Below are 100,152 nucleotides of genomic sequence, written 5' to 3'. Positions count from 1 at the left end.
CGAGGTCTCGAATACGTCGACCTCCCAGCCCGCCGCGCGCAACGTATTCGCTGTGAGCAAGCCGCCGAGCGATCCGCCGATCACGACAGCGCGCGGTTTCTCGAGCGATTTCATGGTGCGCTCCGATGCTTCTCTCTAGCTAATGGATGCCACTTATAAGTTGCGTTGAGATTGCTGAATGGCTTCAAATGCAATCTCGCGTTGTGTCTTTTCAACCGGCTCTATGCGCGACGGCCGGATTCAAACAAAAACCAAACCCGTTGCTCCGCTTCGTCGATCCAGACTTCCAGTAGGCTTGTTGTCGCGACGTCGCCGTATTCGCCGCATAGCGAGTGCGTTTTGCGCATGTAGCCCGCGAGCGCCAGATTGTCTTCACGCAACTCGGCCAGCATGTCGTCCGGCGTCACGAAGTCCGCGTCGTTATCGAGAATGCGCTGCAGCTGCGTGATCTGACCGGTTGAATGCAGTGTCCTCCCGCCGATCTTCCGTGCGCGTTCCGCGATCCGATCGGTCGTCGCGAAGATCTGATCCGACTGGTCGTCGAGCAACAGGTGATAGTCGCGGAAGTAAGGCCCCGACATGTGCCAGTGGAAATTCTTAGTCTTCAGATACAGTGCGAACACGTCTGCCAATAGGGTGGTCAGGGCGGCGGCGATGTCCTGGGTCGCTTCTTCGGTCAGACGGGTTGGTGTCTTCAGCGGCGCCGCGCGATGCGCTTGCGCATTCGATACGTCTTTCATGGTGGATCCCTTCGAGAGGGTGGAAAGCTGATGTACGAGTAACCAGGCACATTCTAGGAATGCATCGCGGATAAAGTCCTGCAGAAAATATGAAAAGTTCTGAGTGGAAGTGAAACCTGCGTCCGCCTTCTGATGACGCGCCCCAGATGTTCATTCTTTTTAAGAGGTATGCAGGCGTTTTCCGGTGGCTTGGCGAAAACCAGTCGATAGAATGGATTGCAGTTTCTGACGCTATGCCGGCACGGGAAGCATGTCTGTTCGGGGAGAGTATTCAAATCACCACGGAGCCCGAAATGTCAAAGGAGCTCTTGAAAGCCGACTTATGTGCCGTTGCGATTATCGACTATCGACCGCAAATGTTTTTCGGCACGATGTCGCACGAGCGAACGAACATCCTGCATAACGTGGAGGCCGTAGCGAAAGCCGCAAAGTTGGCCAAAGCGATCAGCGGCTTGCTGAGATGGCTTCGTGACGGCGTCTGGCGTTTTCACGAACTCGTGCTATGAGTGAATTCGAATAAATGACGGGGTGATTTAGGGTTTTTTAAGAGTCCGCCAAATCTTTGCAGATTTATTTCGCTATTCTGCTCTGGATCGTCACTTCTGCTGCACTCGGTTCGGCATGTGCGCGAAGGCGCATCAGGCACAGGGCAGACGCGGAGGAAATGACATGAATAAGACCATTGCCGGCGTTAACATCCTGGATGGTGTGATGACCCGGGAGGCAACGGACCTGATCCGCGGGACGCAGTCCGAGTTGATGTTTCATCATGCGTTGCGGGCTTTTCTGTTCGCTGCGCTGACTGGATACCGCGAGAATCTGGAATTCGACGCCGAGTTGCTCTATGTCGGCGCGATGTTTCATAACGTCGGGCTGGACGCGCGATACGAGCGGTCGCCATACCGTTTCGAGGTGGATGGCGCCAACGCTGCGCGCGATTTTATGCGCCGGCACGGCATTGGTGAGTGCAAAATCGAAGAGGTCTGGGTGGGGATCGCCTTGCACACGACCCCTGGCATTCCGGAACACCTGCCGGCGCTGGTCGCGCTCATCAGCGCCGGCGTGCAGATGGACGTGCGGGGCGCGCGCTACGACGAGTTCACCGCGCAGCAGCGCGACGAAGTTATACAGACCTATCCACGCGAATCGGTTTTAAGAAGAAGTTGATCGAAGCATACGTGCGCGGCATGGAGCATCGTCCCGAGACGACATTCGGGACCGTGAATGCCGACGTGCTGGACCGATGGGATCCGAACTATCGCCGCCTCAATTTCTGCGGACTGGTGCTGGGATCGGACTGGCCGAATTGATTGGTGTTTGAGAAGATCGGCGCGTGGGCGGCGGGTTCGCTCGCGGGCTATGCGCTGCCGTCGGTGCCGTGGATGCCGCGCCTCGGCATTCAGGTGGATGAGCAAGCAGCATTATCGGTCAACCGCCATCGCGATGACGGGCTAAGGCATGATATGAGCACCCCGGACTTATCCGTTAACACAAGCACGCCCTCAGAACTCGAGGTTCCGTATTCGTCGCCGGAGTATCGCCGGCACCAGATGTTCGCGCGCCTCTCGGCATCGGAGATTCAGAGCCTGCGACGTTTCGCGCGGCCGATGTCGTTCAAGGCCGGCGAACTGATCTTCGAAACCGGGCATTTGGCGCTCGGCCTCTTCGTGCTGCTGCATGACCGCCTTCGGATTGTGTCGCGCGATAGTTTCGGACGTTCGACCGTCGTCACCGAGCACGACGACGGCCACTTCATTGCCGGGATGGCGCAACTCTTCGGCAAACCGGCCTTGATCGACGGCATCGCGCTGACTGACGTCGAGACGCTCGTGATCGAGCCGGACCGCTTGCGCACGTTGATCGTCGCCGATGCGCAACTCGGCGAGCACATCATGCGAGCGCTGATTCTGCGGCAGCTTGGATTGATGGAGCAGGGGCTGGGGCCGGTGATCGTCGGCAATGGCGACGACGCGCGGCTGATGCGGCTGCAAGGTTTCCTGCGTCGCAATGCCTATCCGGCGACGGTGATCGACGCGCGCAGCGATCCCGAGGCGCTCACGCTCTTGGGCGGTATGACGACCGGCCCCGCCGATTTCCCGCTGGTGTTCCGTCCGAACGGCTCTGTGCTGCGCGCGCCCGATGAGGCCGAGCTCGCTTCGCGTCGCGGACTCGTGCCGACCTTCGAATCGTCGCATATCTATGACGTGGAGGTCGTCGGCGCGGGCCCGCGTGCCTGGCGGCGTCCGTGTATGCCGCCACCGAAGGGTTGTCGGTTGCAGTGTTCGATCAGCGTGCGCGGGACTGGCAGGCTGGCGCCAGTTCGCGGATCGAAAACTATCTGGGGTTTCCCACTGGCATTTCGGGCCAGACGCTCGCTGCGCGCGCGTTCCAGCAGGCCCTGAAGTTCGGCGCGCATCTGGCTATTCCCGGCAAGGTCATGGACGTGAGCCGGCACGAGGGCATCGTCCTGCTGACGCTGCTCGACGGACAACGCATCAGCGCGCGGACAGTGGTCGCGAGTGGCGCCGCTTATCGCAAGCCGACGGTGCCGGGCTTCGAGCGCTTCGAAGGGCGTGGCACTTACTACTGGGCGTCGACGATCGAAGCCAAACTGGTGAAGGGGCAGGGCATCGTCCTGATGGGCGGCGGTAACTCCGCCGGTCAGGCGGATCTTCTCGACGCCGAGTGCCGTAAATGCGCGGCAGAGCGCGGGCATCTGATCGAACGAAAGCCACTCGGACGCCGACAGAAACGGATAGTCGGGGGTGAAGACGTCTTTCGGCATGCAATAGGTACAACGGAAGTTGCACTGGTCGATCACCGAGAGGCGCAGGTCCTTGAGCGGCCGCACCAATGTCTACGACGGCCGGATCGCCCGGCCGGGCGTCCATCCATGATAAGTCGCCATGCCTTGTCTGTGCCCGTTCGATCGCGTTCACAGTAACTCCGTTCGGTGCTATGAAGGAAGCCCCGGTCGTCATGCCGGCGGGGCGGGTTCCGAAGGCGGCACCGGCGGGTGGAACGCCGATGCCCCACGACCTCACAGTAAAAGAAACGACGCCAGCGAGCCATCCTGCATAGGACTCGGCCGGGCGGCCCGCTGAATGACGGCGTTATACCTAGGTGTGATAGTGCGAAGGCCATCGCGCCCCCTAACATCACGTTGGCGCAATTGGAGTATCCGCGGCGATGAGCTTCGTTTGCACCGTTGACGACGACGCGTCGGTACGCGGCGGCCTGGACAATTTCCTTAAGTCATTGGTTATGCGGCGGCGACGTTCGCGTCGGGCGAGGACTTCCTGCTTTGCCGATCGCCGATCACGCCATGTGTGTGTTGCTCGACTATAGGATGCATGGAATGCAAGGTGCCGACGTGCAGCGTCAGCTGGTCGAAGATCAGACACACATCCCCGTCGTGATCATGTCGGCGCACGGCGACGAAAACACGGTTGGGCTAGTAATGCAGCATGGCGCAGTCGGTTTTCCGGGCAAGCCTTTCGCGCAAGACGCGCTGTTCGATCTGATTCTTGCCGCCGTCGAAAAAAGGGAGAAGTGAAGTGAGCACAGAGGCATTTATCGAGGGTCTTGACGGATCATCCCCGGACGCCGCCGTCACTGTGCATTTCGATCAGGTCTGGTTCGATCAGCTTTCGCTCAAGGCGCTGCTGGTGGATGGCAATATCGTGCGCTATCGCGCGAGCTCGCCAGGCGGCACGCAGTCGTGGTTGATCGCGGTGCCGACCGATGTGCCCACGGAAGCCGTATTTCGGCGCCTGCAGCAGGAGTTCGCACCGGCCAACAGACTCGATTCCGCATGGGCGGTGCGGCCGCTCGCGCTCGTACGCCTCTCGCGCGGCCCGGTTCTCGTATACGAAGACAATGGCGGCGCGCTGATGCTGCCAGCCTCGGAGGGCGCGCTCGCGGTTGGCCGTTTTCTGCGCGTCGCGGTGGGCGCCGCGCGCGCGCTGCGTCTCGCACATGCGCGCGGCGTCCTGCATCGCGACATCAAACCCTCCAATTTGCTGAAAGAGATCGACGGCACGATCCGGTTGTTGGGCTTCCGCGCTGCGTTCAACCGGGCAGGGGACCTGCCGGCCGAGTCGCCAGACACGTTGTACGGCACGCTGGCTTATATGTCGCCGGAACAGGCCCGGCGCGCGGAAGGTGCGGCTGACGTGCGCAGCGATCTCTATTCGCTGGGTGTGACGTTGTACGAGCTGCTCACCGGGTGTCTGCCTTTCGAGGCGGCGGATGCGGTGGAATGGGTTTATAACCACGTCGCTCGCCAGCCCGCCGACCCGCGCCAATACCATCCGGGCTTGCCCACCGTACTGGGCTCGATCGTTCTGAAGCTGCTCGCCAAGAGCCCTGCGGAGCGTTATCAAAGCGCCTCGAGTCTCGAAGCCGATCTACGGCGTTGTCTGGCCGACTGGAACGAGTTGCAGCATATCGTTCCGTTCGAACCGGCCGCGGAAGATAACGTCAAGAACCTCGCCGTCACACATCGTCTGTTTGGCCGCGCCCATGAATACAAGGCGCTGCTCGGCGCGTTCGAACGCAATGCACAGCAGGGCGTGGCGGAACTGATCTTCGTGTCCGGCTACTCGGGCGTAGGGAAATCCGAACTTGTGCGCAGCGTGCACCGTGCAACCGCGCAAACGCCGACGCTGTTTGCCTCCGGCAAGCTCGAGCAGTACGGCCAAAACGCGCCGTACGCGCCTTTGATGCAGGCAATACGCTCGCTGTTCCAGCGTATTCTGGGCGAAAGCGATAGCGAACTGGACGGCTGGCGCAGTGTGCTACGTGATGCACTCGGCCTGCAAGGCAAGCTGCTGGTGAGTTTCATCCCGGAACTCGAGCTGGTGCTCGGCCCTCAGCCCGACGTAGCGGATCTGCCGCCGGTGGAAGCGCAGATACGCTTCCGGGCGCTGATCACCCGGCTGCTCTCCGTTTTCGCGACGCAAGCGCACCCGCTGATCCTCTTCTTCGATGACGTGCACTGGTTCGACGACGCCACGCTGAATTTCATCGCGAACTTCGTGGCCAACGTCGAAATCAGGCATGTGCTGCTGATCTGCGCTTACCGCGACAACGAAGTCGACCGTTCGCCCAAGTTCAAGGCGTTCCTGAAGTCGCTGCCGAGCACGGGTGCGCGCGTCACCACGCTGGCCGTCTCGCCGCTCGACACCGCGAACGTCTCCGCCTTGCTGGCCGACGCGCTGCATGGCGATGCCGCCCACGTTTATCCGCTGGCCGCCGTCGTTCATGAGAAGACGGGCGGCAACCCGTTCTTCGTAAAGCAACTGCTGCTGGCGCTGGCCGACCATCAGTTGATCTCCTATGACGGCATGGCCGGCCGCTGGATATGGGACATCGCACGGATCAGCGAGTATGAATCGTCCGATAACGTGGTCGATCTGATGGTGGCGCGTCTGGAGAGATTGCCGCGTGAGGCGCGGGCCGTGCTTAAGCTGCTTGCCTTCATGGGGCGGCGGATCGACAGCTCGACGCTGGTGCGGATCGATCATGCCGGTGGCATGGAGTTGGAGCAGCGTCTACGTCCGGCAATGGAAGCGGGTCTGATCGTGTCGGACCGGACGGGTTTTGCCTTCGGCCACGACCGGGTTCAGGAGGCCGCATACGAGTTGACGCCGGCTGCCGATCGCGGAGTCGAACATTCTCGCATTGCCCGTCTCCTGATCGCGGATTTCGATGTGCGGGCCGTTCAGAGGTCGGCGTTCGACATTGCTCACCATATCGAACGGGCGCAGGCAGCCGACGCATTGCGCGATCTGGACGTCGACGAGACGACCGTCTTCGCCCGGATTTGCCTGCAGGCCGCACGTCACGCGAAAGAAGCGATTGCCATCGAGTCCGCACTGAATTATCTTGACGTCGCGCAAAAGCTTCTGGACGCGAGTGGCGAGGACTATGGCGAATCTCTTGGCTATGAGATCGGAGTCCTGCGGGTGCAGTGCCACCTACTGAGCGCAGATTTCGATGCAGCCGGCACGCAGATCGCGAAGCTGCTGCGCCAGGACCTGTCGATCGTTGCACGGGCCTCGGTCTACAAGCTCAAAGTCGACATGCAGCAGCATCTGTCCGACTACGAAGCCGCGGTCGAGACCGCGCTGGAAGGAGTCAAGCTGTTTGGCACGTATTTGCCACGTCATCCGGAAGCCTCGGACGTCGAGGCCGCGTATAACCGACTCAACGAATCGTTGCGAACACGAACGATTGCTTCGCTGGCCGATCTGCCGACCTTGCGCGATGCGGCGATCGAGTCGGAAATGAATCTGCTGGCGAGTGTCTACGCGCCCGCTTCGTTCGTGAACGAACGGCTTGGCTTCCTGCATCTGTGCCATATGGTGCAGCTCACCATCGACCACGGTATCACCGCGGCTTCGGCGCATTGTCTGTCGTGGTTCGGCGTGTATGTGGCGGAGTTTTTCGGCCGCTATGAAGAGGGTTTTGAGTTTTCGAGTCTGGCGCGCACGCTGGTTGAACAGCGGGGCTTCAGCACGGTGGCCACGAGTACGCTGGTCGCACTCGACACGGTCGCCGTCTGGACTCAGCCGCTTCCTTACGCTCTGCAGTGCGCGCGCGATGCTTTCGAGTCGGCCCGTCCGAGCGGCGATCTGACCATGAGCTGCTACTCGTGCAATCACATCGTCTCGGATTTGCTGACGATCGGCACGCCGCTTGAGCAGGTCGATCGCGAAATCGACCTTGGGTTGTCATTCGCGAGGCGGGTGCGTTTTAAGGACGTCGAAGATATCCTCGAGTTGCAGAAGCGCTTCGTTCATAGCTTGACGGGTGGCCCAGGCTTGCCGGGCAACTTCGGCATGGTGGTCGACGGGCGTATCACATTCGAAGCCGAACTGCTCGACACCCAGATGACGACGCTGCGCTTCTGGATCTGGTTGCTCAAAGGCGTGTCCTGCTATTTTCACGGCGCCTATCAGGACGCGTTGTATTGTCTCGCCGAAGCCGGCGAGCTGAAATGGGCGACCCCAGCGCATATTCATCTGCTGGACTATCACTTCTATGCGGCGCTTACGCTCGCGAAGGTTTATACCGGTGAGGAGGATGCCGCCGGCGCAGTAGCGCGCATCGAGCCGCATCTGACGAGACTAAGGACCTGGGCGAACCTCAATCCGGTTACGTTCAGAGACAAGCAACTGTTGGTCGAAGCCGAAGTGGCGCGGCTCAACGGAACGCCCCTCGTGGCTATGGCGCTGTACGAACAGGCCGCGGCCGCCGCGTCGGGAAGCGGCTTCAATCAGGGTAACGCGTTGGCGCACGAATTGGCGTCAGTGTGCTGCGAGACCAACAGCCTCTTCAGTGCGGCACGCCACCATCGCCGGCGAGCGGTTGAGAGCTATACGCGTTGGGGCGCGCTCGCCAAAGTCGAGCATCTGGAGCGCACCGGACGTCCTGCGCCGATATCGACCGAACACGCGGCGGCAACGCGCCCTTCGATCGAAATCGCCGATGCCCAGCGGCAGTTCGACCTCGTGTCGGCCCTGAAGTCGTCGCAGGCGTTGTCAGAGGAGATCCTGCTCGACAAGCTGATCCGGACACTTGTCACGCTGGCCATTGTTCATGCCGGCGCGCAGCGCGGCATGTTGATCCTGTTGAAGGGGAATATGCCTGTCGTCGAGGCGAGTGGACACGAGACGCCCGATGGCGTTCAGGTGACGATCGGCGGCGACGAGGTGAGCCGCGAAGCTGTGCCGGCGTCGGTTTTCTACACGGCATTGCGCACGCGCAAACCGGTCGTGCTCGAAGATGCGCAACGCGATCCGCGCTTCTCATTCGATGCGTCGTTTTCGCACCGCGCGGTGCGCTCAGTGTTCTGCTTGCCGCTTGTCAAGCAGGGTATTGCCGTTGGCGCACTCTATCTGGAGAACAATCTGAGCGCGGGAGTGTTTACAGAAAGTCGCACGTCGGTGCTTGAACTACTGGCTTCGCAAGCCGCCATTTCGCTCGAAACCGCGCGTCTCTATGCGGAATTGCTGGAAGAGAACAAGAGGCGACAGGAAACCGAGATGGCCTTGCGCATGAGTGAAGAGGCGCTCGCACTGGGGCAACGGATTAGCCGCTCGGGAAGCTATATCTGGAACAGTCTGACGGGTGAGCGCTATTGGTCGAAAGAGCTGTATAGCGTGTTCAGCTTGCCAATGGAAGAAGGAAGCCCGGGCGGCCAGGCGATTCTCGAGCGGATTCATCCGGATGACGTCGCCGGCTACCAGAAGACCGTCGAGCAGGCCGCGCACAATCGCACATCGTTCCGGCGTAAGTTCCGGATCGTGACGCAGGACGGTACGATCAAGCATCTCGAAGTGCTGGGCGAACCATCGGGCGTCAGCAACTTTGTGGGTGTTGTGACGGACATCACGGATCGGCATGCGACGGAGCTTGCATTGCAGAATGCCAAGCTCGACCTCGCGAAGGCGTCACGCGCGACCACGATGGGCGAACTCGCCGCATCGATTGCGCATGAGATCAATCAGCCACTGGCGTCGGTTGTCTCGAACGCGAGTGCGGGCGTGCGCTGGCTCAACCGCCCCGTGCCAGACATTCCTGAAGCGTTGAACGGCTTGCGCGATATCGTGAAAGACGGCAAACGGGCGGGCGACATCATCCGCGCGTTGCAGTCTCTCGCGAAGGAGACCAAGCCGAGATTCACGCCCATCTCTATCGATAGTGTCGTGCGTGAAGTGTTCGAACTGGCCTCCGCTGAGGTCGAACAGCGAAGTCTTATTGTCCGGCTTGATCTGGCCGCTAACCGCGCGGTAATGGCCGACCGGGTGCAATTGCAGCAGGTGCTGTTCAACCTTGTCATGAACGCCGGAGATGCCATGAGTCATCTCGAGGCAAGGCAGCGTTTGTTGACCGTCACCTCGAGCGTCAACGATCAGGGTGCAGTGGTCGTCTCTGTTCAGGATAACGGCAGCGGGATCAGTGAGGAGAACGCGTCGCGTATTTTCGATGCATTCTTTACGACCAAAAAAACCGGCATGGGCATGGGGCTCGCCATCTGCCGATCCATCATGGAAGCGCATGGTGGGACGCTCACGGCCGGGCCGGGCTACCCTCACGGGACGATTTTCGTCTTCACTCTGCCGGCTGCTGCTTAGTTTGGTCACTTAGCGTCGCTGCACTTGTGTCATAGCGTGCTCGGCGCAGCCCCTCTTCGTACCTTCGTACAGCCGCTCGACGAACTGCGCCCACGCCTGCCGGGGAGCAGCTCGTTCATGTCTCCATACGCAATGGATCCCACTGGCTCACACCAAGATATGAGTTTCCCAAACCATGCGCTGCGTCCGCGAAACCGATGTAGGGATGGTTGCACGGATGCCGTTCGGATAACGTTCAGGCGAGGTTCGTCAGGACACGCCCGATCGGTTGCATCGAGTAAACGCGGCGACGAGGTGAGATGCGGATTTTCAATTGACCGGCGCACGCCGGTACTACGGAGAATGACAGATGAGAAAGCTAGTTTCATTCATGGCTATCGGTTCGGCACTGCTTGCCGGTTCGCTTTCGAGCGCTGCATCGGCGGAGACGGTCCCGCAACTCGAGCCCACCACCCAGGCGTTTATCGACAAGCTAACCGCCGCCGGCGGCCCGCCGCTGTACGAGATGACCCCGCAGGCCGCGCGCAAGGTACTCGACGATATTCAGGCTGACCCGAACGGCAACCTCGCGGCGGCGGAAGAGAAAGAAATCACACTGCCGGTTGGTCCGACTGGCAAGACACAGGTCCGCGTGATCCGTCCAGCCGATGTCAAAGGCACGACGCCGGTCATCATGTATTTCCACGGCGGGGGCTGGATTCTCGGCAACGCCGCAACGCACGACCGGTTGGTACGTGACCTCGCGAACCGCGCTCACGCCACTATCGTGTTTGTGGAATACGAACCGTCCCCGGAAGCACAGTTTCCTGTGGCTATCGAACAGGACTACGCCGCGACGAAATATGTCGCTGAGCACCCGAAGGAGTTCGATGTCGATGCGAGCCGCCTGGCGATTGCCGGCGACAGCGTAGGCGGCAATATGGTGGCCGTGGTCGCGCAGATCGCGAAGGAGCGTCACGGCCCGGCGATCCGCTTCCAGGCGATGTTCTATCCGGTGACCGATTACACGGTCGACGATTCGACTTACGAAGATTTCCCGAATGGTCCGTGGCTGACGAAGAAGGCGATGCAATGGTTCTGGAACTCCTATCTCCCGAACGCCACCGAGACCCAAACCAACGACCCGCACGTCTCGCCGCTGCGTGCTTCGCTTGACGCGCTCAAGGGCTTGCCGCCGGCGCTCGTCATCACCGACGAGAACGACGTGCTACGGCATGAAGGCGAGGCCTATGCGCACAAGCTCGCGCAGGCCGGCGTCAACGTGACGGCGGTGCGTTTCCTGGGCACGCAGCATGACTTCATGATGCTGAACCCGCTGCGCAACACGCCGGCTGCTTTGGGCGCAACCGCGTTGGCAGGCAGCATGCTGAACCAGGCACTCGCAAAGTAAGATACAAGCGTCATGCCGCCCCGATCCGAACCGCTCGCAGTCTGCCATGCCGTACGTTTGGCCGCCGTCGTTGCGCTGACGGGGCTCTGCGGCGGGCTATCGGGCCTCGGACTCGCGGCGTTGCTGCACGCGATTCAGCATCTCGCGTACGGCTACAGTCCGGCGGCGCTGTTCAACGGCGAAAGCTTTCTGGATGGCGTGAGTTCGGCGAGCGCAGCACGTAGAGTGGGCGTGCTTGCCGGTTGCGGTGTGATGGCTGGGGTGGGCTGGTGGGCGGTGTATCGGTGGTGCAAGCCGCTCATCAGCATTTCCCGCGCGGTGAAGAGCGCCGATCCACGCATGCCTGTTGTAGCCACCACCTGTCATGCACTGCTGCAGATCATCACAGTGGCGCTGGGATCGCCGCTCGGGCGCGAAGTCGCACCGCGTGAAATCGGCGCGATGATTGCGGCGCGGTTGTCGTCGTACGCGCGGCTCACACTCGATGAAGCCACAGTGATGGTGGCATGTGGCGCTGGTGCCGGATTGGCCGCGGTGTATAACGTGCCGCTAGCGGGTACGTTGTACGTGCTGGAAGGATTGCTGCTGAGTTACAGTTGGCGGGCCCTCGTGCCAGCCATTATCACGTCGGTGATTGCCGCACTCATTGCGCGCGTGGGTCTCGGCAATCTGCCCCAATACGCCGTTCCGCAGTATGCGTCCACGCCCTCGCTGATGATCTGGTCGGCGATCGCGGGGCCGCTGTTCGGACTCGCCGCGGTTCAGTTCACGCGGCTCACGAGTTCGGCGCGCGCGCAGGCGCCTCACGGCGCAGCGTTGCCGGCTTTGTGCCTGCTAAACTTCGTCTTTATCGGCCTGCTTGCGACGCAACTCCCGATCTTGCTGGGCAATGGCAAGGGCCCCGCGCAGGTCGGCTTCGATGGCTCGATCAACCTGGAGCTCGCAGCGATTCTGCTGGTGCTGCGTGTCCTGATCACGTGGACCAGCCTTCGGGCGGGGGCTGCAGGCGGCCTGCTGACGCCCGGCTTGTGCAATGGCGCGTTGCTCGCAATCCTGCTGGGCGGCGTCTGGTCGACGCTGTGGCCGGGCACGCCATTGGGCGCGTTCGCGGTGATCGGCGCGGCTGCTTTTCTGGCTTCATCGATGCGTGTGCCGTTGACGGCGCTTGCGCTGATCTTCGAGTTCACGCATCCGTCACAGGAGTTCCTGATTCCGATGCTGATTGCCGTGGCTGGTTCCGTTCTCACGGCAGAGTATGTGCGCAGCGCTATGGCTGCATCCGCAAGCCGCCGCGTGTTGCAAGCCGGAGTTGAGCAAACCGGCGCTTGAGTTCACGCGCGCCATATTCTCTTTGGCCTGGTTAGTGAAATTCGGACACGTCGAGATCGCGCCGTTCGCCGTCCTGCAGTACCGTGACACGTACCGAAGCGGGTCGTGCGCCGCAGATGTCACACAAAGTCTGAGGCATGTCGATAGTCCTTTTGATCGGGCGGTTCAGCAGAATCCTCCGGGTGAGGATCCGCAAATGAAAACGGCCGGCGCTACCTCGTGGGCGACGCCTGCCGTGAGTGACCTTCGTAAAGCGGTGCGCTTAGGAGGCAGCTTCGCTTCCCGCTGCGGTGAAGAGCCCAAGCTGGCTAAGGATGGTGCGGGCTTGCTCGACTTCTTCCGGCGTGCCATGAACGATCAGCAGAAAGCCGTTGGCTTTGACTGCTGTTTCGTACTTCACGGCGTCGCTCTTCGGCACGCCCAGTTCCGCCAGCGCCGCACCGATCGCCCTTGCCGACGATGGACAGTTTGGTCAAGTCGAAGCCGTTCTGGCTCAGCTCCTTGACGGCTTCGTCAGCGGCGGTGTGGCTCGAAAATACTGAAACGACGGCGTTGTCCTGACTCATTACTCGACTCCTGGTAGATCATCACGATGATGTCGTCGCGTGGGATGCGGCGCGGCCATGAAAGACGTCGTCATCGCTGGCCGCGTCGCGGGATTCAAGTCGCGTTCGCGTGAATCGAGTGTTGCAAAGGCGCGTCGGCTGCTCTTTCCGATTCGCACGGTTAAGTCATACGAGCATTACTCCGTGCGCTGCGACGACAACGCTAGCGCCGTGCGGTCCCATCCGCCGCCGAGTGCTTTGAGCAACTGCACGCTCGCCTCCACGCGTCTTGCCTGAATCTGCGCCTCGGTGCGCTGGTTGGTCAGCGCAATGGTTTGTTCCGTGACGACGTCGAGGTAACTGACGGCGCCAGCCTGATAGCGGTTCTGGGTGAGCTTGAGCGAGAGTTCCGCGGCGGCGGTGGCGCGCCGTTGGCTTTGCGCTTCGCTCGCGAGCGAGTCGAGCGCCGAGAGGTTGTCCTCGACCTGCTGGAACGCGACCAGCACTGTTTGCCGGTAGTCGGCCACCGAGCCGTCATATTGAGCCGTGGCGCCCTTCAACGCCGCTTCGCGTTTGCCGCCGTCGAACAGCGTGCCCACCAGTTGCGGACCGATCGACCAGAACAAGCTAGGTGCCGTCAACCACGGAGAGAAAAAAGGTGCTTTCGAGCCCGACGGTCGCGCTCAACGTCAGGTCCGGATAGAACGCCGCCTTCGCCAGGCCGATCTGCGCATTGTCTGCAGCCACGCGCCGCTCCGCCGCCGCGATGTCCGGGCGGCGCTCGAGCAGTTGTGACGGCACGCCCGCTGGAATCTGCGGGACCGGAATCGCTTCGATCTTCGGCGGCAGCGAAAAGGACGAAGCGGGCACGCCGATCAGTGTTGCGATGGCATGGGTCACCTGGGCACGCTGCACATCAATGTCGGTGGCTTGCGAACGCGTGCTTTCCAGTTGGGTTTCGGCTTGCGCGGTCGCTGAGGCGTCGAGAGCGCCGTCGACCAGTTGCTGGTTGAGAATCTTCAGCGCCGCGGCGTACGCGCTCACGCTGTCGTCGAGCAGCTTCCTCTGTATGTCGAGCGCACGCAGCGCGAAGTAGTCGCTCGCCAGATCGGTGCTCATCGAAAGGCGGACTGCCTCAAGATCGGCTTCGCTCGCCTGGGCTGCGTCGCGCGCATTCACCACGGCGTCGCGTACGCGTCCGAACAGGTCCGGCTCCCACGAGGCGGCCACGCCCACCGAATAATCGGGCACCGTTTTGCCGGCGAGGGAATGGCCCTCCACGTTTTGCGAGAGACGCGTACGCGATTGCGCAGCGCCGGCCGTTACGGTCGGCAGAAAGTCCGAGTGCTGGTAGTCGACCAGTGCGCGCGCCTGCTGTAATTGCGCGACTGCCTTCTTCACGCTCTGATTCGACACGTGCAACCGATCTTCGAGCTGATTCAGTTCGGGATCGTTGAAGACCGTCCACCAGTCGCCGCGCGGCTGCGTCTCGGCCGGCATCGCGACGGCCCAGCCGGGCGCGGCCTGTGCGGGGCTCGTGGGTGCAGCGTAGCGATCCGGAACGGCCGTCTCGGGCACCGTGTAGTGGGGCAAGGTCGAGCACGCCGTCAGCGCGTATGCAATGCCTGTCGTCAGCGTCTTGCGTAGGGATGTCTGGAGCAGGGCACGCATGGTCGGCTTCCTCGGGTTGAACGGTATCAGCCGCGTGCGGCCGGCGCGGCGGAGGCAGGTTGTGCGGCCGCAGCGGCAGGCGCCATCACCTGCACGGCCTCGCCTGCCGTGATCGCATCGCCAGGGTTGTCGATCACGCGATCGGTCGCGGTGAGACCCGTGGCGATCTCGACATAGGTACCGAAATCGCGGCCGATCGTCACCGTCTTCAGCGCAACTTTGTTGTTGTCGCCGACCACCGCAACGGTCACCCCGTTCGGGCGGAACAACAGTGCGCTCACCGGCAATTCGAGCGCGGGATGCGCGGTGTCGAGTGCGAGATGTACCTGTACGTAAGCGCCGGGGCGCAGCGCGCCGTCCTTGTTGTCCACGTCGACTTCCACGCGCATGGTGCGGCTCGACGGATCGATCACGTCCGAGCTACGCGCGACCCGCGCCGGGAACTGACGGCCGGGATACTGCTGGGTCGTCAGATAAACCTGCGTGCCCACACTGACGAAACTTGCGTCGTTTTGCGGGATGTCGGTGAAGGTGCGCAACACATCCGTCTGCGCAATGTGGAACAACTCATTGGCGGGCGCGGCGAGCCCGGGCGTTCCACCCGCCGTGACCAGCGCTCCGACGTCCACGTTGCGCACGGTGATCACGCCGTCGAACGGCGCGGTGACTTTCTCGTACGACACCATCTCCGTGAGCCGCGTGACATTCGCCTGCGCCGACGCCAGCGTCGCGCGTTTGGCCTGCATGTCGGCGGTTTTGCTATCCGCGTCCTGTTGCGAGACGGACTGCGTTTGCAGCATCTGCTGCCAGCGTTGCGAGGTGGTGGTGGCGTAGTTGTAGTTGGCTTTCGCGGTGGCGGCGTCGGCACGTGCCTGCTGCAATTGCGCGTCGAGCTCCGGCGTTTCGATCGTGGCGAGCAGCTGGCCGGCCTTCACTTTTGCGCCGATATCGCTGGTCCAGCGCTGGATGTAGCCACTGGTTCGCGCATACACAGACGCATCCGCATAGGGCATGACGGCGCCGGGCAGCAACAGTTCTTGCGAAACCGGCGCGTGGCTCGGCGAAACGACCCTGACCGTCGGCGCACTTTGGACAGCGACCTGCTCGTTCAGCGCCGAACTGGTCCGCAAACGCGGCACGATGCCGATGATCAGCAGCACAGCGGCGACGCCCGCGAGGGTCAGCGGCAGACGATAGCGGCGCAGCGCGCCAGCGCGGACGGCCTCGCGTTGCGGCGTCGCGCGCAGGTTAGGCATGCCTGCGCTCGTGACGGCGCCGTCGTGTTCCGGAGTGGCATCAGGCGTGTTCATGATGGAGTCCTATCGTGGGCGTTGTTTATTGAGCCAGGGGAGTGGCGGCTGCGGTGGCCTGTCGGGCGCGGCGCCTCGCGAGCAGGGAGTGAACCAGCGCGAAGACCACCGGCACGAACAGCAGCGTGGAAACGGTGCCGATGCCGAGACCGCCGATCACGGCGCGGCCGAGCGGTGCGTTCTGTTCGCCGCCGTCGCCGAGACCGAGCGCCATCGGCATCATGCCGATCAGCATGGCAAGCGCGGTCATCAGGACGGGACGGAAGCGGCTGAAGCCGGCCTCGAGTGCGGCGACGAGCGGATCGACGCCTTGCTGCAGCAACTCTCGGGCGGTATTGATCACGAGAATGCTGTTTGCTGTGGCGATGCCGATGCAGAGAATCGTGCCGGTCAAGGCCGGCACGCTGAGCGTGGTGTGCGTCGTGAACAACATCCACGAGATACCGGCGAGCGAGCCGGGCAGGCCGCTCACGATGATGAGCGGATCGAGCCACGACTGGAAGTTCACCACCATCAGCAGATAGACGAGTGCGATCGCGAAGACGAGGCCGGTTTCGAGGCCGCCGAACGATTCATTCATCGATTGAACCTGGCCGCGGATCACGATCGACGAACCAGGCGGCAACTCCGCGCGCGCCGCATCGACGAGATGCGACACGTCCGTTGCGACGCCGCCCAGATCGCGCCCTTGCGTGGACGCGAAAATGTCGAGCACCGGCTGGACGTTGTAGTGCGAGACGACGGCTTGCTGCGTGCTGCGCGACATCGTGCCGAGCGTGCCGAGCAGATTCTGCGCGCCCGTGGTGAGGCCGAAGGTCGTGATTGGAATATTCGCGAGCGTTTGCAGCGAGTGAATGTCGTACTGCGGCACTTCGGCCATCAACGGATAGCTCACGCCATTCTTCGGATCCAGCCAGAAGTTCGGTGTGGTTTGCGAACTGCCGGACAGCGCGATCAGCAGGTTCTGCGCGACGTCGCGTTGCGTGAGGCCGGCCTGAATGGCCTTCGTGCGATCCACGTCCACGTCGATGGCGGGCTCGTCGCCCGGTTGCTGGATGCGGGCATCGACGAGACCGCGCACGCCGCGCAGTTTTGCCAGCAGGCGATCCGCCACGACGCGATTTTCTTCGAGCTTGCCGCCGACGATCTGGATATCGATCGGCGCGGGCAGGCCGAAGTTGAGAATCTGGCTGACGATATCGGCCGGCAGGAACGAAAATGTCACGCCGGGAAACGACGCGTTCAGCACGTTGCGCAGCTTCGCCACATAGCCCGCGGTCGAGCCGGCACCGGGCTTGAGCGTCAGCATGATGTCGGCATCTTGCGGGCCGATTGGATCGGAAGAGTCGTAGGTCAGGTTGATACCGCTGACGGGCACGCCGATATTGTCGAGCACAGCCGCCTGATCCTGTTTGGGAATTACGCTGCTGATTTTCGCTTCGACTTCGTCGGTGATGCGGGCGGTCTGTTCGATTCGGGTTCCGGTGGGCGCGCGCAGATGCAGACGGATTTCGCCGGTATCGACAGCAGGGAAGAAGTCGCGCCCCGCGAACGGAATCAGGGCGAGCGAACTGAAACACAGCACGAGGAAGATCGGAATGAAGCGGCCACGATGAGCAATCGCGCCTTGCAGAACGTTGCGATAGCCGCCGCGAAATGCCTCGAAGCGGTGTTCGAAACGCGCCTGGAACCGGACCAGCGCGCCGAACCGTCCTTGCGCGGTTTTGCCGACTTTCGAAGGCGCGCGCATCAAATACATCGCGAGTGTCGGAATCAACGTGCGCGAGAAGAAATACGACGCGCACATGGCAAACACCACGGCTTCCGCGAGCGGCACGAACAGATAACGCGCCACGCCCGAGAGCAGAAACATCGGCACGAACACGATGCAGATCGACAGCGTGGACACGAAGGTCGGCACGGCGATCTCACCCGAGCCGTTCAGGATCGAGTCGTGTAACGGCTCGCCGTTTTCCAGATGATGCGTGATGTTCTCGATCGCGACGGTGGCGTCGTCAACCAGAATTCCGACCGCCAGGGCGAGGCCGCCCAGCGTCATGATGTTGATGGTCTCGCCAAGAGCGGACAGCGCGATCAGCGATGTCAGCACAGCGAGCGGTATTGATACGGCGATGATCAGCGTGGCGCGCCAACTGCCGAGAAACAGCAGGATCATCACGGCAGTCAGGCAGGCCGCGATCAGCGCTTCACGCACCACGCCGGTGATCGCCGACTTCACGAATAGCGACTGATCCGAAAGCGGCGCGATGACCAGTGCCTTCGGCAAACCTGCGGCGATCTTCGGCAGCATGTCCTTGACCTGCTGAATGATCGCGAGCGTCGAGGCGCTGCCGGTTTTTTCCACTTGCAGCAACGCCGCGCGCTTGCCGTCGCTGCGCACGATATTGGTTTGCGGGGCATAGCCGTCGATCACGTGCGCCACGTCACGCACGTACACCACCGCGCCGTTGACCGTCTTGATCGGCAGATTGTTCAGCGCGGCGACCGTGTCGGTGCTGCCGTTCATTTGCACGTTGTATTCGCGGGTGCCGATCTTCGCGGTGCCACCCGGCAAGATGAGGTTCTGCGCATTCACGGCGTTGACCACGTCGGCTGGCGCGAGCCCTTTCGCCTGCAATGCCTGCGGATTGAGTTCAACCATGATCTGGCGGATCTTGCCGCCGAATGGCAGTGGCACAGCCGCGCCTTGCACGGTGGCGAGCTGGGTGCGGATAAAGCTGTTACCGAGGTCGTACAGCGTCTGTTCGGGAAGCGTATTGCTCGACAGGCCGAGTTGAAGTACAGGCACCGTCGAGGCGTTGTAGGTGATGATGTTCGGCGGCAGCGTGCCCGGTGGAAGCACGCGCAGAATCGACGCGGAGTTCGAGGCGGCTTCGGCGATGGCGCGGTTGATGTCGGCGCCGGGGTGAAAAAAGATCTTCACCACCGACACGCCGTTGAGTGATTGCGATTCGATATGTTCGATATCGTCCACGTCGGTGGTCAGCGCGCGTTCGTAGTTCGATGTGATCCGATGCGCCATATCTTCGGCGGAAAAGCCGTTGTACGACCAGACAATGCTGACCACCGGAATGTCGATGTTCGGAAAGATGTCCGTCGGCGTGCGGATGATTGCCAGCGGGCCGAGGATGAATAGCAGCACGGCCAGCACGATGAATGTATACGGTCGTTGCAAGGCAAGTCTGACGATCCACATGACGTATTCCTGATTACGGACGCCTGATGGTTTCAGGCAGGTTTTGCACGGGGGCGGATGTCGTTGTCGAGTGAGCGGGAGCGGTCACTGGTGATGGCCGGAGCTTAGGGGCTTTCGAACAGCGCGGATTCAGTGCGAGGCACTGTCATTGCGAATTCGCACGATGGCCGCATGCGAAAGATGCGGTGACGCAAAAAATAGGCGCGCCAACCGCGGGACTGATGGCGAACGGACGGCACAGTCGTGCGAATACGACAATTACGGGCGGTCAGAAAGATGCGCTCGCCGGCCGACGCCAATACTGCTCTGACGTTTGGCACACCGGCAGACCCGGTCAATCACCTCAAATGGAGCAACAGAGATGGCATATTTCACTACCAAAGACGGCACGGAAATCTATTACAAGGATTGGGGTACCGGTCAAACGATCACGTTTTCCCACGGCTGGCCGCTCGACGCGGACGCATGGGACGCGCAGATGATGTTCCTCGCCGAACGCGGTTATCGCGTGATTGCGCATGACCGTCGCGGTCACGGCCGTTCGTCGCAGCCGTGGAACGGTAACGAAATGGACACCTATGCGGACGATCTCGCCGAACTGATCGAAGCGCTCGATCTGACGAACATCGTGATGGTCGGTCACTCGACCGGCGGTGGTGAAGTAGTGCGCTATATCGGGCGCCACGGTACGAAGCGTGTCGCGAAGGCCGTGCTGATCGCGGCCGTGCCGCCGATCATGCTGAAGACGGAAGCGAATCCGGGCGGACTTCCGATGTCGGTTTTCGACGGCATCCGCGAGGGCGTGCAGAATAACCGCTCGCAGTTCTTCAAGGATCTGGCCGTTCCGTTCTACGGCTTCAACCATCCTGATGCGAAGGTCTCTCAAGGCACGATCGACTCGTTCTGGAACATCGGCATGATGGGTTCGATCAAGGGTCTGTACGACTGCGTCAAGGCTTTCTCGGAAACCGACTTCACCGAAGACCTGAAGAAGGTGACGGTGCCGGCACTCGTGCTGCAAGGCGACGCCGATCAGATCGTGCCGCTCGACGATTCCGGCAAGCTGTCGTCAGAGATCATGCCAAACGCGAAGCTGAAGATCTATGGAGGTGCGCCGCACGGTATGTGCACGACCCACGCAGACCGCGTGAATGCAGACCTGCTGGAGTTCCTCAAGTCGTAATGGAACACGCCGGCGAGGCCGCTTAGGCGCTCGTCGGTGCCTGCGATTCACGCTTCGTCGTCACCCGCTTGCGCGCGGCTCCGGCGCGCCTTGAAACCGGCTCGCGAACAGACTTTAATGCCGCAGCCCATGCGGCGCGCAGGCGTGTTCCGCTAAGTGCAGCCACTGATTCGGCGGCCCGTTTCTCTAATGCTTCAAGGGCCCGCGCGGCACGCATGCAACACTCGCCGAGCACGCCGGCATCAAATGCCGCGTCCACCATGTACTGCGCCAGTTCTATCCCCAGTCGCAGGCCGCCGTGGTCGGAAAGCGCCCGGTCGAAAGCGGCACGCGCGTCGTCGACTAACTGTTGAAGATCCGGCAGATTTACGGCATCGCTAGGTACGCCTTGCCTTTCGCCGGACGAACGGGTCTGGAAGCAATGCGCGAGATGACCTCCCGTGGTTCGCCATCGGCCCGCAGCTTTTCCATCGCATAGGCGCGGGTCGATTCGGACAAACGGTATTTCGCCACCGTATTTTTCGCAACGCCGATAGATGCACCTGAATGGTGTTTTCTTCGACGATCGTGTTGGGCCAGACCGCGTCCATCAACTCGTCTTTCGTGACCAACCGCCCGCTGGCCGAAGCGTCCACGGCAAGGATGTCGAAGGCGGGAGAGCCCAGACGCACGACTTTGCCGTTCCGCTGCAAAGTGCACATCTCAAGATCGAGCCTGAAGCTGCCTATTTCGATCTAGATCCTTACAAGCGATAAATTAGTCCCGCGGTTCTGGAGAGGCGGTTGTACACGGAGAGCGTTTATCAAGTTTCAAGTAACGCGTGTGTGTGTCCGGTCAGATCGGCGACTGTCAGATTCGTAATCCGCAAATCAAGTTCCTGTTTGAGCGACACAGTCAGAAATTCGACGAAGGTCTTTATCTTGGCGTCGACGAATTGACGCGACGGATACACGACAAAGACGTTGGTGGTTTGAAGGGGATAATCCGGAAAAAGCTGAACCAGTTTGCCTTCCTTGAGTTCGTCCACGACCGAATAAGTCGGCACGGCGCCCACGCCGGCACCCGCCAGTAGAGCAACGCGCAGCGCCTGCATGTTGTTGACAACGAACTGTCCGGCCGCCTCCGACTCGGTCGCGGCCTGCCCGGCAAGCTCGGATGACCACTCGGAAGACGGATCGAATGACGACCTGGTGTGCATGAGCGTGTGACTCGGCAGGTCGTTCACGCTGCGGATCTGGTGCCGGGCGAGGTAGTCGGGCGAGGCGACCAGGATGCGTTCGCAACGACCGATGAGGCGACTTACATTGCGGGAGTCGGGTAACGACGACGCGGACACGATTGAAACGTCGAATTCGTCTTCGATGAGATTCGCCATGCGGGGCAGCAGTTTGAGGTCGACCGAGACGGCCGGAAAAGCGCGCCGGTATTCGACGATGGTCGATGTCAACTGTTTCAGCCCGATGTCAGGGACGGCGTGCACGCGCAACCGGCCGCGTGGGAGAGTGTGCGCGTCGCTGGCTTCGGCATCGGCGTCGTCGATGTCGGCGAGGATTTTCTTGCAGCGCTGGTAGTAGCGCTCGCCGCACTCGGTGAGCGACACGCTACGGGTCGTTCGCTGCAGTAGCCGCGTGTGCAGATGTTCTTCGAGCGACACGACTGCGCGCGAGATATTGCCCGCGCTGCATTCCATGTGTTTGGCAACCGCACTGAAGTTGCCGGTTTCCGCGACCCGCGAAAACACGCGCATGCTGAAAATTCTGTCCATAGCCGCTGTGACCTCCCTATCCGGTTGAATCCGACAACACGTCTTGCCTGATGTGGGAACAATACGATCTGTGGTGAGGTCGCGCCATCCTACATTCGGTTGGCGCGCTCATCAAAGCATTCACGCATCTAATCCGCTCGTATAGGGGCAAGCGGCAGTTGGGAGAGGATCGGCCGAAAAGCGATGCGGGTGCTAGAGCGAACCAGGTTCGAACGACGGGGCAACCTGTGGGCCTTTGAGCATCAGCGGCTCGACCGCCGCGCGCCGCGTGGTGGCACAGCCGACGAGTGCGTGCACGACGTCGACGTCAACGCGCAGGCAAGCCCGGCTATCGAACCTTCGGCGATGGCAATCTTCATGTTGATCGCGGCACTGCGTTCATTGACTTTCTCCGATAGAAACTTCCAATTTTTGCGATCTCGAGCTTTCAAGTTTCGCCAGCGATTTATGCTCGACCGCGCTCCGTAGTAACGCATCGCCTCAGGAAAATTAATAAAAACTAGCAACGGACCCAAGGCCCCGGTTTCTACCCGATCATTGCCGGCGATTTTGAAGTGACCGCGTTGCTCGACGGCACGCATCCGTCTCCGATCGACACCGTGGCGATGGATATCATCCGGCTGCTCGACGAACCGGCCATCGGGAAGATTAAGAATTTGCGCGCCGAGCCGTTTGCGCAGTGTGGACATTTGCCGCAGGAAGAAAAGCCGGACCGGCTCAACGACCTGCGAGTGGATTTTATGCACGGCTGGACGGACGCATGAGTGAAGGTGAAGGGGCGCTGCGTGGTGAGAGGCGCGGAGATTCGCCGCGACGATCTGTTCTACAAGGCGAGGGTACGGATGTCGACACCGGCCAACGCCTCCGCGATGAGTCTGGCCTGCGTGCTCGAACGCATGCCCGCCATAGCGATGGCGGGCGAAGCGCCTTAGATCTTCAGCAGCTTGGCCGCATTGCCGCCAAGCACCAGATTCTTTTGCTCCGGCGGAAGTTCGAGGCGGTCGAGGAACGTGACCGGCTGCTCATAGCCCATATCGAAGCAATAATCGCTACCGAGCACCAGCCGGTCGATACCGATGTTCTGGATCAGGAAGTCCAGCACGGGCCCGGAATGTGAGACCGTGTCGTAGTTGAAACGGCGCAGGTAGCTACTCGGCTTCTGCGCCAGCCGTCGCGTTTCAGGGCGCACGGTCCAGCCTGCATCGATGCGGCCCATCAGGATCGGCAGCGCGCCACCGGCGTGCGGCAACGTGATGTTCAACCTGGGATGCCGGTCCATCACGCCGCCGAGGATCAGATGCGACCCGGCAATAGCGGTGTCGAACGGATTGCCCAGCAGGTTACTCAGGTAGTAGTCGCCCAGACGTGCTCCCCCAACTGTCTGCTGCGGGTGCAAAAACACCGGCAGATCCAGTTGTTCGATGCGAGCAAAGACCGGTTCGAATAACGGGTCGTCGAGATCCCGGTTATTGATGTTGGTCCCCATATAGACGCCGCGCACGCCCGGCAATTCGGACGCACGTTCGAGTTCGTCGATGGCGTCGTGCGCGTTCAGCATCGGCAATGTGGCGAGCACGACGAAGCGGTCCGGATGCTGCAGATGTACCGCCGATGCCGCGGCGTTCCACGTTGTCGCGAGTTTCGCATTGAAGGTGCGGTCGGCCCAATAGGCCATCGGTACGCTCAGCGACAGCGCTTGCATGTCGACCCTGGACGCATCCATGTCGGCGAGCCGTTCGTCGATATTGATGAACTTGAGCGGTAGCGGCCCGAGGCCGCCCGCCGGCGTCTGGAAGCTGAAGCTGGTGGCGTCGCAGGTGAATCTGCCGCCGAATTTCGCGCCCTCCTGGCCCACCAGTTCGCAGTAGCTTTCAGGGTAGTAGTGCGCGTGAATGTCGATCGAGCGGCCTTTGCCTTGGGTGGACGCGATGCTGCCGGCGCGCGCGGCTTGCGGTGTGGCGGCGCCTGCCGACGCACCCGACGCACCTGACGCCAGGCCGCTGGCCAGTGCCGCCATTGTGCCGATTAAGCGGCGGCGTTTCGGTGAAATACAGCAACTGCAATCCATGAGTCAGTCTCCGTTGTAGATTTTGAATGTGAGTGTTAGCCGTGCTTCGCCATGCCGAGTTCGCAGTCGACGAGCTGGTTGCCATACAGCGCGCGCTCACGCACCCCGCGCGCGGAAGTGTCGGTGACCGAGAAGAACGCCACGCCGGCAAACGCGACGATCATCGAGAACAGCGCGGGATATTCGTACGGATAGATCGCATGCGCGTGGCCGAGTACCTGCACCCAGACGGTCGGGCTGAGAACCGTCAGCGCGACCGCCGAGATCAGCCCGAGCGAGCCGCCGATTACCGCGCCGCGTGTGGTCAATCCGCGCCAGTAGATCGACAGCAGCAGCACCGGGAAATTCGAGCTGGCCGCAATCGAGAAAGTCAGGCTCACGATGAACGCGATGTTCTGCTTCTCGAAGGCGATGCCCAGCAGAATCGCGAGTACGCCGAGTACCAGCGTGGTGATGCGCGACACGTTCATTTCTTCGCGATCCGTAGCGGCGCCGCGGCGAATCACGTTCGCGTACAGATCATGCGAGACCGCGGAAGAGCCCGCGAGCGTCAGACCCGCGACCACCGCGAGAATCGTGGAGAACGCCACCGCGCAGATGAAACCGAGAAACACGTTGCCGCCCACGGCATGCGCGAGATGGATCGCCACCATGTTCACGCCACCGATCACGGCGCCCGAGGTGGTGTGATATTGCGGATCGGTCGCCACCAGTGCAATCGTTCCGAAGCCGATGATGATGATCAACGCGTAGCCAATACCCACGATCCCGGTCGCGTACAGAATGCTTTTGCGGGCCGCTTTCGCGTCCCCCACGGTAAAGAAACGCATCAGAATATGCGGCAGGCCGGCGGTGCCGAAGATCAACGCCAGACCTAGCGAGACCGCGGAAATCGGATCCGAGACGAGACCGCCCGGACTCATGATGGCGGCGTGCTTGGGATGGGCGAGAATCGCCTGTGAGAACAGCGTGTTCATGCTAAAGCCGAAGCGGCTCAACACCATGAACGCCATGAAAGCTGCACCGGCGAGCAGCAACGCCGCCTTGATGATCTGGATCCACGTGGTGGCGAGCATGCCGCCAAAAAACACGTACACCACCATCAACACGCCGACCATAACGACCGCGATCGTGTAGTTGAAGCCGAATAGCAACTCGACGAGCTTGCCGGCACCGACCATCTGCGAGACGAGATAGAGCAGCACGATCACAATCGAGCTCGACGCGGCGAACGCGCGAATAGGCCGCTGTTGCAGCCGGTACGAGACGACGTCGGCGAGCGTGTAGCGTCCGAGATTGCGCAGTGGTTCGGCGATCAGAAAGAGAATGATCGGCCAGCTCGCGAGAAAGCCGATCGAATAGATCAGGCCGTCATAGCCGCTCGTGAAGACGAGCGCAGAGATGCCGAGCAGTGACGCGGCCGACATATAGTCGCCGGCGATCGCCCAGCCGTTCTGGAAAGCGGTGATCTTGCCGCCTGCCGCGTAGTGGTCCGACACGCTGTTGTTCTTTCTCGCGGCCCAGCGCGTGATGAACAGCGTCGACGCGACGAACAGCAGGAACATGCCGATCGCGATCGGATTGTGAGATCGCGTGGGCGCCGCGGGTTCGGCGGCAGCGGCGGGCAGGGCGCTTAAAGCACCGACAACACCGGAAGCGCCCAACAACATCGCGTTGAGCAGCGGGCCGCGCGAGAGAAAGATGCGTTTCATTGCCGTGCTCCTTGCCGGATTTCATTCACGGCGTGGTCATGGATGGTGTTGGCGCGCGCAACGTAGACCGCGACCAGCACGAACGTAAAGACGAACATGCCGAAGCCGACTGGAATGCCCCACGTCGCGGGGTACCCTTCGACGATTGGCCGGCCGAGGAGCGCCGGCGCGAAGGCGAGCGTCAGGATGAAGGCGAAATACACGGCCAGCATCAGGATCGTGAGGACCCACGAGAAGGTGCGCCGCTCGCGCACGAGCGCGCGAAAGCGCGGGTCGTCGAGCAGCGGATTCGCCGCGGGCGGCGGCGGGTCGGTGGCGGCGTACTGCGCGCTCATCGAGTAGATTGGGGCGCCATGTTCCACTTTGTCTCCTTTCGAAACGGCTTCTTGTCGGTGCTGCAACGGCTGACTGGATGCGCCGCCATCGCAACGGACATTAAAAACGTGCTGGTACGGCAGTCTCGCGCATTACGGCATCGGGCGTGCGATAACGCTCGGCCATTTCACGGTCGGTTTCGTTTTTCAACTGGGCCTGCATGTAGGCGCCCAGATGGCGTGCGTGCTGAACGATCGCCGCGCCGACCTGGGTGCGCTCGTGGCTGTAGTCGGCGAGTGCGTCCTGAACGCCCGTGTGGGCGGCTAACGCTTTGACGAGCGCCATGGCGTCGCTTGCCGCTTTCGTCACGCCCATGCCGCAATGCGGCCGCGCGACGAAGGCCGCGTCGCCCAGCAAGGCGATCCGGCCGAACGCCATCTGCCGCACTTCGAGATCGAAGATGGGCTGAAACAACGGCTGCGTCGCCTTGGCTACCACTTCACCGAATTGCGGGGCGAGCAGCGTGAGCGCGGCGTCTTCCATGTCGGCGAGCACTTCGCGGCGGATCAGGGTCGGCGGAATACCGCCTTCCCATCGCTTGCCCGATTCGTCGGTCAGCAGGTTCGGCAATTGGACGTCTTCACTGGTCGCGCGATACCAGACGAAGTTGTAGCGGCGCTCACCCGGCGTCGTGCTGTTGCCCTGGCCGGCAACGGGATAGCCGAGAATCTGCTCGCGCGGCGGCAGGCAGAAGGCGAACTTGTCGAATAGTGCCGCGCGTGTTTCACGCGAGAGCGCGGCTTCGTCGACGAGGCCGCGCCATGCGACATAGCCGGCGTATTGAAGCTTCACGTCAGGCAGGAATTGCGCACGAATCGACGATCTGAAACCGTCCGCCGCGATCACGAGATCGGCGTGCAGCACGGTGCCGTCGGCGAGCGTCACCGTTGCCTGATCGGGGCCGTCCTGCACCGAGGTGACCGTGCCGCCCGCGTGATAGTGAACGTCGGGCAGCGCGGCGCGCAGCACGTGGTACATCTTGCCCCATGCGGTCAATGTCTGCGGCAGGTTGCGCTCGGACAGCACATCGCCGTTCTGCGCGAACGTGACGCGCGACTGCACCTTGACGCCGATAGAGTCGTCGTATTCGATACCGGCCGCCGCGAGGGCGTCGAATAGTTCGGGGTGCGTGACGATACCGGCACCACGCCCGGCAAGCTCGTCCGGAACGCGTTCGAATACGTCGACGTCCCAGCCGTTGCGGACCAGCAGATTGGCTGCGAACAGGCCGCCGAGCGAGCCGCCGACGATGATCGCCCTGCGGCGTGCAAGTATTTGGGTCATGGTCATTCTCCTGCGCTGATAGCGTTCTGTGCGACGGCCGGCGGTGCCTTGGCCAGACCGCTGACTTCTTCAGCGGGGAAATTCAGCTCGATGGTGACGCCCGACGGGTCTTCGATGAACACCTGATGCAGGCCGAGACTCGGCACCGTGCGATCGCGCCAGGCGATGCCTTCCGCCTTCAGTGTGTGCCACATTGCCTCGACCCCCGTGGCGAGAAACGCGATGTGGTCGACCGTGCCGGTTCCGCTGGTGGGCAAGGCCTTGTCGCCGAGATACGCGGTGAGCCCAGCGAGGTTGTCCGGATCGATGCCGATGATATGGACCGTACCAAAGTCGGCTTCATCGCCGCCTTTGTAAAGCCACGCGCCCGGAAAATCGAAGGGCGGACGGTAGCCTTGTTTGAAACCGAGGATCCGCTCATAAAAGCGGCAGGATTGCTCGAGATCGGTGGTGCGAATCGAGTAGTGGGCAAGTTTTGAAATGGGCATCTTCGACTCCTGCTAAGCTATTTATCGATCGATTAGTGATCGATGGATAAATTGTAGGTGAATGAGCAGGCAGGAGAAAGCGGTCTATTGCAGGTGTTTACCCTGAACTACGCGGGACGTGGGGAGTGATGCGACGGGCGATGAATAGAAGGCCGGCCGGGTTGCCGGCTTGGCTGCGAGCCTTGCTGCAGGGCTGGATCAGGCTTTGGAAGCTGCTTTAGAGGCGGCCTTGGACGCACCTTTGGCAGCGTCTTTCGCGCGGGCGGTTTCCTTGGACGCATTCTCAAGCGCCGCAGGCACGCCGTTGAGGAACGCGTCGACCTGGCGCGCGATGTGATCGTCGATATCGTCTGTCACCGGCAGGCCGTAGATCCATTTCCGCACGCCCAGATAGAAGATGCTGGCGTGCAGACTCCAGATCAGTTCAAGGTCGATCTCACGCCGCCTCGCATCTGCTGGTGCAGGCAGGTCGTAAGCCGAACGGATTTCCGCCATGACCGGCAGAAACACGCGTTCACGCAGCCGCGCCAGATATTTGGAGTTGATGCCTTCGCGCGTCAAACCGGCGAAGATGAAAATCCGGATCCACTCACGCCGCAGGATCACCACGGAGTACGACGAGTAGAACCTGACCATGCGCTCCTGGATCGGCACGGAGCGATCCTTGATGAGATTTTCCCAACTGCTGTCCCATTGATAGACCTCTTCGTACACGCGATCGATCAATGCTTCCTTGCTGGGAAAGTAGCGGTACAGAAGCGGCTGGGTGACGCCGAGCTGACGGGCGAGTTCGCGGGTGCTGCCGGAGAATCCATGCGTGGCGAAATGGTCCACGGCTTTCAGCACGATCTGGCGCTCGCGGACTTCAGGGGCAAGACGGCGCGTGACGGTCCTCTCGCTGTCATGCGCCTTGATCTTCGAGGCTGTGTCGACCTTCGGTACTTTTCTCGGCATGGCTCGTTCGGTACTCAGCATGTTGGGACGAATCATACAAACATTACCCCTGTCTGGCTAGGCAAGGCCAAGCCGGCTGCAGCGCTGTCGAGTTGTTCCTGTGGCGCGCCCGTGCGATCGACGCGCGCTTTTTGTTCGATGAAAGAAACATCCAGCTGACCGGCATGGTGTGCCGACGCCTCGACGGCATTCGGCGCGCGATCGAACTCGCGGCGGCATGCGCGGCGATCCACGGTATCGAAACGCTGGCGGGCCATCTGGGCGACCGCTTCGACATGCTGACGGGGCACAAGCGCACGGCGTTGCCGCGGCATCAAACCTTGAAGGCCACGCTCGACCGGACCCAGCTCCTGCACTCAGCCTGCACGAGAGTCGCAGAAGGCCTCGACTGGGACGACCACCAGGCCGCCGCCAGCTTGTTGCAGATCACGGGTTAAGCCTGCGGGCAAAACGTCATGGTAGCCGCGATCATTCGATCCGCAGCCGAGCCCGCGTCGGATCATGGCGCGCCCGCGCTGTCAGGAAAAGTCAGCGAACGCGGCTAGGCGAGGTTACCCGTGCACATTCGCTGTTGCGCGAATTCGTCGATCAGATCGGGTCGGTCCAACTGGTCGGCCCACCAGCGCAACGCTTTACCGGTTTCATCGCCGCGCCATGCGAGATAGAAAATGCGTGACGTCGCGCATACTGAGTACTTCCTTTTGCACTGGTTCGCCTTGGCTCAACGGGGCCCGGCGGCCAGACATTCGGGAATCGTCTGCGCCCCGAGTCCGAGGATCTGGCGGCGAGCTTCGCTTCGGCAAGGGGACTGTCATGACTTCCCGATCGGCGGCGCGTCTACAACGCGTTCCATGACCCGCCCAGCACCTCGTTAAGGTGTTTTCAGGTGTATTTCAGGACATTTTGCCGGCACCGGTCTAGCTTTAGATGATTGGCAGAGCAGCGCCACGCCGCTCGCCGGCGACAGTTTCTTCCGGTCTTCGCGGGCGCGGCCCCGATGTTTCTGCGCCCGGTCGATCTTCATCTACAGTGAAAAGGAGTCAAGCATGGCCAGCAATACCATTGCCGATTACCTCGCAGGCACGCTCGCTGCAGCGGGCGTCGAACGGATCTGGGGCGTGACGGGCGACAGTCTGAACGGGCTCGCATACAGCCTGAACCAGATCGGCTCGATCCGCTGGATGCACACCCGTCACGAAGAAGTGGCGGCCTTCGCGGCCGGCGCGGACGCGGCGACGAGCGGGCGACTCGCGGTATGCGCTGGTAGTTGCGGTCCGGGCAACCTGCATCTGATCAATGGTCTCTTCGATTGCCATCGCAATCATCAGCCAGTGCTGGCCATCGCCGCGCACATTCCGTCGACGGAAATCGGCCTTGGGTATTTTCAGGAAACGCATCCGCAGGAACTCTTCAAGGAGTGCAGCCACTATGTCGAGGTGGTGTCTTCCGCTGAGCAGTTTCCTCGTGTGCTGGCGCGCGCGATGCGCACGGCAATCGAGGAGCGCGGCGTCGCCGTAATCGTGTTGCCGGGCGACGTGGCCTTGAGCGAAGGGCCGAAGGAAGCGCCGTCCTGGACGGAAAGCGCGCCACCGAGAATCCTGCCCGCCGAAGCGGATCTCGATCGTCTGGCGGCGATGCTGAACGCGTCCGACGCGGTCACGATCATGTGCGGCAGTGGCACGCAAGGCGCGCACGATGAAGTGGTCGCGCTCGCCGATACGCTCGGCGCGCCGGTGGTCCACGCGTTGCGGGGCAAGCAGTTCGTCGAGTACGACAATCCGTACGACGTGGGTATGACCGGACTGATCGGTTTTAGCTCGGGCTATCACGCGATGATGTCGTGCGACACGCTGATGCTGCTCGGCTGCGATTTTCCCTATCGGCCGTTCTACCCGGCCGACGCGAAGATCATCCAGATCGACTGGAAAGGCTCGCAACTCGGCCACCGTGCGCCACTCTCGCTCGGGCTCGTCGGCACGGTGAAGGAAACCATCGCGGCAACGCTGCCCAAGCTGCAACGCAAAGCGGACCGAGGGTTCATCGACAATGCTCGTAAGCACTATGTGTCGGCTCGCAAAGGTCTGGACGATCTCGCCACGCCGTCCGGTCCGGGCCGCCCGATCCACCCGCAGTATCTGGCGAAGATGATCGACGAAGCCGCGAGCGACGACGCGATCTTTACCGCCGATGTCGGCACGCCAACCGTCTGGGCTGCACGTTATCTGACCATGAACGGCAAGCGCCAACTGCACGGCTCGTTCAATCACGGCTCAATGGCCAACGCGATGCCGCAGGCACTTGGCGCACAAGGCGCGCATCCGGGGCGGCAGGTCGTATCGATGTCGGGCGACGGCGGCCTGTCGATGCTGCTCGGCGATCTGCTCACCGCGCGGCAACTCGATTTGCCGATCAAGGTCGTGGTTTTCAACAACAGCCTGCTTGGCTTCGTCTCGATGGAGTTGAAAGCGGGCGGTTACCTCGATACCAACGTCGATCTCGCTAAAACCGACTTCGCGGCAATCGCGAAGGGGGCGGGCATTTTCGGCATTCGTGTCGAAGAGTCGGAGGATGTGGCGGCCGCGCTGAAACAGGCGTTCGACCATCCGGGCCCGGCGCTCGTGGACGTCGTCACGTCGAAGCACGAGCTCGCCATGCCGCCGACAATCGAGCTCGCCCAGGCGAAGGGCTTTAGCCTCTACATGATGCGTGCGATCCTCAACGGACGCGGCGACGAGATCGTCGAACTGGCACGCACGAATTTGCGCTAGCCGCACGAGGAGGGCTGTCATGTGTCACGGCGCCCGGGATCCCGGGCGCCTCTTCGACCGGCGTTTGTTCGCTTCTTACGCATCTCCGACCTTTTCCGCATTTCGCAACGCGCCGTATGAACCGTATGCTTTTCATCCAGCGCATGTGGAAAAAACGTGCGATTTCGCAAATACGCCAAGCGCGCCTGTCGCAGACTGCGCCCTAGCAATACAGCGGCGTCCGCGTGGCTCGATGCCCTGCGGACCCGGGCAACGATTAACTTTGAGCGATTGACGAGAGCCTTATGGACCTGCAAGCGGATGCCAGCAGCACGGGCCTGCCTCGATGGCGGGACGAGCTGAAGACTTACTGGAAGGACGACGGTCCGCGCTTCCGCCATATCGCCAAGGTTGCTATTGCGATGACGCTTGCAATGGGCATCTGCATGCGCCTCGAACTGCGGACGCCGGGCACGGCGATGGTGTCGTGCGTCATCGTGATGATGCATCAGCAAAGCGGCATGGTGATCGCGCGTGGTTTCTATCGCGGCTTGGGCATGGTGTGCGGCAGCTTCGCGGGTCTCCTGCTCATTGCGTTCTTTCCGCAGCAGCCGCTGCTGTTCCTCACCGTGCTGGCCGCATGGATCGGTGTGTGCGTATTCGGCGCTTCGTACTACCGCAATTTCCAATCGTACGGCTTTGTGCTGACCGGATACGGCACCGCGATCACGGCGATTCCGGCCTGGTCCAATCCCTATGGAGTGTTCGACAACGTCGTGTTCACCGTCAGCGAGGTGGTGATCGGCGTAGCCTGCGCCTGCGTGATCAGCGCGGTGGTGTTTCCGCGCTCGGTTGTGCCTGAACTGTACGCGTCGAGTCGCAGGAATTTCACGGACCTCCTGAGCGCGATGCACACCCTGCTCGACCGCGCGTCGACGGTTGCTGGATTCGACACCTTTCTCGCGCTGATCCGCGAGCGCGCCGGGGTGGAAAGTCTGCGCAGCGGCGCGGTATTCGAGGATCCCTCGGTTCGTCTGCATAACCATGTTTATCTCGACCTCGACCGCAGCTTTCTCGACACCGTCGCGTGGATTCATGCGCTGCATCAGTTGCGGGTGCGGGTCGGCGCCGAGGCCGATCCGCGCGCGCTCGCGGCCGTCGAGGAACTGATCGGCGGCCTGCTTGCCATCGTGCCGAATGAGGCGCAGTCGGCGCTGATCACGCTGGGACAGGTCGAGACCTTGTTGGGCCGACTCGACGGCTTCGAGCAGGCCTTGCCCGCGCATCTGGGCCGGCTGCTGCAGTCGCTCGCGGACTTGTCGCCGTATCAGCGTCAGTTCGTGGCGACTACGGGCTCGGCGTTGTTCTTTTCGATCGACGATTTGCGCGTGATGTGCAGAAGTTATGTCGACGTGCGCACGGTCGGACGGCTACCGTGGTCGCAGTCAGTGATTCAGGCGATCGGCCGCATCGCCAGAACCCGCGCCACGGCGAACCGCACTGCTGCGACGATTGCCGGCGCCCGCGCGGCCGTGGCTGTACTCGTGGTCGGCGCGGTCTGGATTGCGTCAGGGTGGGTCGGCGGCGCGACCGCGATCGTCGCGGTGGCGATCACGAGCGCGCTGTTCGCGCTCGCGCCCAATCCCACGGTCGCGAGCTGGCAGATATTCGGCGGTTGCCTGGCCGGCTGGCTTACAGGTTTTGCATTCAACTTCTTTGTGCTGCCGCGGGTCGATACCTTCGAGTTGCTGGCCGCGTCGCTGGCGATTGTCGTGATGGTCGGCAGCTATCTGAATACGTTTGCGAAGACCGCCATACTCGGCCTCGGCTTCAGCCTCTACTTCTGTTTCATCGTCGCCGTAACCAACCCGACCGTCTACAACCCGAGCGCTTACCTCGACACCGGCTTTGCGCTGCTGTGCGGTATCGCGGTGGCCGCAGTGGCGTTTTCAGTTCTTGTGCCGCGCGCAGGCGACTGGATCTCCGCGCAGTACATGAAGCAGATTCGCGGTTTGATTGCACACGACGCTCGCGAGGGCGATCTCGACGATCTGCTTTACACGTTCGAACTGAGCCTGCGCGATTTCATCCTGATGATCGCGTCGGCGCCGGTCGATGCGCGCGTGGACCGCGATCATCTAATCGGCTGGGCGTTCGCGGCCTTGGAGATCGGCCGCTCGATGATCCAGATGCGTCTCGACACCGAACGGCTCGGCAACGCCTTGCCGGCTGGCTGGCCCGCGGAACAGGATGCCTGGTTGGCCGCGCTTGCCGAAGTCTTCGAAGCTGTCACGCCGCAGGCTGCCGAAGCCGCGTTAGCGGCGACACGACGGGCGCTGGACAGGCTGCCGCTCGGACCGAACATCGCTGTCGATGCAGAGACGCTGACACGTTACCGGATGCGGGCCCTGCTGCATTTCACCGAGTTGACGCTGCGCGACGACACCTTGGCTTTGTGGCAAACCAGACGGGTGCAGGCATGAAACCGCGCCGCCTGGCTTTGCGTTTGCGCTTAAGCGCAGCCTGCCGGTCAATAGCGGTCGCGCTCGCTGGCGCGCTGCTGTTGAGCGCCTGTATCACTGGCGGCGGCATCCACACGCAGGAGTCGATGGTCGACCCCGCGACGCTCGATCCCGGGGCCGCGCTGCGCGCGACGCAAGCCGACGCAAAGTGGCCGGCGGACGACTGGTGGCGGCAGTGGAACGACCCGCAACTCGACAAGCTGGTGCAGGACGCCACTGACGGCAACCCCGGCTTGCGCGCGGTCGAGGCGCGGATCGACGCGGCGCGTTTTCAGGCGCAGATCGCCGGCGCGGACGAGTTGCCGCAACTCAATGCGAGCGGCAGTTTTGAGCGCAGACGGTATGCGCGCTACAACACCCCGGCGCCGCCGGGCGGCACGACGGTATGGAGCAACAGTATCCAGGCGGACCTTTCCTATGATCTGGATCTGTGGGGCAAATCGCGCGCGATTCGCGAAGGCGCGCTGGACAATGTGCATGCGACGGCCGCGGACGCGCGCTTTGCGGAAGTCGAATTGCAGACCGCCATAGTGCGCAGCTACGTCCAGTTGTCGCTCCAGTATTCTCTGCTCGACGTTTATAACGCGGTGCAGCACGAACAGCAGCGCACCCTCGACATCGCGACACGCCGCTGGCATGCGGGCGTCGGCAGCGGTCTCGAGGTTAGCCAGGCGCAGACCCAGTTCGCGATAAGCACGACGCGGGTCCAGCAGGCGCAGCAACAGCTCGCGCTTTCGCGCATCGCCATCGCCGGGCTGGCGGGCAAAGGCCCCGGTTACGGCGATTCGCTGCGCCGCCCGAGCCTTGCGCTGAGCGTGCCGTTGGCCTTGCCAGCGTCGCTGCCGGCTGAACTGATCGGCCATCGTGCGGATGTCGTGGCGAACCGCTGGCGCGTGCTCGAAGCCGATAAGGGCATCGCCGCTGCACACGCGGACTTCTATCCGGACATCAACCTGCTGGCCACTGCGTCGCTGGGGTCGGCTGCCACCTTCGGCGGCTTCTTTAACTTCGTCAATAGCGATGGCGTGGGCCACGGCGTCGGCGCAGCGATTTCACTTCCGATCCTGGACGGCGGCCGGCGGCGCGGCAATTACGGTGTAGCTGTGACATCCCGCGATGCCGCGGTGGATCAGTACAACCAGAGCGTCGTGAATGCGATGCGGGCCGTCGCAGAACAGGTCGTGTCGCTGCGCTCGCTCGATCAGCAGCAGGCGTCGGTTGAAAACACGCTCAGTTCGGCGCGCAAATCATTCCGGCTCGCCGATACCGGTTATCGCAGCGGCATTACCGAATTTCTCAACGTGCTGGCGGCACAGAACGAACAGTTGCAGCAGGAGGAAAGCCTTGCGTCGATCCAGGCGAAACGGCTCGATGCATGGGCGCTCCTGATGAAGGAGCTGGGCGGCGGTTTCGCGCCGACGGAGGCTGACCGTGTTCCGGAAGGAGTGACCAATGCCGGGCCAAATTGACGTGTTTTCGCTGCTCGTACCCGGCCTGCTGCCGATCCTCGCAGGCTGTGCGCTGCTGTTCGTCGTCCTTGATCTGCTATTGGCGAGGCTTGGCCTCTATCGCTATACGTGGCATCCGAGCCTGTTCCGGGTCGCCTTGTTCACTGCACTGTTTAGCGGCGCGTCGCTGCTGCTGTGGCAGTGAACGCCGAACGATACCCGCTCCCATGAACCCTCTGACAGCTCACGCCCGGTCACCAAGATGAAACCCCAATCCATCCTGCGCGCAGTTTTTACGCTCACGCTTCTCGTGGTGGCGATCGTGCTGGTCCGCATGCTGTGGCTCGACTACATGTTCTCGCCCTGGACGCGTGACGGCCGGGTCCGCGCGGAGGTCGTGCAGGTCTCCACCGACGTGTCCGGGCTGGTCAGCGAAGTGCGTGTGAAGGACAACCAGCAGGTGCGCAAAGGCGATATTCTGTTCGTCCTCGATCCAGCTCGCTTCCACTATGCTGTCGCGCAAGCCGACGCCGATCTTCTGCGAGCCCAGGCACAGATGGCGCAGGCGAAAGCGCGGATGGCGGCCAGCGAATCCGGTTTCGCGATGAAGCGCGCCCAGGCGGCGCGGCGAGCTAACCTGGCCGGCGATGTGATCTCGGATGAGACCCGGCTCGATTCGGCTTCGCTCGCCAAACAGTCCTTGGCGGACTATTCCGCCGATGTCGCCGCCTATAGCGCGGCGGAAGCCGCAGTCAAGGCAGCCGTCGTGGAGCAGCAGACGGCGGTGTTGAACCTGGCGCGCAGCGAGGTGCACGCGCCATCGGACGGTTTCATCACCAACCTGAATCTGTATCCCGGCGATTTCGTTACCGCCGGCACGGCGCGCATGGCGCTGATCGACTCGCACTCGTTCTGGGTCTACGGCTATTTTGAGGAGACGAAGCTGCCGCAGGTGCAAGTCGGCGATCACGCGGTGGTACGGCTAATGTCGGGCGGCAAGGACATTCTGGGACACGTCGACAGCGTGGCGAGCGGCATTGCCGATCGCGACAATCCGACCAGCAGTGGCGATCTGCTGGCGGACGTTAATCCAATCTTTACGTGGGTGCGGCTCGCCCAACGCGTGCCAGTGCGGATCCACCTCGATCAGATTCCCGCCGGCGTCAAGCTCGCGATGGGCATGACCTGCACGGTCACGCTACGGCCGCGGGCCCCCCATTGAGCCATCGAGCGTGCCGCGGAGCCCGGCCGCATTCATGGCGCGGCATTTTTCGCCCCACGGATACATCTCATCGTGCGAATTTGAAAACGCGGAGCGCGTAACGGATTCAAAGTGGCGCTGAGCGCGACGTAGGCAAGCAGCACATCAGATGCCGTAAGCGTGTTGCGATTAATTGCTTTTAACCAACGCATCTCGTGGAGAAATCATCATGAAGGCAAAGTGGGCACTCGCATTTCTGGCCGCATCGACGTTCGGCGCGGTATGCCAGCAGGCCAATGCACAGGTAGCGGGCGCGCAGCCCCTCGGCATCAGCGTGGAGCAGGCGCAACTCGTCGTGGAAGGCTGGAGTGTCAAGAGGAGCCTGCTGGGTAAGACCATTTACAACGACAGCGGCGAGAAGGTCGGCGTGCTGCACGACATCATCATTGCGCCGGACAACGCCGTTTCGTTCGCGATCGTGGCGGCTCACCAGTTTCTTGGCGTGTCCCAGCACGACGTTGCGATTCCGATGTCACAACTCGACTATGTGAACGGCAAGCTTGTCTGGGCCGGTGCTACGCGCGACGTGGTCAAGGCGATTCCGGCGTTCCAATATGCGAAGGTACGCACGGTTCCTATCGCCCGCAAGGACTACGGTCACCACTGATCCACAAGCCTGCGCGACGGCCCCGGAGCGGCTGTCGCGCAGGTGGCCCGAAAGTTTGGGCTTCCTTTGCCGGGTTCGGGGCAACCCAGTATTCGCCGCCAACCCTACTGGGATGGGGCGCCCGGCGCAAAACACAGGCTCGGCGCCACAACGATTTTGGAAGGATTAAGGAAAAATAAGTACCGCCATTGACGCGGCTTCGCGCATGATTCCATTCAGATTGAAAGCTATCGCTTGCCGGTAGGTCTGAGAGTCATGTGCCTTGACAGCCGCGCTGGCTGCCATTCTGACGGACAGGCTGCCGGTATTCGTCAACGAATGCCCACTTCGAACGCCATGTCCACGCTCAACCATTCTGCCGTGCCCAGTTGCGATGCAGCGGCCCGTTGATCCGGCCGCCATGAAGACTGGCCGCCACAGCCTTCTCACGCTGCCGCTCGACGCCCATGTCGTGTCGGCGCTGGCCGCCGTCATCGCGCTCGTCGTATTCGCGATCGACGCGCTGACGCCCCTCGATATCGCCATCGCCGTGTTCTACGTGGTGGTGGTGCTGCTGGTCGCTTCGACCGGCAACCGCTCGTCCACGATCAAAGCTGCGTGGGGCTGCGTCGTGCTGACGCTGCTCGGCTTCGTGCTGTCTCACGACGATGCCTACTCGAGCGGCGCGATTGCACGCTGCGCGGTGAGCCTGCTGGCAGTCGCTACTACCTCGATACTCGCGTTGAGAAATCAGGCCGCCACAACGACCTTGCAGGAGCAGGTCGAACTACTTAACCTCGCGCACGATGCGATTGTCGTGCATGACATCGACGACCGCATCACCTTCTGGAATCACGGCGCCCAGACGTTGTACGGCTGGACTGCCGAGCAGGCGATCGGGCAGCCGCTTCAGGAAATGACGCGGACTTCCTTCCCCGTTCCGTACGAGCAGGTTCTCGCCGAGCTGCTGCGCTCTGACCGCTGGCATGGCGAACTGCAGCGCGTGCGGTCTGACGGCACCGCAGTGCTGATTTCGAGCCGAGCGGCCTTGTGGCGCGACGCGGAGGGCAATCCACGGGCCGTGCTTGCCACCAACAACGACATCACCGGGCGCCGGCACGCGGAGCAGGCGCTTGAGCGCAGTGAGGCTTTCCTGCGCGACGCCCAACGGCTGAGCCGCACCGGGAGTATCGCCGTCAGCTTGCCGGACGAGGAGATGTGGTGGTCCGACGAGGCTTACCGCATTTTCGACTACCCGCGCGAGACCGCACCCTCGGTCGAGGCGATTCTTACGCGCACGCACGCCGACGATCTGGCGCTCGTGCGTGGCGCCTTCGAACAGGCTGCGGGCGGCGCGCCGCTAGTCGATATTGAACACCGGCTCGTCATGCCCGACGGCGGCGTCAAGTACGTGCATTACGTCGCGCATCTCACGACCACACAGTCGGGCCGCACGGAGGTTGTCGGCGCGTTGATGGATATCACCGAAACCAAGCGTGCCGAGGAAGCGCTTGCGCGCTCCAACGACGAACTCGCTCACGTGACGCGGATCACGATGCTCGGCGAACTCGCCGCTTCGATCGCGCACGAAGTCACCCAGCCGATCGCGGCGATCCTGACGTGCGGCGCCGCCGCGTTGCGCTGGCTGAACCGGCCGACGCCCGAGTTGAATGAAGCGCAGCAGTCGATCGCCCAGATGATCCGCGACGCGAAACGCGCAGACGAGGTGGTTCAGCGAATCCGCGCGATGGCCAAAAAGCGCGACCGTCTTCCGGCGACGGTGGATCTGAACGCGGTGGTCGGCGAGTCGATCGAACTGGTGCGGCGCGAACTCGAGCGTCACCGTATCGAATTGCACGTCGACCTTGCAGACCCAGCGCTCACCGCGTGCTGCGATCGGGTGCAGCTCCAGCAGATACTGATCAACCTGATGGTGAACAGCGTGCAAGCCATGGCCGATGTTGCCGGACCGCGCAAGCTCACGATCGCCACGCGACGGGTCGATGACAAGCAGGTGCGGGTAATCGTGCAGGATTCCGGCACGGGAATCAGCGCAAACAACGCAGGGCACCTGTTCAACACGTTTTTTACGACAAAGGCTGATGGCATAGGGATGGGATTGCCGATCTGCCGTTCCATAGTCGAGGCGCACGGCGGCCGCATCTGGGCCGAATCGCCGGCAGCGGGTGGCGCGATGCTGCAATTCATTCTGCCGGTTGGCGAAGGAACATGTCATGAGCGGTAATTCAAACAGCAATGAGTGTCTGGACGCCGGCAGCAATGCGGGTGACACCATGGTGTATGTCGTGGACGACGACGAGTCGATGCGCGATGCCGTCAGCAACCTGTTGCGCTCGGTCGGCCTAAGCGTGGAAACCTTCGGCTCCGCGCAGGAGTTTCTCGCGTTCGACATGCCGGACGTGCCGAGCTGTCTGATCCTCGATGTCCGCCTTAAAGGACAAAGCGGGCTTGCCGTACAGGAGCAGATGTCGGCGAGCGAACTAGGTCTGCCGATTGTTTTTATGACCGCGCATGGCGACATTGCGATGACGGTCAAAGCGATGAAAGCCGGCGCCAAGGATTTCCTGGCCAAGCCGTTTCGCGATCAGGACATGCTGGACGCCGTCGCGAATGCGTTGGCAAGCGACGAGGCCCGCCGCGAGGCCAGCCGCTCGGCAGCAGACCTGCGCCGCTGCTACGACTCACTGACGGCGCGCGAGCGCGAAGTCATGGCCTTTGTCGCTGCCGGTCTGATGAACAAGCAGATTGCATCAGAAATGAACTTGAGCGAAATCACCGTCAAGATTCACCGCGGTCAGGCGATGCGAAAGATGGGTGCTCGCTCACTTGCCGATTTTGTATTGAAGGCAGAAGCGTTGGGCATTAAGCCGCCGCGAGGCATGACGACGCAGGCGCGTAATTCGCGCACCTGACCGCACGGTAGGTCAGGTCTGCTACTGCGCGCGGTTTGCGCGTTGCGGTCGCAGCCCTTACGGCTATCGGACTCATACGCAGGTATAGGCCATTCATTGCTTCTGGTCAAAGAAGCGCAGGCTCACCCAACCATTGCGGCACGCTTCGGCACTCGCCCAGGCCAGGCGGGGCGGCGCGCTGCCCGGAAGGTTTGCAGCAAAACTAAACCTGGATATGAAACGACCCAACCATTGGTCATTTCAGACAACCGTATGTAGGGCTAGTTGGACGAAGGCCTGTGCGATACCTTGGAGTCATTGCAGCGCGGCTCTCAACGGCACTGTTTCAACACTTAACCGGATGACCATATCATGATCAGTTCGTCGACGTTGTATCCCGAACCCGCGGTGGAAGTCGTCCGAAAGAGCCGGGTGAGCCGTATCGGTACGGAGCATCAATGGCGCAGACCCGTCGACGAAAATGCCGATGCGCGACAACGCGGCAACATCCTGGTGTCGCGCTGGACCCGAAACGACACGCAGCCGCTCGAGGTCGTCAATCCGGGCAGCACCACGCACCATTGCATCGCCATGAATCTCAAGTGCACGTCGCTGACGTTTTCCCATGGCGGCAAGACGCTCGTGCGCGGAAGAGTGACGGCGGGTGCCGTGCAGATCACCGCGCCGGATGTACGGTGCAGTGCCGTGTTCGAAACACCGGGCGACGTACTGCACCTGTTCGTCTCGCAGCATTTGCTGGGCGAATGTTTCGAGGACACGTTTGGCCGTCCGCATACGGGCGACATCCGCATCGACGATCCCAGGCTCGTGCGTGACCCAACGCTGGAACGCCTGGGTCAGGCGCTCGCCGTCTCGCAGTCTGACGACGCCGCGCTCGGCAAAGTATTCACCGACAGCGTGAGCCTCGCGATCGTGTCGCGCGTGATCGCCCGGCATTTCACGTTAGCGGAGAGGCAGACCCGCGAGGCGAGCGCATTGCCGTCGTGGCGCCTCAGCCGTGCAATCGAATACATCGATGCGCACCTGGCCGAATCGATCGGACTCGCGGATATCGCCAACAGCACGGGTTTGACCCGGATGCATTTCGCGTCGCAGTTTCGCCGTGCGACCGGGATGCGTCCGCATGATTATCTGTTGCGTCGCCGGATCGACCATGCGCAGCACCTTTTACTCGAGTCGAAGCACAACGTGCTCGACGTTGCATTGAGCTGTGGCTTCCGTTCGCAGGCTCACTTTACGACCGTGTTCAAACGTCTGGTCGGAGAGACACCGTATTGCTGGAGGATGAAGGCAAATGTCGATCGGTAAACAGATTCACGCGTTTCTGGAAGTGAGCGAAATTTTTTTTCTGCAGACGAGGGTTGATCTGGTGAATCACGTGTGGGACACGCTGGAAGATGTGGGTATTAGGCGGGGTGACCGGGACTTTGACGGCTGTGCACCGCTCGCTCACCACTTCATTGGGAATGACGGTACCAGGGGTACTAGCGTTATTGGCAATCAAAACGTCGGCGTGATGCTGGCGTATGGACAGGACGGCGCCTGAGCGTGGCCGCCGCGACGATCAACCGGTAAATCTGAAACAGGAGTGCAATCATGCTGACGAAAGCGAGTTTTACCGATCCGTGGCTGCAGACCCTTGGATTGTTGTCCATGCTGTCGGGTGATATGGGCACGGGCACGGGCGCGGACGAAGTCGACGCTGTTGCGGCTCGCTGTGGGCGCAGAGCGGCCCACCTGCCGGTGATGGGTAAGCGGTTCGATGTGCAGGTGCATGTGATCGACCGCCCGACGCAGTCGACCGCGACGGTCGTCTGGCGGGACTCTACGCTCTGCTCATATGGGGATCAAGTTTGGCACGTCAGCCGCGCGCGGGTGGCTGGCATTTGCGCGATGAGTGGGCGAGCGATTCAGCCCGGTGACGCGATTTATAAGCCGAGACCTTGCAGGCCGGCGCCGCTTAATGCGGGGGCGATGATTTTGAGAGGTGTGGTTAACGAGGCGGTTCTGGTTTGAGGTCGTGGGGTTCTGGGGTTTTGCGGTTGTGTGTGGAAAAGATAAAGGCGCGAATATTTTCGCGCTTTTTTGTGTGGCACAGAATGCTCTCTCACCCATTACGCCTTTGAGGACGCGTCGGGTGGCGCCTGCGTAACGTTGATGTATTGCTTGATGATTGTCTCGCCCAGCGGGATTGTATCAAGCATACCGACTTCAAGCTGTCGGGCGAATTCCTCATCGAACTTGAAATCGTGTCCATCAGCCAATACAACACCCATGCGCTTTGCTAGAAGCGGGGCTGGCGTGTCTGGCCCAACTGTGTACGCGATCATCTGTTGCAGCTACTCGTTGTAGGTCGGAACCAGGCGATACGTCGGATATCTGGATATTTATACCCAGACATGTTTGGTATCTATCAAACGTATTCTGCCTGGACATCGCGATCAGACGCGTATTTATCGGACGGGCAAGCGTAGTGCAGACGCCGAGCGGACATGTCATCGGACATAGTGAGAACGCAGGGAGGGAGGCCCGCGAGAGAAGTGCGATCCCGGACCTGTCCGCATTTTCGTGGGCGAGGCGGTTAAAAACCCTCGTGCTCAACGGGCCTGCGTAAATCGTTCACCGAACAGAATAGCAAACTGGTTCATCGCGGATTTCCTATCAAAGGTGCTCCGCACCGATTTCGCCAACACGTTGCGTAGCGCGAGCCAGAGCAGCTTGACGGCCGCCTCGTCGTTCGGGAAATGGCCTCGCGTCTTGATGATCTTGCGCAGTTGCATGTTCAAACTCTCAATGGCGTTTGTGGTGTACGCCACCCGTCGAATGTCCGGGGGGAACACGAAGAACGGTATGACGTGCTCCCAAGCACGCTGCCAGCATTGGACGATCATCGGGTATTTGGCGCCCCATGGCCCTTCGGCGAAGTCGCGTAACGCTTGCTCTGCGGCCTGTGCGCTGGCGGCAGCATAGATCGGTCTCAACGCTTGGGCGAGCGCTTTGCGGTCCTTGTAGTTGGCAAATTCCAAGCTATTGCGGATCAAATGCACGATGCAGGTCTGCACGGTGGTACGGGGGTAGACCGCAGTGATTGCCTCGGGCAAGCCCTTCAGACCATCCACCACGGCGATCAGGATGTCCTGACAGCCGCGCGTCTTGAGTTCGTTGAACACCTTGAGCCAGAACTTCGCGCCTTCGGTCTGCTCGATCCAGAGCCCCAGCACGTCGCGCTGGCCGTCGGCCTGGATGCCAAGCGCCAAGTAGACGGCCTTATTGCTGACCATGCCGTCGTCGCGAATCTTGACCCGCAGCGCGTCGAAGAACACCACCGGATACATCGTCTCGAGCGGACGACTTTGCCAGGCGAAGGCTTCGGCCATGACTTCGTCGGTCACCGAACTGATGAAATCGGGCGAGACCTCGGTTCCGTAGGTCTCGGCTAGAAAAGCGCGGATCTCACGCACACTCATGCCACGCGCGTACATCGCGATGATGCGCTCGTCGAAGCCGGTAAAACGGCGCTCGTGCTTGGGAATAAGGATCGGCTCGAAGCTGCCGTCCCGGTCGCGTGGGATCTCGACCCGAACCGGGCCGCGGTCGGTGATGACGGTTTTGCCATTGGCGCCGTTGCGTTCGTTGACCTGACCGAGCGGCTTGACCTGGCCGGACGGGTAACCCAGATGCAGATTCATCTCGGCGCCCATCGCCCGTTCGATGATGGCCTTGTTGAATGCCAGCATCAGGTCTTGAACGTCGCCGGGCGACATAGGCCCTTTGACCAGTTGATCCATCAACTCATCTGGCAGTTCAGGCAGCGGCCCGCGGGCCGCTGCCTGAGACGCTGCTGTCCGTTTCTTTTTCATCGGCATATCCATGACCTTGATCCCTCATGATATACCCCGCCCACGAAATCGCGGATAGGTCCGCGATCCCGCCCAGAAACAAAAAACTTCCCTCAGCGTGTGAAGGGAGAGAGCTCAGTCACCAGCGTGCACCCCGCTCACCACCTTCCCGCGAAAAATATAATACTGGTACAGGTTATACCCGATCATCACCGGGAAAATCAGCCCGATCCCGATCAACATGAACACCAGCGTCGAGGTGTCAGACGCAGCCTCAACAATACCAAGCTTGCCCGGCACGAAATCCGGAAAGAGGCTAATCGCAAGTCCAACAAACGACATCACGAACAACGCCACCGAGGCGCGAAACGGCCCTCCCGAACTGCCCAGATACACCGACGCTATGATGTACGCAAAAGCCAAGGCAGACGCCGACCCCAGCGCGATCAGCACATGAAACACGCCCGGCTGGGTCCAGCGATCATGTCCCACCTCGCTGATGAACCACGTCGCGGCAGTCAGCACGACCGCCGCAGCCACAGTGATCAACGCGCTCAGCAATGAGAGGCGCCGTGACCATTGCTCGAGCGAGCCCTCGGTCTTCTTCACGAGATAGGTCGAGCCCAGCAGCGAATAGCCGGCTACCACGCCAATTGCGGACACAGCGATGAACACGCCGCTCAGTTCGCCCGGAATCAACCCCGTGATCACCCTGCCGAGTATCACGCCTTGGGCGATCGCGGCGACAAGGCTGCCGATGCCGAACACCTTGTCCCACGCCGGACCATGCGACACGCTATGACGGAATTCGATCGCGGCGCCACGCATGATCAGTCCGGCAATCAAAAGCATCACAGGCAAATAGAGATCCTGAAGCAGCAAGGCATACGCTGAGGGAAACGCGCCGAACAGGGCGCCGCCGAGCACGACTAGCCAGGTTTCGTTCGCGTCCCAGACGTGGCCGATGGTCTGCACCATCATGTCGTGATCCTCGCGACGTTTGCGCAGCAGGCTGACTATGCCGATGCCGAGATCGAAGCCATCGGTAACGACGTAGAACACCAGCATCAGTCCGATCAAGCCGAACCAGGTGATCGCGAGCATCGTGTGAGTGGAGCTGTCCATGAGGTTTCCTCGCAACGGGAATGATTTAGTACTCGGTGACGGTAGCCGCCGCCTCGGCTTTGACGGCTGCGGGCGGATTCAGCGTGAGGTCGGGACCGGTGCGCAACCAGTTACGCGCCAGCACGAAGAAGGTAGTGAGCAGCACGACGTAGAATGCAAAGAACATAGCCATGCTCAACGTGACCGACGAAGCCGCCACGGTCGACACGGCGTCTTTCGTGCGCAGCAAGCCGTAGACAACCCAAGGCTGGCGTCCTACTTCGCGCACGATCCAGCCGGCTTCCACTGCCACATAGGGCAACGGAATGCACAGCACCCAGGCGAGCAGCAGTTTGCGTTGCTCGAGGAATCGTTCGAGGCTGCCGCGCGTCTTGCGCAACACGTAGACGGTCCAGAACGCCAGCACCATGAACGCAAAGCCTATCCCCGCCATCACGCGGAACGCGTAGTAGAGCAGGGGAAGCATCGGCGGCTGGTCGGCCGGCGCGAAGTCGTGGAGGCCTTTGACCTCGCCGTCCAGCGTATGGGTGGCGAGAATGCTCAACATGCCAGGCACTTCGAGCGACCAGTCGTTGCGCTGTTCCTTCTGGTTCGGCCACGCCAGCAGCGACCATGAAGCGGCGGTGCCCGGCTTGTTGGTGGTCCAGTGTCCTTCGATTGCGGCGCCCTTGGCCGGCTGTGTCGCAAACACGCTGCCGCCGCTCGAATCGCCTAGCCAGATCTGGATCGGCGCCACGAACACGAGCACCAGCAAAGCGATCTTGAACGAGCGTACAAAGAACTCCGGGTTGCGCCGCTTGAACAGATTCCAGGCAGAAATGCCGGCGATCACGAACATGCCTGTTTCGATCGCGGCGACCCACATGTGCGTCACGCCCCAGACCATATCCGGATTGAAGATCGCGGCGGCATAGTCGGTCACGATGATCTTGCCGTTCTCGACCGTCACGCCCGCCGGTGTCTGCATCCACGAATTGGCGACCATGATCCAGAATGCGGAGATGCTGGAGCCGAGCGCGACCATTGAGGTTGCGAACAGATGCACGCCGCGCGGCACACGTCCCCAGCCGAGTAGCATTACGCCGATGAAACCTGCCTCGAGCATGAAGGCCATCGCGCCTTCAAAGCCGAGAATGTTGCCGAAGAACTGTCCGCTGTAACGCGAGAAGCCTGCCCAGTTGGTGCCGAACTGAAATTCCATCGGGATACCGCTGACCACGCCCACCGCGAAGTTCAGTACCAGCAGCTTGCTCCAGAAGCGCGCATGCCGGTAATAGCCAACGTTGCCGGTGCGCAGCCACAAGACTTCGATCAGCACTAGGAATGCCGAGAGGCTGATGGTTAGAATCGGCCACAGGATGTGAAAAATAGCCGTCATCGCGAACTGCGCGCGTGACAGATCGAGTACGTCACTGAGATGCATGATGAGCTCCCGTGGCGCCGATGATGGCGGCCTGGTGAGTGGAGTCGGGGCCGACCGCCGCGGCGCGCGCGATTTTCACCGGTACGGATTTGTAAGAAGGGGTGCGGCTTTTTGGATCGAACGCGTAGAGCGGTACGAGCGGATTAGCTTCCGGGTAATAGGCGCCGCAGCACCCGTCGGGAAGCGAGTATTCGACTACCTTGAAACTGCGGATCACACGCTCGATCCCGTCGGTCGACACTGCGAACACATCGACCCGCTCGCCCGGATGCAAACCGCGTTTGTGCAACTCGCGCGGGTTCAGGAAGATGACGTCACGCTGACCAAACACGCCACGATAGCGGTCCGAATGCGAGTAAAGGGTCGTGTTGTACTGGTCGTGGCTGCGCATGGTGGTGAGCCACAGCGCGTCGTGATCGCTTTGAACCGGGTCTTCGTCGAGTCCTTTGAAGACGAGGAAATTTGCGCGGCCAGTCGGCGTGGCCCAGACGCGTTCGCGCGCGCTCGAGGCAAGATGAAAGCCACCCGGCACGCGAATGCGCTCGTTGTACGCCTGAAAGATCGGATAGACGATTTCGATCTTGTCGCGGATGCGATCATAGCTCGCAACGAGATGTTCCCAGTCGACGTGAGAGTGGGGTCCCAGCGTCGCGCGCGCAATGCCGGCAATGATCGCCGGTTCGCTCTTCAAATGCGGCGAGGCAGGTTCGTTGCGGCCGCCGGAGGCGTGCACCATCGACATCGAATCCTCGACCGTAATCGATTGCGGACCGTCGGCCTGAATGTCGATCTCGGTGCGGCCGAGGCACGGCAGAATCAACGCGTCCTTGCCGTGCACCAGGTGGCTGCGATTCAGTTTGGTGGCAATGTGTACGGTCAGGTCGAGCTTGCGAATCGCTGCCTGCACGCGAATCCAGTCCGGCACGGCGGCCGCGAAATTACCGCCGAGCGCCATAAATACTTTAGCTTCGCCACGCATCATCGATTCGATCGTGGCGATAACGTCATTCCCGTGCGCCGCGGGCGGCCGGAAGCCGAAAGCTCGTTCGATCCCGTCGATCAAGGCCGGCGAGGGTTTCTCCGTGATGCCGACAGTGCGGTTGCCCTGCACGTTCGAATGTCCGCGCACCGGGCACACGCCTGCCCCTGGGCGGCCGATATTGCCGCGCAGCAGCGCCAGATTGGCAACTTGCTGAACATTCTCGGTGCCGCGATGATGCTGCGTGAGTCCCATGCCGTACACGAGGATTACATTCCTGGCCTTCATGTAGATGTCCGCGGCGTTCTGAATATCGGCACGCGACAGGCCGCTTTGCTGCAGGATTGCGTCCCAGCTGGTCGCGCGCAGGTCTGCGAGCAGATCGTCGATGCCGTGCGTGTGGCCCTCGATGAACTCGATATCCAGCACACGCGGTGCGTCGGCGACGACTGCCACATCGTCGGCTTCAATGACAGCTTTCATCAAGCCCTTGAGCACGGCGACGTCGCCGCCCACCCGCACCTGATACAGAAACGAGCTGATCTGCGTGAAGCCGAGCGTGGCCATTTCCACCGGATTCTGTGGCGAGGCAAAGCGCTCCAGCGCCCGTTCGCGAAACGGATTGAACGACACGATCTTCGCGCCGCGCCGCGAGGCGCTGTGGAGATCGCTCATCATGCGCGGGCTGTTGGTGCCGGGATTCTGACCGAAGATGAAAATCGCGTCGGCCTCCTCGAAGTCATCGAGCAGTACGGTGCCTTTGCCGACGCCGATCGACTCGGGCAGGCCGACGCTGGTCGCCTCGTGACACATGTTCGAGCAGTCGGGAAAGTTGTTCGTGCCAAACTCGCGTACGAATATCTGGTAGAGAAACGCGGCTTCGTTCGACGCCCGTCCCGAGGTATAGAAGTCCGCCTGATCGGGACTGTCGAGACCGTTCAGGTGCTTCGAGATCAGCGCGAAGGCGTCTTCCCATTCGATCGCCCGATAGCGGTCGGAGGCTTCGTCGTAGACCATCGGATGGGTCAGACGGCCGGCCATTTCGAGGTCGTAGTCGTCCCAGGCCGTCAACTCTGAGACGCTATGAGCGTCGAAAAACTCTGGCGTGCAACGATAGGCGGTGGCTTCCCACGCCACGGCCTTGGCGCCGTTCTCACAGAACTCGAACGACGACGTGTGCTTTGCATCCGGCCAGGCACAACCCGGACAGTCGAAACCTTCCGGCTGGTTCATGCGCAGAAGCGTTTTGGCGCCGGAGACGGCTACGCCCTGCAGCGCGAGCGCCTCGCCGGTCGCCTTCAGCGCACCCCAGCCGCCGGCGGGCTCGCTGTAGACGCGGATGGTCTTTCGTTTGGCCATAGCCGTTTTCCTGATGTTTCGTTGAGGAACATGAGGAGGAAGCATGGGGCGGCGTCCGGCAAGGCTCTTGTTCAAATGCCCGTCCGTTTCAGATTCGCACGCCGGATGTGACGTGCTTCGTTGACATGTCGACGGCACATCGACGGCCATAGCGAAGACCGTCGCCCGCGCCGTGCGTTTTCGAAACCTCGCAGGCGATCTGAAAAGATCGGTGGTTTAGGCCGACCAATAATGATTTCACTCGGCGAGATCGCGTGAAGTTGGCGCGGCGCCGCCCCGTTCCGCTCCTCGCGATCCATAGCGCGCCGACACCTGAGACTCATCGGAGTACCACCATGCGATACCTGGACGATTCACACCGCGACTTGAATGGTAGCGATCTCGGGTTTCTGCCGGCTACCGAGCGTGTCGACGCAACCGACTGCCGTACCCACCCCCTCGCGGCAGCCGAACCCGCCGACACGCCTGCTTTGGGACGGTGGACGCGCCGCGTCGTCATCGCGACCGCGATCTGGTCAGTCTTCGAGTTGCCGTTTGAAACGTGGGTCAGCCTGTCCACGCGCGATGCGGTGGCGTGCGTTACCGCCAAGCTGCTGTGGGTCGCGCTGGTGGGCTTCGTGCTCGCGGGCAGCCGCGTGGCGCGCATCGCTTACGCGTTTCTGTGCACGATCGGTCTGATGGCGGTGGCGTTCGGGTTGCCTGCCGAATATCGGGTGTTTCCGCTCGGGTTCGTGCTGTCTTCAGTGGAATGTGTATTAAAAGCGACGGCCTTCGTTTGCATCGTGTCGGCAGGCGTCTACCCCGACGAGGAGTGATTGGCGAGGCGCCGCTGCGGTGCTACTGGTCGTTCCTTTTGACGAGCGGCTTAGGCCGCTCGTGCCCGCTCCAATGCCATCAGCGCGCGAGTCATCGCATACGCGCTGTGAATCGCGGCTTCGAACGCGCGTTCGTCAGCACGCCGTTTTCCGTCGACTTCGACTACCCAGCGTATCCCGTCGTACTCGCAGACGAGACGCCGAGCATCCATCAAATCCGCATACCAGCGCCAGATCTTTGGGTCCGCGATGGTGGCCGTCGGTGCGGCCCGTGTCAACACTGCCCGTCTCTGCGATTCGTTGATCATGGAATGCCTCCGATGATTGGCCTGTTGGCGGTTGAAGTTGAGAGACGGAGTCACGTCCAGTTCCTCCAGTCGTCGATCTCCCTGTAGTAGCCGTGCGCGTCACTTTCTCGGCGCGGCATGCCTGGCCTGACGAAGCCGATCTGTGCTTGCCCTGGCCGGTTGCGCGCAGAGGTGCCGGGGTTTTGATCCGGTTGCGCTGTCGGCTGAGGCTGGGGTTGGAGGTGAGTTTCAGGCTGCGACCGCGGCAACGCTGCGACCTCATCGCCTGCCTCGATCGCGAACTGTTCGAGCGGCAACAGGGCGTCGCTGTCCGCATGGTCGAGCACCTGCACGAAGCCCAGCGTGGGCGGTGGTCGCGACGCGCCCCATGCCGCGATTGCGAGGCAGACGGCGGCGGCCACGTAGCCGCAGGCGGGTCGAAGCCAGACTGCTTTTTCGGCGCGCATGATGGGTTCTCCTGGCGCCGACCGCAAGGGGCTGCGCAACTGAATCGTTAAGTGACGGTTGTCGAGGCCCAGTATCGTGTTCAGCCCGAGCCCGATCTTTCACTGCAGCACGGTGACTTGTCGATTCGCACGCAGGAAGCAGCCTAGGCCAAAAAAACCGCGGCGTGGGGCGCAAACGCCGGCCGGGCGGGCGTTTCCGCCCGGCGCATGAGCGCGTTATACCTTGGTGTGATGCCGCGATGGCGGCTGACCGCGGCGAAGGCCGCACTGGCGTGGGTTTGACCCGCTTGGGCCGCCAGCGGAACGCCGCTCGGGTGACGATCGTATCCCTATGGATAATGGTTTCGGATGATTTTCCCAACTAGTATGGCTTCAACGACGCAAACCCCGCACCCTCCGCGTCGATGCAATAGATCAAGTCTCACGACATGGCCGTCCCGCTAATTAACCAGGCGCGAGTGCAGCATGATAAAGATCGGTCGAGTAACGGTGTCGCTGGAAATGCGCGAGGTGTATGTGGAGGACCGGCTGCTTCAGGTCGGCTCCCGCGCCTTCGATATCCTGGAGCTGCTGATCCGCGCAGAGGGACAAACGGTGACGAAAGAGGACATTTTTCGACATGTGTGGCCGAAGTCGGTGGTGGGGGAAAACAATATCCACGTGCAACTGTCGGCGGTCAGGAAGATCTTCGGTGCCGACAACCATGCGATTCGCACGATTTCCGGTCGCGGCTACCGGTTGACAATTCCAGTCGAGGCGAATGATCCAGCTGACTTGCCCGCAACCGTTCCGGCTTGTGAAGCAACGGGCGCGGCAAGCCAGAGCGGCTTACCGGTCTGCCATGCGCCACTGATCGGGCGTGATGAAGCCATGGCTGAAATCACCCGTGCATTGAAAGGAACGCCGATCGTCACGCTGCTCGGCCCGGGCGGCATCGGCAAGACGCAACTCGGCATTGCGGTGGCGCGCTCGATCGCGGCTACGTCGGGCATGGACGTGTGCTTTATCACACTGGCCTCGGTGGACAACGCGCAAAGTGTGATCGGCACGGTCGCCGCAGCGCTGGGCGTAGGCCGCGCAGATGGTGACGTCCCGCTTCAATCGCTGGTCGCCGCGATCCGGGGCCGCAAGCTGCTGGTGCTGCTGGACAATTGCGAGCATGTGATCGAGTCGGCGGCAATCATTTGCGAAATGCTCGTCCAGGCGAGCGCGGATCTCCGCATTCTGGCGACGAGCCGTGAGCCGCTGCGCACGCGTGACGAAAAGTTTTACTGGGTCGCGCCGCTCGAGACGCCCAACGTCCACGCGAGCGCAAAGGAGATTCTCGCCTGCAGTTCGGTCAGGATGTTCCTCGCACAGATGAACGCGCTCAACACGGTGGTCGAGCACGACCGCAGCAGTCTCGAGATGCTCGCGACGATCTGCCGCCGACTCGACGGCATACCGCTGGCCCTCGAATTGGCGGCGGCGCGCACGGCCGTCTTCGGTATTCGCAAGCTGGTGTCCGAACTCGACGACCGCTTCCAGTTCCTGACGGGCGGCCGCCGGACTGCGCCGGCGCGGCAGCAGACCTTGGAGGCCGCGCTAGACTGGAGCTATCAGCTTCTTAGCGTGACGGAGCGCTTGGTGCTGCAGCGGCTCGGCGTTTTCGCGGCGCGATTTTCATTGGAGGCCGCGTGTAACGTCGCCGCCTGCGGACGGCTGTCGCGTCACGAAGTGACGGAAGCGATCGTAGGCCTCGCCTCGAAGTGTTTCCTCATGACGACCTTCGACAGCAAAACCAAGGAATATTTTTTGCTGGAAACAACGCGCGAATATGCGTTACGAAAGCTGCACGAATCGGAGGAGGCGGACGAAGTGCTGACAAGAAAATCGACCTATTTGGCGCCTGTTTATGAGCAGCCGTACGGACGGGTTTTCGGTGTGGCGGCGCTTGGCGGCAAGCCGTCGATGGAGCCCGTCGCGGCGCGATGAGAGTGGGTTTGAACGCAGTCTGGAAGGGCACTTCCGGCGTTGGACTTATGTACCATGACGGCAATCGAAACCCAATTTTTAATGGAATCTGGGATGCCTGTTCCTTCGGAACTCGAACCGATAGTGTATGTGATTGACGACGAAGAAATGGTGCGCGATGCGCTTGTGCGCCTGTTGCGTTCGGCGGGCATCAACGCGCGAGCGTTTGCGTCGGCCACCGAGGTGTTGTCCCAAGAATGGCCGAGCGTGCCGATGTCCGTCCTGCTGGATATGAACCTGAAATCTACCAGTGGGTTCGACGTGCAAAGCCAGCTTGTGCACAAGGGCGTGCAGGTACCCATTATATTTCTGACCGGCTATGGATCGATTCCGATGTCGGTACGGGCGATCAAGGCGGGTGCGCATGAGTTTCTCACCAAGCCGTTCGACGACGAGGAACTGCTCGGGGCAGTCAGACGGGCACTGGCTCAGGACGAGGCCAACCTCGCCGAGCGCGTGTTCAACGCGGACGTGCTGCAGCGAGCCGCATCGCTCACCCCGCGTGAAATGGAGGTGTTTGAACTTGCGGTGGAAGGCAGGATGATCAAGCAGATGGCGTACGAACTCGGCACGCAGGAGGTGACGGTGAAGGTTCACAAAGGGCGAGTGATGAGCAAGATGCAGGCAAAGACGCTCATCGATCTCGCCAGGATGTGGGAAGTGATACGCCGGACGCGATGAGCATCCTGACGCAGTAAATATCGCGCCGGATATTTTTCTCTGTTACTAAGGCGGCGCAATTGGAGTATTGGCAGCTATGAGTTTTGTTTGCATCGTCGACGATGACGCGTCCGTACGTAGTGGCGTCGGAAATCTGCTTAAGTCCGTGGGTTATACGACTGTGACGTTTTCATCGGGTGAGGACTTCCTCGCTTCCCCGATGGTTGACGATGCGCTGTGCGTTTTGCTCGACATGCGAATGCAAGGCATGCAGGGCCTTGAAGTACAACGTCAACTGAACGCGGAACATAGAAATATCCCAGTGGTTTTCATGTCGGCGCATGGCGACGACGACACAATAGACCGGGCCATGCAGCACGGTGCGGTCAGTTTTCTGCGCAAGCCCTTTGCAGAAGAGATGCTGCTCGATTCGATCGAACTTGCTATCGGACGCAAGACCGCGGCGAACTGAGAGACACCTGGCAGCTGATAGTGGATTTCACGGCCGCTTTGTCGCTGCGCGAATGCCTCCTTCGGGGCGGCTATGGTGCCCTGCGCGATGTGCGCTGGAAGTTCACTCGTGCGGGGCATCGGGCAGTGATCGGCCAAGAGCAGCCAGTCGGGGATAACGCCCTGAAGCGGCCGTTCGGCGGCGATCTTGACCTGAAGCGGTCGCTCATCCCCACCAGGCGGAATTTCATCGAATCGATATTCCAGCGGTACTGCTACTGTCGATTTGCGTCGCGCCGATACGCTATGAACGCGTCCTGGGGACGCGTGTACTGATTGCTCTTGTTCGGCGCACTCGCGTGAGTCATTCTTTTTGCGTCAGCCGCACGAAGATGTCGGCGAGGTCGCGAATCTTCCGCTGAGCCGCGCGTTGAGATGGATATATCAGAAAGTACGACGCACCGTTTTGCACCACCTCGCGAAACGGCATCATCAGGGAACCCGCATCGAGTCTTTCTTGCGCCATGCGTGGATCGCCGATCGCAACGCCATGACCTTCCGCCGCAGCAGTGAGCGTCAACTCGAGGGTATCGAATACAAGCCCGCGGCGAGCATCGATTTGTGTTGTCCCGACACCATCGAGCCAACAGCGCCACTCTGCATAGCCAGATCCAGGGTGTAGCAGGGTGGCATGCGCAAGGTCGGCCACCGAGTTGAGCGACGCGGCCAATGTAGGCGTGCACATCGGCGTGAGCGTCTCGGCAAACAGCGGTACCGCTTCAACGCCCATCCACGGTCCGGTGCCACGCACGACAATGGCGTCGACATCCGACGCAGTGAAATCCGGCACGTCGTCCGCGGACGTCGAGATGCGCAGTTCAGTGCCGCCCAGCGCATCGTTGATGTCTGCCAGCCGTGGCAGCAACCAGCGGATCGCAAACGTGGACGGTAACCGCACCGTGATCACCGACACCGCGTCACGCTGAATATCAGCATGCTGAACGAGTTGCGTGAGCACATGGACGGCTACCGTAAGCAGGGTGTCACCTTCGGCTGTCAATGCTAGGCCCGAAGTGTGGCGCACGAAAAGCGCGCACTGATAATGCGCTTCCAGTTGCTGGATCTGCCGACTGACCGCTCCCTGCGTGCGGCATAGATGCTCTGCGGCCTTGCTGACACTACCGAGATATGCCGCAGCGACGAACGCCTGAAACCCGGCTAGCGACGGCAGCGGGCGCGTCAGATCGGCCAGGGGGTATGTTCCGGTCGCATACCCGGCTTGCAGATTTTTCGATTGTTTGGTCATCGGTGCGTCGCTATCGTGTTTCAACCGGGGTGCATGCTCGTTCGACCGGGCGGTATCTTTAACGAATTATGGGAGGTTACTGTGGTGTCGTCGCCGGAATTACTCTTTACGCAGCAGGTTCGCACCTACCTCCAAGAGCTGGAGCGCGGTGACGTCGCCGCGGTATGCGCACTGTTTGCACCGGATGCCCGGATTTTCTCGCCGTTTCTTGGCTGGATGCAAGCTGAACCGTTCTTTGCCAAAGTCAGCGAAGCGTCGGGAGAGAGCACGATTACGCCCATCGACATCTGCGTGAGCACAACGGGCGCTCGACGTGCGACGGGCTACTTCATCTACGATTGGGTGCTGAAAGACGGTTCCGCAGTGCGCTTCGAGTGCGTCGATGTGTTCGAGTTCGACGCCAACGGGCTGGTCGAGCGCATGATTATTGTGTACGACACTTATCCTATCCGTAGCACTGTCGGCGATAAATACGCGTAGTGGGCGGCATATGCTCGCGCTGCATGTGCCTGAAACACACTCACAGCCGTTCGCAGGATTGCTCACGACGGATTTAGGTTGCACAACCAACCGGTTCGGCTAATCCGTCGAAGTTCGCGAACGTCTGCTCTGGTTTCACTGAATGGCTTAATTGGGTCGCCCTGAGCCGGCCGCTGTCGGGCTCTGTGCGGCCGAGGGTGTGTGGAAACGCGATTTTCGCGGCTGAGGGCGATGTTGGCGGACGGGTCAGTCCAGTTAGATGGCCGAGTTGGCGCTATTCGAGCATTGCGAGCGCAGGAAGCCCTTCAGGGCCTCAGCTTCCAGCCATCCTCATTGCCTTTATTGTCCTCGCAACCCCCAGTATATTCATGACTCGCTTGAGGTTGTATGCCAGTACCTGAAGGCTCATTTCGGTGCTCACCCGCCCGAGCGTCCGGGTTAGGAAGTGTGTGGCACCCATCCAATGCTTCAGCGTGCCGAAGACGTGTTCAACTGTGCTTCTTCGGATGGTCATTGCATCGGGCATACGATCGAGTCGACGCTGCATGGCTTCCAGTACATGTTCGTGTTCCCATCGTCGGATGCGGCGATAGTCGCTGGGTGAACATCGCTCCTTGAGGTGGCATCGCGGGCATGCGCTGGGCCAGTACACGTTCAGATTCATGCCATTCTCGACCGTCTTGAATCGAAGAATTGCACGCTCGCCGGCGGGGCATCGATACTCATCGGTCCTGGTAACGTAGATGAAGTCGCGTTTGGTAAAGAGCCCTTTCTTCCTTGACGCCGAGGTGAGTGGTTTCGGGACATACGTGGTGATCCCGGCCAGTTCACAGGCTCGGATGTCCGGACCACTGAAGAAGCCGCGGTCGGCCAGCACTTTCAGCTTTGGCCTGCCCATCGCGTTCTTTGCCGACAGAGCCATCTTGCTGAGTTGACCATGATCGCCTCCGATATTCGTCACCTCGTGTTCGACAATAAGATGATGCTTCGTATCCACGGCTGTCTGGACGTTGTAGCCAACCGTTCCGGTTCTCTTGCCACCGCTGGTCATGGAACGGGAATCCGGGTCGGTCAGCGACAGTTGTCCGTCCGGCTCATTCTTCAACTGATGTTTGATCTGCTCGAGTTCACGCATCCGCTGGCGCAGGAGAGCGATCTTCTCGTACAGGCGCACGGTCTTGACATCGAAACCTGTCGGACTGATCCGGTCTGCAGTTTCAATCATGTCGAGGTATCGCTGGACGCTTTCCTCGATCTGCTGCTGGCGTTTGTCGATCTTGCCCGCTGTGTAGTTCCTGTCGCGGCAGTTCACAGCTTTGAACTTGCTGCCGTCGATGGCGACCATGTCGCTGGATAGCAGCTTCAATCCTCGACACAGTTCGACGAAGCGACGACATACGTTGCGAATGGCCAACCCGTTGTCGCGGCGGAAGTCGGCGATCGTCTTGAAGTCTGGCGCCAGACGTCCTGTCAGCCACATCAACTCGACGTTGCGTTGGCATTCGTGCTCAAGACGTCGGCTGGAGGGTACGCGGTTCAGATACCCGTAGATATAGATCTTGAGCATCACGCCGGGGTGGTAGGACGGGCGACCCGTGAGCGCCGGCGTGGTACCGTTGAAACCGAGTCCCGCAAGGTCCAGTTCGTCGACGAAGGCATCTATGACCCTGACTGGATTATCCTGTCCAATGTAGTCATCGATGCATTCGGGTAGGAGTGCGACCTGCTTGCGGTCATCGCCTTCAACGAATCGCTTCATGAGTCACCCGGTCTGAATGCGTTGATTCAGTTTAGGCGATCAATGCGTTTTCACACACCCTCGGCCATCAGCGGCCGGTCGAGGTCGTCGTCCAGTTTGGCTAGCCGAGGTCTCGTGCGCCCTCGCTCAATGGCTGTTCTTCGGCGAGCAAATTTCCGCCGGCACTGCCTCAAGGCGGCCAATTCCGGTCAGTCGACGGCGCCACCCGAATCGTTAACAATCTTGCGGTTAATGCCGTCGGATTCGGAAAAGACGGCCCTCTTGGTTGGCTGCAGCTCTATGGCACACGCGATCAAATGAAATTGACCGTAGAACATCTTATCCGGGAGTTGTCCGCCCATGGCGTTTCGCTGCCCACCGGCGATGTTCGAATCGGTAGTTTTGGCGATTCGGAGGAGCAGTCAGCTTCCCTCATTGCTCTTATTGTGGCCGGTACCAAGCGCGGAACCTGCAGTCTTCTGTGGTCGTGGCACTACGAGAGCGCGGTAATTCCAAAGGTCGGAGACATCGAGATCGTACTTGATTGGTATGAGCGTCCAGTCCTAGTTCTACGAACCATCAATCTGGAGATCGTGCCCTTCGATCGCATAACCGCGAGTTTCGCGGCGAGTGAAGGCGAAGGAGATCTCTCGCTACGATATTGGCAAGCGGAACACTGGCGCTTCTTTACCGAAGAGTGCCGCCGTATCGGCCGGGTTGCCGATCAATCGATGCCCTTGGTATGTGAGAGCTTCGAGGTGCTTCACATATTAGCTCCACGAGACTGACGTTCTCAAACGTAAGGCAGGCGCCGGCCGTTTCCGGACCTTGATTCGGCGCAGCCAGATCGGCGACAATCCTAGGCCCCGCATACGCTTATCAGATGGATTCTTATGAGTGTCGTTCAGATACACCGCGTGATCCGCACCGACGCCGCCGAGTTGATCGCCGCGAACATAGCGAGTCGGGACTACCACCTACCGTGGGTCACGTCCTTTAACGATCAAGCCGGATTTGATAACTGGTTCGCACGCGGCCTCACCGGACCGAACGTCGGGCTCATTGCGCGCGAAAAAGCATCGAATCAAGTTGTCGGCGTTATAAACATTAACGAGATCGTCGTAGGCGCTTTTCAGAGCGCATATCTGGGGTACTACGGGATGTTGAACTTCGCCCGGACCGGGTTGATGACGGAGGCTCTTCGGGCGGCTGTCGGCTATGCGTTCGGCGAACTTGGATTGCATCGGCTGGAGGCGAACATTCAACCTGGTAATGCGGCGTCGATCGCACTTGTGCGTCGGTTGGGTTTCACCCAGGAAGGCTTTTCACCACGCTACCTCCGCATAAATGGCGAATGGATGGATCATGAGAGATGGGCGTTGCTGGCCGACATGTGAGTGTCCGCTCTGCATCGAGCTGAACTGTACAGGGTCGCGCTCTGTCGAGAGTGACCGAGGAGATTCCGCACGTTCATGCTGACTGCATTAGACAGTGTGCGGCCACGAACGGTCATTTGACGATCGCCCTCAGATTGCTGACAATCCGGCGCCTTTCGCCGATCGACGACTTGTCAATCCATCCGGTTTTTCGCTAGACAGCGCCACGAGAGTGCCAATGACCATCTCTAGGATTCTCGAACTTTACGCTCGGAGCGGACGGTCGCTTGAAGATATGGGCCTAAAGGAAGCCGCGTTAGATCTCTCTGAAGCAGGGCAAGCGTTGGACCTGTTTGCAGGCCAAAAATGGCTGGTCCTTGGCGGGGACGTTTACCGCGCATCGTCAGACGGACGAAGTCTTGAGCCCACGTACGACAATTGGTTTTACGAGGGAAGCAACGCCGACGAGGGAATCTCTGCAGCCCGGGATTTCTTGCATTCCTTGCGAGAGCGTTCGTTATTCGTTGTGTTTGTCGTTACTGGCCGAACTCCACCCCGGTGAATCACCGCCTCCTCGAAGCGAGCGGGTGCTCATGGCGACTTAACAGTCCTAGGTGCCGGCCCGCTACGCGAATGTTATAAGGCGACGGTCGGCCAATACAGGACCTTCGCCGACGCCAGAAAGATTTCGGATGCCACCTCTCCTCATGGCGAGTCGTCATCAGCGGCTGCGAAATCTGTATCCGAACGGACCGACGAAGCGCAGGTCAGAGAGCCTGAAAGCATCCCCGCAGCGCCTGACGAAGGCAACCCAAGCCGCTCACCAACAACCGCCATGAGCGGCTTTTTTGCGCGTTTCGTCAAGCGGAAATGACACTGCTTCCCATACTTGGCAAGCGCACGGTTCCTTCTCCACCAAGCATAGCAAATTGCTGTATGACTATGCGCCGAGCATAATCATCTAACTTTTTTAGATGCCACTTGATTTTGTTATTTTTTTGTCTGAATAATTACCTACCAGCGCAGTTTGCGTCGCGCAGCAGTCCAACGTTTTAACAGCCTGATTCTGCGATCGCTGCCTCATGGCAGCGGCGGCCCTGTGTTATTTGTGAATCCATAAGGGATGCTAAAGAACCATCCGAATGCAATATGCGCAGCCCGCAGGCGCGTTCACGTATCCGTCAATCCCGGCGGAAGTCCCAGAACGGGACGCTTAACTTGGAGTTTGATAATGCAAACGCAACAATCGACAGTCGAGCAGCAACAAGTTCAAACTGTGGAAACCGTCGTCCAGAACGTCGCTCCTGACTTCGAGGTAATCGAGGTCGAAGGCTGTCTCAGCAGTTCCAACGCCTAAGGCGCTCAGGGCGGGCCAGGCCAGCCCGCCCTGCATTTCATTTCAGAAAAATCGTCCACGCGAATCTATACTGAAAAGGCATTTAGCCAATCATGCGCCCGATCCTCAGTCTCGATTTTCCGATATTTGTTAAATGGTATATAACGAGTCGCTGCAACTTGCGGTGCAGCCACTGTTATCTTGAAGACTATACGCAGACGGCGGAAAAATCGATGGTTATGCCGATCATCGATTACCTGGGGAAAAACGGCGTACAAGGCGTCGTACTTATTGGCGGCGAACCGCTGACGCGGCCCGATCTCGAAGAAATAGTTCAAGGACTGACCGTCAACGGAATCAGCGTAAAAATCGCAACCAATGCGCTTCTCGCGACGCCCGAACGTTGCGCGTCACTAGTCAACAGCGGCGCACGAAAATTCCAGGTCAGCGTCGAAGGAGCATCGGCGGCTGATAACGATCCTATCCGAGGTCATGGCACCTTCGAGCAGATCATACGCGGTGCCGGAAATCTGCAGGACGCAGGCGGCCACGTTTCGCTAGCCGTCACCGTCACGCGGCAAAATCATCATCGCATTCCCGATGTCTTTCAAATGATGAAAAAGGAGGGACTGACGCGAGTAAAGTTTAATGCGTTCATTCCGATTGGAACGGGTGCTTTGTTGAACAAACATCATGCACTGACGCCGGAAATTTGCCGTGAAGTAAGCGACGTAATCTCATTCGAAATAGCAAAAGACCCGGATATTGATGTTGAAGCTGGCGCGTTTTATCAGAGGGTCACGCTTTCCAGGCTCGAAAAAAAGGAAGGTCCGACTCTTGGGTGTGGAGCAGGAACGTCGTCGCTAATCATCAATAGCGATTTCACGCTTTCTGCATGCGACATGCTGGTCGAAAATGACAGGACATCGGAGCCCATTACGGCACCGCAAGACATCGGTAAATTCTGGACAGGTAACCGTCTTTTCAAAAAATGGCGCGGAAAGGCGGATGCGGATAACGCGGCTGAATGCGCAAGCTTTTCGCAAGTCCATCAGCACGGTTGCCATGTCGCCTATAACACTTACGGAAAAAACATTTTCAACGATGAGCGATGATAAAAACCTGATCAGATGGAAATGGCTCTGCTACATGCAATCGCTTTTCGCCTTAGAGACATTCATTGCACCTGTGTTGGTAATTTTTTACACGCAGTATGCGGGATTTTCTTTCTCGCAGTATGCAATCCTAATGTCCTACATTTTCCTTTTCTCGTGGGCGTTCCAGATTCCGACCGGTGCTATCGCCGACAAGTATGGGCGAAAACGAGCGTTGATTTTCGGAAATATCCTCTACGTGACCGCAATGCTTTCGCTCGTCGTATTTGGTAGTCGCACTCCTATTGTCGTGACATCCGCGCTCTTTTCATTCGGAAGCTGTCTTTCAACCGGAGCATTCCAGGCAATGATGTACTCTGCATATGCCAAAGAGGACCGTGTAGAAGATTTCAATTCGGTGAACGCACGCGGAAACAGTTTGGCCCTCCTGGGCGGTGCTGGCGGCGCTGCTTTCGGCGGCATCCTTGCTGGCGTATCCCTTGCATTACCAATGATCGTCGATATTGCGGTGCTTTCTTTAACTACCGTGCTTCTGACTATCTTTGTAAAGCAACCGCAGAATGCACAGAATTCCCGTCAGGTTTCCGTGCAAACAATCGCCGTCGATGCAATCCGCGCTGCGTTCGCCTCGAAGAAGCTGTTCTCATCAATCCTCGTTTCAGCCGTCGCGTTTGCCTGCGTGCGCACCGGATTTAACGTGTACCAGCCGTTGCTTACAAATTCGGGGGTTCACGTTTCGCAACTAGGAATAATCTTCGCGGGTTTTTCATTATTCTCGGCCGGTGTCGCGTATGCATACAGCAAGGTTCCACGAGAATTACTGGATGGCCCGCTCATGTTGATCCTGATCGCATTGGCTTTTATTCTGTCGTCCATATTCTTAGCAAAAACGTCCACAACGCTAGCGATCATTTGCGCGATCTGCTGCCATCAGTTCGCGCGTGCCATATATCCTTCGCTTTCTGCGTACATGATCAATATCAACATTTCAGACGACAGCACCTCTCGAACCACGATACTTTCATTAGCCGCACTTCTTCGGTCGCTTCTGGCGGCGGTTTTTTCGGGCGGAATGGCGCTTGCAGCAGAAAGTTTTTCAGATCGGATTATGTTCAATGTCATTAGCCTCGTTTCGGCGGCGTTAGTTCTGACGTTCGGATTCTGGAGTGTTTATGCAACTCAGTCAACAAAGTCATGCCCGACTTCCTCCCGCAGTTAATCTGTACATCACTTATCATTGTCGCTCGAAATGCGCACATTGTTTTCTCGTGCAAAGCGATAAAATCAACAAATATGAGCTCACCAAGGAGACGCTGTTTTCAATCATTGACCAACTGGCCGAACAGAACGTCTTTCTGCTAATCATATCTGGCGGCGAACCTTTATTGCACCCCGATTTCTTTGAAGTCGTCCGCTATGCTGACAGCCGAAATATCCTCCCTCTCATTGCAATTACGGGAACAAAGGTCACTGACGGCGATATTTCTAAGTATGTAGTCGCAGGGATCCCAACTGTCCAATTAAGCCTTGACGGCGCTACCCGGCAGTTGAACGACAGAATCCGCGGGCAAGGAAGTTTTTCTGATGTGATTTCCACGGCTCGGCGTTTTATAACGGCCGGCGTCAACGTCAACTTCGCGATTTGTCTGCATCAGGGGAATTTTGACGAATTAGAACAGTTTTTTGAGTTGTGTCTGGAGTTGAATGTTTTCCGGGTCAAGCTCGCTTTTTATAAGCATTTTGTTTCTGATCCGCACGTGCGCGAACTCAATAGCGTGCAGATCAGCGCAGCGCTTAATCTGGCACGACGGTTCATGCGGGCGAATGGATTATCGCGTGAATGGATAGCGTGTCCCACGATTAATGTGTGGACGGGCGAAAGGATATTACAGCGTTCAGGTCTTCCACCACTTACAATCGGCGCCGATGGTTTTCTGACTTCTGGCGACGGCGGTCCAGAGATTGGAGCATTGAGCACAGTTCCACTTGCCGTGCAATATGGGGATTATGTCGAAGCGAAGTTACGAGGGTTCTTTGATGCTACGTGGCAAGCGGCATGCGACGAATACCACGTCACGGAAGCCATTGAAGAGGATGCACTGGATGCCAACGCACTCATTTTTAAGGTCGATGACAGGTACGTGGTCTATGTTAAAAAGGCTCTTCCCCGTTCCGTAAAGTTCTTCTCGTTGTTGCACGAGATAGGGCATATCGCGACAAGGACTTTGCAGATTTCTCCGCGACCGAATCAGCAGGACGAGGCAGAACTCGCCGCGAACATTTGGGCCTTAAATCGGATTAAAAATAACCTCAGTCCGGAGGCGTTTCCAATCTATGTGCAGGCAGCAAAAAAATCAGAGACGCTTCTATACAGGGAAATCTCTCAGAATTTGGAAAACGATCTTATAGGATATTACTGATGGATAACTATTGCCTCAATTCATCGTTAATTGCCCGCGAAGGCGAGCGAAGCTTTTTCGATAAAAAGAGCTTTCGCATCTTGCGTTTCAATCATTCCGGGTTCGCGATTTTGCGCCGGAAATTGGGGATACATTTTACGCTTGCTGATTTTTCGCAGGCTTGTGAGCAAGAGGGCATATCGGCTAATGATAGAGACGCTTTCTGGAAAAAGTGCGTCGATCATCGGGTGATTGTAAATTATCCAAGCGAGGCCGCGCCTGGGAACGCCTGAAGCAGGCTGCACGTCTAACGAAGATCGATTCTGGGCCGCGCACGGACAGACGCGCTGTGTGCGGCGCAAGATGAAAAAAACGAACGCATCGGAAGCAAGCCGGATGAAACTGCTCGCCGAGGAAAAGAGCCCTTGCTGTGCCGAGGGCGTAAGCCGGATGTTATTTGAACGTCCGTTATCGAGTGAGCCGAATGTCCCTTGCGGGTCGGGCTGCGTCGGTCCGCTCCCCGAACTCATCGCTCTAAAGCGGTCACGGGAATTCCGCTGCCCCGAAGCGGCCAGTCGGCAGTGCGTACTCCCGACCCGATCCGGTCGGTCGAATTTCTACAAACCGGCCATTCGCCCGACGCAGCAAATCGCAACGCCTACGCCAATCGCAGATCCCACAACACATCGAGTACGTGTTGCGTTGAACGCTCGACGTTGCCGGCACGATGCGCAATGCCGAGCCGACGCCACAACGCCGGGCGTAGCGGACGCATGGCGATGCGCGTGTCGGGTAGCGGGGTAGTGGCCTCGTGGGGCAAAAGCGCTGCGCCGTAACCTGCCGCTACCAGACTCTTGATGGCGTCGTTGTAGTTGAGCTGAATGCGCGGCGCAGGATGTTGCCCTCCGATCGCAAACCACTCCGCAGTCATACGCGAGAGACGCGTGGTCGCGTCATTGAGAATGAGGGGTTGAGCGGCGAGCCATCCAGGCGTGACGCGCGCCGGACACCGCCAGTGCGCTGGCACAAAGGCCATCACGGGGTCACGGCGCCAGGGCTTTATCACGAGTCCAGCCGTCGCAGGCTGAGGTAGTGCGACCAGCCCGACATCCAGCGTCCCGTCCGCCAAGCGGGTTAGCGTCTCTTGCGAAGTCAGTATCGCGATCTGAACGTCGATAGCGGGATGATGCTTGCGCAGCACGTCAAGTGCTTCAGGTAGCAGGTGCGCAATCGCGCCGGTCGATGCTCCAAGCCGAACGCGTCCGCCAAGCCCTTGAACCTGGCGCTGAACCTCGTCTAGCGCCTGTTCCGCGTCGGCCAGCAATCGACGCGCGCGTTCGACCAACAACTCGCCCGTTGCCGACGGCCGAACATGGCCCCGCTTCCGCGACAGGAGCGGAGCCCCGATGCGGTCTTCCAGATCAGCGATGTGGAGGCTAACCGTCGGTGGTGCCAGATTCAACGCGCGAGCCGCGTCGGCAAATGAGCCTTGGTCGGCAATAACGACCAGAGTGCGCAAGCGGTCCAGACTGATCTCTCGCATATAGCCGTCCAGATTCAGAGAAACTGAATGTTTGCGTTGTGAAATTCAACTTTCGCTATTTTAGCGGTGCGCCGAAGATAGCAGCCTGCTTTTACCTGTTATTGGCCAGCCACCGGAGCATTCCACCCATGAGCTCTCCCTTTGTTTTCATCGACGGCGATCAAGGCACCACCGGATTGCAAATTCACGAACGGCTTCGCAACCGGACCGATCTGACAGTGATAACGCTTCCCGCGGCAGAACGGAAGGATTCCACGCGTCGCGCCGAAGCCATCAACGCCTGCGACATCGCCATCCTCTGCCTACCCGATGCCGCTGCGCGCGAGGCGGTGGGCGCCATTGTTAATCCCGCCGTCAGAGTCATCGACGCGAGTTCTGCTCACCGCACACAGTCGGACTGGACATACGGCTTTCCGGAAATGACACCCGGACAGGCTGGGCGCATTGCGAACGCACGCCGGGTCACCAATCCCGGTTGCTATCCGACAGGCGCAGTTGGTTTGCTGCGCCCCCTGCTGCAGGCTGGGTTGATACCGGGCAACTACCCAATCAGCATTTACGCTGTGTCCGGCTACTCTGGTCGCGGGCGTGCCGGCGTGGAGGAACATGAGGGACAAGGTGCCGCCAACGCGCTTCCATACCAGGTGTATGGTCTGGAACTCGCGCACAAGCACGCGCCGGAGATCCAGCAGCACGCCGGCCTCGCGCAGCGTCCGATCTTCGTCCCTGCGTATGGAGCGTTCCGACAAGGGATCGTGCTGACGGTGGCCCTGGATTTGCGGCTGCTGGCGCCTGACGTGGATGGCGCCACGTTGCACGCATGCCTCGCACGCCACTATGCCGGGGCGGCCCACGTACATGTCTTGCCGCTCCGCGAATCGTCCGTCTTGAAGCACCTGGACCCACAGGTACTATGCGGCACGAACGACATGCGCCTAAGCGTGTTTACTAACATCGAGCACGGGCACGTCCTGCTGTCCGCGGTTTTCGATAATCTCGGCAAAGGCGCATCCGGCGCTGCGGTTCAGAATCTGAACCTGATGCTCACGCAGCAATAGCAGCCAATGGCTTGAGCTAACGTTCGGCTGCACTGATATGCCAACGATTGTTGTCGATCTAAACGTGGCCGTCGAATGTCTCATACTGGCCGATCGGGTGAACTCGCCAATGGCCGCTCATGGGCGCTCTGGTTCGCAAAAACTGAATTCTGCTGACTGACCGGTTTGGAGATGGTCATCTGGCCGGAGTGGGTCGGACTTTGTCCGCCGCTGATCGGCGCAGACTGACTCTCCTTCCGTCGAAAGGAGAAACGTCATGGAAGCCATTGATGTGGGCAGCGCGCGGCGCGTGCCATGGAACAAGGGAAAGCTGACAGGCCAGAAGCCACCACTTAAGCTTAGGGAGATCTGGACGATTCGTATCCGCTTACAGCTCGCCGGAAAGACGCGGGACCTGGCACTGTTCAATCTTGCGATCGACAGCAAGCTACGAGCGTGCGATCTCACGCGGTTGCGAGTTTCGGACATATGCCTGGGTTCGCGCGTCGCGGCGCGGGCGACAGTCATGCAGCAGAAGACGCAGCGGCCGGTACAGTTCGAGATCACCGAGCAGACACGTATGAGCGTAGAGGCGTGGATGCGAGCCGCAGCGCTTTTGAGCGGCGACTATCTGTTTCCGAGTCGCATCCACGACTCGCCGCACCTGTCGACCCGACAGTACGCTCGGCTGGTCCATCGCTGGATACGAGCGATCGGACTGGATGACGCGGCTTACGGAACGCATACGATGCGCCGGACCAAAGCTTCGCTAATTTACCGTCGCACGAAAAATCTGAGGGCAGTACAGTTACTGCTCGGACATACGAAGCTAGAAAGCACGGTTCGATACCTCGGAATTGAGGTTGATGATGCGCTCGAGATGGCTGAGCAAACCGACGTGTGAGGGGGCGTAAGCCGGACAGCGCCGGGTCGCTGTCCGGCCAATTTCGGCCGGTCGACACGACCGAGTGGATCGCTGACAATCGCAACTATGGAGCTGGATTTCGACGAGGCCGCCAGCAGGTGGTGATCCGCCTAGAGCGAAGAATCGATCCGCATAAAAGCAAAGGAACGTTTTCCGTTCGTTGATAACGATACCAAGAATGCAACATTTCCCCGATAACCTTGGTCTCGCTACTGATCTAATGCTGCACACGGAAATCGGGATGGTCGAGTCACGGGATGACTATATCGTCGTCCGCACGCCAGACGCGCCTGAATACTTTTTCGGCAACATGCTCGTCCTGCAGCAGCGACCCTCAGCAAGTGACCTTAAATTGCTGGAGCATGACTTCGGCCGGCTCGTCGGGACACCACCGCTGATTGCACACCGGACATTTGCGTGGCCTGAAAGCGCCGACAGCGTGGTGACCCTCGACGCATTCGTGGAACAAGGCTACGACGCGACCGTCTGTCGGGTGCTGGTGGCCCATCCTGCTGAGATAAATCCAGTTGCGACCAATTCATTGGTCAAGGTGCGCCCGTTTGCCATGGAGCAGGAATGGGACGATTGGTCCCGAATGCAACTCGCCGACATGCCAAATCCGATGGACATTACCTCACAGCGTTACATGGCGCATCAACAGAGGGCTTACAGAAGCCTCATCGACCGCGGTCTAGGAAACTGGTGGGGGGCCTTTATCGAGGATGAGCAGGTAGGAAGTCTTGGTCTGTTCTTTCTTGACGGCATTGGGCGTTTCCAGACAGTTATTACTGGGGCACAGCATCGAAACCGAGATGTTTGCAAAACCTTGGTGACCGAGGTTATCAGGCTGTCCGCCGGGCAGTCGGACCGGCTTATCATGGTTGCAGATGAGACCTGCTATGCCGGAACAATATACGAGGCAATGGGTTTCCGGCCGCAAGGGCGGTTAGCCAGCTTGTGTCAAGAGCCGCGTAATACAACGGCGCGCTGAGCCCATCCAGATTAATATTAAGCCCGACTGCACCTGGCAAAGTTCGGCCAGAACCGGCCTCTCAACAAGCGTGACTGGTCGGCCGCTCAAGATCCTCAAGCGGTCGTTGAAGCACTGCCTCGAAATCGAATTCCAAAGCAAGGAACGGAGCGTCTTGAATCGACGGTTGCGATACATTCTCGGCGACGAGATCCATCATCGAACTCAAGATGCCGCGTCAGTGGTTTAAGGGGTGGCTGAGACCTGCGACGACCATCCCTTTCCCATGCGCTGCTCCGGGCTAGACGGGTATGCCCCCAAAACGGCCCCAAAATAATTATGCGAAAGGAAACCACGATGCCAGCACTAGAGGAAAATAAACCCTTCATCGGACGTTGGTCGAGAGCCCTCTGGCGCAAGGCCCGCAATGTGAGCAACGCACTCGCCCAGAAAGCAGGTCCGTCGTTTCCGCTCGCGCGGCCCAACTTGGAGGCGGCACAGGCTGCCGAGATAAAAAGCGTGTTTGGCCTCCCAGAGCCGCGCCGTGTGGAAAGCTTCAGTGATGGGGCTTTCGCCATCATCATTACGCTACTTGTTCTGGAAATCCATCGCCCGAATGCTGCGCCAGGAAGATTGGGGGAGGAGCTTCTGACGGAATGGTCTTCCTACTTGGCCTATGCAATTGCGTTCATCTACGTTGGAATCATCTGGCTCAACCATCATTACATGTTCGAGCGTCTCTGTAAGGTGGATGTGACACTCAACTGCATCAATCTCGGCATTGTTGGCACCGCAGCCTTGATCCCGTTCCCGACCGGCGTGCTGGCGGGTGCATTCCGCGACGGTAACCTTATGGATCAGAAGGCAGCCGTGGTGCTTTATGCCTTGATAGCCGGACTGATGTCGGCGTCATGGCTCCCTGCCTTTCGGCATTTGCATCGCCATCCTGAACTCTTAAAGCCGCATCTGCCGGCGGCTGCATTTGCGTCGCAGGTGCTTCGACCGGCGCTTGGCATCCTGCTTTACATCATGGCGGCGGCGCTAGGTTGGTTTGTTCACCCGCTTATCGCAATTGGGATTTTCATCTTCGTTGTCGGCTACTACGCTTTGACGAGCCAAGGCATTTATTCAAACCGGTGAATGCCCGGCGAGGTGACTGGCGCGCTGTGCGTACCAGTGGGTACCGCGCAGGTATGCGTGCGGGCGAGTCTCGGTTCGTCATACTCGGCCGCCTCCGTCGATGGCGGACCGAGTGCTGGGGCGTACGACTTCGTTTCGTCCTGTGGGGTGGGTTTTCGGCCGGGGACTATCTGGCGTCGTGGAAGATGATGCCCAGTGTATGGCGCTGCCCGCGATGCAGCTTGCTGACGCCATGGCGCAAGTTCGCGCGATAGAACCCACGCATGGAGCGCACGGGTCGATGGTTGACGGCGAAGACCACCGCATCACCCTGCCGCAGCGGCACGACCTCGGCACGACCGGGTTTCTTCGGGTCACTATCGGTTAGCAGCAGCTCACCGCCCTCAAAATCGCGCCCCGGCTCGTCGAGCAGGAACACAGCCTGGAACGGGAACACGTGTTCGCCGTACAAATCCTGGTGCAGGCAGCAGTAATCGTTTGGCCGATAGCGTAGAAGTAGCGGCGTCGGCCGCTGCTGACCAGCGCGATGGCAGACCTCGCGAAATTCGGAATGAGTCGCGGGAAAGCGTTCTTCAATGCGCATTGCGCTGTGCCATCGATTCGCGATGGGCGCCAAGGGCGGGTACAACGACTCTCGCAGTCGCCGCACCACGTCGGGCAGAGGATCACCGAAATATTTATATTCGCCGCGTCCGAAAGCGTAGCGCTCCATCACGATGCGACTGCGGAAGCGCTTCTCCTGCGAAAAATAGCTCGCAACTTCCCGGCACTGACGAGGCGAAAGCAATGCGGGTAGCACAGCGTAGCCGTCGCGCGTGAGGGCATTCTCGAACGGGGTCCATTCGGTCGCGGCGATCCTGGCCTCCAGCGAGTCATGTGACGTGCTCTCGTGAAAGTTGAAAGGTGCGGTCTGGGCGGGACGTGCGGTTTGCATATTCATGAACGTGTTCTTTCGGCGGTTTTTCCAGTTACCTGTGCTGGCTGGCTTGCCTTCCAGGTGGCATATTTATCCGGCAAGCAGACGGCGCACGGGCGGTAGCCGGCGGCGATGGCGGTGGCTTCATCGAGGAAGAACACGCGGTGCTTTAAGTATCCTCCGCATGCAATGGCACGCAGCGCGGCACGACAGTTGAGAAGACCGTAGAGCTTATTGCGCCGATGGCCACCGAGGGTGCCCGGTATCAGACTCTGGTACGACTGGCCATTCCGTCCAATCAGCGTGAAGGTTTCAGATTGAGTCAACGTCGTCGCCCTCCTGTGTCGACCGCGTATCGTGGAACGACAACTCCACGCCGATACGCTCGCCACCGCGTACGCGGCTGATGGCATGCTTGAGATTGACTCTGTAAAAGCCTTTGGTTCCCTTGAACGGGCGATGGGCCGTGCTGATGATGGCTGCGTCGCCGAGCTTGAGAGGTAGAACCATCGGGCGCGACTGCATGCGTGGGCGCTGCTCGGTCATCACGAACTCACCGCCCTGAAAGTCGCTGCCCGGTTCCGTCAGAAGCCCTACGATCTGCAGCGGAAACACGTGCTCGCCGTCATGGCGTTGATGCAAGGCCAGATAGTCATCCATACGTAGCCGGTTCAGATGGGACTGCGATTCGGTCTGTCCGGCTTGCTGATTGCGTTCCAGGAACTCCTCCAGTACCGGCGGGTAGCGGTAGCCGCTGCCCAGGGTCTCGTTCCAGCGATTCGCGATAGGCGCCAAGAAGCGATAGAACGTTGCGCGCCATGCCGACCACGGCCCCGGCAGGCCCGCATCGAAATAACACAATTTACCTCGCCCGAGATCGGAGGATGCCAGCGATACGCGACGAAGCGTTTTTAGCGTGTCGGTGTGGCGCGCCAGGTCGCGTGCGTGCTCCGGGGCAAGGAGTCCAGGCAGTAGGGCATAACCTTCGATGTCCAGTTGCGCGGCAATGTCCGGCCAATTCAGTTGGTCAATTGCGGTTGTAGATGATCCCATGGGAAAAGTCCTGTTTAAGCCTCGGCTTCGCGCCGCAGCAGTTCGCGCTTGCGGTCGACGCCCCAGCGGTAGCCGGCAATATCGCCGTCGCGCCGTACGACGCGATGGCAGGGAATGGCCACGGCGATGTGGTTTGCGGCGCAGGCCTGCGCTACTGCGCGCACGGCCTTGGGCGCGCCGATGCGTTCGGCTATCTGTGTGTAGCTCGCGGTGGTGCCAGGCGAGATCTCGCGAAGCGCCTGCCACACGCGTTCCTGGAAGGCAGTGCCACGCACGTCCAAGGGCAAATTCAGGCCCAGAGAGGGAACTTCGATGAACCCTACGACCTGGGCGATCAATTGCTCGAACTCCTCGTCGCCACCGATGAGTTGGGCTTTGGGAAACTGGTCTTGCAGATTGCGCACCAACGCGTCCGGGTCATCGTCCAAGAGGATGGCGCAGATGCCTCGTTGGCTCTGTGCGACCAGGATGGCGCCGAGTGAGCATTGCCCCACGGCGAAGCGGATGACCGCTCCGGTACCTCCTGCCCGGTAATCGCGCGCACGCATGCCGAGCAACTGGTCGGATGTTTCGTAAAACCGGCTGTTGGAATTGAAGCCGGCACCATAGATTGCATCGGTGACTGACGTATTCGGAAAGACCAGTTCCGCCCGCAGCCTGCGTGCACGGGAGGCTGAAGCGTAGGCTTTCGGTGTCAAGCCGGTTTCGGCCTTGAACACCCGGTGAAAGTGAAAAGAGCTCATGCCGGCGTGGGCGGCTAGATCGTCAAGGTTGAGCGCAGTCTCCGCGTCTTCGATGAGTCGGCAGGCCCGTGCCACGAGCGCAGTTCGTTCGGCTGCGGCACTGGTTCGGTCGCCTCGAGCACGGCGACTCGCGCGATACCCTGCGGCTTCGGCCGCCTCGGGAGATTCGAAGAATTCCACGTTCTCACGTTTGGGGAGCCGTGCAGAGGCGCTGGGTCGGCAGTAGACGCCGGTAGTGCGCACCGCGTAGACGAAAACCGCGTCGGCGCCAGCATCGCGCGCCTGCAAAGCTTGCCAGCGCTCGTCGTCTGTCACATAAGCTGAAATAGCTGGAGCGGTCGTGGTCATGAAAGTGTCCGGTTTCTCGGTGATGCCGTGAGAATAGGCCGGACTTCGCTCGCAAGAACTCCGATTCTTGCTAACCAATTCAGCGCGCAGGGATGCGCCACAAGTACCAGGCCGCCACGGTCCGCCACGGGCGCCAAGCTTCTCCGATCTCACGCATCTGGCGGGGAGTGGGGGCTTTGTGCAGGCCTTTGAGGTGCCGGTAGCCCTCGCGTACGCCAAAGTCGTCGGCGGGCAGAACGTCGGAGCGCTGCAGCGTGTAAATGAGGAACATTTCAACGGTCCAGCGACCGACTCCGCGCAGGACAGTCAGGCGCTCGATGAGCGCCTCGTCGGACATGTTCAGCGCCTCACCGCGGTTCGGTACGATGCCGTCGACGGTAGCTTGAGCAATGCCACGAATCGTGGCGAGCTTGGCGGCTGAGAAGCCGCACACGCGCTGCAGCTCCGGGTCGGTGGCAAGCAGTTGCCGGGGCGAAGGGAAGGCTGTATCGGCATAAAGTGCGGACAGTCGCGCGAGAATGGCGTCACCCGCTTTCGCGTGCAGTTGCTGGTAGGCAATGGCACGTACCAGGGCTTCGTAGGGTTCGCGGGCAGGCTTGGCTTCATGTCGGCACGGGCCAACGGAAAGGACATGGCGGGTCCAGTCGGCGTCAAGACCGGAGAGGAACTCCTCGGCTTGCCGATAGGCCCACGGCGACAGATCGGCTGCGATCGAGGTGGTCAAAATTCGAACCCGGGAAGAGTCGCAGTTTGCTGGGAGGCGGCCCTCGGCGGAATCGCCCTCTCGTGTTCGAGCAACCAGCGCTTGCGGTGCACGCCCCATGCATAGCCTTTGAGCTCGCCGTTGCTCGCGATCACTCGATGGCACGGCACGACCATCGCGATGGGGTTTGCGCCATTGGCTGCGCCGATGTCGATGGCTGCGCGCGGATCGTCGAAGCCCAGTTCCCTCGCGAGTTTGCCGTAGGTCGTGGTCGTGCCGGTCGGTATGCGGCGCAATGCAGCCCAGACCTGGCGTTGCAGGTCGGAGCCTGTCGTAGCCGTCGGCAGGGCGTCGAGCGCATCCAGCTCGCCAGAGAAATATCGGGCGATGGCCTTCGCGATCTCGTCCGGTGCGGGGGCGTCGTTCAACTCGACGCTTCCGTAGTGCTCGCGCAGGCCACGATGCAGGTACGTCTTGTGATCCGCGAAATCGAGCGCACGGATGTGCTGTTGCGCATCGGTGACGAGCAGGATGTCGCCGAGCGGCGACGCCAGGTGGCTCAGGAATAGTTGCATGATGTGAGCCTCATTTCTTGAGGTAAGTGTCAATGGGTCTTCCTCACCCTTCACCTGATTCGGGTGATACCCAGCTCCCCGGAAAGGTACGATCCACCGCTAATCACGTGTAGTTCGGTATGTCCGGCATCGTTGATCCACCAACGAGCAGCGCCGGTGTCTACCAGCGACTGGCAATAAGCCTCGACCCGGCACCGCACATCGGGAAAGTCATTCATCGGACTGGCGGACATCCAGTTCATGAGCTTGTCCGGCTCCGCGGGATCGCAAGTGGCGCAGCCTGTCTCGGGCTCACCAACCCGCTCTTTCGGGAACAACTGTTGGGCATCGGATACTTTAATTCTGTGAAAAAGCGCAACGGTGGCAGCGGTCATGATTGACTCTTCAGGGCAATTTTGGAGTCCGGTCACTTTACTTCAGCGATCGAGAGAGAAAACTCCGTCTCTTGCTCTGTAATTCCACCGCTACGACACAATCCCGATCAAAGGAAAACCGAGAGAAAGCCTTCCTGTCGCGTCCCGAGCAAAAATTGTCGAGTCGTTGGTGCGAACCAGCGCAAACGTATTCAACCCGCCCTGCGAAAGGTGAAGTTGACGCGCTGGCTTCCGAGCAGGGGATGAGGCATATCCTTGAGCGGCATCACGCCGTGATAGCGCAGTCGGTCCTCACCGCCCCAAACTGCCACGTCGCCGTGGCGCAGCGGAACCCTGGCCGTCTTGTCCGAGCGCGCATCACCACCGAACAAAAAAGTGGCGGACATGCCCAAGGACACCGAAACAATCGGTGCACCCAAGTCGCGTTCGTTGCGGTCCTGGTGCAGCGATAGTCGGGAACCCGGTAGGTAGCGATTGACGAGGCAGGCGTCGGGGTGAAAATCTCTGAAGCCGGCGGACGCCGCGGCTTCGCGCGCCAGTGCAGCAAATACATTTGGCATGGCCAGCCAAGGCTTGCCGCTGTCCGGGTCAAGAGCAGTGTAGCGATAGCCATGTCTGTCGGTGGTCCATCCCAGCGGACCGCAGTTGGTCAGCGCGACAGACATGGTGAAGCCACTTGGCGTCACCATGTTGCGAAACGGCGAACATGCCGCGATGTCGGCGAGAGCGGGGATCAGATCGTCCACATAAGGCAGCGCGAACCCATGTAATACAAAGGCGCACGGTCCGATCGACTCGCGCTGGTCCGAAGTCGGACTCTGAAAAAGATCGAGCGTTGTCATGGCAGTATCAGCCCCTAGTGTGAGTCGTGGAAAATTAGGCCGACGGTGTGACGATTTCCGCTCCGGACGAGACTGACGCCATGCCGCATTGCCGCTTTCCGCGTGCCGGCGCGTTTGCTCGCTGCCGGTCTCTGGTTGACGACGAACACTACAGCGTCGCCCTGATTCAATGCGACGACATCAGCACGCTGGCCGTTCGGTGCGCTCTCCGTCATGACGAACTCTCCGCCCGTGAAGTCCTTGCCGGGTTCAGACAACAAGATCGCCACCTGCAGCGGAAAAACATGCTCGCCATAGAGATCCTGATGCAGACAGTTGTAGTCTCCGGGACCATATTCGAGGATCAGCGGCGTCGACCTCGTCTGGCCAGCCCGATGACATCGTGCAAGAAAAGGATCCAGTTCGTCCGGGTACTGCACTTCAATACCCAGCTGTCGACTCCAGCGATTGGCGATCGGCGCTAAGTGCGGATACAGCGTATGCCTCAGTTGATCGAGCAGCGACGGCAACGGGTAGGAAAAATATTTGTATTCGCCACGTCCAAACCCGTGGCGGCCCATTACGATCCGGGCCCGGTAGCCTCGTTCTTCGGCGTAGCGGTTCGCGATTTCTCCGCATTGCTTTGCATTTAGCAAGCGGGACAAGACGGCATTTCCGCGAGCATCGAGCGATTGTTCGATGCCCACCCAGTCGAACGCCGCCGCCTTTGACTTTTCAGCGTTCCCCGCTCCGGCTCTCATTTCCCGCGCTCCTCGACGAGCAATGCGCGCTTGCGATCGACGCCCCAGCGATAGCCCGAAATCGTGCCGTCGCTGCGAACGACTCGGTGGCAGGGAATGGCAATCGCGAGCACGTTGGCGGCGCACGCACCGGCTACAGCTCGAACAGCCTCCGGCACCCCGAGATGTTGTGCGATCTCGCTATAGCTGCGCGTCTGTCCGGCTGGAATGCCACACAGTGCCTGCCAGACTTCCTGCTGGAAGGGGGTGCCGCCAATGTCCAGATTGATGACGCGCTCGGCAATACCCTTGTCGATGAAAGCGACGACCTGGCCCAGTTCGCCCAGCAGCGACTGCCGATCCGCTATCAGTTCAACATCGGGAAAGGCAACCGCGAGCTCGTCGTACAGCTCCTGCGCGTTCTCGCCGAGAAATATGGCGCAGATGCCTTGCCGGCTCCTGCCAATCAAAACCGAACCGCGGACCGCTTGTCCGATGGCATATCGGATTGGGCCTTCGACTTGGCAGCCAGGTGCGCGAAAGTTGTATTTGAACGGGGCGACGGGACCGGCTTTCATGATGTGTCACTCGGTAGTTGAAGGAGTGGTGACAGTCTAGAAATCTTCTTGCCCATTGAAACTCCGCTCCTTGCGGTTGAATTCTCCATATGAGCGATATGGCTTACCAGCCTGGATATCTTGCAATGAGGCTGAGCCACAGCGAGAGACATCCGGCGTCGCTCATGTACTGCATCGCTTCGCCTGCTCGCCAGGTACAGGGGACGCGACGCAGCCACGTCGAATCGGGACCCGACTGATATAACCAGATGATCGTGGCTGCCATCATCTGCTGTTCCGGAGCCATGCCCCGGAATTCTGCCCGCCATCGCGCCATCTCCTCTGGATGATGCTCACCCGTTCGTTCGTTATAAGCAGCCGGACAAATGCTTCGGTGGAATTCGCCTTCCTGGCTGGGACAGAACAGCTTGGCCAATTGATGTTGCCGAATGGCCTGCTGCAGGACATTGTTGAAGCTAGCAGGACTTCGGCTACCCAATTCTGCGGGCACGCCAAGAGTCTCCAGTTCCGTCGCGTCGTCATCGTCGAGGTCAAGCAGATGCTGTACTAGGCGATCCAGTCGCGTGTCGTCGGAGGACGTGGATATATGAGCCTGCCGATGCAGGGCCTCGTTGATCGCCGCAGCGCCGTTGGCGAAGGTTCGTTCGGCTGTAGCGGCGCAGAGGTATTTCAGCATGAGAGCCTTTCTCCAGAAAGCGTCGAAAGTAAGATCTTTTGATGGGTACGTCTCTCCGGTTCTTGCGGTATTCAACTCGACGTCAGTTTCCCGAAGTCACGAGTTCAACCACCGTATGCAGATGAGACGACCCAAGGCATGGCGCGTAATAGCTTACTGAGGCGCCCGACGCATAGAACCAACGATACGTGTTGCAGCGAATCCTTCTGCTCCGTTTCTTGCTCCCCGGGTCAGGATGAGCGCCGTGAAACGGATCGTCTGAATCGCACCGCAAGAAACGGGTAGTAGTGGGGAGGCGCGATGGATATTGTTCGTTCCAGGCGAAGCAAGCCCGTTTCGCTGCCAATCAAGCTCAGTAAGGAGTCGAACATGTCAAAGGAAGAGGACAACAAGGCGGTCGTAGGTCGCTGGTTCACCAGTTTCTGGGGCGAGAAATGTGACCTCAACATTGTCGACGAGATCGCTGCGCCGGACATGCTGTTGAAATACTCGCTGCATGAGCCCCGTCGTGGTCGTGACGACATCAAAGCCTTCATGACCGCTTTCCGCGAAGCCTTTCCGGACCTCAATTTCTGGGGCGTCACGGACCTCATCGCTGAAGGTGATTACGTCGTAGGGCAATGGGAAGGTGGTGGCACGCACACCGGCCCGGCTTTTAGCGACTTTCTCGCAGGGTCTCTGCCGGCGGCAACCGGCCGCAAGATGCACTTCACCGGCACCACCGTGCTTCGTTTGAAGGAGGGCAAAATCGTCGAAGAGCTTGGTCTTGACGACGGTGTGTCGGCTCTCACGCAACTGGGACTGATCAAGACGGTCTGAGCATTTCTGTCATCATCGGTGTGTCCCCGTCTGCGCAGCGAGTGATCGGGAGTGCGGACCGGCGAATGCCGGTCTGCATTGTCCGATCGGTCTCCTCTTCACCCGCACATGACGGGTCTCGCACATCGGTCGCGAATCATCACTCTCCCTCAAAAACTGCCGCAAGGAACGGAGCGCTTCGGCGCTCCCGTTCTTCTAATTCGTCAGTTTTCGTTAGCCAATTGGGGACCCAATATGCGCATTGAGAATCGTCGCGCCAGCGATGAGCCCAATCTGACTGCTAGCTTCAAGACCGCTGTCATGAGTGTTTCCGGCGCGGTGGTCAGTGTGTGCGTCAAATACGCAATGTATGACAGGACCGTTCGGCTCTCTCATTGGTCAACTAAGCAGATCCTCGCGCTCTACAAGTGCCTCGAACACTACAGCGGCGTCCATTACTACGGCTCCGATTTGCAGCGCATATCGGACGATCCCAGTCTTTCCGATTTACTGCCAGCCCGGCATCCGGTTCATACAATGCTCAACGAAAGACCGGATCTCACACAGGAAGACTATTCGGAGGCGAACAAAGGCTTTTCCGTGAAGTCATTTATATTCGACGATCACGGTGAAACATGCCGTATTTCTTGCGCCTTCGGCGGCCACTTTCATCGCGTAGAGGTGCTGCCCGCATATATCGCGATGAACCTGTACGGTTCCCTTAAGGCGGCCATCGATCTGTCGGGCCTCGTCACTGTGGAAGTCGGCGGTTCGGCTTGATCTTTCGATTGATCAAGCCGGAGCGCGATATCGTCAAGATGCACTGCCGTTCTGGCGGCTCGACATTATTCGGCGGTTGGATCGTGATGGATGTGTTCAGCTCCCTCGTCCTTCTGGATCGCCGCAGGTTGGTGGCTGACGTTCGAGGAAGGCATCTGAGGCTGGGCTTCGCGTTGAAGCAGGGCGAGCAGCTCCGGGCGTAATCCGTCCCCTCGATGCGCAACCAACGCGTGAAAAGAAAGCAATGGCAACATGGTGGCTCCTGATAACGATATTTACCGTCGCGACTCGCTTGACGGGATGCGTCCTCTGCAGAGACTTCAACCTATCGCCGCGCGCAGCTAAAAAAACTCCGTTTCTTGCGATCCAATCTCGCCGTGCGTGGAACCGCGTCGCAATCGAACAGATCGTCCGTTTTAACTCGAAGGCGGTTGTACTGGCAGCGGACCTTTGTGCGAGTAGCTGGCTCACTTTGCGGAATTGCAGCGCAAGAAACGGATTGTTGCGTCGGCTCGCCGGCTCTACCGTTCGGAGGCGGCTCGGCCCGGTATCGCTCTCGGGCACGTAACGACTGCGCGAAGGTCTCTGGCGCACTTTCATTTTTCCGAAGAGGCAGACTCTCATGAACCACGTTGCGCACCCAATGACTGGCAACGCTGAGTATTTCGCTCTTGGGCGTGGCGCATTTATCTTGCGCGGCTTCGCGTTACGCTATGGGGACGAACTCCCGCGCCGCGTAGCCGAGCTTCAAAACTCGCCACAGGATCGTTGCTCCGTGACGCCGAGTGGACTGAGCATGTCCAGCGAATCAACGACATGTTTTAGTCTCGGCTGGACGACGATCGAGCGAAGCCAAGACTGTCTTCCGACGGACCCGCCGTACGCGGTAATGCCTGATGTACTGAGAAATTTGGGGCGAGACGCTGCCGCTGCTGTCGGCTTCAATGATTTCGCCCCCGACGTAAGCCTGATGAGCCAAGTTCCAGGTGCGCGCGTCTCTTTGCATCAGGAGATGAGCTGGCCAAAAGCAGGCGCGCCAATCGTTGCTTTAACATTGGGAATGGCCAGCGCCTTCCTTTTTAAAAACCACGAATCCCTCGATACGCGCAGAATCACACTTTGGCACGGAGACGTTCTCGTGTGGGATCAGCAGGCTCGTGTCCCGTTTGACATCGCTTGACTAAGTTTACTTTTGACACGAGCCCCATCGCATCCGACGGCACCTGTGATGAGGGAAAATGGGAGCTGCGACGACATTCCAAGTGCGGCAGTTTGAAATCGAAGCGCCAATGACTGCTTGTCGCCAGGTACAACGGACGTTCGCGGAGTCGCATTGAAATACGGCAGTTCGACCTTTGCTGACATTGCCGCGGGTTAGGGCCAAGGCCTGTAAATGGGCGGAGTGCGGACGGTGGCGATGTTGGCAGATGGTCGCATGGGTAGCTCAACGGAATCCCGTGCCAAAGGTCGCAGCCATTCTGTAGCGTGAAGCGTCCGAGTGTCATCGATGGGTCTCCTGTCAGAGCACGATGGCGTGAACGCTTTCGGGCGAAAACCATTGTTCTAGCGTGCCCATCGCTACTGGCGACAGTAACTGAGTGAATAGCAGTGCAAGGCGCCGTTTGGGGCGAGAACACGCGACATAGAACAGATTGCGGTTGCGCTCGAAAGACTCTTCCCTCGCTGCCGGAATCGCTTGTCCAGCCGCCAACCCGAGCATCTCGCCGAAGTTGTACTGGTTCCATCCCCGACCGATAACGACCAGGACGTTATCGAATTCGGCACCCTTCACTCCGTGCTTGGTCTCAAAGGGTGAATGACCGTCCAGGTACGCCCGCAATGCAGATATCTCCGCGTAGGGAACAGCGCGCAGTCGCTCATCCTTGCTGTGCCAGGAGCTCCTTGACGTGCTCAAGCGCCTGGTGACCGACATCGGCCGGAAGGTCACAAGAGCAATACGCTTACCGCGCGGGGCGAAACGCCCAGCAAGCGGTGATCGAGGTGGAGGAACGGCTGCATCGCGGGCAAACGGACGTTGTTGATGCTGACCTTGCGGACTACTTCGGAAGTATTCCACACGCCGAATTGATGTTGTCGCTCGCGCGACGCATCGTGGATCGGCGCGTGCTTCATCTGATCAAGATGTGGCTGGAATGCCCCGTTGAAGAAACCGATAACCGAGGGCGGAAGAAACGTACGACGGAGGCCAGGGACAGCAGACGCGGCATTCCGCAGGGCTCACCTATCTCACCACTACTGGCAAATATTTATATGCGCCGGTTTGTGCTGGCATGGAAGAGGCTCGGATTTCAGCGAAGTCTTGGCAGTCGAATCGTGACCTACGCGGACGATCTGGTGATCCTGTGCAAACGGGGCAAGGCTGAGGAAGCCTTGTTACGACTGCGTGAGATCATGAGCAAGCTGAAGCTGACGGTGAACGAGGAGAAGACACGAATCTGCAAGGTGCCGGAAGACGAATTCGACTTCCTGGGTTTTACGTTTGGGCGGATGTACTCAGCGACAACTGGTCAGGCCCGTATGGGCATGCGCCCGTCGAAGAAGAGTATCCGGCGCATGGTCGAGAAGATTTATGCAATGACCGCCCTCAAGACGGCATGGCAAGAAACCACGGAACTGGTGGGCAGGTTAAACCGCACGTTACGCGGCTGGGCGAACTACTTCCAAGTAGGGAGCGTTAGCCGGGCATACCGTGCGCTCGACAGCTACACCGCTGCGCGGTTGCGCCGGTGGTTACGCAACAAGTACAAGCTCAGACGTCGCAGGGGCGGGACCTATCCGTCCTGGCACCTCTATGGGTACTTCGGTCTCGTACGTCTGAGCGCTCGTGGGGGCGTAGCCTGGCGTGTGTGAAGGCGTGATGTCTTGTCCGAGAGCCCAGTGCGGGAGATCTGCACGCTGGGTTCGATGAGCGGGATGTGGAAACGGGGTTAAGGCGAGGATATTCGGGCACCGCCAGGCGAAAGAGGCGGCAACAGACAAGCCGAACCTACGGCTACCGCGCCACATCTCGACTCTACCGGGCTGAGTCCCTCCGCGCTTCGAACTCATCGCCGAAAAGCGGCCATTGGTATTTCGCTGCCCGAAAGCGGCCGGTCGTCAGCGCGCACTACCGACCCGTTGTTGACGCTCGCTGTTGTGCGACGCTTGTGACGCGTTGCGGACTACCTGCGGCCCTTGATAAGGGGAGTTTGCTAGGTGGGTTTCGGCCTTCGCCGGCATTGGAGCGGGATGCATTCTAGTCGGCAACGGGTAGGTTGCCGCGGCAGCAACATCGCGCAGCGGATGCAAATTTTAGCATCGGCGACCTCACCGTCGAGGCGAACACTCCGCAGTTCCGCGAGTCTCTCTTAGTCGACTTACGATCCAGCGGACGATGACTTCTAAACCTTTCGAGTCCTGATATAGCAAGCTATGCGTAAGCCTGCGGATGGAGATCCGCTTCCCCGTGTCGGACTCCGGCTGAAGAGTCACTATGCGCCAAGTTCCGAGCGGGGACGATTCAGCAGTTACTCTGAGCCCAGGCCCAATGATAAGTAGTTCCCAGCCCATCGCTGCTGCTGTACAAAGTGACATTGCGATGAACGCTACGGCAACTGCAATGCACAATCCCGACAGCACGGCAAGCAGTAACCCGAAAATCGTAATTACCGCAAGAATATAAGCAATAAATTCCGCGCCTTTGAACAATGGATTCTCGGTCACAAAAGACATATAAGTCAGCTGTATTGCGCCGCCCAGCACAGCTAAGAACATCAATTTCCTGCTCCTGCTTACGTTGAGCCGTTGCCGTCCTCTAATTCCGAAATCCGTCAACGCCAGAAATGCCGATAAAATGTGGGCAGAGGTCCAGCTAGCGAAATGTGCAGTCGCCAAGAGAGCGGAAGCCTCGTCTGCCGGTTGCCTAATAATCAGCACCTTATCGTAAAGAGACTTAAATTCGTCGGGGTCGCCATTATGGATATGATGTGTGAGTTCGGACTCCCACCTAAACATCTTTTCCCCCGAAACAATGAGCATACCGCCCACGAGAGATGCGCCCACGGTGGCTAGGACGACAGAGCCATTGAGGACTGGTGTGAAGGCGGCTAAGGCTCCCAAGATAATCGTAACAAATGTCGCCAGAAGCAGTATAGAAGGTGCAACTTTCAGGGAGACGGGCAGGGAAACTTTTGTTGCGACGAGAAAAGGGGTCGATATGCATACTAGCCCAATTGGCGGGTTGGGGGTACGGCACAAGATTAAGGCCTTGAGTGCAACATTTCCACCATGGCTATGAGAAACGATAATCTGGCTTGCCGACCTCCACGCGTTCGCTGATTCATCAAGTTCATTCGCAAGACGATGCGCGGCCTGCCTTCGAGCGGAAAACGTATTAAATCCCGACCATTTGAAGACTTTAAAATGGACAGTGCCACCGATTTCTGCAGCTATTCGGGCACGAATTTTCGAACCCGGTTTCGTCCATTTACTACCACGCGCGAACGTGCCGTGAACAAGCGTAATTACAACGCTCGGTTGCTCGCAACTATCTTCTTCCAAGGATCGGGTCGCACGCTTGCGATCGCAAATCCGTGTAAGTTTCGTGATATATGCCTTCCAGTCAGCTAGGCAAAGTATCCATCCGACAGCCATGATTGTGAATATCACGATGGACATCAAGAGGGGGCTGTCCTTCGAAAGAAATGCCTCAATTGAGGTATAGACCGTCACGTTTCCCTCACTTGATTAGCCCTTGCCCGCGCGAGGGTTCGCGTCGCAGGTGAGAAGTCCCCCAACTTTTGCATATGTCGCGGACCGCGTACACAAGATGTTGTCTTGGAACGTTCGCGGGCGAACTTTCAAGTCGACACTGTGGACCACGTCTAACGTTCTAGGCTGAACTCTGGAGAAAACCCTGCGCGAAGGTCACGACGAATAATCGGCGTATGCTCTCACTTCGCCAAGGAAGCCGAGCGCCACTCGTGTGCATCCGAGTCGGTTGCCTGAGCAGACCGGACGTTTGAATGTCGGAATGTCTCGTGCTGTCAACGGCGGCTCGTGGCCGCGTTGAGGCAATACGACTGGCAATTCGCTCGCCGGAAACCGGTCATTGAGCGGGGGCGGACGCGGCCTTCGTCATTCAGATTGGATGTAGGCCTCGAAGGGCGGCTCTTGGCCGGGATGAGGCACTGCCGCCCGCAATCTTCTCGCCGCAGACCGGCCATTTGAGCCAAGGCGGACGAGACACAGGGCGTCAAAAACTGGTCGGGCCCCAACCCAGCGGCTCCTGACCGGTTCGAGGCCAAGCCGACGGAAGTCGCGCCGACCACCGCACCGTCTGGTGTGCTGCCGAGGCACGGCTGGTCGCGAATTGCGTTACAAATTTAGTTGCAGCCGGAGCCGACGGTAGTAACTGATTTAGTTGACGTGGAACTTGCGGTGAAGCCGCACTGACTATGCCACCCCGCTGAATGCTGCGCCGCACAACGATAGCAACAAAATTGCTTGCGCAAGCGAAGAGTGCGTTTTCGCGCCCTCCTTGAGTCGTGCGCGGCTGCGGCGCGGTGTGCAGCGCTATTCGTTCAGTTGCCGGACGCGGCACGCGGCCGTCGCGCGATGCTCGCAGGTGTTCTCACGCGAGCAGCTGTAATCGTGCTGGACCGAGGTGGCTGAACTCCCGATACCGGAGTGCGCAAACGTCTGGCAGGTCAACGTCACCCGCATCTCGACGACCGGGCATTCGCAGCTCGCTTGGCTGAACATGGTTGTGCTCCCTTGCGCTGTTGAAAGCCATAGCGTGTCGTCACGACTTAGCCACCGGGCGAACTTGCGATTCCGTCAACCAAAAACCGCCGAACTGCGCCACATGCAGATCCGGCCGTGTCGATCCTTCGCGCTGCACGTGCGGCTTTCCTAGAAAAGCCGGCGTCAAGCGGCAGGTCGCTTGGTTTCCATAAAGTTGACCGCTAATTTCCTCGTAACGGGCGCTGGGACAAAGGCGTTACGAGGTCAAGAAATCACCGGCCATGTCGATATTACGGTCGTGGTCGTGGCCACACATGACCACCGCTCTCAAAACGCCTTGACTTCGTCATGGACAAGCCTAGAATGTACATATCATGTCCATGTACATAGAGGTGGGAGAATGGCGACTGCAACAGAGCGGATCGTTGTCCAGGTGACTGCGGTTCAAAAGCGGGCGATCGCGAGTACCGCGAAGCGTCTCGGGCTTAACGTGAGCGAGTTGATGCGCCAAGCGGCGCAGGGCTTCACACCGTCCGAGGACGAGCAGGACATGCATGCGCTGATTGCGCGGGTGAATGCGTCAACGAACGAAGCGAACGATGCGCTGGACGACGCGCTTGCGTTCGTCGCGGAGTCGAACAGGCGAATTGCGGCGTTGACGGAAGGTAAGCACTGATGGGCGTCACAGACAAGGTGTGGGATGCGCTCACGACCGTTATCAAGATGAATGACAAGGTGGTGTCGCTTGCCGGCACGGTCAAGGATCAGCAGGCGAAGATTGAGAGCTTGACGGAGCGGGTTATTCGACTTGAAGCGACGTTAGAACTCATCATTCGCACAGGCGGCGACACAAAAAAGCTACCACGCTAACGGAAAAGCGGATACACGAATTACATTTAATGGGATTTATAGTGGATCAAAAACAAGTGGAGGCTCTGACGAAAAGCCTATCCGTTGCCACGGATAAGATTCATGGACCCCTGAATGCGCTTGCTCTTGTAAAACTGGTCGATGCATTTTATGCACCCGACGACCGCATGCTTTTACTAAAGCAGATTGACGATGCGTATGTTGCTTGCAACGTCGCCTATGAGGCGATGGCAGCCGGTACTCCAACTGCTCGCTCGTGGACGGATGAGCAGAAAAGCGAGCACCAACGGTTGCTGAACGCAAAGGTGGAGTGCGACCGCGTGGTTGATGAATTGAGAAAAGAGCATAAGCTGCTTTTCCGGCTTCGGGACGCAAGAGATACGTTATCAAAGAGCAAATACGAGTGAGAGCGGAGGCTTCTGCCGCGACGAGGTAAACAAGTCCCGCGCATAGGAAAAGGATATGAACCACACGGCAGAGATCAACAGGGGGTTCGAATTACTAGCTCTGTGCCAAACGCTTCAGTCTGAGAAGGATGGCGTAGAACGGCCCGCACCGTTTGCAATCGACAAGTCCAAGACGCTCGACCAGTTCGCGAAAGATATCAATGCCGCGATCACGAACATGGTCTCGCTGCACAAGCTGATTCCGCAGATGTTGCGCCTGGCCGAACTAGGACGCAAGCTCGAAGCAGACGGAAAAATCAGTGTTGAATACAGCGATCACTACTCGACGGCCGCTCTGAATTTTGTGCTGGCCGAGCACGGTCTCAACTGATCGGAAAAGACGCTAATGGAACCAGACCCGGCGTTACTCAATTGCGATGCTTGCGGAAGGTCTTTCCAGTTTGGTCCGCATAGATACGATGGCAAGGCTATCCCGACGTATGGGATTACCGTCTGTACACCTTGTTGGGACGCGAACTGGGACGGATGGGCGCCGCACCTCGCGAAGAGAGTGACAGCAAAACTTCTTGCAGAGGGCAAGCCGTTGCCGTCGCGGAACTCGAAGCAGCGGCTGCCACGCGAGTAACAAAACACGGGGAAGGTGGCTCGGGCCGCGCAACGACGAAGGCGAGAGAAAAATACGAAAAGGCCCGCTGCCATTCATCGTATGCCAACGATGCAGCGAACGGCAGCGGGTAGCAGGCAACAGGGGACTGCGCCGGCCGAAAGGCTCATGGTCCAACAGCAGCTAGCGAGCTTCAAATCAGATAATTCCGAAAACGGTGCCCACACAAAGTAAACATGAACGTGACTCACTCTTTGTTTGCGATGCAGGGTATCGCGATCGGGCTTGCGCTAGGACTGCTGTTGCTGCTTTCCCTCTTTCGCATTTCGGGTGCGTTTTCCGGCGCGTCGAAACGTGACGGAACGCCGAGCGATGAGGATGCCGAACAGCAGCTTGCACAGGCAGTTATTCGACGCGCTCGCAGAATGCCTGGCCGCAACAACTGACGCCACGGAAAATGGGAAAAACACCATGCGAAATAAACTAGTAATCAGAGCGGAAGCCACCACGCAGTTTGTGGTCGCCCTTGGGTCGGGTTAACATTGCTGCCAGAGCCGCACGGTGTTGACAGTGCCACGCCCGGCGATTTCCCGCGGAGGTCAGCATGGAACACGATAGCACGCTGTACGTCGGACTGGACGTCCACAAGGAGTCGATCACGGCAGCCTATGCGATCGACATGGGCGAAGTCGAACTGCTGGGCAAGATCGGCACGACGACGACCGACATCGATCGGCTCTGCAAGCGCCTGCAATCGAAAGCGCGACGCGTTTGCATCGTCTACGAAGCCGGTCCGTGCGGCTACGACCTGTACCGAAGGTTGGTCGACGAAGGGTTCGAGTGCATGGTGTGCGCACCCTCACTGATTCCAAAGAAACCGGGCGAACGGGTAAAGACCGATCGACGAGACGCAGTCAAGCTGACTCGCGCATTACGTGCGGGTGATCTGTCGGCCGTGTACGTCCCTGGCGTCGAGGACGAGGCATTCCGCGATCTGGCTCGCGCGTGGGTCTCTGCCAAGGAGGATCTGAAACAGGCACGGCAGCGGCTGAAGTCATTTCTCCTCTGTCACGGCGTACGCTACGACGGCAAGGCTGACGGGGGGCCAGCTCACCGACACTGGGTGCATGGGTATTCATTCGGCAGTGAATGGCAACAGATGGCGTTTGAGGAACATCGCCGCACGATAGAAGATCGGCAAGCACAGTGCATGCGTCTTGAGACGCCCCTGCGGGACGCCGTGGTTAGCTGGCGCTTCTATCCTGCAGTCCTCGGATTGCAGGCAATGCGCGGAGTGCAGTTGACTACGGCTGTTGGCATGCTTGCCGAGGTAGGTGAGTTGGCTCGCTTCGAACACCCTCGTCAACTGATTGCCTGGTTGGGCGTCACACCATCGGAACACTCGTCGGGTGACAAACGGCGTCAGGGAAGCATCACCAAGACCGGCAATAGCTATGCAAGAAAGTTGCTGATTGAGGCGGCCTGGAGTTACCGGCACCCAGCTCGGCTGAGCCTCGACATTCGGCGTCGGCATGAAGGCATTCCGAAGGCCATCGTTGATCGCGCATGGGAGGCGCAGCTTCGACTCTGCCGCCGATATCGCAAACTCTCGTTACGAGGCAAGAACGTCAACATCGCAGCTGTCGCAGTGGCCAGGGAGCTGGCAGGTTTCATCTGGGACATCAGCCGGCTCGCGATGGCACTCGCTGTGCCGCGCGATGCGAGATACGCGTAGGAGCCGAGACGCAACGGTTAGTGAACTATACAAGGAGTTTCCTGAGGGCGGCGTAGCCCGGTACTCGAGTAACCCGCGGGCTACTTCGCAACGGGTATCTTCCCGATTTGCGGCAAAAGAGAGCGGCAGGCTCATGAGACGGACCTCTGTAATGCGGTACCTAACCCGCGGATATCAGATCCTATGAAGCGAGGGCCTCGACAGGCCGACGCCTAAAATTAGCGTGCCGAGGTTTGCTCACAGGAGAACATCATGCGTACCGATCAGGCATATACAGGTAATGGTGACGTACCAGTGCTGGCAGTCTCACTGGAACTGGCGGCGGCCAAATGGAAAGTTGCGCTTCACGATGGCCGGCGCGAGAAGCCAGCCGTGCACACGGTCCCACAGCCTCAGGCCGCAGCGCGTCTGCAGGCGACGCTGGACCTGATTGAGTTACACAAGGAGAAGTGGTCGTTGCCCGAGGACGTACGGATCGTCGTGAGCTATGAAGCCGGGCAGGACGCGTTCTGGATCTGTCGCGCGCTGCGGCGCCGACACATTGAATGCCACGTCGTCGATCCGGCCAGCATTCCGGTCGAACGTCATCAGCGGCGCGCGAAGACCGACCGCCTCGACGTTATCAAGCTTGTCATCAACTTGCGCGCGTGGCTGCGCGGCGAGCGCGACCGCATGCACGTAGTGCACATGCCGTCACAGGAGGACGAGGCTACACGTCACCTCATGCGCGAGCGTGGACAACTGCAGAAGGAAATCCTTCAGCACCGCGACCGGATGCGCAAGCTGCTGGTTACGATTGGCTGCTGGGACGCCGTCGATGACCGGACCTTCGCCGGCCGGCTCGAGCGCGGGGAAGTGCACTGCCATGACGGTGCACCATTGCCGCGCGAGTTGCATGAGCGGTTACTGCGCGAGTGCGAACGGCTGGCACTCGTTAAGCACCAACTTGCGGTCCTGGAGAAGACGCGGCAGACAAACGTACCAGCGCCCGCGCGCCAGCGTTCCGATGCGCTGGCGCGCCTCCAGGGAATTGGCGAAGTAGGCGCGTCACGCCTTGCCCTCGAGCTGTTCTGGCGGGACTTCCATAACCGTCGGGAAGTCGGTGCATGCGTCGGACTGGTGCCCCAACCCTTCGACAGTGGCGAGAGTCAGGTCGATCAGGGGATCAGCAAACAGGGAAACCGGCGGGTACGCGCGCTTCTGGTCGAGATCGCCAGGACCTGGCTGCGCTACCAGCCTGACAGCGCATTAGCGAAATGGTTTTACCAGCGCACACAGGGCACCGGACCGAACCGACGCGCGCGACGTATCGCCATCGTCGCGGTAGCACGACGGCTTGCCATTGCGTTGTGGCGCTATCTGAAAGACGGGGTCATTCCCGAAGGCGCACACCTAAAGTCAGCTTGAGCCCTGGTTTCGCAGGAAGGAGTCTGGCAGTTACATAGCAAACGAGTTCGAAGTGAACATGCCCGTGATCACGCTGGGTTGCAAACGCAACCGAATAGCTCTCAGATGGGGCCGGTTCCCGGAAGCGATTCCGGCGTAACACGCATTGCAGGATAAGGCTGGCAACGCGCCAGCGGATAGAAGGTGGTGAGATGCTGGTTCCTCTCACGCGCGCCACGACTTCGGCCTAGGATCAACCGGAGGGAGGAATGAAAAGCGTCCTTGACAACATCCTGCTCATAGAAGCGTGATCCACCGTCGAGACTTACTGCTGCGCCGCCCTCAGGAAATTCATACGTCGATCCAACAACCTGAAAACCAATGTCGCGATTGACACGCAAAGTCATATCAGTACCAGCGAACCGCGCAGCTGATGACACCAGCCGGGAAACGGTGACCGTGATACAGCGATTTCGATTTCTTCATCGCCTCATCTTACGCGAGACGACCAGCAACCTGACACCGCCCTTCCAAGAGATGGCCGCTGATTTTTAAAAGTTCTTCGGCGTTCATGATGATTGCTCGCTGGAGAAAGCCTTTGGGAGTCGACTTTACATAATTAAAGCGATCACTTCTCGTGAACCTTTTAGTTCAAATCGTGCGCTGTCGGTTGCAGCCCACTTGTCTAGTGTCGGTTTCAACCGCCCACACCCGAGAACAAAAACCCGCTTGGCAACTAAGGCTCAGGGCGATGAAGATCCAGGTAAATGCGTTATGGTGATAAGCGGCCACGGGCGGCAGCCGCGCGCCAGATCGTTACGTCGTTGGTGATTGATGTGCTTGTGACTTCTGGTAAATTAATCGCTGCGCGGCGCAGTACAAATACAAAGACCGCGGATGATATCGTCGAGGTGTGTCATGGAAGTTCTTGATCGCGCGCCCGCCGTCTCGCCGGACGGACGCGCCGTGGTGTTCATGCTGTCGGTCCGCGGCCGCGACGTCGAAGCCGCGGTTGCACGTGACGCACTCGAAGAACACTTCTGGCTGCCACCTGACGCCGACGCGGCACGCACACTCAAGACATTCGAAAGCGGTCGCAACCGCATCGTCGCGGTCGCACAAAGAAAGTTACTCGCGCGGCCCGACGAACAGCTGCGGCTGACCGTGAACGACTTCGTGACCCGGTAACCGACCGTTGGCTGACGATGACTGTCGCGTCGCGATGCGTCTCCGATCCACAAAAAAGCACGACCGTTCAAATGTTGCTAATTTATCTTATGTCAAATTTAGCGACAGGCGAATGTGGAATGCCGTGCTCCGACCCACGGAATCGTGCTTCCCGTGATTCCTGCATTTCCTAAAACAATGGCTGCTGCGCTGTGCCTACTCGCTTGCCGTTGCTTCCTATCGCATATTCCGGAATAAGATGCCCGCTCGCAAATATGCCATTGTTTCGATCTGCAATGTCAGCGGTTACTGAGACCCGCTGGCTCAAAGCATCTCGCCGACAGACCAGCATGGAAGCTCTGCATCCTTGGTCTTGGAGCGATCGGACACACCGCAATTGTGCAGCAGGTTGCTGCACAACCGCGTCCGGCAAGCCTGCGCAACGACCTATATATAACGCTTACAAGATTCCGCTCTGACTTATCCCTCTTCGGATCCAAGCGCGGTCTCGTAGTCCTGGCCGCCATAAAAGACGCCCAAGATTGGGACAGTCGTCGTCCAGCAAGCAAGCGATGATCGCGGGCTTGCGGAAATGCGTAATTCTAAGTCCCGGCAACAGATCGTCGCACGCGACGCCACGGGCAGCGCATGTCTGCAGTGACATGCGGAAACTCGCTTGCGAGCCATCGACTATGTGCAGCATAATGCACATAGTATGTAACATGGAGCCGCACATGGGCAAAGCACTCGAAGTCAGACCGCGCAAGTCGACCAACGTCACCTTGCCTCCCGAGGTGCTGGAGCGCGCCAAACAGCTTGGCATAAATCTATCGCGCGCGAGCGAGCGCGGTGTACGCGAAGAAATCCAGGAGGCCGAGGCTCGGCGGTGGGCCGATGATAACGCCGAGCTCGTCGCCGCCTACACGGCGATGGTCGATCGCGACGGGCTTCCGCTCGCAAAATACAGGACGTTTTAATGGCCCGGTTTGATCTCTACACCAACCCCGACATTGAGACGCGCAAACTTGCCCCGTACCTGCTCGACGTACAAAGCACTCACGTCGGTATTTTGCCGACGCGCATCGTGATTCCCCTGCGACCTGCCCGACATCTTGCCTTTTCCGGCAAACCATCCGATCTGCTCCCCTTTTTCCAAGTCCACGGCGAAGAATGTTTCCTTGATACGCCTGCCATGAGCGCGGTACCGTTGAAGGCTCTCGGCAAGTGCATTGGCTCCCTTTCGGATCGACGCGAGGCCATTCTTGCGGCGCTCGACCGGATTTTCGGCGCATACTGACCGCGAACAAATCGACTTTGTTCTTGAGGGGTGGCCGTCGTATTCGCCAATCAACCCCGAACCCCAAAATATCGATTTCGCTGTTGCGCTTTCACGCTGACCCGCCCCCAGGAACACCGCGAGTGGAGATGCGATGCAATTGGACAAGCAACCAAAGAGGCTCAGGCAAAGTGGCGTAACAATGCGTCCTGGCCCGCCGAGCTTGCTGGCAGAGGTACTGGCCTTGGTGATAGGGGCTGCCCTGCTGGTTGTCGGGTTTGCCGTTTCCCTTGTAATGTTGGCAGTCGCTCTTGGAGCAGGCATTGTGATCGGCGGTTTCGTTTGGTGGAAGACGCGCAAAACAGACGCACGACGAGCAGGTGCGCGAACGCGCGGGCCAGCGCATGGATACCGCCGCACTACCGGTTTTGAGGATTGCGGTATGCAGATCCGATACAAGAGTTGCGACCACCCCACTAGCCATCTTCGTTCATTGATTCGCGCCTCCGCTCAAGTGTCGCGCGAGCATTGCTGCAATTACTCAACCGTAGCGGTTTGAAGCCATCGTTGCGCTGGACAATTTCGCGAAGGACGCGAAGCCACTGGCCCCTTTGGTGCAAAACTGCTCATGGGTGTTCAGGTGGCGGCACGATGAGGGTTGACGGTTAGTTGCGAAATTTTGTTATCTCAAATGGTCAGGGCGATTGACATAAACTGACAGCCGCGTCGGTTTTGGCAACAGGACAAGGAGGATATTGGACGGCGCTGCACTGGACATTGCGAGTGGCGAGTGGCGAGTGCGAACTAAACCAGAAGCGACGTCCTGGTCATCTCCCTCGGAGAGCAAAGCGCCGAGGCAAGGCTAGCCGACCACCATCATGATCTAGGAGTGTCCGACCGACGGCATCACAAAGAGGCGTTCGTCCCACACCACGGGTTGCGGCTCGGTCACGGCAATCCGCGTCGCGTCGGGGTGTGCGGGATTGACCAGCACGTTGAACTCTGCACGGACGACCACTGAAGGTACGATTAGGAGCGCGGTACGCGACTCGGTCAGCCAGGCGTCGCCGAACGCTCTTGCCGCCTGCAGTGCTGGCGCATCCCATCCCCCCGGCAACGATTCGGCCGAATGGCGTTCGACGCGAATATCGTCGGGAACGGCTGCCTCAACCCACCCGTGTGTCTTCGGTACCTTGCCGATGCGCGCGTGAACCAGAATCTCGAGCATCGCACCGGCGAAGGTCGACGCGGCGTAGATGACCGGTCGCCCCGGGCTATTGAAGCGGCCACCCACCAGCATCGCGCCGGTGCCACTCCAGACCGTGTGTCGAGTGTCGGCGATCCGAAACAACTTCACGCCGGCAACCCATAAAACAGTTTCCAGAGCAGCTCTTCGACCCGGCGCGCGCCGAGCTCGGTCAGCGCAACATCAAGCGGCGCCCGCCCTTCGAGCTCCGGGTGCGGCGTCGACAGGAATTCCCGCGCGTCCTCTTCGTCGTTCCAGACGTAGGCCGTCGCCGCGACGATCCTGGCCAGGCGCTCAGTCTTTTCCGATTCGTCTGGCGTCAGCCGATCGCGACGCCGCTTATAGGTCGCTTCGGGGATGATGCGGGCAAGTAGCGCACGCCTGGCGTCAGCACCCTGCGTCGCATGTTCGACGCCCGCGCGCAGCGCGGACTTGGGCAGGCCGTCGCGGACAAGTGCCTCGAGTTCCGCGAGCGTGTGCGGGACCTGCTGCAGTTCCATGACCGCGGCCACTGCTTCAGGCGTAATTAGTGACATACAACTCCCGACTGAAGTATCAGTTGATGCCTAATGATAGCGCAATTGATACCGTCAGCACACTTATCTTCAATTTGGCGAGGTCCAGCGGGGAGACTGTCGAAGTGGCCACCTCGACATCGTCCGTGCCTGCGAGAATCGCCCACATAGCGTGACGGCACGTTACGGCCTACAAGAACTCTTTCGTACACGAAGCGCTCATGCAATTAAGCATCTGCTCGCGACAGGATGTCGCACCGGGCACACGGATAAACCATTTATATTGCATTGCACAAGTCCGTGTGATCGGTAAGTGCGGTTTGCCGGTCGTGTTATAGTGCACTGCACAAGGCTCGTCCGATTGGCAAGTGCGATCTGACGACCGCGTCCGGCGTTCCCAGGTTGCGGACCGACATGCCGCTGAAGGTGAGTCGACACGCCTGTCAGCTACGCCCAGTTTTTGTCTACGTCATCAAAATGAGGTCCCTGTGAAATACCTTACCCGCATCGCCGCGTCTGGAGCACTCCTCGTCGTCGCTCTCGGTATCGTCACCTTCGCCCAGATCAAGTTCGCGCCGCAATCCGCAGACAACAACCCGGTCGCACGGATCGTCTTGAACGTCGAATCGCAACTGAACGGTTGAGCGACTCCACCGCCTCATGTAGCTCGCGCCCCACAGGCAAAGAAAAAACCGCCAGGCTCCGAAGAGAACTGGCGGGTTAAAGCTACTGATTTCGGATTAACATACTAGGCGATGGTAATGGAGTTGACGCCTGCTCAGGCTCCTCCAGCGACCAGTCAGCCGCCATGTCCACGGCATCCAACACCTTGGCAGGTCACCAATCGTCAATTCGAGGCGCTTCATCGTGGCCTCGTGAGACAGGCAATCTTCCCCTTCGACGTTTTGATCATCAGAAACTTGAAGAGCGTGTCGCCACTATGATCCAGCGCAAGTCAGCCCTCCCCGCCTGGCGCGAATTGTCACTGCGTAATCTGAAGGCATGGCCAAATCCGGAATTTGTGCAGCAGCCTCCTGCACAAACTGTAACCTCTTCGGTTTGGTAAAGATAGGATCGCGAACTAAACATCGATTACTTTAATTATGTAAAATGCGTAGGAATCCGAAATTTGTCGACAACCGAATCAACAATGCAACTACCCCTGCGGCAAGTGCTCCGCCCGAATAGTAATCTGTTAAGGCTTGCCGATACGTCGATTACGGGATCGGCGAATGGTCCGTTCCCGTCAGAAAAACCCTCAGCTGCCGCTCCGCTTCGAATACTTCGTGAAGAGGAGCCCTTGCGAGCTGGGCGTCATACAGCGCCAGCAGCGCTTCAAAGGCGCTGATTACCTCAGACGCGAGCCGCCACTCCGCCGTCTCATGAGCGTGCGCCAAGGTGGTCTCGACCGCATATTCGGCGATCTTGAACTGCTCCACCGCTCGGTTGCCATAACCAGAGCGCTGCAGATACCAGCTCAGGTACACCGCGCACATCCCGCGTCCCATTCAACCGGTCATTCCCCGACACGGCCGACCGTCCGCGGCCATCAATCTCCATAGCCCCGCAGGACTCCGACCGCATCGGAGCACTCCGCGGTTTCCTCCATCGAAGCTTGTTCGACACCTGCCGGCACGCGCCGTACCGTGTTCACAGTCGTGGCGACCACGGCAGGCATCTAACAACAACGAACCCGGCCCTTGATTGTCGGCGCGGCCGTATCTCTGATATGGCTTCGCTATAATCAATCGCTTCCAGGCGTCGCAATGTCGAGAAAATGTCTTCCAGGCGAAACAGGTCCCCCCGGCCGAGCCCGCAGGCCACTGACGAATGCACTTCTATTGCCGATGGATCGCGCCTCCGCCAGTGAACGGTCGCTGTCCCGTCATCTTCCGCTGATCGCATGCCGCGACGGACATGGCAACGGCCACCTGGTCAATGAACTTATGCGCGCGGTTTACCTGAGCTGGTTCCCGTGACTCAAGACCCATGGTGCAGCGCTTTGGGTACAGATGCGTTTCGAATCGCAGAACGAAGTTGCAAACGTATCGGTCGAGGCTCCGCATCTTTCCTCGCGTGCCACTGCCACAGGGTGGTGACGTTGTACGATGGTTGCGAACGATGAAACACTGCCAGCCGGTCAGACCGAAAACTAACTAACGGTGGCCAATTCGCGAGAATCTGTACTCCTCGAAGAAATGGCCCGTTCCCATGGGAAGATTCAGCAGTAGTGCGTGATACTCGACCCTCATATTGCGTCGAAAAATGAGGTCGCCAACGGCGTCGATCCATAGCGCGTCATCCGTTGTCACATCATTGGGTCCATAGTCGGAACGCGTGCGTTCCTTTTCGTAGGTTCGATACAGCACCCCATCGCGGCATGTTGACTGCGTCTTGCCCGCATTCCGAGATGCGTACGCGCCGATTTCCATATCGCCGTAAAAGGTCGCAATGAGGTACTGAGACTTTCCTGACAGCGTGACTCGAACAAAGTCAGGCGGAACAATGATCCCATGATCGTCGCGTCGATATCGCGATCTCATCGCGCTCCACGCTTCGCGGTCTCCGATTGGAAAGACGAAATCAGCCGGCAGGCGAGCGCCCATCTGTTGCGTCGAGTCTCCATGAACCAGCCGACCGGTGCCCGCAAAGTCTCCGCTCAGATTTGGGCATCCGACCTGGTCCTCTGTCGCCTGGGTCTGGAACCCGCCGCGTGCAACTGCATGGTGGGCGCATCCTGCTGCCCCCACGAGCAGTAGCAGGCCACATAAAATGAACGCCCGCCTCATTTGTTCGCCTCTTTGGATTGGCTGAGATAAGTTCCGGCCGACAACCCGTATTGACTAAACAACGTAGGAATCGCGAATATGCCCGCGATCGGAATGTCCACGTCGGTCTGTAGATTGAACAGCGTATGCTGCATGTCGCTCATGTGGGCGAGATTCCCCAAAGCGTCATATCCGGTCCGGCTGCCCAGGAAATCGTGCGGTCCAGCAAATGACTCCATCAGTTTGTCCACGAAGCCGCCCGGTTCATATGGAATACCGCTAACTGTACCAGGCAACCCCTGGTTGCCGCCAGTCGCTCCGCCAACCTTATTCAACACGTCCTTCAATGTCCAAGGCTGATCGGTGGCTGGATTGACGAGGTTCGACTCAAAGGTCATTGTTCCGTCGCTGTTCATGTTGACGTTTCCATATTGCTTAACGTCATCCAATGCCACGCGGGTCCCGGCCAGCTTGAAATGGTCGCCATCAATCCCGTCGCTGGGTCCGCTCGCGTTAGTCACGGTGTCACCCGTGTTTGCGTCTTGAATCCCCTTAAACTGCTCCGACGATGTCACCTGATTGACCCGCATTGAGTTACCAGCCCATTGCAGCGCGGCAACCGCTAGACTTGCCGCGGCGCCACTCGAGCAACCGCCTCCGGTCAGCTCGCCAGTGGCACAGCCCGCCGCACCGGATGCAAGCAGCCGTGTCGCATCGTAGGTATCTCCGAAGCCTCCCGCAACGCCTCCGGTAATCGCGCCCGCCAGTCCCGACAATGCAAGCTGCCCAAAATCAAGCGAACCGGTCGTTCCGACTTGCATCACGGCGCTCGATGCCATAGCGCCGACTGCGCCGGCGATTGCCAGATTGGCCATGCCTCCCGCTGCGAATGTCGCGCTCATCATCATGCCACCTGCCGCGGCCGCTTCAGCGAAAGTACCTCCAGCCGCAAGCGTAGAGAACGCTGCTACCGCCGCTTCGGCCTGCATCGCAGCCACGGCTGCGGCAGCAGCGCCAGCTGTCACCACCGAGATCACGATCGCAATGGCGATGGTCGCGATTATCGGCAGACCGCCACCTTGCTTGACAAAATACTGATGCAGATTGTCGCTCACCGCAGTCCCGGTGAAGTTCGTGCCGAGTTGGTACTGAAGCGCGGTGAGTACCTGCTGCGTCCCGGTCTGATCGACTGTGCCGTCCGCATTGAGCTTCTGCAATGCGCCACCGATCTGGTCCAGCGTCTGCAGGTTGAGATCCATGTTCGCCGCACTCATGAACCCACCTGGCTGAACCAACGTGCCTGTCGTGTCGAGATAACCACCTTGGACCTTGCTCCAGATCTGCCCGATGTCGACCTGATTCGCCTCGTTGGTCAACGTGTCGGTGTTGACCGTAAGCGTACCGGAAGCGCCAATGCTCCCTGTATTGAGAATACTGCCGCCGCCGCCCTTGCCGAAATTCAGCGTGACGTCCTGCCCCGAGATATTGCCGCCCGCAGACATCGCATTCGTGTTGGTCGGCAGATAAACCTCTGGCATCAGCGCTGTGATCGTCGGACATGTATTCAGCGCAGGCCCCGTCGCCGTGCATGACGGATCCGGGACGGTTTGCTCCACGTACCAGAGCATCGGTTTGTCGAGCGCGTTGACCTGCGTCTGCGTCAGCGCATCGCCCAATTGGAGGTTTTTCGCCCTCGCGTAGTCGAGCGCGTTCTGATACAGATCTGCTTTTTCCTGCTCTGTCACCGACGTGTTGGTCTTGCTGTCGTACGTCAAGCCATCGATAAAACTCGCCTTGCCTGTTTGCTGCAAGGCCGCCTGCTGCAAGACCAGATCCTCTTCCTGCGGGTTGTAATAGAACAGCGTGGAACTCGGCTGAAGATTGGACGGAAGCGCATTGAGCAGATCCTGCGGGCCCAGGTTGCCAAGCGTCGACGGGCCGAGCGAGCTGTCGACATACGAAGCCGTTCCCGCCACTGCCGTCGGGATCGCGCCCCCCACACGATGCTGCAGCGTGATGCTGATGCCGGGCATATTCACCGGGCTGAGCGAAATGACCTGCGACGGGCCGTTCACACGGGGTGTATTTCACACGGGGTGTATAGGTGTCAGCGGTCGTGATGCCGTTGATCAGCTTCTGGCCGGTCAATGTGACCGAGGTGCCTATCACATTGCCGACATTCTGGATCTGCCCGCCGGACGTAATCGTCAGATTCGGTGCCTGAATTGTGGCCGCAATGTTGCCGACCGGCTGCGGCGGATCGATCGTGCCGCCCGTACTCGTATAAGCACTGCCATACAGCGCTGTACACTCAGCCGGCGAACCGCACGCCCAGATGTCGTGACGCTTGTCCGGACTGAACATGCCGGTTTGCTGTACCCAGTGCGAGTGCCAGTAGGCATTGAGCGTCTGCGCTTCATTCACAACGGGGCCCGCCACTTCGATCGTCGCCGCATTCCCCGCCGTGATCAGGCTGCCGATGTTGGTCAGGCTACCCGCGTTGATCTGAAGATTATTGCCTGCGCTAATCACCGAGGAACTGCCCGACTGCTGATCAACATAGCCCTCGCAGTAGCTTTCGCTGTAGCCGCCCGCAGTCATACAACCCGAATACTGCTCCTTCGAACCGTAGTCCTGATGCACAGGTACCGGCGGCGGCAACGTGTTCGTTATCGCGCCCGACACGTTCAGCGTGATATTGCTGCGCGCCACGATATTGCCCGACGTGTTGGTCAGGCTTTGCGCAGGCGTTGTGGAACTCGCGGTCGAGCCTACGCCGCCGATCACGATGTCGTGACCCGCGAGCAGGTTGCCATACGTATTGCTGACCTGACCGGCTGCGATAACGAGGTCATTGCCGGCATAAATCGTGGCGCTTTGCTGGGCGTAGGTGAAGCTGGTCGTCGTCGGGTTATCGCCTCGATAGCCCATTCCGGCGGCACACTCGCTGCTCGACACACCTGTCACGCAGCCGGGCGAACTGCTCGTCGAAGTCAGGCGTTCCCCCTGGTTGCTGAACGACTGAGTTCCGCCTGCGTTGAAGTTGCCACCCGCATAGATGTTACCGCTATTGACGAGATTGCCGCCCGACAGATTCACGTCCTGACCGGCGACGATCAGCCCTTGTTGACCAAACGTTGTGGTCGTGGTCGTGATACTCGCAACGACGTGTTGTGCGCCACGTCGAGCACGCCGTTCGCTAGATCTGGCCCAAGATCGGAAAGTTTTGCGTTGGCTGTAAAGGTCGCATCGTAAAACGATCCGCCGTTCCCACCAGAAAATCCCTGGATCGTCTGCGTACCGACGACGATCGAACCATACAGTGTCGGATCGTCGGCAGCCGAGACCACCTGCGTGGTCGTACTCAGGCCGCCCTGAACACCGTCGTTGACCACAGCGCCGGCATTGATGGTGATATTGCCCGCAGCCGAGATCGTGCCCGTCGTATTCAGCAGCGTGCCCCCCAGCGAAAACTGCATGTTGCCGTTGGACTGGGTCGTCGCGCCTTGGTTGTCGTAGTTACCGCCGTTGATCGAAAGCAAGTTGCCGGCTTCCACGGTGCCACGATTCGTGGCCAAGCGGGTTGTCGATGCCGACACTGAGGTTGCCTTGCAGCTTGCCGGTGGCACGCGTACCCGAGTTGTCAACCGAAGCGACGACTGTCCAGGGCTTCGTGCGCTTCACGGCGATCACCACGTCGCTCTCGCCGGGCGTTTCAGTCGGCACGACCTGCATGTCAACGTCCTGACTGGCGACGCGCTTCATCTGTTCGAGTCCCTGTTCGAGATCGCGCAGATTGAGCAGATCGCCGCCACCCGCCGGAAATGCCGACTTCCACGTGCCACTTGTAGCGGCATCGGCGAAGCGTAATTGGT

General features: G+C 59.7%; 90 protein-coding genes and 10 pseudogenes. 54 read left to right on the top strand and 46 right to left on the bottom strand.

Annotation, left to right across the window (positions count from 1 at the left end; all coding sequences use genetic code 11):
* Positions 1-221: 221 nt before the first annotated feature.
* On the bottom strand, positions 222-740 hold the full coding sequence (locus PQR54_RS36475; RefSeq protein ID WP_408254469.1) for a Dps family protein: 519 nt from the start codon (positions 738-740) through the stop codon (positions 222-224).
* A 146-nt stretch (positions 741-886) separates the two neighbouring features.
* On the opposite strand from PQR54_RS36475, the gene PQR54_RS36470 reads away from it, so the two are divergent.
* The 3 genes and pseudogenes from PQR54_RS36470 to PQR54_RS36460 all read left to right on the top strand — a co-directional run.
* Positions 887-1,246 (top strand): hypothetical protein, encoded by a 360-nt coding sequence (locus tag PQR54_RS36470; protein ID WP_408254467.1) that lies wholly within the window; start codon positions 887-889, stop codon positions 1,244-1,246.
* Positions 1,247-1,409: 163 nt separating this feature from the next.
* Positions 1,410-2,050: pseudogene (locus tag PQR54_RS36465) on the top strand (HD domain-containing protein).
* A 153-nt stretch (positions 2,051-2,203) separates the two neighbouring features.
* Positions 2,204-3,408, top strand: a pseudogene (locus tag PQR54_RS36460) (cyclic nucleotide-binding domain-containing protein); the annotation flags it as partial.
* On the opposite strand, the pseudogene PQR54_RS36455 reads toward PQR54_RS36460, so the two are convergent.
* Positions 3,394-3,594 (bottom strand): annotated as a pseudogene (locus PQR54_RS36455) (radical SAM protein); the annotation flags it as partial. The pseudogenes PQR54_RS36460 and PQR54_RS36455 sit on opposite strands and share 15 nt — an antisense overlap.
* A gap of 504 nt (positions 3,595-4,098) precedes the next feature.
* Between PQR54_RS36455 and PQR54_RS36450 the strand changes: the two are divergent.
* The 4 genes from PQR54_RS36450 (at position 4,099) to PQR54_RS36435 (ending at position 12,602) form a co-directional block, all read left to right on the top strand.
* A complete protein-coding gene (locus PQR54_RS36450) occupies positions 4,099-4,296 on the top strand; it encodes a response regulator (protein ID WP_408254465.1) in 198 nt (65 codons plus the stop codon).
* 1 nt (position 4,297) lies between these two features.
* On the top strand, positions 4,298-9,883 hold the full coding sequence (locus PQR54_RS36445) for a trifunctional serine/threonine-protein kinase/ATP-binding protein/sensor histidine kinase (RefSeq protein ID WP_408254463.1): 5,586 nt from the start codon (positions 4,298-4,300) through the stop codon (positions 9,881-9,883).
* 349 nt (positions 9,884-10,232) lie between these two features.
* Positions 10,233-11,273, top strand: coding sequence for an alpha/beta hydrolase (locus PQR54_RS36440; protein WP_408254461.1), 1,041 nt, complete (start codon positions 10,233-10,235; stop codon positions 11,271-11,273).
* A 12-nt stretch (positions 11,274-11,285) separates the two neighbouring features.
* Positions 11,286-12,602, top strand: a complete 1,317-nt coding sequence (locus tag PQR54_RS36435) for a chloride channel protein (protein ID WP_408254458.1) — start codon at positions 11,286-11,288, stop codon at positions 12,600-12,602.
* 262 nt (positions 12,603-12,864) lie between these two features.
* Here PQR54_RS36435 and PQR54_RS36430 read toward each other — a convergent pair whose 3' ends face one another.
* The 4 genes and pseudogenes from PQR54_RS36430 to PQR54_RS36415 all read right to left on the bottom strand — a co-directional run bounded on the left by PQR54_RS36430 (position 12,865) and on the right by PQR54_RS36415 (position 19,345).
* The gene (locus PQR54_RS36430) at positions 12,865-13,020 is read right to left on the bottom strand and encodes a hypothetical protein (protein WP_408254455.1); all 156 of its coding nucleotides are present in this window, start codon (positions 13,018-13,020) and stop codon (positions 12,865-12,867) included.
* Between the two features lie 324 nt (positions 13,021-13,344).
* Positions 13,345-14,818 (bottom strand): annotated as a pseudogene (locus PQR54_RS36425) (efflux transporter outer membrane subunit).
* A 26-nt stretch (positions 14,819-14,844) separates the two neighbouring features.
* The gene (locus tag PQR54_RS36420; RefSeq protein WP_408254487.1) at positions 14,845-16,074 is read right to left on the bottom strand and encodes an efflux RND transporter periplasmic adaptor subunit; all 1,230 of its coding nucleotides are present in this window, start codon (positions 16,072-16,074) and stop codon (positions 14,845-14,847) included.
* A gap of 79 nt (positions 16,075-16,153) precedes the next feature.
* Positions 16,154-19,345 (bottom strand): efflux RND transporter permease subunit, encoded by a 3,192-nt coding sequence (locus PQR54_RS36415; protein ID WP_408254453.1) that lies wholly within the window; start codon positions 19,343-19,345, stop codon positions 16,154-16,156.
* 361 nt (positions 19,346-19,706) lie between these two features.
* Between PQR54_RS36415 and PQR54_RS36410 the strand changes: the two genes are divergently transcribed.
* A complete protein-coding gene (locus PQR54_RS36410; protein ID WP_408254450.1) occupies positions 19,707-20,528 on the top strand; it encodes an alpha/beta fold hydrolase in 822 nt (273 codons plus the stop codon).
* Positions 20,529-21,043: 515 nt separating this feature from the next.
* Here PQR54_RS36410 and PQR54_RS36405 read toward each other — a convergent pair.
* Both PQR54_RS36405 and PQR54_RS36400 read right to left on the bottom strand, forming a co-directional pair.
* A pseudogene (locus tag PQR54_RS36405) lies at positions 21,044-21,229 on the bottom strand (winged helix-turn-helix domain-containing protein); the annotation flags it as partial.
* 101 nt (positions 21,230-21,330) lie between these two features.
* Positions 21,331-22,293, bottom strand: a complete 963-nt coding sequence (locus PQR54_RS36400; protein WP_408254447.1) for a LysR family transcriptional regulator — start codon at positions 22,291-22,293, stop codon at positions 21,331-21,333.
* Between the two features lie 509 nt (positions 22,294-22,802).
* On the opposite strand from PQR54_RS36400, the pseudogene PQR54_RS36395 reads away from it, so the two are divergent.
* Positions 22,803-22,907: pseudogene (locus PQR54_RS36395) on the top strand (MBL fold metallo-hydrolase); the annotation flags it as partial.
* Positions 22,908-23,057: 150 nt separating this feature from the next.
* The gene (locus tag PQR54_RS36390; protein ID WP_408254444.1) at positions 23,058-23,225 is read left to right on the top strand and encodes a DUF3331 domain-containing protein; all 168 of its coding nucleotides are present in this window, start codon (positions 23,058-23,060) and stop codon (positions 23,223-23,225) included.
* On the opposite strand, the gene PQR54_RS36385 is transcribed toward PQR54_RS36390, so the two are convergent.
* From PQR54_RS36385 to PQR54_RS36360, 6 genes are all read right to left on the bottom strand, one after another.
* Positions 23,222-24,310, bottom strand: a complete 1,089-nt coding sequence (locus tag PQR54_RS36385) for an amidohydrolase family protein (protein ID WP_408254441.1) — start codon at positions 24,308-24,310, stop codon at positions 23,222-23,224. The two genes, PQR54_RS36390 and PQR54_RS36385, sit on opposite strands and share 4 nt — an antisense overlap.
* An 86-nt stretch (positions 24,311-24,396) precedes the next feature.
* Complete coding sequence (gene actP / locus PQR54_RS36380) at positions 24,397-26,031, bottom strand: cation/acetate symporter ActP (protein WP_408254484.1); 1,635 nt, start codon at positions 26,029-26,031, stop codon at positions 24,397-24,399.
* A gap of 38 nt (positions 26,032-26,069) precedes the next feature.
* On the bottom strand, positions 26,070-26,408 hold the full coding sequence (locus PQR54_RS36375) for a DUF485 domain-containing protein (RefSeq protein WP_408254482.1): 339 nt from the start codon (positions 26,406-26,408) through the stop codon (positions 26,070-26,072).
* 100 nt (positions 26,409-26,508) lie between these two features.
* Positions 26,509-27,738 (bottom strand): FAD binding domain-containing protein, encoded by a 1,230-nt coding sequence (locus PQR54_RS36370; protein WP_408254439.1) that lies wholly within the window; start codon positions 27,736-27,738, stop codon positions 26,509-26,511.
* A complete protein-coding gene (locus PQR54_RS36365) occupies positions 27,735-28,220 on the bottom strand; it encodes a VOC family protein (RefSeq protein WP_408254436.1) in 486 nt (161 codons plus the stop codon). The genes PQR54_RS36370 and PQR54_RS36365 overlap by 4 nt, the downstream gene beginning before the upstream one ends.
* A 198-nt stretch (positions 28,221-28,418) precedes the next feature.
* Positions 28,419-29,174 carry a TetR/AcrR family transcriptional regulator gene (locus PQR54_RS36360; protein ID WP_408254433.1) on the bottom strand — a complete coding sequence of 252 codons (756 nt, stop codon included), beginning with the start codon at positions 29,172-29,174 and terminating at the stop codon, positions 28,419-28,421.
* 77 nt (positions 29,175-29,251) lie between these two features.
* On the opposite strand from PQR54_RS36360, the pseudogene PQR54_RS36355 reads away from it, so the two are divergent.
* From PQR54_RS36355 to PQR54_RS36300, 12 genes and pseudogenes are all read left to right on the top strand, one after another.
* A pseudogene (locus PQR54_RS36355) lies at positions 29,252-29,521 on the top strand (ATP-binding protein); the annotation flags it as partial.
* Between the two features lie 699 nt (positions 29,522-30,220).
* Positions 30,221-31,942 carry a ubiquinone-dependent pyruvate dehydrogenase gene (poxB, locus tag PQR54_RS36350; RefSeq protein WP_408254431.1) on the top strand — a complete coding sequence of 574 codons (1,722 nt, stop codon included), beginning with the start codon at positions 30,221-30,223 and terminating at the stop codon, positions 31,940-31,942.
* Positions 31,943-32,226: 284 nt separating this feature from the next.
* The gene (locus tag PQR54_RS36345) at positions 32,227-34,404 is read left to right on the top strand and encodes an FUSC family protein (RefSeq protein ID WP_408254428.1); all 2,178 of its coding nucleotides are present in this window, start codon (positions 32,227-32,229) and stop codon (positions 34,402-34,404) included.
* Positions 34,401-35,912, top strand: a complete 1,512-nt coding sequence (locus PQR54_RS36340) for an efflux transporter outer membrane subunit (protein WP_408254425.1) — start codon at positions 34,401-34,403, stop codon at positions 35,910-35,912. Before PQR54_RS36345 ends, PQR54_RS36340 begins: the two co-directional genes overlap by 4 nt.
* A complete protein-coding gene (locus PQR54_RS36335) occupies positions 35,896-36,096 on the top strand; it encodes a DUF1656 domain-containing protein (protein ID WP_408254423.1) in 201 nt (66 codons plus the stop codon). The genes PQR54_RS36340 and PQR54_RS36335 overlap by 17 nt, the downstream gene beginning before the upstream one ends.
* Positions 36,097-36,153: 57 nt before the next feature.
* The gene (locus PQR54_RS36330; RefSeq protein WP_408254420.1) at positions 36,154-37,113 is read left to right on the top strand and encodes an HlyD family secretion protein; all 960 of its coding nucleotides are present in this window, start codon (positions 36,154-36,156) and stop codon (positions 37,111-37,113) included.
* Between the two features lie 208 nt (positions 37,114-37,321).
* On the top strand, positions 37,322-37,759 hold the full coding sequence (locus PQR54_RS36325; RefSeq protein ID WP_408254418.1) for a PRC-barrel domain-containing protein: 438 nt from the start codon (positions 37,322-37,324) through the stop codon (positions 37,757-37,759).
* Between the two features lie 400 nt (positions 37,760-38,159).
* Positions 38,160-39,983 (top strand): PAS domain-containing sensor histidine kinase, encoded by a 1,824-nt coding sequence (locus PQR54_RS36320; RefSeq protein ID WP_408254415.1) that lies wholly within the window; start codon positions 38,160-38,162, stop codon positions 39,981-39,983.
* Positions 39,984-40,032: 49 nt separating this feature from the next.
* Positions 40,033-40,671 carry a response regulator transcription factor gene (locus PQR54_RS36315; protein WP_408254480.1) on the top strand — a complete coding sequence of 213 codons (639 nt, stop codon included), beginning with the start codon at positions 40,033-40,035 and terminating at the stop codon, positions 40,669-40,671.
* 351 nt (positions 40,672-41,022) lie between these two features.
* Positions 41,023-41,979: a helix-turn-helix domain-containing protein gene (locus tag PQR54_RS36310; protein ID WP_408254412.1), complete on the top strand. Its 957-nt coding sequence runs from the start codon at positions 41,023-41,025 to the stop codon at positions 41,977-41,979.
* Complete coding sequence (locus PQR54_RS36305; RefSeq protein ID WP_408254409.1) at positions 41,966-42,217, top strand: hypothetical protein; 252 nt, start codon at positions 41,966-41,968, stop codon at positions 42,215-42,217. Before PQR54_RS36310 ends, PQR54_RS36305 begins: the two co-directional genes overlap by 14 nt.
* 50 nt (positions 42,218-42,267) lie before the next feature.
* The gene (locus tag PQR54_RS36300) at positions 42,268-42,687 is read left to right on the top strand and encodes a DUF3331 domain-containing protein (RefSeq protein ID WP_408254406.1); all 420 of its coding nucleotides are present in this window, start codon (positions 42,268-42,270) and stop codon (positions 42,685-42,687) included.
* 98 nt (positions 42,688-42,785) lie between these two features.
* Here the strand turns inward: PQR54_RS36300 and PQR54_RS36295 are convergent, their stop codons facing one another.
* From PQR54_RS36295 to PQR54_RS36275, 5 genes are all read right to left on the bottom strand, one after another.
* Positions 42,786-42,947, bottom strand: coding sequence for a hypothetical protein (locus PQR54_RS36295; protein ID WP_408254403.1), 162 nt, complete (start codon positions 42,945-42,947; stop codon positions 42,786-42,788).
* 321 nt (positions 42,948-43,268) lie between these two features.
* Positions 43,269-44,537, bottom strand: a complete 1,269-nt coding sequence (locus PQR54_RS36290; protein WP_408254477.1) for an IS256 family transposase — start codon at positions 44,535-44,537, stop codon at positions 43,269-43,271.
* A 108-nt stretch (positions 44,538-44,645) separates the two neighbouring features.
* Positions 44,646-45,635: a cytochrome d ubiquinol oxidase subunit II gene (locus PQR54_RS36285; RefSeq protein WP_408254400.1), complete on the bottom strand. Its 990-nt coding sequence runs from the start codon at positions 45,633-45,635 to the stop codon at positions 44,646-44,648.
* A 25-nt stretch (positions 45,636-45,660) separates the two neighbouring features.
* Complete coding sequence (locus PQR54_RS36280) at positions 45,661-47,058, bottom strand: cytochrome ubiquinol oxidase subunit I (protein ID WP_408254398.1); 1,398 nt, start codon at positions 47,056-47,058, stop codon at positions 45,661-45,663.
* Positions 47,045-49,396, bottom strand: a complete 2,352-nt coding sequence (locus PQR54_RS36275) for an FdhF/YdeP family oxidoreductase (RefSeq protein WP_408254396.1) — start codon at positions 49,394-49,396, stop codon at positions 47,045-47,047. The genes PQR54_RS36280 and PQR54_RS36275 overlap by 14 nt, the downstream gene beginning before the upstream one ends.
* A 335-nt stretch (positions 49,397-49,731) precedes the next feature.
* On the opposite strand from PQR54_RS36275, the gene PQR54_RS36270 reads away from it, so the two are divergent.
* On the top strand, positions 49,732-50,211 hold the full coding sequence (locus PQR54_RS36270) for a hypothetical protein (RefSeq protein ID WP_408254393.1): 480 nt from the start codon (positions 49,732-49,734) through the stop codon (positions 50,209-50,211).
* A gap of 50 nt (positions 50,212-50,261) precedes the next feature.
* On the opposite strand, the gene PQR54_RS36265 is transcribed toward PQR54_RS36270, so the two are convergent.
* Together PQR54_RS36265 and PQR54_RS36260 are read right to left on the bottom strand one after the other, a co-directional pair.
* On the bottom strand, positions 50,262-50,519 hold the full coding sequence (locus PQR54_RS36265; protein WP_408254390.1) for a hypothetical protein: 258 nt from the start codon (positions 50,517-50,519) through the stop codon (positions 50,262-50,264).
* 50 nt (positions 50,520-50,569) lie between these two features.
* Positions 50,570-50,965, bottom strand: coding sequence for a hypothetical protein (locus PQR54_RS36260; RefSeq protein WP_408254387.1), 396 nt, complete (start codon positions 50,963-50,965; stop codon positions 50,570-50,572).
* Positions 50,966-51,430: 465 nt separating this feature from the next.
* Between PQR54_RS36260 and PQR54_RS36255 the strand changes: the two genes are divergently transcribed.
* The 3 genes from PQR54_RS36255 to PQR54_RS36245 all read left to right on the top strand — a co-directional run bounded on the left by PQR54_RS36255 (position 51,431) and on the right by PQR54_RS36245 (position 54,110).
* On the top strand, positions 51,431-52,939 hold the full coding sequence (locus tag PQR54_RS36255) for an ATP-binding protein (protein WP_408254384.1): 1,509 nt from the start codon (positions 51,431-51,433) through the stop codon (positions 52,937-52,939).
* Positions 52,940-52,993: 54 nt separating this feature from the next.
* Entirely contained in the window at positions 52,994-53,659 is a 666-nt protein-coding gene (locus PQR54_RS36250) for a response regulator transcription factor (RefSeq protein WP_408254382.1), read from the top strand.
* 76 nt (positions 53,660-53,735) lie between these two features.
* Complete coding sequence (locus PQR54_RS36245) at positions 53,736-54,110, top strand: response regulator transcription factor (RefSeq protein WP_408254379.1); 375 nt, start codon at positions 53,736-53,738, stop codon at positions 54,108-54,110.
* Between the two features lie 342 nt (positions 54,111-54,452).
* On the opposite strand, the gene PQR54_RS36240 is transcribed toward PQR54_RS36245, so the two are convergent.
* On the bottom strand, positions 54,453-55,394 hold the full coding sequence (locus PQR54_RS36240; RefSeq protein WP_408254376.1) for a LysR substrate-binding domain-containing protein: 942 nt from the start codon (positions 55,392-55,394) through the stop codon (positions 54,453-54,455).
* A gap of 81 nt (positions 55,395-55,475) precedes the next feature.
* Here PQR54_RS36240 and PQR54_RS36235 point away from each other — a divergent pair, with 81 nt between their 5' ends.
* Positions 55,476-55,874 carry a nuclear transport factor 2 family protein gene (locus PQR54_RS36235; RefSeq protein WP_408254474.1) on the top strand — a complete coding sequence of 133 codons (399 nt, stop codon included), beginning with the start codon at positions 55,476-55,478 and terminating at the stop codon, positions 55,872-55,874.
* Between the two features lie 313 nt (positions 55,875-56,187).
* On the opposite strand, the gene PQR54_RS36230 is transcribed toward PQR54_RS36235, so the two are convergent.
* Positions 56,188-57,633 (bottom strand): IS1182 family transposase, encoded by a 1,446-nt coding sequence (locus PQR54_RS36230; protein WP_408254373.1) that lies wholly within the window; start codon positions 57,631-57,633, stop codon positions 56,188-56,190.
* A 296-nt stretch (positions 57,634-57,929) separates the two neighbouring features.
* Between PQR54_RS36230 and PQR54_RS36225 the strand changes: the two genes are divergently transcribed.
* The 7 genes from PQR54_RS36225 to PQR54_RS36200 all read left to right on the top strand — a co-directional run bounded on the left by PQR54_RS36225 (position 57,930) and on the right by PQR54_RS36200 (position 64,131).
* Positions 57,930-58,400, top strand: a complete 471-nt coding sequence (locus PQR54_RS36225; protein ID WP_408254371.1) for an ASCH domain-containing protein — start codon at positions 57,930-57,932, stop codon at positions 58,398-58,400.
* A gap of 105 nt (positions 58,401-58,505) precedes the next feature.
* Positions 58,506-59,009, top strand: coding sequence for a GNAT family N-acetyltransferase (locus PQR54_RS36220; RefSeq protein WP_408254368.1), 504 nt, complete (start codon positions 58,506-58,508; stop codon positions 59,007-59,009).
* A gap of 217 nt (positions 59,010-59,226) precedes the next feature.
* On the top strand, positions 59,227-59,550 hold the full coding sequence (gene imm40, locus PQR54_RS38970) for an Imm40 family immunity protein (protein WP_494478644.1): 324 nt from the start codon (positions 59,227-59,229) through the stop codon (positions 59,548-59,550).
* An 887-nt stretch (positions 59,551-60,437) separates the two neighbouring features.
* Positions 60,438-61,439 (top strand): radical SAM protein, encoded by a 1,002-nt coding sequence (locus tag PQR54_RS36215; RefSeq protein WP_408254366.1) that lies wholly within the window; start codon positions 60,438-60,440, stop codon positions 61,437-61,439.
* Positions 61,440-61,473: 34 nt separating this feature from the next.
* Positions 61,474-62,658 carry an MFS transporter gene (locus PQR54_RS36210; protein WP_408254363.1) on the top strand — a complete coding sequence of 395 codons (1,185 nt, stop codon included), beginning with the start codon at positions 61,474-61,476 and terminating at the stop codon, positions 62,656-62,658.
* The gene (locus PQR54_RS36205; protein WP_408254360.1) at positions 62,612-63,859 is read left to right on the top strand and encodes a radical SAM protein; all 1,248 of its coding nucleotides are present in this window, start codon (positions 62,612-62,614) and stop codon (positions 63,857-63,859) included. Before PQR54_RS36210 ends, PQR54_RS36205 begins: the two co-directional genes overlap by 47 nt.
* Positions 63,859-64,131, top strand: coding sequence for a hypothetical protein (locus PQR54_RS36200; protein ID WP_408254357.1), 273 nt, complete (start codon positions 63,859-63,861; stop codon positions 64,129-64,131). The genes PQR54_RS36205 and PQR54_RS36200 overlap by 1 nt, the downstream gene beginning before the upstream one ends.
* 365 nt (positions 64,132-64,496) lie before the next feature.
* On the opposite strand, the gene PQR54_RS36195 is transcribed toward PQR54_RS36200, so the two are convergent.
* Complete coding sequence (locus PQR54_RS36195) at positions 64,497-65,381, bottom strand: LysR family transcriptional regulator (protein WP_408254355.1); 885 nt, start codon at positions 65,379-65,381, stop codon at positions 64,497-64,499.
* A 128-nt stretch (positions 65,382-65,509) separates the two neighbouring features.
* Here PQR54_RS36195 and argC point away from each other — a divergent pair, with 128 nt between their 5' ends.
* The 4 genes from argC to PQR54_RS36175 all read left to right on the top strand — a co-directional run bounded on the left by argC (position 65,510) and on the right by PQR54_RS36175 (position 69,453).
* Positions 65,510-66,439: an N-acetyl-gamma-glutamyl-phosphate reductase gene (argC, locus tag PQR54_RS36190; protein ID WP_408254352.1), complete on the top strand. Its 930-nt coding sequence runs from the start codon at positions 65,510-65,512 to the stop codon at positions 66,437-66,439.
* A 256-nt stretch (positions 66,440-66,695) separates the two neighbouring features.
* A complete protein-coding gene (locus PQR54_RS36185) occupies positions 66,696-67,322 on the top strand; it encodes a tyrosine-type recombinase/integrase (protein ID WP_408254349.1) in 627 nt (208 codons plus the stop codon).
* Positions 67,323-67,521: 199 nt separating this feature from the next.
* Positions 67,522-68,334: a GNAT family N-acetyltransferase gene (locus tag PQR54_RS36180; protein ID WP_408254347.1), complete on the top strand. Its 813-nt coding sequence runs from the start codon at positions 67,522-67,524 to the stop codon at positions 68,332-68,334.
* A 336-nt stretch (positions 68,335-68,670) separates the two neighbouring features.
* Positions 68,671-69,453 carry a TMEM175 family protein gene (locus tag PQR54_RS36175; protein ID WP_408254344.1) on the top strand — a complete coding sequence of 261 codons (783 nt, stop codon included), beginning with the start codon at positions 68,671-68,673 and terminating at the stop codon, positions 69,451-69,453.
* A gap of 166 nt (positions 69,454-69,619) precedes the next feature.
* On the opposite strand, the gene PQR54_RS36170 is transcribed toward PQR54_RS36175, so the two are convergent.
* The 11 genes from PQR54_RS36170 to PQR54_RS36120 form a co-directional block, all read right to left on the bottom strand.
* Positions 69,620-70,393 (bottom strand): 2OG-Fe(II) oxygenase, encoded by a 774-nt coding sequence (locus tag PQR54_RS36170; RefSeq protein WP_408254341.1) that lies wholly within the window; start codon positions 70,391-70,393, stop codon positions 69,620-69,622.
* Positions 70,390-70,695: a metal-binding protein gene (locus PQR54_RS36165; protein ID WP_408254338.1), complete on the bottom strand. Its 306-nt coding sequence runs from the start codon at positions 70,693-70,695 to the stop codon at positions 70,390-70,392. The genes PQR54_RS36170 and PQR54_RS36165 overlap by 4 nt, the downstream gene beginning before the upstream one ends.
* Positions 70,682-71,422, bottom strand: a complete 741-nt coding sequence (locus PQR54_RS36160; protein ID WP_408254335.1) for a 2OG-Fe(II) oxygenase — start codon at positions 71,420-71,422, stop codon at positions 70,682-70,684. The genes PQR54_RS36165 and PQR54_RS36160 overlap by 14 nt, the downstream gene beginning before the upstream one ends.
* Before the next feature lie 14 nt (positions 71,423-71,436).
* Positions 71,437-72,513 carry a bifunctional DNA-binding transcriptional regulator/O6-methylguanine-DNA methyltransferase Ada gene (gene ada, locus PQR54_RS36155; RefSeq protein WP_091797068.1) on the bottom strand — a complete coding sequence of 359 codons (1,077 nt, stop codon included), beginning with the start codon at positions 72,511-72,513 and terminating at the stop codon, positions 71,437-71,439.
* 79 nt (positions 72,514-72,592) lie between these two features.
* Positions 72,593-73,237, bottom strand: coding sequence for a DNA-3-methyladenine glycosylase family protein (locus tag PQR54_RS36150; protein ID WP_408254332.1), 645 nt, complete (start codon positions 73,235-73,237; stop codon positions 72,593-72,595).
* Complete coding sequence (locus tag PQR54_RS36145) at positions 73,234-73,791, bottom strand: methylated-DNA--[protein]-cysteine S-methyltransferase (RefSeq protein ID WP_408254330.1); 558 nt, start codon at positions 73,789-73,791, stop codon at positions 73,234-73,236. The genes PQR54_RS36150 and PQR54_RS36145 overlap by 4 nt, the downstream gene beginning before the upstream one ends.
* A gap of 50 nt (positions 73,792-73,841) precedes the next feature.
* Positions 73,842-74,165, bottom strand: a complete 324-nt coding sequence (locus tag PQR54_RS36140) for a hypothetical protein (protein WP_408254327.1) — start codon at positions 74,163-74,165, stop codon at positions 73,842-73,844.
* 191 nt (positions 74,166-74,356) lie between these two features.
* Positions 74,357-75,007, bottom strand: coding sequence for a DNA oxidative demethylase AlkB (gene alkB / locus PQR54_RS36135; protein WP_408254324.1), 651 nt, complete (start codon positions 75,005-75,007; stop codon positions 74,357-74,359).
* A 14-nt stretch (positions 75,008-75,021) separates the two neighbouring features.
* Complete coding sequence (locus tag PQR54_RS36130; protein WP_408254322.1) at positions 75,022-75,747, bottom strand: 2OG-Fe(II) oxygenase; 726 nt, start codon at positions 75,745-75,747, stop codon at positions 75,022-75,024.
* Positions 75,744-76,304, bottom strand: coding sequence for a methylated-DNA--[protein]-cysteine S-methyltransferase (locus PQR54_RS36125; RefSeq protein WP_408254319.1), 561 nt, complete (start codon positions 76,302-76,304; stop codon positions 75,744-75,746). Before PQR54_RS36125 ends, PQR54_RS36130 begins: the two co-directional genes overlap by 4 nt.
* Positions 76,305-76,407: 103 nt before the next feature.
* Positions 76,408-76,980, bottom strand: coding sequence for a hypothetical protein (locus PQR54_RS36120; protein ID WP_408254316.1), 573 nt, complete (start codon positions 76,978-76,980; stop codon positions 76,408-76,410).
* A 369-nt stretch (positions 76,981-77,349) separates the two neighbouring features.
* Here PQR54_RS36120 and PQR54_RS36115 point away from each other — a divergent pair, with 369 nt between their 5' ends.
* Together PQR54_RS36115 and PQR54_RS36110 are read left to right on the top strand one after the other, a co-directional pair.
* Positions 77,350-77,799 carry an ester cyclase gene (locus PQR54_RS36115; protein ID WP_091797082.1) on the top strand — a complete coding sequence of 150 codons (450 nt, stop codon included), beginning with the start codon at positions 77,350-77,352 and terminating at the stop codon, positions 77,797-77,799.
* A gap of 108 nt (positions 77,800-77,907) precedes the next feature.
* Positions 77,908-78,558, top strand: a complete 651-nt coding sequence (locus tag PQR54_RS36110) for a hypothetical protein (RefSeq protein WP_408254313.1) — start codon at positions 77,908-77,910, stop codon at positions 78,556-78,558.
* Positions 78,559-78,623: 65 nt separating this feature from the next.
* Here the strand turns inward: PQR54_RS36110 and PQR54_RS36105 are convergent, their stop codons facing one another.
* Positions 78,624-78,812, bottom strand: a complete 189-nt coding sequence (locus PQR54_RS36105; RefSeq protein ID WP_143048342.1) for a hypothetical protein — start codon at positions 78,810-78,812, stop codon at positions 78,624-78,626.
* Positions 78,813-79,180: 368 nt separating this feature from the next.
* Here PQR54_RS36105 and PQR54_RS36100 point away from each other — a divergent pair, with 368 nt between their 5' ends.
* Positions 79,181-79,738: an alpha-ketoglutarate-dependent dioxygenase AlkB gene (locus PQR54_RS36100; protein ID WP_408254310.1), complete on the top strand. Its 558-nt coding sequence runs from the start codon at positions 79,181-79,183 to the stop codon at positions 79,736-79,738.
* A 339-nt stretch (positions 79,739-80,077) separates the two neighbouring features.
* On the opposite strand, the gene PQR54_RS36095 is transcribed toward PQR54_RS36100, so the two are convergent.
* Positions 80,078-80,350, bottom strand: a complete 273-nt coding sequence (locus tag PQR54_RS36095; protein WP_408254307.1) for a hypothetical protein — start codon at positions 80,348-80,350, stop codon at positions 80,078-80,080.
* 167 nt (positions 80,351-80,517) lie between these two features.
* On the opposite strand from PQR54_RS36095, the pseudogene PQR54_RS36090 reads away from it, so the two are divergent.
* Positions 80,518-81,048, top strand: a pseudogene (locus PQR54_RS36090) (reverse transcriptase domain-containing protein); the annotation flags it as partial.
* An 18-nt stretch (positions 81,049-81,066) separates the two neighbouring features.
* A complete protein-coding gene (locus PQR54_RS36085; protein WP_408254471.1) occupies positions 81,067-81,429 on the top strand; it encodes a group II intron maturase-specific domain-containing protein in 363 nt (120 codons plus the stop codon).
* 456 nt (positions 81,430-81,885) lie between these two features.
* On the opposite strand, the gene PQR54_RS36080 is transcribed toward PQR54_RS36085, so the two are convergent.
* On the bottom strand, positions 81,886-83,289 hold the full coding sequence (locus tag PQR54_RS36080) for a lipase family protein (RefSeq protein ID WP_408254304.1): 1,404 nt from the start codon (positions 83,287-83,289) through the stop codon (positions 81,886-81,888).
* Positions 83,290-84,703: 1,414 nt separating this feature from the next.
* On the opposite strand from PQR54_RS36080, the gene PQR54_RS36075 reads away from it, so the two are divergent.
* The 7 genes from PQR54_RS36075 (at position 84,704) to PQR54_RS36045 (ending at position 89,326) form a co-directional block, all read left to right on the top strand.
* The gene (locus tag PQR54_RS36075) at positions 84,704-84,979 is read left to right on the top strand and encodes a plasmid mobilization protein (RefSeq protein ID WP_408254301.1); all 276 of its coding nucleotides are present in this window, start codon (positions 84,704-84,706) and stop codon (positions 84,977-84,979) included.
* Positions 84,979-85,173, top strand: coding sequence for a hypothetical protein (locus PQR54_RS36070; RefSeq protein ID WP_046564727.1), 195 nt, complete (start codon positions 84,979-84,981; stop codon positions 85,171-85,173). Before PQR54_RS36075 ends, PQR54_RS36070 begins: the two co-directional genes overlap by 1 nt.
* 41 nt (positions 85,174-85,214) lie before the next feature.
* Positions 85,215-85,580, top strand: a complete 366-nt coding sequence (locus tag PQR54_RS36065) for a hypothetical protein (RefSeq protein WP_408254298.1) — start codon at positions 85,215-85,217, stop codon at positions 85,578-85,580.
* 55 nt (positions 85,581-85,635) lie between these two features.
* Entirely contained in the window at positions 85,636-85,950 is a 315-nt protein-coding gene (locus PQR54_RS36060) for a hypothetical protein (protein WP_408254295.1), read from the top strand.
* Between the two features lie 470 nt (positions 85,951-86,420).
* The gene (locus tag PQR54_RS36055) at positions 86,421-86,630 is read left to right on the top strand and encodes a hypothetical protein (RefSeq protein WP_408254293.1); all 210 of its coding nucleotides are present in this window, start codon (positions 86,421-86,423) and stop codon (positions 86,628-86,630) included.
* Between the two features lie 158 nt (positions 86,631-86,788).
* Positions 86,789-87,919, top strand: coding sequence for an IS110 family RNA-guided transposase (locus PQR54_RS36050; RefSeq protein ID WP_408254290.1), 1,131 nt, complete (start codon positions 86,789-86,791; stop codon positions 87,917-87,919).
* A gap of 252 nt (positions 87,920-88,171) precedes the next feature.
* Positions 88,172-89,326, top strand: a complete 1,155-nt coding sequence (locus PQR54_RS36045) for an IS110 family RNA-guided transposase (RefSeq protein ID WP_408254287.1) — start codon at positions 88,172-88,174, stop codon at positions 89,324-89,326.
* A 390-nt stretch (positions 89,327-89,716) separates the two neighbouring features.
* On the opposite strand, the pseudogene PQR54_RS36040 reads toward PQR54_RS36045, so the two are convergent.
* Positions 89,717-89,791: pseudogene (locus tag PQR54_RS36040) on the bottom strand (IS6 family transposase); the annotation flags it as partial.
* Positions 89,792-90,223: 432 nt separating this feature from the next.
* Between PQR54_RS36040 and PQR54_RS36035 the strand changes: the two are divergent.
* The 3 genes from PQR54_RS36035 to PQR54_RS36025 all read left to right on the top strand — a co-directional run bounded on the left by PQR54_RS36035 (position 90,224) and on the right by PQR54_RS36025 (position 91,769).
* Positions 90,224-90,493 (top strand): DUF1488 family protein, encoded by a 270-nt coding sequence (locus PQR54_RS36035; RefSeq protein ID WP_408254284.1) that lies wholly within the window; start codon positions 90,224-90,226, stop codon positions 90,491-90,493.
* Between the two features lie 713 nt (positions 90,494-91,206).
* Positions 91,207-91,449, top strand: a complete 243-nt coding sequence (locus PQR54_RS36030) for a type II toxin-antitoxin system CcdA family antitoxin (protein ID WP_246279278.1) — start codon at positions 91,207-91,209, stop codon at positions 91,447-91,449.
* Entirely contained in the window at positions 91,449-91,769 is a 321-nt protein-coding gene (locus tag PQR54_RS36025) for a CcdB family protein (protein WP_408254283.1), read from the top strand. The genes PQR54_RS36030 and PQR54_RS36025 overlap by 1 nt, the downstream gene beginning before the upstream one ends.
* 862 nt (positions 91,770-92,631) lie before the next feature.
* Here the strand turns inward: PQR54_RS36025 and PQR54_RS36020 are convergent.
* Positions 92,632-93,105 carry an RES family NAD+ phosphorylase gene (locus tag PQR54_RS36020; protein WP_408254282.1) on the bottom strand — a complete coding sequence of 158 codons (474 nt, stop codon included), beginning with the start codon at positions 93,103-93,105 and terminating at the stop codon, positions 92,632-92,634.
* Positions 93,102-93,530 (bottom strand): Xre family toxin-antitoxin system antitoxin, encoded by a 429-nt coding sequence (locus PQR54_RS36015; protein ID WP_408254279.1) that lies wholly within the window; start codon positions 93,528-93,530, stop codon positions 93,102-93,104. Before PQR54_RS36015 ends, PQR54_RS36020 begins: the two co-directional genes overlap by 4 nt.
* A gap of 467 nt (positions 93,531-93,997) precedes the next feature.
* Between PQR54_RS36015 and PQR54_RS36010 the strand changes: the two genes are divergently transcribed.
* Entirely contained in the window at positions 93,998-94,153 is a 156-nt protein-coding gene (locus tag PQR54_RS36010; protein ID WP_153141799.1) for a hypothetical protein, read from the top strand.
* A 573-nt stretch (positions 94,154-94,726) separates the two neighbouring features.
* Here PQR54_RS36010 and PQR54_RS36005 read toward each other — a convergent pair.
* From PQR54_RS36005 to PQR54_RS35985, 5 genes and pseudogenes are all read right to left on the bottom strand, one after another.
* Positions 94,727-95,017, bottom strand: coding sequence for a hypothetical protein (locus tag PQR54_RS36005; protein WP_408254276.1), 291 nt, complete (start codon positions 95,015-95,017; stop codon positions 94,727-94,729).
* Between the two features lie 648 nt (positions 95,018-95,665).
* Positions 95,666-96,115, bottom strand: a complete 450-nt coding sequence (locus PQR54_RS36000; RefSeq protein WP_408254273.1) for a hypothetical protein — start codon at positions 96,113-96,115, stop codon at positions 95,666-95,668.
* Between the two features lie 179 nt (positions 96,116-96,294).
* Positions 96,295-98,352 (bottom strand): hypothetical protein, encoded by a 2,058-nt coding sequence (locus PQR54_RS35995; protein ID WP_408254270.1) that lies wholly within the window; start codon positions 98,350-98,352, stop codon positions 96,295-96,297.
* Positions 98,353-99,393: 1,041 nt separating this feature from the next.
* The gene (locus PQR54_RS35990) at positions 99,394-99,834 is read right to left on the bottom strand and encodes a hypothetical protein (RefSeq protein ID WP_408254267.1); all 441 of its coding nucleotides are present in this window, start codon (positions 99,832-99,834) and stop codon (positions 99,394-99,396) included.
* 16 nt (positions 99,835-99,850) lie between these two features.
* A pseudogene (locus PQR54_RS35985) lies at positions 99,851-100,152 on the bottom strand (POTRA domain-containing protein); the annotation flags it as partial.

It is taken from the genome of Paraburkholderia phytofirmans, assembly GCF_046028095.1.
GTDB lineage: Bacteria > Pseudomonadota > Gammaproteobacteria > Burkholderiales > Burkholderiaceae > Paraburkholderia > Paraburkholderia phytofirmans_A.
This window is presented reverse-complemented; position numbering and strand designations above follow the sequence as displayed.

Bases quoted from the DNA above. Each gene is read 5' to 3' on its own strand.
- PQR54_RS36475 (WP_408254469.1), bottom strand. From the start codon at position 740: ATGAAAGACGTATCGAATGCGCAAGCGCATCGCGCGGCGCCGCTGAAG.
- PQR54_RS36470 (WP_408254467.1), top strand. From the start codon at position 887: ATGTTCATTCTTTTTAAGAGGTATGCAGGCGTTTTCCGGTGGCTTGGC.
- PQR54_RS36450 (WP_408254465.1), top strand. From the start codon at position 4,099: ATGCAAGGTGCCGACGTGCAGCGTCAGCTGGTCGAAGATCAGACACAC.
- PQR54_RS36440 (WP_408254461.1), top strand. From the start codon at position 10,233: ATGAGAAAGCTAGTTTCATTCATGGCTATCGGTTCGGCACTGCTTGCC.
- PQR54_RS36435 (WP_408254458.1), top strand. From the start codon at position 11,286: ATGCCGCCCCGATCCGAACCGCTCGCAGTCTGCCATGCCGTACGTTTG.
- PQR54_RS36420 (WP_408254487.1), bottom strand. From the start codon at position 16,074: ATGCCTAACCTGCGCGCGACGCCGCAACGCGAGGCCGTCCGCGCTGGC.
- PQR54_RS36415 (WP_408254453.1), bottom strand. From the start codon at position 19,345: ATGTGGATCGTCAGACTTGCCTTGCAACGACCGTATACATTCATCGTG.
- PQR54_RS36410 (WP_408254450.1), top strand. From the start codon at position 19,707: ATGGCATATTTCACTACCAAAGACGGCACGGAAATCTATTACAAGGAT.
- PQR54_RS36400 (WP_408254447.1), bottom strand. From the start codon at position 22,293: ATGGACAGAATTTTCAGCATGCGCGTGTTTTCGCGGGTCGCGGAAACC.
- PQR54_RS36385 (WP_408254441.1), bottom strand. From the start codon at position 24,310: ATGGCGGCACTGGCCAGCGGCCTGGCGTCAGGTGCGTCGGGTGCGTCG.
- actP (WP_408254484.1), bottom strand. From the start codon at position 26,031: ATGTTGTTGGGCGCTTCCGGTGTTGTCGGTGCTTTAAGCGCCCTGCCC.
- PQR54_RS36375 (WP_408254482.1), bottom strand. From the start codon at position 26,408: ATGAGCGCGCAGTACGCCGCCACCGACCCGCCGCCGCCCGCGGCGAAT.
- PQR54_RS36370 (WP_408254439.1), bottom strand. From the start codon at position 27,738: ATGACCATGACCCAAATACTTGCACGCCGCAGGGCGATCATCGTCGGC.
- PQR54_RS36365 (WP_408254436.1), bottom strand. From the start codon at position 28,220: ATGCCCATTTCAAAACTTGCCCACTACTCGATTCGCACCACCGATCTC.
- PQR54_RS36360 (WP_408254433.1), bottom strand. From the start codon at position 29,174: ATGCCGAGAAAAGTACCGAAGGTCGACACAGCCTCGAAGATCAAGGCG.
- poxB (WP_408254431.1), top strand. From the start codon at position 30,221: ATGGCCAGCAATACCATTGCCGATTACCTCGCAGGCACGCTCGCTGCA.
- PQR54_RS36345 (WP_408254428.1), top strand. From the start codon at position 32,227: ATGGACCTGCAAGCGGATGCCAGCAGCACGGGCCTGCCTCGATGGCGG.
- PQR54_RS36340 (WP_408254425.1), top strand. From the start codon at position 34,401: ATGAAACCGCGCCGCCTGGCTTTGCGTTTGCGCTTAAGCGCAGCCTGC.
- PQR54_RS36335 (WP_408254423.1), top strand. From the start codon at position 35,896: ATGCCGGGCCAAATTGACGTGTTTTCGCTGCTCGTACCCGGCCTGCTG.
- PQR54_RS36330 (WP_408254420.1), top strand. From the start codon at position 36,154: ATGAAACCCCAATCCATCCTGCGCGCAGTTTTTACGCTCACGCTTCTC.
- PQR54_RS36325 (WP_408254418.1), top strand. From the start codon at position 37,322: ATGAAGGCAAAGTGGGCACTCGCATTTCTGGCCGCATCGACGTTCGGC.
- PQR54_RS36320 (WP_408254415.1), top strand. From the start codon at position 38,160: ATGAAGACTGGCCGCCACAGCCTTCTCACGCTGCCGCTCGACGCCCAT.
- PQR54_RS36315 (WP_408254480.1), top strand. From the start codon at position 40,033: ATGGTGTATGTCGTGGACGACGACGAGTCGATGCGCGATGCCGTCAGC.
- PQR54_RS36310 (WP_408254412.1), top strand. From the start codon at position 41,023: ATGATCAGTTCGTCGACGTTGTATCCCGAACCCGCGGTGGAAGTCGTC.
- PQR54_RS36305 (WP_408254409.1), top strand. From the start codon at position 41,966: ATGTCGATCGGTAAACAGATTCACGCGTTTCTGGAAGTGAGCGAAATT.
- PQR54_RS36300 (WP_408254406.1), top strand. From the start codon at position 42,268: ATGCTGACGAAAGCGAGTTTTACCGATCCGTGGCTGCAGACCCTTGGA.
- PQR54_RS36295 (WP_408254403.1), bottom strand. From the start codon at position 42,947: ATGGGTGTTGTATTGGCTGATGGACACGATTTCAAGTTCGATGAGGAA.
- PQR54_RS36290 (WP_408254477.1), bottom strand. From the start codon at position 44,537: ATGCCGATGAAAAAGAAACGGACAGCAGCGTCTCAGGCAGCGGCCCGC.
- PQR54_RS36285 (WP_408254400.1), bottom strand. From the start codon at position 45,635: ATGGACAGCTCCACTCACACGATGCTCGCGATCACCTGGTTCGGCTTG.
- PQR54_RS36280 (WP_408254398.1), bottom strand. From the start codon at position 47,058: ATGCATCTCAGTGACGTACTCGATCTGTCACGCGCGCAGTTCGCGATG.
- PQR54_RS36275 (WP_408254396.1), bottom strand. From the start codon at position 49,396: ATGGCCAAACGAAAGACCATCCGCGTCTACAGCGAGCCCGCCGGCGGC.
- PQR54_RS36270 (WP_408254393.1), top strand. From the start codon at position 49,732: ATGCGATACCTGGACGATTCACACCGCGACTTGAATGGTAGCGATCTC.
- PQR54_RS36265 (WP_408254390.1), bottom strand. From the start codon at position 50,519: ATGATCAACGAATCGCAGAGACGGGCAGTGTTGACACGGGCCGCACCG.
- PQR54_RS36260 (WP_408254387.1), bottom strand. From the start codon at position 50,965: ATGCGCGCCGAAAAAGCAGTCTGGCTTCGACCCGCCTGCGGCTACGTG.
- PQR54_RS36255 (WP_408254384.1), top strand. From the start codon at position 51,431: ATGATAAAGATCGGTCGAGTAACGGTGTCGCTGGAAATGCGCGAGGTG.
- PQR54_RS36250 (WP_408254382.1), top strand. From the start codon at position 52,994: ATGACGGCAATCGAAACCCAATTTTTAATGGAATCTGGGATGCCTGTT.
- PQR54_RS36245 (WP_408254379.1), top strand. From the start codon at position 53,736: ATGAGTTTTGTTTGCATCGTCGACGATGACGCGTCCGTACGTAGTGGC.
- PQR54_RS36240 (WP_408254376.1), bottom strand. From the start codon at position 55,394: ATGACCAAACAATCGAAAAATCTGCAAGCCGGGTATGCGACCGGAACA.
- PQR54_RS36230 (WP_408254373.1), bottom strand. From the start codon at position 57,633: ATGAAGCGATTCGTTGAAGGCGATGACCGCAAGCAGGTCGCACTCCTA.
- PQR54_RS36225 (WP_408254371.1), top strand. From the start codon at position 57,930: ATGAAATTGACCGTAGAACATCTTATCCGGGAGTTGTCCGCCCATGGC.
- PQR54_RS36220 (WP_408254368.1), top strand. From the start codon at position 58,506: ATGAGTGTCGTTCAGATACACCGCGTGATCCGCACCGACGCCGCCGAG.
- imm40 (WP_494478644.1), top strand. From the start codon at position 59,227: ATGACCATCTCTAGGATTCTCGAACTTTACGCTCGGAGCGGACGGTCG.
- PQR54_RS36215 (WP_408254366.1), top strand. From the start codon at position 60,438: ATGCGCCCGATCCTCAGTCTCGATTTTCCGATATTTGTTAAATGGTAT.
- PQR54_RS36210 (WP_408254363.1), top strand. From the start codon at position 61,474: ATGCAATCGCTTTTCGCCTTAGAGACATTCATTGCACCTGTGTTGGTA.
- PQR54_RS36205 (WP_408254360.1), top strand. From the start codon at position 62,612: ATGCAACTCAGTCAACAAAGTCATGCCCGACTTCCTCCCGCAGTTAAT.
- PQR54_RS36200 (WP_408254357.1), top strand. From the start codon at position 63,859: ATGGATAACTATTGCCTCAATTCATCGTTAATTGCCCGCGAAGGCGAG.
- PQR54_RS36195 (WP_408254355.1), bottom strand. From the start codon at position 65,381: ATGCGAGAGATCAGTCTGGACCGCTTGCGCACTCTGGTCGTTATTGCC.
- argC (WP_408254352.1), top strand. From the start codon at position 65,510: ATGAGCTCTCCCTTTGTTTTCATCGACGGCGATCAAGGCACCACCGGA.
- PQR54_RS36185 (WP_408254349.1), top strand. From the start codon at position 66,696: ATGGAAGCCATTGATGTGGGCAGCGCGCGGCGCGTGCCATGGAACAAG.
- PQR54_RS36180 (WP_408254347.1), top strand. From the start codon at position 67,522: ATGCAACATTTCCCCGATAACCTTGGTCTCGCTACTGATCTAATGCTG.
- PQR54_RS36175 (WP_408254344.1), top strand. From the start codon at position 68,671: ATGCCAGCACTAGAGGAAAATAAACCCTTCATCGGACGTTGGTCGAGA.
- PQR54_RS36170 (WP_408254341.1), bottom strand. From the start codon at position 70,393: ATGAATATGCAAACCGCACGTCCCGCCCAGACCGCACCTTTCAACTTT.
- PQR54_RS36160 (WP_408254335.1), bottom strand. From the start codon at position 71,422: ATGGGATCATCTACAACCGCAATTGACCAACTGAATTGGCCGGACATT.
- ada (WP_091797068.1), bottom strand. From the start codon at position 72,513: ATGACCACGACCGCTCCAGCTATTTCAGCTTATGTGACAGACGACGAG.
- PQR54_RS36145 (WP_408254330.1), bottom strand. From the start codon at position 73,791: ATGCAACTATTCCTGAGCCACCTGGCGTCGCCGCTCGGCGACATCCTG.
- PQR54_RS36140 (WP_408254327.1), bottom strand. From the start codon at position 74,165: ATGACCGCTGCCACCGTTGCGCTTTTTCACAGAATTAAAGTATCCGAT.
- alkB (WP_408254324.1), bottom strand. From the start codon at position 75,007: ATGACAACGCTCGATCTTTTTCAGAGTCCGACTTCGGACCAGCGCGAG.
- PQR54_RS36130 (WP_408254322.1), bottom strand. From the start codon at position 75,747: ATGAGAGCCGGAGCGGGGAACGCTGAAAAGTCAAAGGCGGCGGCGTTC.
- PQR54_RS36125 (WP_408254319.1), bottom strand. From the start codon at position 76,304: ATGAAAGCCGGTCCCGTCGCCCCGTTCAAATACAACTTTCGCGCACCT.
- PQR54_RS36120 (WP_408254316.1), bottom strand. From the start codon at position 76,980: ATGCTGAAATACCTCTGCGCCGCTACAGCCGAACGAACCTTCGCCAAC.
- PQR54_RS36115 (WP_091797082.1), top strand. From the start codon at position 77,350: ATGTCAAAGGAAGAGGACAACAAGGCGGTCGTAGGTCGCTGGTTCACC.
- PQR54_RS36110 (WP_408254313.1), top strand. From the start codon at position 77,908: ATGACGGGTCTCGCACATCGGTCGCGAATCATCACTCTCCCTCAAAAA.
- PQR54_RS36105 (WP_143048342.1), bottom strand. From the start codon at position 78,812: ATGTTGCCATTGCTTTCTTTTCACGCGTTGGTTGCGCATCGAGGGGAC.
- PQR54_RS36100 (WP_408254310.1), top strand. From the start codon at position 79,181: ATGAACCACGTTGCGCACCCAATGACTGGCAACGCTGAGTATTTCGCT.
- PQR54_RS36085 (WP_408254471.1), top strand. From the start codon at position 81,067: ATGTACTCAGCGACAACTGGTCAGGCCCGTATGGGCATGCGCCCGTCG.
- PQR54_RS36075 (WP_408254301.1), top strand. From the start codon at position 84,704: ATGGCGACTGCAACAGAGCGGATCGTTGTCCAGGTGACTGCGGTTCAA.
- PQR54_RS36070 (WP_046564727.1), top strand. From the start codon at position 84,979: ATGGGCGTCACAGACAAGGTGTGGGATGCGCTCACGACCGTTATCAAG.
- PQR54_RS36060 (WP_408254295.1), top strand. From the start codon at position 85,636: ATGAACCACACGGCAGAGATCAACAGGGGGTTCGAATTACTAGCTCTG.
- PQR54_RS36055 (WP_408254293.1), top strand. From the start codon at position 86,421: ATGAACGTGACTCACTCTTTGTTTGCGATGCAGGGTATCGCGATCGGG.
- PQR54_RS36050 (WP_408254290.1), top strand. From the start codon at position 86,789: ATGGAACACGATAGCACGCTGTACGTCGGACTGGACGTCCACAAGGAG.
- PQR54_RS36045 (WP_408254287.1), top strand. From the start codon at position 88,172: ATGCGTACCGATCAGGCATATACAGGTAATGGTGACGTACCAGTGCTG.
- PQR54_RS36035 (WP_408254284.1), top strand. From the start codon at position 90,224: ATGGAAGTTCTTGATCGCGCGCCCGCCGTCTCGCCGGACGGACGCGCC.
- PQR54_RS36030 (WP_246279278.1), top strand. From the start codon at position 91,207: ATGGGCAAAGCACTCGAAGTCAGACCGCGCAAGTCGACCAACGTCACC.
- PQR54_RS36025 (WP_408254283.1), top strand. From the start codon at position 91,449: ATGGCCCGGTTTGATCTCTACACCAACCCCGACATTGAGACGCGCAAA.
- PQR54_RS36015 (WP_408254279.1), bottom strand. From the start codon at position 93,530: ATGTCACTAATTACGCCTGAAGCAGTGGCCGCGGTCATGGAACTGCAG.
- PQR54_RS36005 (WP_408254276.1), bottom strand. From the start codon at position 95,017: ATGGGACGCGGGATGTGCGCGGTGTACCTGAGCTGGTATCTGCAGCGC.
- PQR54_RS36000 (WP_408254273.1), bottom strand. From the start codon at position 96,115: ATGGGCGCTCGCCTGCCGGCTGATTTCGTCTTTCCAATCGGAGACCGC.